The 113,446-nt window shown below is 73.3% G+C and carries 114 protein-coding genes and 3 tRNA genes (2 of these 117 cut by a window edge); 85 read left to right on the forward strand and 32 right to left on the reverse strand.

The window, feature by feature from the left end:
• The 3 genes from LBW97_RS16005 to LBW97_RS16015 all read left to right on the forward strand — a co-directional run.
• A protein-coding gene (locus LBW97_RS16005) for an FHA domain-containing protein (RefSeq protein WP_224500353.1) crosses the window boundary here: on the forward strand, window positions 1–229 show its 3' portion. Its footprint begins 743 nt before the window's first position; the window shows 229 of its 972 coding nt (coding positions 744–972); its start codon lies off the left edge, out of view; the stop codon is at window positions 227–229.
• A 278-nt stretch (window positions 230–507) separates the two neighbouring features.
• A complete protein-coding gene (locus LBW97_RS16010; RefSeq protein WP_224500354.1) occupies window positions 508–1,476 on the forward strand; it encodes a hypothetical protein in 969 nt (322 codons plus the stop codon).
• A gap of 237 nt (window positions 1,477–1,713) precedes the next feature.
• Window positions 1,714–2,331, forward strand: coding sequence for a hypothetical protein (locus LBW97_RS16015; protein ID WP_224500355.1), 618 nt, complete (start codon window positions 1,714–1,716; stop codon window positions 2,329–2,331).
• An 89-nt stretch (window positions 2,332–2,420) separates the two neighbouring features.
• On the opposite strand, the gene glgX is transcribed toward LBW97_RS16015, so the two are convergent.
• On the reverse strand, window positions 2,421–4,583 hold the full coding sequence (glgX, locus tag LBW97_RS16020) for a glycogen debranching protein GlgX (RefSeq protein ID WP_224500356.1): 2,163 nt from the start codon (window positions 4,581–4,583) through the stop codon (window positions 2,421–2,423).
• Between the two features lie 71 nt (window positions 4,584–4,654).
• Between glgX and LBW97_RS20255 the strand changes: the two genes are divergently transcribed.
• From LBW97_RS20255 to LBW97_RS16090, 13 genes are all read left to right on the forward strand, one after another.
• Window positions 4,655–5,458 (forward strand): ABC transporter ATP-binding protein, encoded by an 804-nt coding sequence (locus LBW97_RS20255; RefSeq protein WP_308010489.1) that lies wholly within the window; start codon window positions 4,655–4,657, stop codon window positions 5,456–5,458.
• A gap of 14 nt (window positions 5,459–5,472) precedes the next feature.
• Window positions 5,473–6,258 (forward strand): enoyl-CoA hydratase/isomerase family protein, encoded by a 786-nt coding sequence (locus LBW97_RS16035; protein WP_224500510.1) that lies wholly within the window; start codon window positions 5,473–5,475, stop codon window positions 6,256–6,258.
• 137 nt (window positions 6,259–6,395) lie between these two features.
• Window positions 6,396–7,538 carry an ABC transporter substrate-binding protein gene (locus LBW97_RS16040; protein ID WP_224500357.1) on the forward strand — a complete coding sequence of 381 codons (1,143 nt, stop codon included), beginning with the start codon at window positions 6,396–6,398 and terminating at the stop codon, window positions 7,536–7,538.
• A gap of 95 nt (window positions 7,539–7,633) precedes the next feature.
• Window positions 7,634–8,440, forward strand: a complete 807-nt coding sequence (locus LBW97_RS16045; protein ID WP_224500358.1) for an ABC transporter permease subunit — start codon at window positions 7,634–7,636, stop codon at window positions 8,438–8,440.
• A complete protein-coding gene (locus LBW97_RS16050; protein WP_224500359.1) occupies window positions 8,437–9,321 on the forward strand; it encodes an ABC transporter permease in 885 nt (294 codons plus the stop codon). The genes LBW97_RS16045 and LBW97_RS16050 overlap by 4 nt, the downstream gene beginning before the upstream one ends.
• Window positions 9,318–10,400, forward strand: a complete 1,083-nt coding sequence (locus tag LBW97_RS16055) for an ABC transporter ATP-binding protein (RefSeq protein ID WP_224500360.1) — start codon at window positions 9,318–9,320, stop codon at window positions 10,398–10,400. The genes LBW97_RS16050 and LBW97_RS16055 overlap by 4 nt, the downstream gene beginning before the upstream one ends.
• The gene (locus tag LBW97_RS16060) at window positions 10,397–11,515 is read left to right on the forward strand and encodes a PLP-dependent cysteine synthase family protein (RefSeq protein WP_224500361.1); all 1,119 of its coding nucleotides are present in this window, start codon (window positions 10,397–10,399) and stop codon (window positions 11,513–11,515) included. The genes LBW97_RS16055 and LBW97_RS16060 overlap by 4 nt, the downstream gene beginning before the upstream one ends.
• 117 nt (window positions 11,516–11,632) lie before the next feature.
• Window positions 11,633–12,412 (forward strand): electron transfer flavoprotein subunit beta/FixA family protein, encoded by a 780-nt coding sequence (locus LBW97_RS16065; protein ID WP_224500362.1) that lies wholly within the window; start codon window positions 11,633–11,635, stop codon window positions 12,410–12,412.
• A 36-nt stretch (window positions 12,413–12,448) separates the two neighbouring features.
• Window positions 12,449–13,411 (forward strand): electron transfer flavoprotein subunit alpha/FixB family protein, encoded by a 963-nt coding sequence (locus tag LBW97_RS16070; RefSeq protein ID WP_224500363.1) that lies wholly within the window; start codon window positions 12,449–12,451, stop codon window positions 13,409–13,411.
• 107 nt (window positions 13,412–13,518) lie between these two features.
• Window positions 13,519–14,919, forward strand: coding sequence for an MFS transporter (locus tag LBW97_RS16075; protein WP_224500364.1), 1,401 nt, complete (start codon window positions 13,519–13,521; stop codon window positions 14,917–14,919).
• On the forward strand, window positions 14,916–16,121 hold the full coding sequence (locus LBW97_RS16080) for a cysteine desulfurase family protein (RefSeq protein WP_224500365.1): 1,206 nt from the start codon (window positions 14,916–14,918) through the stop codon (window positions 16,119–16,121). The genes LBW97_RS16075 and LBW97_RS16080 overlap by 4 nt, the downstream gene beginning before the upstream one ends.
• Entirely contained in the window at window positions 16,118–17,188 is a 1,071-nt protein-coding gene (gene mnmA, locus LBW97_RS16085; protein WP_224500366.1) for a tRNA 2-thiouridine(34) synthase MnmA, read from the forward strand. The genes LBW97_RS16080 and mnmA overlap by 4 nt, the downstream gene beginning before the upstream one ends.
• A gap of 28 nt (window positions 17,189–17,216) precedes the next feature.
• Window positions 17,217–18,251: a methionine synthase gene (locus tag LBW97_RS16090; RefSeq protein ID WP_224500367.1), complete on the forward strand. Its 1,035-nt coding sequence runs from the start codon at window positions 17,217–17,219 to the stop codon at window positions 18,249–18,251.
• Window position 18,252: 1 nt separating this feature from the next.
• Here LBW97_RS16090 and LBW97_RS16095 read toward each other — a convergent pair whose 3' ends face one another.
• Complete coding sequence (locus LBW97_RS16095) at window positions 18,253–18,612, reverse strand: hypothetical protein (protein ID WP_224500368.1); 360 nt, start codon at window positions 18,610–18,612, stop codon at window positions 18,253–18,255.
• Window positions 18,613–18,684: 72 nt separating this feature from the next.
• On the opposite strand from LBW97_RS16095, the gene ligA reads away from it, so the two are divergent.
• Both ligA and LBW97_RS16105 read left to right on the forward strand, forming a co-directional pair.
• Window positions 18,685–20,847, forward strand: coding sequence for an NAD-dependent DNA ligase LigA (gene ligA / locus LBW97_RS16100; protein ID WP_224500369.1), 2,163 nt, complete (start codon window positions 18,685–18,687; stop codon window positions 20,845–20,847).
• Between the two features lie 52 nt (window positions 20,848–20,899).
• A complete protein-coding gene (locus tag LBW97_RS16105) occupies window positions 20,900–21,295 on the forward strand; it encodes a PPOX class F420-dependent oxidoreductase (RefSeq protein WP_224500370.1) in 396 nt (131 codons plus the stop codon).
• 12 nt (window positions 21,296–21,307) lie between these two features.
• On the opposite strand, the gene LBW97_RS16110 is transcribed toward LBW97_RS16105, so the two are convergent.
• Window positions 21,308–23,239 (reverse strand): HNH endonuclease signature motif containing protein, encoded by a 1,932-nt coding sequence (locus tag LBW97_RS16110; protein WP_224500371.1) that lies wholly within the window; start codon window positions 23,237–23,239, stop codon window positions 21,308–21,310.
• Window positions 23,240–23,350: 111 nt separating this feature from the next.
• The gene (locus tag LBW97_RS16115; protein ID WP_224500372.1) at window positions 23,351–24,025 is read right to left on the reverse strand and encodes an ACT domain-containing protein; all 675 of its coding nucleotides are present in this window, start codon (window positions 24,023–24,025) and stop codon (window positions 23,351–23,353) included.
• Window positions 24,026–24,194: 169 nt separating this feature from the next.
• Between LBW97_RS16115 and gatC the strand changes: the two genes are divergently transcribed.
• The 4 genes from gatC to LBW97_RS16135 are packed head-to-tail and all read left to right on the forward strand — an operon-like array spanning window position 24,195 to window position 28,129.
• The gene (gene gatC, locus LBW97_RS16120; protein WP_135146474.1) at window positions 24,195–24,512 is read left to right on the forward strand and encodes an Asp-tRNA(Asn)/Glu-tRNA(Gln) amidotransferase subunit GatC; all 318 of its coding nucleotides are present in this window, start codon (window positions 24,195–24,197) and stop codon (window positions 24,510–24,512) included.
• Window positions 24,509–26,035, forward strand: coding sequence for an Asp-tRNA(Asn)/Glu-tRNA(Gln) amidotransferase subunit GatA (gene gatA, locus LBW97_RS16125; RefSeq protein WP_224500373.1), 1,527 nt, complete (start codon window positions 24,509–24,511; stop codon window positions 26,033–26,035). The genes gatC and gatA overlap by 4 nt, the downstream gene beginning before the upstream one ends.
• Window positions 26,032–27,531, forward strand: coding sequence for an Asp-tRNA(Asn)/Glu-tRNA(Gln) amidotransferase subunit GatB (gene gatB / locus LBW97_RS16130; RefSeq protein WP_224500374.1), 1,500 nt, complete (start codon window positions 26,032–26,034; stop codon window positions 27,529–27,531). The genes gatA and gatB overlap by 4 nt, the downstream gene beginning before the upstream one ends.
• A 28-nt stretch (window positions 27,532–27,559) precedes the next feature.
• Window positions 27,560–28,129 carry a GNAT family N-acetyltransferase gene (locus LBW97_RS16135; protein ID WP_224500375.1) on the forward strand — a complete coding sequence of 190 codons (570 nt, stop codon included), beginning with the start codon at window positions 27,560–27,562 and terminating at the stop codon, window positions 28,127–28,129.
• Between the two features lie 63 nt (window positions 28,130–28,192).
• Here the strand turns inward: LBW97_RS16135 and LBW97_RS16140 are convergent, their stop codons facing one another.
• Window positions 28,193–29,326 (reverse strand): sorbosone dehydrogenase family protein, encoded by a 1,134-nt coding sequence (locus LBW97_RS16140; protein WP_224500376.1) that lies wholly within the window; start codon window positions 29,324–29,326, stop codon window positions 28,193–28,195.
• Window positions 29,327–29,374: 48 nt separating this feature from the next.
• Here LBW97_RS16140 and LBW97_RS16145 point away from each other — a divergent pair, with 48 nt between their 5' ends.
• The gene (locus LBW97_RS16145) at window positions 29,375–30,322 is read left to right on the forward strand and encodes a 2-hydroxyacid dehydrogenase (protein WP_224500377.1); all 948 of its coding nucleotides are present in this window, start codon (window positions 29,375–29,377) and stop codon (window positions 30,320–30,322) included.
• Here the strand turns inward: LBW97_RS16145 and LBW97_RS16150 are convergent.
• Together LBW97_RS16150 and LBW97_RS16155 are read right to left on the reverse strand one after the other, a co-directional pair.
• Window positions 30,316–30,687: a PH domain-containing protein gene (locus LBW97_RS16150; protein WP_224500378.1), complete on the reverse strand. Its 372-nt coding sequence runs from the start codon at window positions 30,685–30,687 to the stop codon at window positions 30,316–30,318. The two genes, LBW97_RS16145 and LBW97_RS16150, sit on opposite strands and share 7 nt — an antisense overlap.
• A 23-nt stretch (window positions 30,688–30,710) precedes the next feature.
• A complete protein-coding gene (locus tag LBW97_RS16155; RefSeq protein WP_224500379.1) occupies window positions 30,711–31,532 on the reverse strand; it encodes a helix-turn-helix transcriptional regulator in 822 nt (273 codons plus the stop codon).
• Between the two features lie 83 nt (window positions 31,533–31,615).
• On the opposite strand from LBW97_RS16155, the gene ilvD reads away from it, so the two are divergent.
• The 5 genes from ilvD to ilvC all read left to right on the forward strand — a co-directional run bounded on the left by ilvD (window position 31,616) and on the right by ilvC (window position 40,003).
• Window positions 31,616–33,328: a dihydroxy-acid dehydratase gene (gene ilvD, locus LBW97_RS16160; RefSeq protein WP_224500380.1), complete on the forward strand. Its 1,713-nt coding sequence runs from the start codon at window positions 31,616–31,618 to the stop codon at window positions 33,326–33,328.
• Window positions 33,329–33,432: 104 nt separating this feature from the next.
• On the forward strand, window positions 33,433–36,201 hold the full coding sequence (locus tag LBW97_RS16165) for a bifunctional diguanylate cyclase/phosphodiesterase (protein ID WP_224500381.1): 2,769 nt from the start codon (window positions 33,433–33,435) through the stop codon (window positions 36,199–36,201).
• A gap of 235 nt (window positions 36,202–36,436) precedes the next feature.
• Window positions 36,437–38,305 carry an acetolactate synthase large subunit gene (locus LBW97_RS16170; protein ID WP_224500382.1) on the forward strand — a complete coding sequence of 623 codons (1,869 nt, stop codon included), beginning with the start codon at window positions 36,437–36,439 and terminating at the stop codon, window positions 38,303–38,305.
• A gap of 95 nt (window positions 38,306–38,400) precedes the next feature.
• Window positions 38,401–38,928, forward strand: coding sequence for an acetolactate synthase small subunit (gene ilvN / locus LBW97_RS16175; protein ID WP_224500383.1), 528 nt, complete (start codon window positions 38,401–38,403; stop codon window positions 38,926–38,928).
• Between the two features lie 46 nt (window positions 38,929–38,974).
• Window positions 38,975–40,003: a ketol-acid reductoisomerase gene (gene ilvC, locus LBW97_RS16180; protein ID WP_224500384.1), complete on the forward strand. Its 1,029-nt coding sequence runs from the start codon at window positions 38,975–38,977 to the stop codon at window positions 40,001–40,003.
• A 68-nt stretch (window positions 40,004–40,071) separates the two neighbouring features.
• Here the strand turns inward: ilvC and LBW97_RS16185 are convergent, their stop codons facing one another.
• The 3 genes from LBW97_RS16185 to LBW97_RS16195 form a co-directional block, all read right to left on the reverse strand.
• A complete protein-coding gene (locus LBW97_RS16185) occupies window positions 40,072–40,458 on the reverse strand; it encodes a hypothetical protein (RefSeq protein WP_224500385.1) in 387 nt (128 codons plus the stop codon).
• Window positions 40,459–40,801: 343 nt separating this feature from the next.
• Window positions 40,802–41,422, reverse strand: a complete 621-nt coding sequence (locus tag LBW97_RS16190) for a hypothetical protein (protein ID WP_224500518.1) — start codon at window positions 41,420–41,422, stop codon at window positions 40,802–40,804.
• A 113-nt stretch (window positions 41,423–41,535) separates the two neighbouring features.
• Window positions 41,536–42,258, reverse strand: coding sequence for a hypothetical protein (locus LBW97_RS16195; RefSeq protein WP_224500386.1), 723 nt, complete (start codon window positions 42,256–42,258; stop codon window positions 41,536–41,538).
• 131 nt (window positions 42,259–42,389) lie between these two features.
• Here LBW97_RS16195 and serA point away from each other — a divergent pair, with 131 nt between their 5' ends.
• Genes serA through LBW97_RS16210 form a run of 3 tightly spaced genes read left to right on the forward strand, consistent with a single transcriptional unit; the run spans window position 42,390 to window position 46,003 of the window.
• A complete protein-coding gene (gene serA, locus LBW97_RS16200; RefSeq protein WP_224500387.1) occupies window positions 42,390–43,991 on the forward strand; it encodes a phosphoglycerate dehydrogenase in 1,602 nt (533 codons plus the stop codon).
• Between the two features lie 16 nt (window positions 43,992–44,007).
• On the forward strand, window positions 44,008–45,030 hold the full coding sequence (locus LBW97_RS16205) for a 3-isopropylmalate dehydrogenase (RefSeq protein ID WP_224500388.1): 1,023 nt from the start codon (window positions 44,008–44,010) through the stop codon (window positions 45,028–45,030).
• A gap of 4 nt (window positions 45,031–45,034) precedes the next feature.
• On the forward strand, window positions 45,035–46,003 hold the full coding sequence (locus LBW97_RS16210) for a DUF4240 domain-containing protein (RefSeq protein ID WP_224500389.1): 969 nt from the start codon (window positions 45,035–45,037) through the stop codon (window positions 46,001–46,003).
• A 1-nt stretch (window position 46,004) separates the two neighbouring features.
• Here the strand turns inward: LBW97_RS16210 and LBW97_RS16215 are convergent, their stop codons facing one another.
• Window positions 46,005–46,385: a hypothetical protein gene (locus LBW97_RS16215; RefSeq protein WP_224500390.1), complete on the reverse strand. Its 381-nt coding sequence runs from the start codon at window positions 46,383–46,385 to the stop codon at window positions 46,005–46,007.
• A gap of 177 nt (window positions 46,386–46,562) precedes the next feature.
• Here LBW97_RS16215 and cimA point away from each other — a divergent pair, with 177 nt between their 5' ends.
• On the forward strand, window positions 46,563–48,164 hold the full coding sequence (gene cimA / locus LBW97_RS16220; protein ID WP_224500391.1) for a citramalate synthase: 1,602 nt from the start codon (window positions 46,563–46,565) through the stop codon (window positions 48,162–48,164).
• On the opposite strand, the gene LBW97_RS16225 is transcribed toward cimA, so the two are convergent.
• The 3 genes from LBW97_RS16225 to LBW97_RS16235 form a co-directional block, all read right to left on the reverse strand.
• Window positions 48,155–48,928 carry a glutamine amidotransferase gene (locus LBW97_RS16225; RefSeq protein ID WP_224500511.1) on the reverse strand — a complete coding sequence of 258 codons (774 nt, stop codon included), beginning with the start codon at window positions 48,926–48,928 and terminating at the stop codon, window positions 48,155–48,157. The genes cimA and LBW97_RS16225 overlap by 10 nt on opposite strands.
• Window positions 48,895–49,221, reverse strand: coding sequence for a putative quinol monooxygenase (locus LBW97_RS16230; protein WP_224500392.1), 327 nt, complete (start codon window positions 49,219–49,221; stop codon window positions 48,895–48,897). Before LBW97_RS16230 ends, LBW97_RS16225 begins: the two co-directional genes overlap by 34 nt.
• Before the next feature lie 70 nt (window positions 49,222–49,291).
• Window positions 49,292–49,711 carry a VOC family protein gene (locus tag LBW97_RS16235; RefSeq protein ID WP_224500393.1) on the reverse strand — a complete coding sequence of 140 codons (420 nt, stop codon included), beginning with the start codon at window positions 49,709–49,711 and terminating at the stop codon, window positions 49,292–49,294.
• A gap of 42 nt (window positions 49,712–49,753) precedes the next feature.
• On the opposite strand from LBW97_RS16235, the gene LBW97_RS16240 reads away from it, so the two are divergent.
• From LBW97_RS16240 to LBW97_RS16285, 10 genes are all read left to right on the forward strand, one after another.
• On the forward strand, window positions 49,754–50,566 hold the full coding sequence (locus tag LBW97_RS16240; RefSeq protein ID WP_224500394.1) for a fumarylacetoacetate hydrolase family protein: 813 nt from the start codon (window positions 49,754–49,756) through the stop codon (window positions 50,564–50,566).
• Window positions 50,563–52,053: a glutamate--tRNA ligase gene (gene gltX / locus LBW97_RS16245; protein ID WP_224500395.1), complete on the forward strand. Its 1,491-nt coding sequence runs from the start codon at window positions 50,563–50,565 to the stop codon at window positions 52,051–52,053. The genes LBW97_RS16240 and gltX overlap by 4 nt, the downstream gene beginning before the upstream one ends.
• Window positions 52,050–53,153 (forward strand): CPBP family intramembrane glutamic endopeptidase, encoded by a 1,104-nt coding sequence (locus LBW97_RS20260; RefSeq protein ID WP_304505458.1) that lies wholly within the window; start codon window positions 52,050–52,052, stop codon window positions 53,151–53,153. The genes gltX and LBW97_RS20260 overlap by 4 nt, the downstream gene beginning before the upstream one ends.
• Window positions 53,154–53,232: 79 nt before the next feature.
• Window positions 53,233–53,304, forward strand: a tRNA-Gln gene (locus LBW97_RS16255).
• A 45-nt stretch (window positions 53,305–53,349) separates the two neighbouring features.
• Window positions 53,350–53,422 (forward strand) — tRNA-Glu (locus LBW97_RS16260).
• Window positions 53,423–53,528: 106 nt separating this feature from the next.
• Window positions 53,529–53,601 (forward strand) — tRNA-Glu (locus LBW97_RS16265).
• Between the two features lie 193 nt (window positions 53,602–53,794).
• On the forward strand, window positions 53,795–54,880 hold the full coding sequence (galT, locus tag LBW97_RS16270) for a galactose-1-phosphate uridylyltransferase (protein ID WP_224500396.1): 1,086 nt from the start codon (window positions 53,795–53,797) through the stop codon (window positions 54,878–54,880).
• Window positions 54,877–56,043 carry a galactokinase gene (gene galK / locus LBW97_RS16275; protein ID WP_224500397.1) on the forward strand — a complete coding sequence of 389 codons (1,167 nt, stop codon included), beginning with the start codon at window positions 54,877–54,879 and terminating at the stop codon, window positions 56,041–56,043. The genes galT and galK overlap by 4 nt, the downstream gene beginning before the upstream one ends.
• Window positions 56,044–56,068: 25 nt before the next feature.
• Window positions 56,069–57,733 (forward strand): sodium:solute symporter family protein, encoded by a 1,665-nt coding sequence (locus tag LBW97_RS16280; RefSeq protein ID WP_224500398.1) that lies wholly within the window; start codon window positions 56,069–56,071, stop codon window positions 57,731–57,733.
• 11 nt (window positions 57,734–57,744) lie between these two features.
• Window positions 57,745–57,996, forward strand: a complete 252-nt coding sequence (locus LBW97_RS16285) for a hypothetical protein (protein WP_224500399.1) — start codon at window positions 57,745–57,747, stop codon at window positions 57,994–57,996.
• A 6-nt stretch (window positions 57,997–58,002) separates the two neighbouring features.
• On the opposite strand, the gene LBW97_RS16290 is transcribed toward LBW97_RS16285, so the two are convergent.
• A complete protein-coding gene (locus tag LBW97_RS16290; RefSeq protein WP_224500400.1) occupies window positions 58,003–59,109 on the reverse strand; it encodes a sulfite oxidase in 1,107 nt (368 codons plus the stop codon).
• 15 nt (window positions 59,110–59,124) lie between these two features.
• Complete coding sequence (locus LBW97_RS16295) at window positions 59,125–59,826, reverse strand: IclR family transcriptional regulator (protein WP_308010490.1); 702 nt, start codon at window positions 59,824–59,826, stop codon at window positions 59,125–59,127.
• A gap of 74 nt (window positions 59,827–59,900) precedes the next feature.
• On the opposite strand from LBW97_RS16295, the gene leuC reads away from it, so the two are divergent.
• Entirely contained in the window at window positions 59,901–61,307 is a 1,407-nt protein-coding gene (gene leuC, locus LBW97_RS16300) for a 3-isopropylmalate dehydratase large subunit (RefSeq protein WP_224500402.1), read from the forward strand.
• A gap of 5 nt (window positions 61,308–61,312) precedes the next feature.
• On the forward strand, window positions 61,313–61,918 hold the full coding sequence (gene leuD, locus LBW97_RS16305; RefSeq protein ID WP_224500403.1) for a 3-isopropylmalate dehydratase small subunit: 606 nt from the start codon (window positions 61,313–61,315) through the stop codon (window positions 61,916–61,918).
• A gap of 1 nt (window position 61,919) precedes the next feature.
• Here the strand turns inward: leuD and LBW97_RS16310 are convergent, their stop codons facing one another.
• From LBW97_RS16310 to cofC, 3 genes are read right to left on the reverse strand one after another with little or no spacing between them, the layout of a single operon-like run.
• Entirely contained in the window at window positions 61,920–62,837 is a 918-nt protein-coding gene (locus LBW97_RS16310) for a bifunctional NUDIX hydrolase/histidine phosphatase family protein (protein WP_224500404.1), read from the reverse strand.
• A complete protein-coding gene (locus LBW97_RS16315) occupies window positions 62,821–64,905 on the reverse strand; it encodes an RNA degradosome polyphosphate kinase (RefSeq protein WP_224500405.1) in 2,085 nt (694 codons plus the stop codon). The genes LBW97_RS16310 and LBW97_RS16315 overlap by 17 nt, the downstream gene beginning before the upstream one ends.
• A 4-nt stretch (window positions 64,906–64,909) precedes the next feature.
• A complete protein-coding gene (gene cofC / locus LBW97_RS16320) occupies window positions 64,910–65,557 on the reverse strand; it encodes a 2-phospho-L-lactate guanylyltransferase (RefSeq protein WP_224500406.1) in 648 nt (215 codons plus the stop codon).
• 116 nt (window positions 65,558–65,673) lie between these two features.
• On the opposite strand from cofC, the gene LBW97_RS16325 reads away from it, so the two are divergent.
• The 3 genes from LBW97_RS16325 (at window position 65,674) to LBW97_RS16335 (ending at window position 68,641) form a co-directional block, all read left to right on the forward strand.
• Window positions 65,674–66,441: a 1-acyl-sn-glycerol-3-phosphate acyltransferase gene (locus tag LBW97_RS16325; RefSeq protein ID WP_224500407.1), complete on the forward strand. Its 768-nt coding sequence runs from the start codon at window positions 65,674–65,676 to the stop codon at window positions 66,439–66,441.
• A complete protein-coding gene (locus tag LBW97_RS16330) occupies window positions 66,438–67,433 on the forward strand; it encodes an NAD(P)H-dependent glycerol-3-phosphate dehydrogenase (protein WP_224500408.1) in 996 nt (331 codons plus the stop codon). The genes LBW97_RS16325 and LBW97_RS16330 overlap by 4 nt, the downstream gene beginning before the upstream one ends.
• Window positions 67,434–67,507: 74 nt before the next feature.
• On the forward strand, window positions 67,508–68,641 hold the full coding sequence (locus LBW97_RS16335) for a cystathionine gamma-lyase (protein ID WP_224500409.1): 1,134 nt from the start codon (window positions 67,508–67,510) through the stop codon (window positions 68,639–68,641).
• Here the strand turns inward: LBW97_RS16335 and LBW97_RS16340 are convergent.
• Window positions 68,615–69,382 carry a phosphatidylcholine/phosphatidylserine synthase gene (locus LBW97_RS16340; RefSeq protein ID WP_224500410.1) on the reverse strand — a complete coding sequence of 256 codons (768 nt, stop codon included), beginning with the start codon at window positions 69,380–69,382 and terminating at the stop codon, window positions 68,615–68,617. The genes LBW97_RS16335 and LBW97_RS16340 overlap by 27 nt on opposite strands.
• 97 nt (window positions 69,383–69,479) lie before the next feature.
• Between LBW97_RS16340 and LBW97_RS16345 the strand changes: the two genes are divergently transcribed.
• Together LBW97_RS16345 and LBW97_RS16350 are read left to right on the forward strand one after the other, a co-directional pair.
• Window positions 69,480–70,616: a D-alanine--D-alanine ligase family protein gene (locus LBW97_RS16345; protein ID WP_224500411.1), complete on the forward strand. Its 1,137-nt coding sequence runs from the start codon at window positions 69,480–69,482 to the stop codon at window positions 70,614–70,616.
• Window positions 70,613–71,263 carry a hypothetical protein gene (locus LBW97_RS16350; protein WP_224500412.1) on the forward strand — a complete coding sequence of 217 codons (651 nt, stop codon included), beginning with the start codon at window positions 70,613–70,615 and terminating at the stop codon, window positions 71,261–71,263. The genes LBW97_RS16345 and LBW97_RS16350 overlap by 4 nt, the downstream gene beginning before the upstream one ends.
• A gap of 8 nt (window positions 71,264–71,271) precedes the next feature.
• Here LBW97_RS16350 and LBW97_RS16355 read toward each other — a convergent pair whose 3' ends face one another.
• Both LBW97_RS16355 and LBW97_RS16360 read right to left on the reverse strand, forming a co-directional pair.
• Window positions 71,272–71,799, reverse strand: coding sequence for a DUF3515 domain-containing protein (locus tag LBW97_RS16355; RefSeq protein ID WP_224500413.1), 528 nt, complete (start codon window positions 71,797–71,799; stop codon window positions 71,272–71,274).
• A gap of 65 nt (window positions 71,800–71,864) precedes the next feature.
• Window positions 71,865–72,098 carry an Lrp/AsnC ligand binding domain-containing protein gene (locus LBW97_RS16360; RefSeq protein ID WP_224500414.1) on the reverse strand — a complete coding sequence of 78 codons (234 nt, stop codon included), beginning with the start codon at window positions 72,096–72,098 and terminating at the stop codon, window positions 71,865–71,867.
• A gap of 140 nt (window positions 72,099–72,238) precedes the next feature.
• Here LBW97_RS16360 and LBW97_RS16365 point away from each other — a divergent pair, with 140 nt between their 5' ends.
• Genes LBW97_RS16365 through LBW97_RS16375 form a run of 3 tightly spaced genes read left to right on the forward strand, consistent with a single transcriptional unit; the run spans window position 72,239 to window position 74,365 of the window.
• A complete protein-coding gene (locus tag LBW97_RS16365; protein ID WP_308010491.1) occupies window positions 72,239–73,234 on the forward strand; it encodes a thiamine-phosphate kinase in 996 nt (331 codons plus the stop codon).
• Window positions 73,218–73,748, forward strand: a complete 531-nt coding sequence (locus LBW97_RS16370; protein WP_224500416.1) for a GNAT family N-acetyltransferase — start codon at window positions 73,218–73,220, stop codon at window positions 73,746–73,748. The genes LBW97_RS16365 and LBW97_RS16370 overlap by 17 nt, the downstream gene beginning before the upstream one ends.
• A complete protein-coding gene (locus LBW97_RS16375) occupies window positions 73,736–74,365 on the forward strand; it encodes an AAA family ATPase (RefSeq protein ID WP_224500417.1) in 630 nt (209 codons plus the stop codon). The genes LBW97_RS16370 and LBW97_RS16375 overlap by 13 nt, the downstream gene beginning before the upstream one ends.
• Window positions 74,366–74,425: 60 nt before the next feature.
• On the opposite strand, the gene rpmB is transcribed toward LBW97_RS16375, so the two are convergent.
• Complete coding sequence (rpmB, locus tag LBW97_RS16380; RefSeq protein ID WP_104523111.1) at window positions 74,426–74,617, reverse strand: 50S ribosomal protein L28; 192 nt, start codon at window positions 74,615–74,617, stop codon at window positions 74,426–74,428.
• Window positions 74,618–74,802: 185 nt separating this feature from the next.
• Here rpmB and LBW97_RS16385 point away from each other — a divergent pair, with 185 nt between their 5' ends.
• The 11 genes from LBW97_RS16385 (at window position 74,803) to smc (ending at window position 87,047) form a co-directional block, all read left to right on the forward strand.
• Window positions 74,803–76,398 carry a DAK2 domain-containing protein gene (locus LBW97_RS16385; protein ID WP_224500418.1) on the forward strand — a complete coding sequence of 532 codons (1,596 nt, stop codon included), beginning with the start codon at window positions 74,803–74,805 and terminating at the stop codon, window positions 76,396–76,398.
• Between the two features lie 2 nt (window positions 76,399–76,400).
• Window positions 76,401–78,587 (forward strand): ATP-dependent DNA helicase RecG, encoded by a 2,187-nt coding sequence (recG, locus tag LBW97_RS16390; protein WP_224500419.1) that lies wholly within the window; start codon window positions 76,401–76,403, stop codon window positions 78,585–78,587.
• 79 nt (window positions 78,588–78,666) lie between these two features.
• The gene (gene rsmD / locus LBW97_RS16395) at window positions 78,667–79,221 is read left to right on the forward strand and encodes a 16S rRNA (guanine(966)-N(2))-methyltransferase RsmD (protein WP_224500420.1); all 555 of its coding nucleotides are present in this window, start codon (window positions 78,667–78,669) and stop codon (window positions 79,219–79,221) included.
• Entirely contained in the window at window positions 79,218–79,703 is a 486-nt protein-coding gene (gene coaD, locus LBW97_RS16400) for a pantetheine-phosphate adenylyltransferase (protein ID WP_224500421.1), read from the forward strand. Before rsmD ends, coaD begins: the two co-directional genes overlap by 4 nt.
• Window positions 79,700–80,377 (forward strand): hypothetical protein, encoded by a 678-nt coding sequence (locus LBW97_RS16405; RefSeq protein WP_224500422.1) that lies wholly within the window; start codon window positions 79,700–79,702, stop codon window positions 80,375–80,377. Before coaD ends, LBW97_RS16405 begins: the two co-directional genes overlap by 4 nt.
• A gap of 126 nt (window positions 80,378–80,503) precedes the next feature.
• Window positions 80,504–81,154 carry a DUF177 domain-containing protein gene (locus LBW97_RS16410; protein WP_224500423.1) on the forward strand — a complete coding sequence of 217 codons (651 nt, stop codon included), beginning with the start codon at window positions 80,504–80,506 and terminating at the stop codon, window positions 81,152–81,154.
• Between the two features lies 1 nt (window position 81,155).
• Window positions 81,156–81,335 (forward strand): 50S ribosomal protein L32, encoded by a 180-nt coding sequence (gene rpmF, locus LBW97_RS16415; protein ID WP_224500424.1) that lies wholly within the window; start codon window positions 81,156–81,158, stop codon window positions 81,333–81,335.
• 37 nt (window positions 81,336–81,372) lie between these two features.
• Window positions 81,373–82,122, forward strand: coding sequence for a ribonuclease III (rnc, locus tag LBW97_RS16420; RefSeq protein ID WP_224500425.1), 750 nt, complete (start codon window positions 81,373–81,375; stop codon window positions 82,120–82,122).
• 12 nt (window positions 82,123–82,134) lie between these two features.
• On the forward strand, window positions 82,135–83,013 hold the full coding sequence (gene mutM, locus LBW97_RS16425) for a bifunctional DNA-formamidopyrimidine glycosylase/DNA-(apurinic or apyrimidinic site) lyase (RefSeq protein ID WP_224500426.1): 879 nt from the start codon (window positions 82,135–82,137) through the stop codon (window positions 83,011–83,013).
• A gap of 168 nt (window positions 83,014–83,181) precedes the next feature.
• Window positions 83,182–83,373: a hypothetical protein gene (locus LBW97_RS16430; RefSeq protein WP_224500427.1), complete on the forward strand. Its 192-nt coding sequence runs from the start codon at window positions 83,182–83,184 to the stop codon at window positions 83,371–83,373.
• Between the two features lie 107 nt (window positions 83,374–83,480).
• Complete coding sequence (smc, locus tag LBW97_RS16435; protein ID WP_224500428.1) at window positions 83,481–87,047, forward strand: chromosome segregation protein SMC; 3,567 nt, start codon at window positions 83,481–83,483, stop codon at window positions 87,045–87,047.
• Here the strand turns inward: smc and LBW97_RS16440 are convergent.
• From LBW97_RS16440 to LBW97_RS16450, 3 genes are read right to left on the reverse strand one after another with little or no spacing between them, the layout of a single operon-like run.
• Window positions 87,013–87,510, reverse strand: coding sequence for a hypothetical protein (locus LBW97_RS16440; RefSeq protein WP_224500429.1), 498 nt, complete (start codon window positions 87,508–87,510; stop codon window positions 87,013–87,015). The genes smc and LBW97_RS16440 overlap by 35 nt on opposite strands.
• 14 nt (window positions 87,511–87,524) lie before the next feature.
• A complete protein-coding gene (locus LBW97_RS16445; RefSeq protein WP_224500430.1) occupies window positions 87,525–88,337 on the reverse strand; it encodes an endonuclease/exonuclease/phosphatase family protein in 813 nt (270 codons plus the stop codon).
• A gap of 12 nt (window positions 88,338–88,349) precedes the next feature.
• Entirely contained in the window at window positions 88,350–90,023 is a 1,674-nt protein-coding gene (locus LBW97_RS16450; protein WP_224500431.1) for an alkaline phosphatase D family protein, read from the reverse strand.
• Between the two features lie 75 nt (window positions 90,024–90,098).
• On the opposite strand from LBW97_RS16450, the gene ftsY reads away from it, so the two are divergent.
• On the forward strand, window positions 90,099–91,286 hold the full coding sequence (gene ftsY / locus LBW97_RS16455) for a signal recognition particle-docking protein FtsY (protein ID WP_224500432.1): 1,188 nt from the start codon (window positions 90,099–90,101) through the stop codon (window positions 91,284–91,286).
• Here the strand turns inward: ftsY and LBW97_RS16460 are convergent.
• From LBW97_RS16460 to LBW97_RS16480, 5 genes are all read right to left on the reverse strand, one after another.
• Window positions 91,283–92,083 carry a hypothetical protein gene (locus LBW97_RS16460; protein ID WP_224500433.1) on the reverse strand — a complete coding sequence of 267 codons (801 nt, stop codon included), beginning with the start codon at window positions 92,081–92,083 and terminating at the stop codon, window positions 91,283–91,285. The genes ftsY and LBW97_RS16460 overlap by 4 nt on opposite strands.
• Before the next feature lie 202 nt (window positions 92,084–92,285).
• Window positions 92,286–93,035, reverse strand: a complete 750-nt coding sequence (locus tag LBW97_RS16465; RefSeq protein ID WP_224500434.1) for an energy-coupling factor ABC transporter ATP-binding protein — start codon at window positions 93,033–93,035, stop codon at window positions 92,286–92,288.
• Entirely contained in the window at window positions 93,032–93,814 is a 783-nt protein-coding gene (gene cbiQ, locus LBW97_RS16470; RefSeq protein WP_224500435.1) for a cobalt ECF transporter T component CbiQ, read from the reverse strand. Before cbiQ ends, LBW97_RS16465 begins: the two co-directional genes overlap by 4 nt.
• Before the next feature lies 1 nt (window position 93,815).
• Window positions 93,816–94,130: a PDGLE domain-containing protein gene (locus tag LBW97_RS16475; RefSeq protein WP_224500436.1), complete on the reverse strand. Its 315-nt coding sequence runs from the start codon at window positions 94,128–94,130 to the stop codon at window positions 93,816–93,818.
• Window positions 94,127–94,828, reverse strand: a complete 702-nt coding sequence (locus tag LBW97_RS16480; RefSeq protein ID WP_224500437.1) for an energy-coupling factor ABC transporter permease — start codon at window positions 94,826–94,828, stop codon at window positions 94,127–94,129. Before LBW97_RS16480 ends, LBW97_RS16475 begins: the two co-directional genes overlap by 4 nt.
• Before the next feature lie 214 nt (window positions 94,829–95,042).
• Here LBW97_RS16480 and LBW97_RS16485 point away from each other — a divergent pair, with 214 nt between their 5' ends.
• From LBW97_RS16485 to LBW97_RS16510, 6 genes are all read left to right on the forward strand, one after another.
• Window positions 95,043–96,374: an ammonium transporter gene (locus LBW97_RS16485; protein ID WP_224500438.1), complete on the forward strand. Its 1,332-nt coding sequence runs from the start codon at window positions 95,043–95,045 to the stop codon at window positions 96,372–96,374.
• Window positions 96,371–96,709: a P-II family nitrogen regulator gene (locus LBW97_RS16490; protein ID WP_224500439.1), complete on the forward strand. Its 339-nt coding sequence runs from the start codon at window positions 96,371–96,373 to the stop codon at window positions 96,707–96,709. Before LBW97_RS16485 ends, LBW97_RS16490 begins: the two co-directional genes overlap by 4 nt.
• A gap of 120 nt (window positions 96,710–96,829) precedes the next feature.
• Complete coding sequence (locus LBW97_RS16495; protein WP_224500440.1) at window positions 96,830–99,193, forward strand: [protein-PII] uridylyltransferase; 2,364 nt, start codon at window positions 96,830–96,832, stop codon at window positions 99,191–99,193.
• Window positions 99,194–99,275: 82 nt separating this feature from the next.
• Window positions 99,276–99,464, forward strand: coding sequence for a hypothetical protein (locus tag LBW97_RS16500; protein ID WP_224500441.1), 189 nt, complete (start codon window positions 99,276–99,278; stop codon window positions 99,462–99,464).
• 78 nt (window positions 99,465–99,542) lie between these two features.
• A complete protein-coding gene (gene ffh / locus LBW97_RS16505) occupies window positions 99,543–101,123 on the forward strand; it encodes a signal recognition particle protein (protein WP_224500442.1) in 1,581 nt (526 codons plus the stop codon).
• Window positions 101,120–102,205 (forward strand): amidohydrolase family protein, encoded by a 1,086-nt coding sequence (locus LBW97_RS16510; RefSeq protein WP_224500443.1) that lies wholly within the window; start codon window positions 101,120–101,122, stop codon window positions 102,203–102,205. Before ffh ends, LBW97_RS16510 begins: the two co-directional genes overlap by 4 nt.
• 48 nt (window positions 102,206–102,253) lie before the next feature.
• Here LBW97_RS16510 and LBW97_RS16515 read toward each other — a convergent pair whose 3' ends face one another.
• Window positions 102,254–103,639: an LCP family protein gene (locus LBW97_RS16515; RefSeq protein ID WP_224500444.1), complete on the reverse strand. Its 1,386-nt coding sequence runs from the start codon at window positions 103,637–103,639 to the stop codon at window positions 102,254–102,256.
• A 308-nt stretch (window positions 103,640–103,947) separates the two neighbouring features.
• Here LBW97_RS16515 and LBW97_RS16520 point away from each other — a divergent pair, with 308 nt between their 5' ends.
• From LBW97_RS16520 to LBW97_RS16590, 15 genes are all read left to right on the forward strand, one after another.
• Window positions 103,948–104,118: a hypothetical protein gene (locus LBW97_RS16520; RefSeq protein WP_224500445.1), complete on the forward strand. Its 171-nt coding sequence runs from the start codon at window positions 103,948–103,950 to the stop codon at window positions 104,116–104,118.
• A gap of 93 nt (window positions 104,119–104,211) precedes the next feature.
• A complete protein-coding gene (locus LBW97_RS16525; protein WP_224500446.1) occupies window positions 104,212–104,385 on the forward strand; it encodes a hypothetical protein in 174 nt (57 codons plus the stop codon).
• Window positions 104,386–104,436: 51 nt separating this feature from the next.
• A complete protein-coding gene (locus LBW97_RS16530) occupies window positions 104,437–106,185 on the forward strand; it encodes a proline--tRNA ligase (RefSeq protein ID WP_224500447.1) in 1,749 nt (582 codons plus the stop codon).
• A 5-nt stretch (window positions 106,186–106,190) separates the two neighbouring features.
• Window positions 106,191–106,532, forward strand: coding sequence for a ribonuclease E inhibitor RraB (locus tag LBW97_RS16535; RefSeq protein ID WP_224500448.1), 342 nt, complete (start codon window positions 106,191–106,193; stop codon window positions 106,530–106,532).
• 225 nt (window positions 106,533–106,757) lie between these two features.
• Window positions 106,758–107,258, forward strand: a complete 501-nt coding sequence (rpsP, locus tag LBW97_RS16540; protein ID WP_224500449.1) for a 30S ribosomal protein S16 — start codon at window positions 106,758–106,760, stop codon at window positions 107,256–107,258.
• Between the two features lie 3 nt (window positions 107,259–107,261).
• Window positions 107,262–107,498: an RNA-binding protein gene (locus LBW97_RS16545; RefSeq protein ID WP_104524997.1), complete on the forward strand. Its 237-nt coding sequence runs from the start codon at window positions 107,262–107,264 to the stop codon at window positions 107,496–107,498.
• A gap of 24 nt (window positions 107,499–107,522) precedes the next feature.
• On the forward strand, window positions 107,523–108,068 hold the full coding sequence (rimM, locus tag LBW97_RS16550; protein WP_224500450.1) for a ribosome maturation factor RimM: 546 nt from the start codon (window positions 107,523–107,525) through the stop codon (window positions 108,066–108,068).
• On the forward strand, window positions 108,065–108,886 hold the full coding sequence (trmD, locus tag LBW97_RS16555) for a tRNA (guanosine(37)-N1)-methyltransferase TrmD (protein ID WP_224500451.1): 822 nt from the start codon (window positions 108,065–108,067) through the stop codon (window positions 108,884–108,886). Before rimM ends, trmD begins: the two co-directional genes overlap by 4 nt.
• Window positions 108,879–109,379, forward strand: coding sequence for an NUDIX hydrolase (locus LBW97_RS16560; protein WP_224500452.1), 501 nt, complete (start codon window positions 108,879–108,881; stop codon window positions 109,377–109,379). Before trmD ends, LBW97_RS16560 begins: the two co-directional genes overlap by 8 nt.
• Before the next feature lie 146 nt (window positions 109,380–109,525).
• On the forward strand, window positions 109,526–109,882 hold the full coding sequence (rplS, locus tag LBW97_RS16565; RefSeq protein ID WP_224500453.1) for a 50S ribosomal protein L19: 357 nt from the start codon (window positions 109,526–109,528) through the stop codon (window positions 109,880–109,882).
• A gap of 76 nt (window positions 109,883–109,958) precedes the next feature.
• A complete protein-coding gene (gene lepB / locus LBW97_RS16570; RefSeq protein WP_224500454.1) occupies window positions 109,959–110,882 on the forward strand; it encodes a signal peptidase I in 924 nt (307 codons plus the stop codon).
• Window positions 110,883–111,059: 177 nt separating this feature from the next.
• The gene (locus LBW97_RS16575) at window positions 111,060–111,770 is read left to right on the forward strand and encodes a response regulator transcription factor (protein ID WP_224500455.1); all 711 of its coding nucleotides are present in this window, start codon (window positions 111,060–111,062) and stop codon (window positions 111,768–111,770) included.
• 195 nt (window positions 111,771–111,965) lie between these two features.
• Window positions 111,966–112,655: a ribonuclease HII gene (locus tag LBW97_RS16580; protein ID WP_224500456.1), complete on the forward strand. Its 690-nt coding sequence runs from the start codon at window positions 111,966–111,968 to the stop codon at window positions 112,653–112,655.
• Window positions 112,652–112,972 (forward strand): DUF2469 domain-containing protein, encoded by a 321-nt coding sequence (locus LBW97_RS16585; RefSeq protein WP_089336022.1) that lies wholly within the window; start codon window positions 112,652–112,654, stop codon window positions 112,970–112,972. The genes LBW97_RS16580 and LBW97_RS16585 overlap by 4 nt, the downstream gene beginning before the upstream one ends.
• A gap of 171 nt (window positions 112,973–113,143) precedes the next feature.
• A protein-coding gene (locus tag LBW97_RS16590; protein ID WP_224500457.1) for a hypothetical protein crosses the window boundary here: on the forward strand, window positions 113,144–113,446 show its 5' end (the start). Its footprint extends 702 nt past the window's final position; only the first 303 of its 1,005 coding nucleotides appear in the window; its start codon is at window positions 113,144–113,146; its stop codon lies off the right edge, out of view.

The following is a 113,446-nucleotide window of genomic DNA, read 5'->3' on the forward strand; positions in this document are numbered from 1 at the left end:
GCCGATCGCGGACACCCAGAACGTGCTGTCCTCCGCCCACGCGGCGCTGACCCGCTCGGGCACCGAGGTCTCGTTGGTCGACCTGGGCTCGCTCAACGGCACCCACGTCGCCGGCCCCGAGGCCACCGAGTGGACCCAGCTCGAGCCGGGCGTCGCCCACCCGCTCTCCGACGGCGACCGCCTGCTCCTCGGCTGGACCGTCATCACCTTCGAGCAGCCGCAGGAGTAAGCGGCAGCCCCAGTGAGCGCAGTGCACCGAGGCCCCATTCCAATTCCGGAACGGGGCCTCGGCCTGTTGAGGCGAGCGGGCCTGCTATCAGTCGGGCTCGACGTGCGGGTCGGGGTGTCGTGGGCCGTGACGCCTTGGGCGCGTGAGCCGGTCTGTCATCGACGCGCCGACCGTCTCGTCTTGACGCTGCGCATTCTGTCGGTGGCGCGCCCTAGCGTCGCGACTGGAACGCACACCCCAAGACCCCGGGGATGGGCCGGAGTGGATCGGAGCCGCTGGTGGACCTCGAACAGGGATACAACCTCACGCCGTCGACGCAGGAGCGCCTGCGACTGCTCGACTGGATCGCCGATCAAGGAGGGACGACGCCGAAGGAATTCGTGGCCCTCGGCGCGCTGCTGGAGGGGGAGGAGCGCGAGGCGGCGCTCGCCCTCATCGGTCACCTGGAGACCCTCGAGGGGAACGGTGTCCTCAGCCTCCAGAAGACCCTCGGTTGGGGCGGTTGGTCCTGCTACGTGACGCCGAGGGGCGTGGAACTGATCGAGTCGCTACGAGCCGAGCGCGGCGACCTGCTCGGTCGGCGCAAGGCGTCGCGCGACGCCTTCCTGCACTGGCTGTATGACTGCACTCTGAAAGGCAACCGGGTGCCCAACTCGTCCGCGTTTTTTGGAAGCAGCTACGGCAACTATTTCGGTCACCAGTTCACCGGGGATGAGGTGGCTGCCGCAAGCGATTGGTTGAAGACCGAGGGCTACATCACGGGCAGCCTGACCTGGAACGCAGGAATCGTCCGCCCGAGCATTACGACGAGGGGTGAGCGAATTGTGGAGTCTGGCCGATCCGTGAACGACGACTCCCCGGCCGCAGCCAACGCGCCGTCCCACATCACCACGGTCAACGTCAGCGGTACGGGCCACAACGTCGCTACTCACAGCCCGGGGGCCGTGCAGACGGCGACGGTGACCATGAGCGACGACAACCGCAAGCTGATCCTGCCGGTCGCTGACAATCTCGACGGCCTCCTACAGGCAGGTCTGCTCGGGCTGGACGAAGAGCAGTCGGCTGAAGCCGTCGAGGTTGTCTCGGAGCTTCGTCGGGCGGCCGACGAGCCGGAGGTGGAGGGCGGAGCTCTGCGGCGACTCCTTGAGAAGGCCAAGTCCGTGGCGATCGCTGGCACCGGCGCGGCCATGGGCCAGGGCGTCGTCGCACTCGCCGAGCAGAGTCTTCAGGGCCTCGGACTCGGTTGAGCGGTGCTGAACAGCGCGGCGGCACCGTCGGGCACATAGTCGGGCGTTCTCCCGCAGGGTTGGTCACGGGGGGTGGCCGGCGGAGGGCTCGGTGCTCTCGTGGCCATCCTTACCGTCCGGCTGACGCGCCGGAAGATGAGGCAGGATCGCGACCATCCGAGGCGCGGTGCACAGGTCAGTGACCCGCGGATGCCTTTCACGCGGGCCATGCGCTGCGTTGTCGGGCATGATTCGACGGTGATCGATACGCCCGTGTGGCTCGCGCTGACGGCGAGCGCTCTAGGCGGCGCGGCGCTCACCGGACTTATCACGCTGGGCATCAAGCTGTTCGATGTTCGCCATCGGCATGACGCGACTCGGCGTGATCACTACGTCGCCATGGTCGCTGCAGTGGACGACTTCCATCACGCGATGGCGCAGGCAGTCGCTGCACAGAACCGCGTCACTGCGCTTGCCGCGATGTCCGGCGGTGAAGCGGCGCTGATTGAGCTTGCAGCGCCGGGTTCGTATCCGGGGATGCAAAAGAGCGGGCAGCCGAGCCCCGGCCTGGCTGCTGCAGCGCAACAGGCGAAGGCGCTCAACGACGGCCTCGCTGACAAGTACACGGCTGCGCGCAACTCTTGGCGAAGAGTGTTCTTGTTCGCCCCGACGGAGGTTGTGCGGTCGCTGCAGGAGATCTTGGTCCTGATTCTCGGCACCTACCGACGACTTCAGCGCGAACTCACCGCCGTGCCCTCCGGTCTCATCGAGGACGTTCCCAGGCTGAACTGGAGCCGCGTGCGGACGGCCATGCGAAAGGACATGGGCGTCAAGGCGTTAGAGAGCGAGAATGACGAGTTGGCCCACCTCTTCTGAGGCGCGACTTGATCGGGCCTACTTGCTGCGGAGTTGATCCCTGATTTCGATCACCGGCTGTAATTGGTGGTCAGGAACCCGCTGTGCCATCACGGCCGCCGTTCGACCCGCAGCAGCCAGACGCAGCGGCCGGGCAGCTCGACCGGACCGGGCGCGAGGAACGCCGGCGCCGGGGGAGCGCCCCGCGGGTACTCGGTCGAGAGCACCAGCTCGTAGCCATCGGCCCACGGCGGCCCGGGGAGCTCCACGGTCACCGGGTCCGGCCCGGCGTGCAGCTGCACCAGGTAGCAGTCGTCGACCAACGGGTGGCCGTGCTCGTCGCGGTACCGGATGCCGCGGCCGTCGAGGTACATGCCGATGGTCTGCAGCCCGGTGTCGAACCAGTCGCCGGTGGTCAGCTGTCCCCCGCTGGGTGCGAACCAGGCGAGGTCGCGGGTGCCGTCGGTCCCCGGCAGCTCGTGCCCCTCGAAGAACGCCTCCTGGCGCAGCACGGGTGCCTGGTGGCGCAGCCGGACCAGGTGCGTGGTGAACGCCAGCAGGTCGGCGTCGACGTTCTCCCAGTCGATCCAGGAGATCTCGTTGTCCTGGCAGTAGGCGTTGTTGTTGCCGCCCTGCGTCCGGCCCAGCTCGTCGCCCGCCGTCAGCATCGGCACGCCGGTGGACATCAGCAGCGTCGTCAGCAGGTTGCGGACCTGCCGCCCGCGCAGCTCCAGCACGGCCGGGTCGTCGGTCGGCCCCTCGGCGCCGCAGTTCCAGTTCCGGTTGTGGCTCTCGCCGTCCCGGTTCTCCTCGCCGTTGGCCTCGTTGCGCTTGTGCTCGTAGCTCACGAGATCAGCCATCGGGAAGCCGTCGTGCGCCGTCACGAAGTTGATCGAGGCGAACGGGCGGCGTCCGTCGGAGCGGTAGAGGTCCGAGGAGCCGGTCAGCCGGTAGGCGAGGTCGCGCACACCCACGTGCGACCCGGCCCAGACGTCGCGCACGGTGTCGCGGTACTTGCCGTTCCACTCCGTCCACGGCGGCGGGAAGTTGCCCACCTGGTAGCCGCCCGGGCCGACGTCCCACGGCTCGGCGATCAGCTTCACCTGGCTGACCACCGGGTCCTGGTGCACGACGTCGAAGAACGCCGACAGCCGGTCGACGTCGTGCATCGAGCGGGCCAGGGCCGAGGCGAGGTCGAACCGGAAGCCGTCCACGTGCATCTCGGTCACCCAGTAGCGCAGCGAGTCCATCAGCAGCCCGAGGACCGCGGGCCGCCGGACGTCGAGGGTGTTCCCGCAGCCGGTGTAGTCGGTGTACCGGGCGCGGTTGCCGCCGTCGAGCCGGTAGTAGCCGGCGTTGTCGATGCCCCGGAACGACAGCGTCGGCCCGCTGTGGTCGCCCTCGGCGGTGTGGTTGTAGACGACGTCGAGGATCACCTCGATGCCGGCCGCGTGCAGCTCCCGCACCATCGTCTTGAACTCGGTGACCTGCCCGCCGCCGCTGCCTGCCGAGCTGTAGCCGGCGTGCGGGGCGAAGTAGCCGAGGGTGTTGTAGCCCCAGTAGTTGGTCAGCCCGCGGCGCAGCAGATGCGGCTCGCTGACGAAGTGGTGCACAGGCAGCAGCTCGACGGCGGTGACGCCGAGGGAGAGCAGGTGCTCGACGAACGCCGGGTGCGCCAGCCCCGCGTAGGTGCCCCGCAGGTGCGCCGGCACGTCGGGGTGCCGCGCCGTCGCCCCCTTCACGTGCACCTCGTAGATGACAGTGTCCGACCACGAGCGGCGCAGCGGACGGTCGTCGTCCCACGGGAACGGGTCGTGGACGACGACGCCGCGGGGCACGTGCGGCGCGGAGTCCTGCTCGTCGGCCTGCGGGGAGTCCGGGGAGTCGTAGGGGTGGCCGAAGAGCGCGGTGTCCAGCGTCAGCTCGCCGTCGACGGCCCGTGCGTAGGGGTCCAGCAGCAGCTTCGCGGGGTTGAAGCGCAGCCCGGAGAACGGGTCGTAGCCGCCGTGCACCCGGTAGCCGTAGCGCTGCCCGGGGCCGACGCCGGGCAGCCGCCCGTGCCACACCTGGTGCGTCGTCTCCTGGAGCCGGTGGCGGTGCTCGGTGCCGTCGGCGTCGAACAGGCAGAGGTCCACCGCCGAGGCCCCGCCGGACCACAGCGCGAAGTTCGTCCCGCGCCCGTCCCAGGTGGCGCCGAGCGGTGCGGGCGTGCCCGGGAGCAGGCCGGGAACGACACCGTGCGGATGGCGTCCGGGCCGATAGGTTTCGGTCACGGCGCGATCGTGCCCCCTCCGACGCCCGACGCGGCGCAACGCCGTCGGGACGCGGTTGGTTGGATGGGGTCGTGTCGAGCGCAGACGCCTCCGCGGGGGCCGTCGTACGGATGACCGGGGTGGACGTCGTCCGGGGGCAGAACCATCTGCTCAAGGGCGTGGAGTGGCAGGTCGAGGCCGACCAGCGGTGGGTGGTCCTCGGTCCGAACGGCGCCGGCAAGACCACGCTGATGCAGCTGGCCGCCGCCCTCATGCACCCGACCCGCGGCGAGGTCCGACTGCTCGGGGAGACCCTCGGCGCGGTCGACGTCTTCGAGCTGCGGCCCCGGATCGGGCTCACCAGCGCGTCGCTGGCCCAGCGGGTCGACCCGGCCGAGAAGACCGGTGACGTCGTCGTCTCCGCCGGCTACGCGGTGGTCGGCCGGTGGCGCGAGCGCTACGACGTCCACGACCTGACCCGTGCCGGGCTGCTCATGCAGCAGTGGGGTGTCGCCCAGTACGCGCACCGGCCGTTCGGAACCCTGAGCGAGGGCGAGCGCAAGCGCACCCAGATCGCCCGGGCGCTGATGCCCGACCCGGAGCTCCTGCTGCTCGACGAGCCCGGCGCCGGCCTCGACCTGGGTGGCCGGGAGGACCTCGTCGCCCGCCTCTCGGACCTGGCGAAGTACCACTACGCCCCCGCGCAGGTGCTCGTCACCCACCACGTCGAGGAGATCCCGCCGGGCTACACCCACGCCCTGCTGCTCCGCGGCGGCGAGGTGGTGGCCTCCGGCGCCGCCGACGACGTCCTGACCGCCGAGCAGCTGTCGGACACCTTCGGGCTCGCGCTGTCGCTGACCCGGACGAACGGCCGGTTCACCGCCCGCCGCGCCTGACTAGGGTGCCGGGCATGGCTGAGCCCGAGTTCGTGACGCTGCAGGTGACCGACGGGGTGGGCACGATCCGCCTCGACCGGCCCAAGATGAACGCCATCGACGAGCAGCTCCACCTGGAGGTGCGCGCCGCGGCGCTCGAGGCCGGGCAGCGCGACGACGTGCGCGCCGTGGTGATCTACGGCGGCGAGCGGGTGTTCGCCGCCGGCGCCGACATCAAGGCGATGTCCTCGCTCGACGGCGAGGGCATGCAGGTCTGGGGCAAGGAGCTGCAGGACTCGTTCCGGGCCGTGGCGCAGCTGCCCAAGCCGGTCATCGCCGCCATCACCGGCTACGCGCTGGGTGGCGGCTACGAGCTCGCCCTCTGCGCCGACTTCCGGGTGCTGGGCGCGAGCGCGAAGATCGGCCAGCCCGAGATCCTGCTCGGGATCATCCCGGGCGCCGGTGGCACGCAGCGCCTGGCCCGCCTGGTCGGCCCGGCCAAGGCCAAGGACCTGGTCTTCACCGGCCGCCACGTGGCCGCCGAGGAGGCGCTGGAGATCGGCCTGGCCGACGCCGTCGTCCCCGACGCCGACGTGTACGAGACCGCCGTCGCGATGGCGAAGAAGTTCGCGGCCGGCCCGCCGCTGGCCCTCGCGGCCGCCAAGCAGGCGATCGACCGCGGGCTGGACGGCTCGCTCGAGGAGGGGCTGGACCTTGAGACCGCGCTGTTCGCCGGGCTCTTCGGCTCCGAGGACCAGAAGACCGGCATGAGCTCCTTCCTGGAGAACGGGCCCGGAAAGGCCACGTTCACCGGCCGCTGAGGTCTCGAGAGCGGAACGTTCACCCGCTCGACCGCTCCACGACCACCCACATCGGCGCGGTCTCGGTCACAATCCCCACGCCGTCCGGTCGGGCCATCGGGGCCCCTCCGGTGCACGGCACCACCTCAGGAGGACACGTGCGACGAAGCACCCTGCGGACCGCGGTCGCGGTCGTCACCACCGGCCTGGCGCTGACGGCCTGCGGCTCGGGGGACAGCGGCTCGGGCGGTGGAGGGGACTCGGAGGCGGCGACGGCCGCCTCGGCCGAGGACCTCGGCGGGATGGAGGAGCTCATCGAGGCGGCCCAGGCCGAGGGTGAGCTCAACGTCATCGCGCTGCCGCGGGACTGGGCCAACTACGGCGAGATGCTGGACACCTTCAGCGAGAAGTACGACATCACGATCAACGAGGCGACGCCGGACGCGTCCAGCCAGGACGAGATCAACGCCGTCACCAGCCAGAAGGGCCAGGACCGCGCGCCCGACGTCCTCGACGTCGGCACGAGCTTCGCCCAGCAGGCGGCCGCGCAGGACCTGCTGGCGCCGTACAAGGTGGAGACCTGGGACGACATCCCCGAGAACCAGCGGGACCCCGAGGGCCGTTGGTACAACGACTACGGCGGCTTCATCTCCATCGGCTGCAACGCCTCGGTCATCGCCGAGTGCCCGACGTCAATCGCCGACCTGCTCGACCCGCAGTACGCGGGCAAGGTCGCGCTCAACGGCAACCCGACGCAGGCCGCCGCGGCGTTCAGCGGCGTCTGGGCGGCTTCCCTGGCCAACGGCGGGGACCTCGACGACATCGGCCCCGGCATCGACTTCTTCAAGAAGGTCAAGGACGCCGGCAACTTCAACCCCGTCGAGGTCACCCCGGCCACCGTGCAGAGCGGTGAGACGCCGCTGGCGATCGACTGGGACTACGTGAACGCCGGCCTCACCGAGACCCTCGCCGAGGCGGGCGTCGAGTGGCAGGTCGCCGTCCCCACCGACGGGATCTTCGGCAGCTACTACAGCCAGGCGATCAACAAGTTCGCCCCGCACCCGGCTGCCGCCCGCCTGTGGCAGGAGTTCCTCTACAGCGACGAGGGCCAGAACATCTGGCTGAAGGGCGGCTCCCGCCCGGTCCGCCTCCCCGCCATGGAGGAGGAGGGCACGGCCGACGCCGACGCGCTGGCGGGGCTGCCCGAGGTCGAGGGAGATGTCGAGTTCCCGACCCAGGAGCAGCAGACCGCGGCGCAGAAGGTGGTCGCCGACCGCTGGAACGCGGAGATCTCGGGCTGAGTACCGCGACGACGACGGCGCCCGCGCCGGCTCCCACCCGGAGCCGGCGCGGGCGTTCGCTCGCACTCCTCGGCGCGCTGCCCTTCTTCCTCTATGTGGCGGTCGTCCTGCTGCTGCCCATCGGGGTGCTCGCGGTGGAGGCGTTCCGCAGCACCGACCCGACCACCTTCGAGGAGCGCTGGTCGACCGACTCCCTCACGGCGATCACCGAGGGCGCCTACGGGCGGGCCTACGTCGGCAGCCTGCAGCTGTCGGCGGTGTCCGCCGTGCTCGGCGCGGCGCTGGGGCTCGCGTTCGCCGTCGCGGTGCTGGGGGCGAAGCGCGGCCGGCTGCTGCGCCGCCTGGTGCTCACCGCGTCGGGGGTGCTCGCCAACTTCGGCGGCGTCCCGCTCGCCTTCACCTTCATCGCCACGATCGGCAGCAGCGGGGTGGTCACCGCGCTGCTCACCGACCTCGGCCTCGGGCTCGGTGGCTTCTCGCTGTACTCGATGACCGGCCTGGCGCTGGTCTACCTCTACTTCCTGATCCCGCTGATGGTCCTGACCATCACCCCGGCGCTCGAGGCGCTGCGCCCGCAGTGGCGGGAGGCCTCGGACAACCTCGGCGCCTCCGGCTGGCAGTACTGGCGGCACGTCGGCGGACCGATCCTGCTGCCGCCGGTGCTCGGCGCCACGATGCTGCTGTTCGCCTCCTCGTTCGCCGCGTACGCGACGGCGAAGGCGCTGGTCGGCAGCACCCTCCCGCTGGTCACCCTGCAGATCGCCGACGCGCTGTCGAGCAACGTCGTCGTGGGCTCGGAGAACATCGGCACGGCGCTGGCGCTCGGCATGGTCGTGGTCGTCGGCCTGGTCATGGCCTTCTACGCCTGGGTCCAGCGCCGCACCCAGCGGTGGCTGACATGACCGCGCTGGCCGAGGGCGTCGCCGGGGCGGGCAGCGTCGCGCCGCCGACCCCGGTGCGCGCCGGACGACGCCGGGGTGGCGCCTGGCGGATCACCGTCCTCGTCGTCGTCGGGCTGTACTTCCTCATCCCGCTCGCCGCCCCGATCTGGTTCACCGTGCGCGACCGCGGCGCCGGGGCGTTCACCGGCCGGTACTACGCCCAGATCCCCGGCGCGGCGGGGTTCGCCGAGGCGTTCGGCCGCTCGCTGGCGCTGGGCCTGCTGACCGTCGTGCTGGTGCTGGCGCTGATGGTCCCCACGATCGTGCTCGTGGAGCTGCGGCTGCCGCGGCTGCGCACCGCCGTCGAGCTGCTCACCCTCGCGCCGCTGGTCGTTCCGCCGATCGCGCTGGTCGTCGGGGTGCGCAGCGTGCTGAGCTGGGCTCCGGACCACTTCTACGGCACCCCGGTCGGGGACGCGATGTTCGCGCTCCAGGAGCCGGCGCTGCCGTGGATCCTGGTGCTCGTCTACGTCGTCCTCGCCCTGCCGTTCGTCTACCGGGCGCTGGACGCCGGGGTGCGCAACGCCGGCCTGGCCACGCTCACCGAGGCCGCCCGCAACCTGGGCGCCTCCTGGCCGCGGGTGCTGCTCACCGTCGTGCTCCCGGTGCTGCGCACGTCGGTGCTGAATGCCTCCTTCCTGACCCTGGCCCTCGTGCTGGGCGAGTACACCGTGGCGGCGATCCTGGGCTTCCAGACGTTCCCCACCTGGATCGTGCAGGTGGGCGGCTCGCAGCCACAGCTGTCGGTCGCGGTGTCGGTGCTCTCGCTCGTCGTGACCTGGGCGCTGCTGCTGCTGATCTCCGCGCTGGACCGCCGGCGTCGGAACGAGGAGACCTCATGACCACCGCCCCCGCGACCGGCCGCGCGCAGGCGGTGTCCGCCCAGCCGGGCGTCGCCGTCCGGCTGGAGAACCTGACCCGGCGGTTCGGCGACGTCGTCGCCCTCGACGGGCTCGACCTCGACATCGCCGGCGGCGAGCTGCTCGCCCTGCTGGGCCCCTCGGGCTGCGGCAAGACGACGGCGCTGCGGGCGATCGCGGGCTTCGAGCGGCCCGACGCCGGACGGGTGCTCGTCGGCGACCGCGACGTCACCTCGGTGCCGCCGAGCAAGCGCGACATGGGCATGGTCTTCCAGGCCTACAGCCTCTTCCCGAACATGACGGTGGCCGACAACGTCGCCTACGGGCTGCGCGTGCGTGGGCGCGGGAAGCCGGAACGGGCCGCGCGGGCGACCGAGCTGCTCGAGCTCGTCGGCCTGGCCGACCGGGCCAAGCGCTATCCGCACCAGCTCTCCGGTGGCCAGCAGCAGCGGGTGGCGCTGGCCCGCGCGCTCGCCGTCGCGCCGCAGGTGCTGCTGCTGGACGAGCCGCTCTCCGCGCTGGACGCCCAGGTGCGGGTGCAGCTGCGCGAGGAGATCCGGCGGCTGCAGCTGGAGCTGGGCATCACCACCGTCTTCGTCACCCACGACCAGGCCGAGGCGCTCTCGATGGCCGACCGGGTCGGCGTCATGCGGGCCGGCCGGCTGGAGCAGGTGGCCTCGCCCGACGAGCTGTACGAGCGGCCGGCGACGGCGTTCGTGGCCGAGTTCGTCGGCACCATGAACCGGGTGCCGGCCACGCTGTCCGGAGGGGCGGTCGAGCTGCTGGGCGTGCGCCGTCCGGTCGCCGGCGCCGCGCCGGCGACCGGCCCGGTGGTGGCGCTGGTGCGCCCCGAGGCGCTCGTCGTCACCGACGGGGGCGCCGGCCGGGTCGTGACCCGCACGTTCTCGGGGGCTGTGACCCGGGTGCTGGTCGCCCTGCCCGACGGCACCGAGGTCCGGGTCGACGTCGCCAGCGCCGACAGCGCCGCGCTGGTGCCGGGCGCGGCGGTCACCGTCACGCCCGTCGAGCGCCCGGTCCTGGTGGCACCGGTGGAGCCGTGACGGGCGGCACGACCGTCGTCGATCGGTCGGACCCGGCCGGGCGGGCCTGGGTGGACCAGGCGGTCGCGATCGTCGAGGCCGACGCCCGGCGCAGCGCGGACACGCACCTGCTGGTCTACCCGCTGCCCCCGGAGTGGGGCATCGACCTCTACCTCAAGGACGAGTCCACCCATCCGACCGGCAGCCTCAAGCACCGGCTGGCGAGGTCGCTGTTCCTGTACGGGCTGTGCTCGGGGCAGATCGCCGAGGGCAGCACCGTGGTGGAGGCCTCGAGCGGGTCGACGGCGGTCAGCGAGGCGTACTTCGCCCGCATGCTCGGGCTGCCGTTCGTCGCGGTGATGCCGCGCTCGACCAGCCCCGAGAAGATCGCGCTGATCGAGTTCCACGGCGGGCGCTGCCATTTCGTCGACCGGGCGCCGGAGATGTACGAGGAGGCGCGCCGGCTCGCCGCCGAGTGCGGTGGGCACTACCTCGACCAGTTCACCTACGCCGAGCGGGCCACCGACTGGCGGGGCAACAACAACATCGCCGAGTCGATCTTCGAGCAGCTCTCCGCCGAGCGGCACCCGGTGCCGGAGTGGGTCGTCGTCGGCGCCGGGACCGGGGGCACCAGCGCCACCATCGGCCGGTACCTCCGCTACCGCCGGCACCCCACCCGGCTGGCCGTCGTCGACCCGGAGAACTCCGCGTTCCTGCCCGGCTACGAGGCGGGCGACCCGAGCCGGACCACCGGCACGCCCTCGCGCATCGAGGGCATCGGCCGGCCGCGGGTCGAGCCGTCGTTCGTGCCGACGATCGTCGACCGGATGATCGGCGTCCCCGACGCCGCCTCGATCGCCGCGATGCGGCACCTGGAGCGGGCCACCGGACGGCGGGCCGGCGGCTCGACCGGCACCAACCTGTGGGGCGCGTTCGGGCTGGTCGCCGAGATGCTCGCGGCCGGCCGTCGCGGCAGCGTCGTGACCCTGCTCTGCGACGGCGGCGAGCGCTACGCCCACACCTACTACTCCGACGAGTGGGTGGCCGCGCAGGGCATGGACCTCGGCCCCGCCACGGACACGCTGGTCAGGTTCGCGACGACGGGGGAGTGGGTGTTCCCCGGCGGCCGTGGGTGACCGGGGTCACCAGCCCCTCGGCTCGCCGCCGCGTTACCGGGCAGTAACCTCCATGATCGGAGCCAGGCGGGCCACCGTGCCCGCATCCTGAACGCGTCCTGAGGAAGGTTCAGCGCGATGAACATCGTCGTTCTTGTCAAGCAGGTCCCGGACTCGGGAAGTGAGCGGAAGCTGGACCCGGCGGACAACACCGTCGCCCGTGCGTCCGCCGACAACGTGATCAACGAGATGGACGAGTACGCCATCGAGGAGGCGCTCACCATCAAGGAGGCGCAGGGCGGTGAGGTCACCGTGCTGACCGTCGGCCCGGACTCCGCCACCGACGCCATCCGCAAGGCGCTCTCCATGGGCGCCGACAAGGCCGTGCACGTCGTCGACGACGCGATCCACGGCTCGTGCGCGGTGCAGACCTCAGCGGTCATCGCCGCGGCCCTGGGCCAGATGGAGTACGACCTGGTGATCTGCGGCGCGGAGGCCACCGACGCGCAGCTGTCGGTCATGCCGGCCCTGCTCGCCGAGCGCCTCGGCCTCCCGCAGCTGTCCGGTGCCCGCAAGGTCACCATCGAGGGCGGCACCGCCAAGGTGGAGCGGCAGACCGACGGCGGCTTCTGGGCCCTCGAGGCCCCGCTCCCGGCGATCATCTCCACCTGGGACACGATCAACGAGCCGCGCTACCCCTCGTTCAAGGGGATCATGGCCGCCAAGAAGAAGCCGGTCGAGACCAAGTCGCTGGCCGACATCGGCCTCGACGCGGGCAGCGTCGGCCTGGCCAACGCCACCAGCAAGGTGCTCGACTTCGCCGGCCGCCCGCCCAAGGGCGAGGGCGTGAAGGTGACCGACGAGGGCGACGGCGCCCAGAAGTTCGTCGAGTACCTCGCCGGCCAGAAGATCGTCTGACCCGGCCCGGACCTGAAGGAAGAGGAGAACACCCCCATGGCAGAGATCCTGGTCCTGGCCGAGCTCAACCCGGCCGGCGGCGGAGTCCGCAAGACCACCCTGGAGGCCCTGACCGCGGCGCGTGCGCTCGGTGAGCCCTCGGCCGTCGTCCTCGGTGCCCCCGGCACCGCCGCCGGCGTCCGCGACCAGCTCGCGGAGTACGGCGCGGCCACGGTGTACGTCGCCGAGTCCGACGACATCGACGCCTACCTCGTCGCCCCCAAGGCCGAGGTTCTGGCGCAGCTGGTGAGCGAGAAGTCGCCGGCCGCCGTCGTCATCCCGTCCTCCCCGGAGGGCAAGGAGATCGCCGCCCGCCTGGCCATCAAGACCGGCAGCGGCTTCCTGACCGACGTCACCGAGATCGCCGCCGACGGCACCGCCACCCAGGCGGCGTTCGCCGGCGCGACGATCGTCCACTCGCAGGTCACGGTCGGCACCCCGATCTACACCCTGCGGGGTAACTCGGTCACCCCCGAGCCGGCTCCGGCCGCAGGTGCCGAGCAGGCCGTCTCCGTGGCGGTCAGCGACGGCGCCAAGCAGGTCAAGGTCGTCGAGCGCGTGGTGGAGCAGAAGAGCAGCCGCCCCGAGCTCACCGAGGCCTCGATCGTCGTCTCCGGTGGCCGCGGTGTGGCCAGCGCCGAGAACTTCTCGGTCATCGAGGGCCTGGCCGACTCGCTCGGCGCGGCCGTCGGCGCCTCGCGTGCGGCGGTCGACTCCGGCTTCTACCCGCACAGCTTCCAGGTGGGTCAGACCGGCAAGACCGTCTCGCCGAACCTCTACGTCGCCGTCGGCATCTCCGGTGCGATCCAGCACCGCGCCGGCATGCAGACCTCGAAGACCATCGTGGCCATCAACAAGGACCCCGAGGCCCCGATCTTCGAGCTGGCCGACTTCGGTGTCGTCGGCGACCTGAACACGGTCGTCCCCGCTGCCACCGAGCAGATCAACGCCCGCAAGTAGGCAGCACCCCAGCACGTTCCCTGAGCGCCGGTCCCCGAGAGGGGGCCGGCGCTCAGCGCATGTCCGGGATCGGGAAGCCCGGAGGGGCGCGAGGGGTTGGCCACGGCGTGGAGACCGACCAGCAGCCCGCGTTGTTCGACCGGGCGCACCGGCTGAGCACCGCCGGACTGCTGATGCTGGTCACGTTCGTGGCCTTCGAGGCCATGGCGGTCGCGACGGCGATGCCGACCGCGGTCCGCGAGCTCGACGGGCTGGCCTGGTACGCGTGGCCGTTCAGCGCCTACCTGGTGTCCTCGGTGTTCGGCATGGTGCTCGGCGGGGACCTGGGCGACCGCCGCGGCTCCCGCGTCGCGCTGCTGACCGGCGTCGGGATCTTCGCCGCCGGCCTCCTCGCCGGCGGGATCGCCACGGAGATGTCGGTGTTCATCGCCGCACGTGCGCTGCAGGGGATCGGCGGCGGCATCATCTCGGTGTCGCTGTACGTCGTCGCCGGGCAGGCGTTCGACGCCCGGCTGCGACCCCGGTTGTTCGGTGCGTTCGCCGCCGCCTGGGTGCTGCCCGCGCTGCTCGGCCCGGTGGTCGCCGGGCTGCTCACCACCCACCTCACCTGGCGGCTGGTGTTCCTCGCGCTGCTGCCGCTGATCCTGCTGGGCCTGGGCCTCGTGCTGCCCGCGGTCCGCGCGCTGCCGCTACCGGCCACGAGCACCGCGCCGCCCACCACCCGACGCTGGTGGGCGCTGCTCGCCGGCCTCGGCATCGGGTTGCTCCAGTACGCGGGCCAGCGGCTGGACCTGCTGGCGGTCGGCCTCGCGGTCGCCGGGCTGATCGCGCTGGTCCTCGGGCTCCGTCCGCTGATGCCGCGGGGCACCGTGGGCATGCGCCCGGGGCTGCCGGCGGTGATCGCCGGACGCGGGCTGCTGGCCGGCGCCTTCTTCGGCATGGACGTCCTGCTGCCGCTGGCCCTCACCGAGCTGCACGGGTACTCCGCGGCCGCGGCGGGGGTGCCGCTCACCGCCGGCGCGCTCGGCTGGGCGACGGCGTCACAGCTGCAGGGCCGCAACCCGCGGTGGTCGCGGGTCGCGTTGCTCCGCGCCGGCTTCCTGCTGGTCGCCGTCGGCCTGGTCGCCACCGTCCTCGTCGCCGTCCCCGGGCTGGGTGGCTGGCCGGCGTACCTGAGCTGGGCGGTCGCCGGGCTCGGGATGGGGCTGGGCATGCCGAGCCTGAGCGTGCTGCTGCTGGACCGGTCCTCGGACGAGAGCCGCGGCGCGGACTCGGCGTCCTTCCAGATCGCCGACGTGACCGGCAGCGCGGTCTGCATCGGCGTCGTCGGGGTCCTGGTGGCCGCGGCCGCCGCGGGCACGTTCTCCCTGTCGGTGGCGGTGCTGGCCGGCGTGGTGCTCCTCACGGCGGTCGCACTCACCGGTGCCGTGCTGGCGCCGCGGGCCGGGGCGGACCGGGCGGTGACAGCGGACCCCGCGGTCCGCGCGACTACCCTGAGCGCGTCATGACGCATCCCGAGCCGGTCTACCTGGACCACGCGGCGACCACGCCCGTGCTGCCCGAGGTGCTCGCCGCGATGACCGAGCAGCTGGGCCGCGTCGGCAACGCCTCGTCGCTGCACGCCAGCGGCCGCTCCGCGCGCCGTGCCGCCGAGCAGGCGCGGGAACGGATCGCCGAGGCGCTGGGCGCGCGGCCGTCCGAGGTGCTCTTCACCGGCGGTGGCACCGAGAGCGACAACCTCGCCGTGAAGGGCCTGTTCTGGGCGCGGCGGCAGGCCGATCCGCGCCGTCGCCGCATCGTGGTCAGCCCGGCCGAGCACCACGCCGTCCTGGACAGCGTCGAGTGGCTCGCCAAGCACGAGGACGCCGAGGTCACCTGGCTGCGCGTGGAGCCCTCGGGCCGCGTGACCCCTGCGGCCCTCGCCGAGGCGCTCGGGGACGGCACCGACGTCGCCGTCGCGAGCGTCATGTGGGCCAACAACGAGATCGGCACGGTGAGCGACGTCGCCGAGCTCGCCGCCACCGCGCACGACGTCGGCGTTCCGCTGCACACCGACGCCGTACAGGCGGTCGGCCAGGTGCTCGTCGACTTCGGCGCCACGGGCGTGGATGCGCTCACCATGACCGGGCACAAGCTCGGCGGGCCCATGGGTGCCGGGGTCCTGCTGCTCCGGCGGGAGGCCGAGTGCACCCCGCTGCTGCACGGCGGCGGCCAGGAGCGCGACGTCCGGTCGGGCACCCTCGACGTCGCGGCGATCGTGGGCCTGGGCGCGGCTGTCGTCGCCGCCGTCCACGGCCGGGTGGAGCGGGCGACCGAGCTGGCGCGCCTGCGCGACCGGCTGGTGGCCGGCGTGATGGAGCAGGTGCCCGACGCGCAGCTGAACGGCGCCCCGCTCGACGACGTCGTCCGGTCCGGCCCCGGCCGCCTGCCGGGCAACGCGCACCTGTCGTTTCCCGGCGCGGAGGGCGACGCCCTCCTCATGCTGCTCGACGCCAAGGGCATCGAGTGCTCGACGGGGTCGGCCTGCAGCGCCGGGGTCGCCCGGCCGAGCCACGTGCTGACCGCCGTCGGCGCCGACCCCGACCGGGCGCGCAGCTCGCTGCGGTTCAGCCTTGGGCACACCAGCACCGACGCCGACGTCGACGCCCTCCTCGAGGTCATCGCGCCCGTGGTCGAGCGCGCGCGGCGTGCCGGAATGGGTCGGCGATGAGAGTTCTCGCCGCGATGAGCGGAGGCGTGGACTCCGCTGTGGCGGCGGCGCTGGCCGTCGACGCCGGGCACGACGTCACCGGCGTGCACCTCGCGCTCTCCCCGGACCGGCAGACGCTCCGCAGCGGCGCCCGCGGGTGCTGCAGCGTCGAGGACGCGCACGACGCCCGCCGGGTGGCCGACGAGCTGGGCATCCCGTTCTACGTGTGGGACATGGCCGACCGGTTCCGCGAGGACGTCGTCGAGGACTTCGTGGCCGAGTACGAGGCGGGTCGCACGCCCAATCCGTGCCTGCGCTGCAACGAGAAGATCAAGTTCTCCGCGGTCCTGGACCGGGCACGGGCGCTGGGCTTCGACGCCGTCGTCACCGGTCACCACGCGCGGCTGGTCGACGGCGAGCTGCGGCGGTCGGTGGACGCGGCCAAGGACCAGTCCTACGTCCTCGGCGTCCTCACCCCGGAGCAGCTGGCCGCGGCGATGTTCCCGCTCGGGGACATGACGAAGGACCGCGTGCGCCAGATCGCCGCCGAGCGGGGCTTCGCCGTCGCCACCAAGGCCGACTCGCACGACATCTGCTTCATCCCCGACGGCGACACCCGCGGCTTCCTGGCCCGCAAGCTCGGCAGCCGGCCCGGCCCGCTCGTCGACGCCGCCACCGGCACGACCGTCGGGGAGCACGACGGCACCTACGGCTTCACCGTCGGCCAGCGGCGCGGGCTCGGCGTCAGCGTCGGTGACCAGCGGCCGCGCTACGTGCTCAGCATCGAGCCGGTCAGCCGCACGGTCACGATCGGCACCGCGGACCAGGCCGGGATCGGCGAGGTGCTCACGGGGCCGCCGACCTGGACCGGAACGGCGCCCGGGCTGCCCTTCGACGCCCAGGTGCAGCTGCGCGCGCACGGAACGCCGGTGCCGTGCCGGGTGGAGTCCGCCGGGGGCGGGCTGCGCATCTCGCTGGGCAGCGAGCAGCGCGGCGTCGCCGCCGGGCAGGCCGCCGTGCTCTACGCGCCGGACGCCGAGCGCGGCGACCGGGTGCTCGGCCAGGCCGCGGTGGCCTCCGCCGACTGAGCGGACCGGGCGGACTACCGTCGTCGCCGTGGCCTCTCCGACCGATCTGCCACTGCCCGACGGCGAGACCGACGAGGACCCGGCGCCCCTGACCTGGGGACCGGCCTCCGGCGTCGGCTCCCTGCCCGGCACCGACCCGGCCGAGGCGCTGCGCACGGTCGTGGGCGAGCTCCCGGAGTTCGCGCACCTGCCCGAGCTGCCTGGCCGGGGACCGGGCGCGGATCTGCTCGGCCGCAGCACCGCGTTGCTCGTCGACCTCTCCGTCGACCTGACGCCGGCCGGGTGGCGGCTCGTGCCGCGGGCGGGCATCGACCAGCAGCGGGCCGAGGAGTTCCTCGCCCGTGACCTCGACGCGCTGCACGAGGTCGCCGAGCGCTGGACCGGACCCTTCAAGATCCAGGCCGCCGGCCCGTGGACCCTCGCGGCGGGGCTCGAGCGGACCCGCGGCGACCGCGCCGTCGTCGACGAGGGCGCGCGCCGCGACCTCGGGCAGTCGCTGGCCGAGGGGCTGGCCGCCCACGTGGCCGAGGTGCAGGCCCGCGTCCCCGGGGCGCAGGTCGTCGTCCAGCTCGACGAGCCCTCGGTGCCCGCCGTCATGCAGGGCGGGCTGCGCACGGTCAGCGGCTTCGGCAAGCTCCCCGCCGTCCCCGAGGACGTCGTCGAGCAGGAGCTCGCGGCGGTCGTGCAGGCGATGCCGGTGCCGGTCGTGGTGCACTGCTGCGCCCGGCGCATGCCGCTCGGGCTCTTCCGGGCCGCGGGCGCCGCCGGGCTCTCCTTCGACCTCGGTCTGGTCCAGGACCTCGACGCGGTGGGCGAGGCGGTCGACGCCGGCGTCCACCTGCTGATGGGGGTCGTGCCGGGCACCGACACGTCGCTGCCCGCGGCCAGGGCGACGGCGTCCCGGGTGCAGGCGTGGTGGCGGGAGCTCGGGTTCGCCGCCGAGCTGCTGCCGGCGGCGGTCACGCTCACGCCGTCGTGCGGCCTGGCCGGCGCCACCCCGGCCTACGCGCGGGCGGCGATGCGGCACGTCCGCGAGGCGGCGAAGTACCTGCTGCCGGAGTAGCTCAGGCGAGCGCCGCGAGGACGACTGTCACCAGCGCCAGGACCGTCAGCACGGCGAGGGCCTGCAGCACCGGCGCGGTGCGCGCGAACGCCGGCTGGGTGCGGAGGACGGCGAGCAGCAGCGCGCCGGCCACACCGCCGACGAGGAGCAGGGGCGCGGCGAGCAGCACGAGGAACTGGACGCCGTCGGAGGGTGTCAGCGAGCAGCCGAAGCCGATTCCCTCGCACTGGCCGTCGGCGTTCACGTCGGGGAGCAGCAGGGTGCCGGCTCCCACGAGCAGTAGCGGCAGCAGCCACAGCACCCCGAACAGGTAGGCGTAGGCGCGGACGCCGGGCTGTCCGCGGGGCGGCGGCACGGTCACGCTCCGGATCCTGGCGCACCTCGACCGGGTGAGCAGCGGTTGTCCGTCGGACCCGCCGGATACCGTCTGGTCGTGACCAGCGAGGCCGTCGAGGAACCCACTGTCGAGCAGCTGCCGGTCGGGGTGCCGACCGACCGCGAGGACCTCACCGAGGTCCCCGAGCCCGCGCGCACCCGGCACCGGGACCTCTCCGAGGAGCTCGACCGGTACGCCTTCGCGTACTACGTGCGCGACGAGCCGCTGATCAGCGACGGTCAGTACGACGAGCTGATGGGTGAGCTCAAGGCGATCGAGGTGGCGCACCCGGCGCTGGTCACGCCCGACTCGCCCAGCCAGAAGGTCAACGGCGGGTTCACCGCGACGTTCGCCCCGGTGCAGCACCTGGAGCGGATGCAGAGCCTGGACAACGCCTTCAGCAGCGACGAGCTCTCCGCCTGGGCGGCCCGCGCCGATCGCGAGGGCGCCGCGGGGGCGAGCTACCTGTGCGAGCTGAAGGTCGACGGGGTCGCCGTCGACCTGGTCTACGAGAAGGGGCGCCTGGTCCGTGCCGCGACTCGAGGGGACGGCACCACCGGCGAGGACGTCACCGCCAACGTCCGCACGATGCGCGACGTGCCGCAGCAGCTGACCGGCGAGGACGTCCCCGAACTGCTCGAGGTGCGCGGCGAGATCTACTTCCCGGTCGCCGCCTTCGCCGACGTCAACGCGGCCATGGTCGAGCAGGGCCGGCCTCCGTTCGCGAACCCGCGCAACGCCGCCGCCGGCTCGCTGCGGCAGAAGGACGCCAAGGTCACCGCCTCCCGTCCGCTGCGCCTGGTGGTGCACGGCCTGGGCGCACGGAAGGGCTTCGAGCCCGAGCAGCAGTCGGCGGCCTACGAGGGGCTCCGCGCACTCGGGCTGCCGGTGAGCGACCGGTTCGCGGTGGTCGAGGATCTCGAGGGGGTCTGGGCCTACATCGAGCGGTACCGGGAGCAGCGGCACTCGGTCGAGCACGAGATCGACGGCGTCGTGGTGAAGGTCGACCAGGTGGCGCTGCAGCGGCGTCTCGGCTCGACCTCCCGTGCGCCGCGCTGGGCGATCGCCTTCAAGTACCCGCCGGAGGAGGCGACGACGACGCTGCACGACATCCGCGTGAACGTGGGCCGCACCGGCCGGGTCACCCCGTTCGCGTACATGGAGCCGGTGAAGGTGGCCGGCTCCACCGTGCAGCTGGCCACGCTGCACAACGCCAGCGAGGTGAAGCGCAAGGGCGTGCTGATCGGCGACACCGTGGTCATCCGCAAGGCAGGCGACGTGATCCCCGAGGTGCTGGGTCCGGTGGTCGCGGCCCGCACCGGGGACGAGCGCGAGTTCGTGTTCCCCACGCACTGTCCCGAGTGCGGCACCGAGCTGCGCCCGGAGAAGGAGGGCGACGCCGACATCCGCTGCCCCAACGCCCGGTCCTGCCCGGCGCAGCTGCGGGAGCGGGTCTTCCACGTCGCCGGCCGCGGGGCGTTCGACATCGAGAACCTGGGCTACGAGGCGGCGATCGCGCTGCTGCAGAGCGAGCTGCTGTCCGACGAGGGCGACATCTTCTTCCTCGACGAGGAGCAGTTGCAGCGCTCGCCCTTCTTCACGAAGAAGAACGGCACGCTGTCGGCCAACGGCGCGAAGCTGCTGACCAACCTGCAGACCCGCAAGGACGTTCCGCTGTGGCGGGTGCTGGTTGCGCTGTCGATCCGGCACGTGGGCCCGACGGCCGCGCAGGCGCTGGCCCGTGACTTCCGGTCCATGGACCGCATCATGGCGGCCACCGAGGAGGAGCTGGCTGCTGCCGACGGGGTCGGGCCGACGATCGCGAAGTCGGTGCGGGACTGGTTCACCGTGGACTGGCACCGCGACGTCGTGGAGAAGTGGCGGCAGGCCGGTGTCCGCATGGCCGACGTCGGGGAGGACGCCCCTCCCGGGCCGCTCACCGGTGTGACCGTGGTGGTCACGGGCTCGCTGCGCGACCACAGCCGGGACCAGGCGATCGCCGCGATCCAGGAGCGTGGCGGCAAGGTCACCGGCTCGGTGTCGAAGAAGACCGGCTTCGTCGTCGTGGGCGCAGATCCCGGGAGCAAGTACGACAAGGCCGTGCAGGTGAAGGCGCCGATCCTGGACGACGACGGCTTCCAGGTGCTGCTCGACGAGGGACCGGACGCCGCTCGCGAGGTGGCCACCATCGGCGACGGGAGCGCCCCGGCGGACGAGTGACGCCGGTGGGCGAGGGTAGAGGCGGGGCCCAGCCCACCGGAAGGACCTCCGCGTGTTCCTGCCCGACGCACTGATCGACCTGCTCCGCCGTCCCAGCCCGTGCTTTCTCTCGACCCTCATGCCTGACGGCTCCCCGCAGATGACGCAGACCTGGGTCGACACCGACAGGCACGACGTCCTGATCAACACCGTGCGCGGGCACCAGAAGGTCCGCAATGTCGAGCGCGACCCGCGGGTGGCCCTCAACGTGGCCGATCCTGACGACCCGAGCCGCTACTTCGAGGTGCGCGGCCGCGTCATCGAGGTCACCGAGGACGGCGCCCGCCAGCACATCGACGAGCTCGCCCAGCGCTACATCGGCCGTCCGTACCCGTGGTTCGGCGGCCGGGACCAGGTTCGCCTGCTGGTCCGGATCTCTCCGGAGAAGGTGACATCGCCGCGCGGCTGAGCATCGCTGGCGTCAGAACGGCGGGGGAGCGGTGCTCGCGACCAGGCCGCTCGGCGTGGTCACCGTGAGCGTGCCGCCGGCGGCGAGCTCGTGCCGCCACCCCGGCGCCTGGTGCTTGCCGCGATGGTGGCCGGTGCAGTAGCCGGTCAGGTTCTCCGCGCTCGTCGGGCCGTCCGGATAGGGACGGTCGTGGTCGAGCTCCCCGCCGAGCGGCACCCGGCGCCGGCAGCCGGGGAACCGGCAGCGCCGGTCGCGGGCACGCACGAACCGGTCGAGTGCCCGTCCCGGGCGGTAGCCGGCCGTCGGTCCGGGTGGACCCAGTCCGAGGCCCGCGATCGCCCGGCGGCGGAGGTCGGTGCTGTCGGTGAGCGCGAGCAGCGCGCCGGTCAGCTCGTCGACCACAGCGATGCGGGGCCGGTCGAGCAGTGTTCCGCCCGCGCTCGCGTCCAGCAGCGCGGCCAGCGCCTCCCGCTGCGATCGACTGGCGGCGAGGAGGGCATCGAGGTCGGTGGGTGCGGTCGTCACCCGGCCGGCGGGGCTCCGCTGCCAGGTCGCCTCGTCGTCCTCGTCGGCACGCTGGGCGTCGGCCACGCTCCGCCGGGCATGGCTCAGCGTGCGATGCAGCTGCGCCACCCCAGCGCTCGCCGCCTCGAGGGCGCGCCGAGCCGCTGTCCAACCGGCCGGTTCGGGCAGCGGTGCAGCGTCGGCGTCGGCGTCATGGGCGGAATCGGGGTCGCGGTGCGGGCCGTCATCTGAGTTGGTGTCGCCGCGAGCATCTGCGACGTCTGCGTCCGCCGGCGGTCCCTGGTCCCACCAGCGGGCGAGCACGTCGTCCGGCGGATCGTCCTCGCCGCCCCACTCGCCGCGCAGTGCACGGGCCTCAACCTCGGCCCACCAGCGCTCGTCGGCTGCCCGCCAGGCTTCCGGCCAGGTGTCGGTCGACCACTCGTCGACCGGGCCGGGGGAAGGGGCCGGCGGATCGAAGGGGTCGGCGTCTCGATCGGTGTCGGCGTCAGCAGCGGGCAGCAGACCGAGGGCGACGGCAAGGGCCCGAACCATCTCCGCGGAGACCGGGTCCGAGCCGATCTCGCCGGGCTGGTCGCCGCCGAGCAGGGCTCGCACCCCTGCCACGACGGTCAACTGCGCCTGCACCGGCCGAAGCCCGTTCTCGCCCGGCCGCAGCACGAGGTCGAGCAGGCAGTCCGCCATCTTCTGGCCGCGGGTGCGGTGATCGTCTGGGTCGTCGAGCGCATCGGCGTACCGGCCGAGCGCATCGAGCAGCGCCTGCGCCTCGGGGATCGTCAGCAGTGCGTCGAACACCGCCATGCCCTCGCGGCGGTCGGCTCGCACACCGACGCCTCGCTCGCGCAGCGCCGCGGCCAGCCGTGCCGCTTCGTCGCGGGCGTCCCGGGCAAGGCCGAGCCGGCGCGCCTTGGCACCCAGCTGCGCCGGGGTGGTGACCCGGCCCGCCATCCACTCCAGCAGCTCCTGCTCGACGGCGGCACGCTTCTTCGGGTCGGCGATCGGCGCGACCTTCTCGAGCATCGGCCAGAGGTGGCCGGAATGCAGCTCTCCGCGTTCCAGGGCCTCGAGCGTCCGAGGCAGGCGGTGCACGAGCGTGAGGGAGCGGACGAGCAACTGCTCGGCTGCCTGGGACGAGATGCACAGAGCGACCACCATCTCCTGGGTGACCCACTCGCTGACGTCCGCGAGCACCTGAGGTCGCGCGACGCGGCGCTCGGCGCTCATCGCGCCGGGCTGCCCGGGTTGACGATCGGCAGAGGCAGGGTGGGCGGCGGCGAACTCAGCCACCGCACGCGCTCGCAGCGCGGTCTGATGGGCGATCTCCCGATCCGCGGCCTGCACCGCCCCGAGCGGTCCGGAGGCCCAGCCGGCGCCGGGTGCGGACAACCCGTCCACTGTGCGCGTCGCCGGCTCGCTCATGCGTTCGATCATATGTTCGAACCGGAGCCGGCGCAAGCGGAAATGTGCAGGTGGGAAGGGTGATTGCCGGGTGCCGGGTGCCCGGGACGGATGGCGGGGTGCCGAGCGCGCTCAGACCGGGGGCAGCTGGGCCACGGTCGCCGCGATGCCGATCAGGTGCGCCAGTCGCAGCAGCTCGGACCGGCGGAAGGCCGGGCCCCCCGACCGCCCGAGGACGACCGCCCGCCCCGCGCCGTAGGGCACCGCCATCATCTCGATGGCCATCTCCTGCCAGCGCTCGGGCAGCCACGGGTCGTCGCTGGGCAGCAGGCGCGGGCCGTCCAGCGGGAGCCACGGCAGCGTCAGGCCGACGAACGACGGCGCTGCCTCCGAGGCCGCGAGCACCGCGTCCACCGCGAGCGCTGCCGGCTGCGCGGCGCCGTCGATGATCGCCGCCCAGCCGCTGTGGAAGACGCGGGGCAGCTCGGCGGTGAGCAGCTCGGCAGGCGCCCGGTCGCCACGGGACAGCGCGTCCAGCAGATCGAGCTCGCGGTGGGTGTCCAGCGGCCCGGCGAAGGGGCGCAGCGACTCGACCTGCACGCCGTCCACGGCCTGCGCGACGGTGATCAGGTTGTCGGGCAGCCGGTCGCCCGGCAGCTCGACGACGACGTCGTCCACGGCGATGCCGTTGCCCCGCTCGAGCACGTCCACCGAGACGATGTCGATGCCCGCGGTGCCCAGGGCGGTGGCCACCGCGCCGAGGACGCCAGGACGGTCGGGCACCACGAGGCGCAGGAGATAGGACACGGTTCCTCCGGGGGAGTCCTCGCAGGTTCGGGCCGATCTCCGTCGATCGCGGTCCGGGGCAGCCTCTCACGCTGGTCAGGACCCTGAGCGCCCCACGTACAGTGACCCGGTCACGTCCCGGCCCGAGAGCGGGCCGCCGGGCATCGCCGAAGTGGAGTTCCACCGCAGCATGAGCACCCCCTCCCCGAAGGGCCAACTGACCCGCGACGAGGTGGCGCACCTGGCGCACCTGTCCCGGCTGGCGGTGAGCGACGAAGAGCTCGATCTCTTCGCCGGTCAGCTCGCAGCCGTGCTCGACGCCGTCGCGCAGGTCGGCAAGGCCGACGTCGCCGACGTCACCCCGACCACGCACGCGGTGCCGATGACGAACGTCATGCGGCCCGATGTCGCCCGTCCGAGCCTGCCGCGCGACGTCGTCCTGGCCGGTGCCCCGGCCGCCGAGGACGACCGCTTCCGCGTGCCCCGCATCCTGGGGGAGGAGGCGTGAGCGCCGACGTCACCTCCAGCAGCGCGGCCGACCTGAGCAGCGCGCTGCAGTCCGGCGAGCTCAGCTCCGTCGAGGTCACCCGCGCGTACCTGGACGCGATCGCCGCGCAGGACGAGTCGATCGGCGCCTACCTGCACGTGGACGCCGACGCCGCGCTGACGGCCGCGGGCGAGATCGACGCCGCCCGCGCCAAGGGCGAGGAGCTCGGCCCGCTGGCCGGCGTGCCGATGGCGCTCAAGGACGTCGTCGTCACCGAGGGCGTGCCCACCACCAGCGGCTCGAAGATCCTCGAGGGCTGGCGCCCGCCGTACGACGCGACGCTGGCCGCCCGGCTCAAGGCCGCCGGCACGGTGCTCCTCGGCAAGACCAACATGGACGAGTTCGCGATGGGCTCCTCCACCGAGAACTCCGCCTACAAGGTCACCCGCAACCCCTGGGACACCGACCGCATCCCCGGCGGCTCCTCGGGTGGTTCGTCGGCGGCGGTCGCCGCCGGGCTGGCCCCGTGGGCGATCGGCACCGACACCGGCGGTTCGATCCGCCAGCCGGCCGCCGTCACCGGCCTGGTCGGCCACAAGCCCACGTACGGCTCGGTCTCCCGCTACGGGCTCATCGCCTTCTCCTCGAGCCTGGACCAGGCCGGCCCCATGACGCGGACGGTGCTCGACGCCGCCCTGCTGCACGAGGCCATCGCCGGTCACGACCCGATGGACTCCACGAGCATCGACTCCCCGGTGCCGCTGCTCACCGAGGCGGCCCGCCGCGGCGCCGAGGGCGATCTGTCCGGTCTCAAGGTCGGCGTCGTCACCGAGCTCGGGGGCGACGGCCACGCGGGTGGCTACGACGCCGGCGTGCTGGAGCGCGTCGCCGAGGCGGTGGCGTTGCTGGAGAGCATGGGCGCGGAGGTCCGTCAGGTCTCCTGCCCGGCCTTCGACCTGGCGCTTCCCGCCTACTACCTGATCGCCCCCAGCGAGGCCTCGTCCAACCTGGCCCGCTTCGACGGCGTCCGTTTCGGACTCCGGGTCGGCGACGACGGCAGCCGCGACCTCGACGAGGTCATGGCGATGACCCGCGAGCAGGGCTTCGGCCCCGAGGTGAAGCGCCGGATCATCCTGGGCACCTACGCCCTGTCCAGCGGCTACTACGAGGCCTACTACGGGCAGGCGCAGAAGGTCCGCACCCTGATCACCCGGGACTTCACCACCGCCTGGGACGACGTCGACGTGCTGGTCAGCCCGACCAGCCCGACGGTCGCCTGGAACATCGGCGACCGCGTCGACGACCCGGTCGCCATGTACGCCGCCGACCTCTGCACGCTGCCCGCCAGCCTCGCGGGCGTGCCGGCCATCTCGGTGCCCTGCGGCCTGTCCGAGGGGCTGCCCGTCGGCTTCCAGGTCATGGCACCCGCACTGGCCGACGACCGCTGCTACCGCGTGGCCGCGGCGCTGGAGGCCGCGCAGGACGCCGCCCGCGGGCACGCCCTGCTGGCCGGGATCGGCACCAAGGAGAACACCCCCTCATGAGCGACACCCTGGTCGACTTCGACGAGGTCCTGACCCGCTACGAGCCGGTCATCGGCCTGGAGACCCACGTCGAGCTGGGCACCGCGTCGAAGATGTTCTGCGGCTGCTCGACGACGTTCGGCGCGGAGCCCAACACGCAGACCTGCCCGGTCTGCCTGGGCCTGCCCGGCTCGCTGCCGGTGGTCAACGCCGACGCCATCGAGTCCACGATCCGCATCGGCCTCGCGCTGGGCTGCCGGATCGCCTCCTGGTCGCGGTTCGCGCGGAAGAACTACTTCTACCCGGACATCCCCAAGGGCTTCCAGACCAGCCAGTACGACGAGCCGCTGTGCACCGCCGGGCACCTGGACGTCGAACTGGACGGCGAGACCTACCGGGTGGAGATCGAGCGGGTCCACATCGAGGAGGACACCGGCAAGAACCTCCACGTCGGTGGCGCCACGGGCCGGATCCACGGCGCCGACCACTCGCTGGTCGACTACAACCGCGCCGGCATCCCGCTGGTCGAGATCGTGACCCGGCCGATCCCGGGCACCGGTGCCAAGGCGCCCGAGGTGGCCCGCGCCTACGTCACCGAGCTGCGCGAGATCCTGCTCGCGCTCGGCGTCTCCGAGGTGCGGATGGAGCAGGGCAACCTGCGGTCGGACGTCAACACCTCGCTGGCCCCCATCGGCAGCCTGGACTGGGGCACCCGCACCGAGACCAAGAACGTGAACTCGCTGCGCTCGGTGGAGCGCTCGGTGCGCTACGAGATGCGCCGTCAGGCCGCGCTCCTCGACGCCGGCGAGCGCATCGTGCAGGAGACGCGGCACTTCCACGAGGACACCGGCAGCACGTCGGACGGGCGGAGCAAGGAGGAGGCCACCGACTACCGGTACTTCCCCGAGCCCGACCTGGTGCCGCTCGCCCCCGACGAGGAGTGGATCGAGACGCTCCGGGTCGCGCTGCCCGAGCTGCCCGCCGCCCGCCGGATCCGGCTGCGCGAGGAGTGGGGCCTCTCCGACGCCGAGATGGCGTGGATCGTCAACGCCGGCGCCGTCGGCCTGGTCAGTGACACCGTCGCCGCCGGGGCCACGCCCGCCGACGCCCGCAAGTGGTGGCTGGGCGAGCTCGCCCGCCGCGCCAACGACAGCGGCGTCGAGCTGATCGAGCTGCCGGTCACGCCGAAGCAGGTCGCCGAGCTGGCCGGGCTGGTCGCGGCCGGCACGGTCAACGACCAGCTGGCCCGGCAGGCGCTGGACGGCGTCCTCGCCGGCGAGGGGAACCCGGGGGCGGTCGTCGAGTCGCGCGGGCTGGCCGTCATGGGCGACTCCGACGAGCTGGTCGCCGCGGTCGACGCCGCCATCGAGGGCAACCCCGACGTCGCCGACAAGGTGCGCGCCGGCAAGGTCCAGGCGATCGGCGCGCTCGTGGGCGCGGTCATGAAGACCACCCGGGGCAAGGCCGACGCCGCGACCGTGAAGCGCATGCTCGAGGAGCGCCTCGTCAGCTCCTGACGCCCCCGGCAGCTCCTAACCTCAGGGTGTGGAGCTGCCGGAGGTGGAGCTGCGGCCGCTGCGGCGGTCGGACTTCCCCCTGCTGGCGCGGTGGCTCGCCGAGCCCCTGGTCGCCCGCTGGTGGAACGACGACCCCGCGGCGGTCGAGGAGCAGTACGGGCCGTCCGTCGACGGCTCTGATCCGACCGCGGTGTACCTGGGGGTGCACGCGGGGGAGCCGTTCGGGCTGGTGCAGGTCTACCGGTTCGCCGACGAGCCCGAGTCGCTGGCCGAACTGAGCGCCGTCTGCCCGGTGCCGGACGGCGCCCTGAGCATCGACTACCTGATCGGCGTGCCGGACGCCCGCGGACGAGGTCTGGCGACGGCGCTCATCGCCGCGGCGGTCGCCCGCGGCTTCGCCGACCACCCTGATGCGCAGGACGTGCTGGTCCCGGTCGCGCGCGGCAACGAGGCGTCGTGGCGGGCCCTGCGCCGCGCCGGCGCCACCCGGTACGCCGACGGCGAGCTGACCCCGGACAACCCGGTGGACGCGCGCGACCACGTCGTCCACCGATTCACGCGCGCCGAGTGGGCCCCGGAGGGGTCCGCGCAGGCGTGACCCAACGGCTTCACGCAGGCCGGGACGGCACATGGCCGCGGTGCGATCCGGAGGATCGCAGTGTCATAGCGGCGAGGAGGCCTGACCGCCGGGGGGACGGATGCGCAGGACGCGGTCGTCGTCGGGGCCGGGGACGCCGATGCCGTCCTTGTTCGACGTGGTGATCCACAGTGCGCCCTCGGCGTCGAGCACCACTGTGCGCAGCCGGCCGTACTGGCCACCCAGCACCTCGTCGGTGGCGTCCTCGATCGGGTTGCCCTCGTCGTCGAGGGTGAGCACGTGCACGCGCTCCCCGTCGCGGGCGCCGAGGAAGACGGTGCCGTTGGCGACCGCGCAGCCGCCGAGCCCCCCCTCCTCCGGGAGCACCGAGGCGAGCGGCGGCCGCGTGGCGTCGCCCTGGTCGGTGATCACCTCGAGTTCGTCGGGGCCGTCCCGCGACTCGTCGGTCGCGTACATCCGCTCCTCGTCCTGGCACAGCGCCGTGACGTCTCGGTGCCCGCGGCTGAACACCGGGCTGGGCCCGCCGACCGGCCGGCCGAAGACGTCGATGCGCAGGACCTTGCCGGCGAGGGACGCCGGATCCGCGGCGAGCGCGGGGTTCCCCGTGTCGCCGGTGCCGACGTAGAGGTTGCCGTCGAGGCCGGTGAGCAGGCCGCCGCCGTTGCTCACCTCGCCCCGTGGGATGCCGGTGAGCACCGCGTTCGGGACGCCGCCGATCGGGAAGCGCACCACCCGGTTGTCGGTCGCCGTCGTCAGGTAGGCGAAGAGCAGGCCGTCCTCGGGGAACGTGGGGGAGAGGGCGAGGCCGAGCAGCCCGCCGTCGCCGGCGGTGTCGATGCCGGGCACGACCATGAGCTCCTTGGCCGGGGAGCGGTCGGGGAAGACCTGGAGCAGGCGCCCGGTCTCCCGCTCGCCCACGATCGCCGTGCCGTCGGGGAGCAGGACCAGGCCGGTGGGCACGGTGAGGCCGGAGGCGACGACGTTCGCGTCTCCCTCCTCCTCGCCCGAACCGGGCTGCGCCGGGCCGCCGGGCGCCTGGGGAGCCGGCGGACGGCCCACCTCCGGCGGCGCGCCCTCGGGGAGCGGGCGGAAGGGGCCGGCGGGCTCGTAGCCGTCGTCGCCGCAGCCGGCCAGGAGCGCGGTGGCGAGCAGGGCGGCGGCCAGTCGAGCAATCCGCGTCCGTGACCGTCCTCCCACCCGGATCACAGTACGTGCGCCGACGGGGGTGACGCCTAGAGTCCGGGCGTGGCGCATCTTCCCCTGGAACCCGGCGAGACCCTGCACGTCCTCGTGCCCTCCCGCGCGATCGGTGCCGCGGTCGAGGCGGTCTCGCCCCGGGTGCGGGCCCACCGCGTCGACGCCGCGGACGGGCCGCCCATCGGGGAGGCCGCGCTGGCACAGGCGTGGGTGCCGCGTTCGGACGGCGCCGCGCTCCCCGGCCGCGAGTTCTTCGAGGCCCTGCCGCGGTTGCGACTCGTGCAGCTGCTCAGCGCGGGCGCGGAGACCTTCGTCGGCCGGCTGCCCGACGGCCTGGTGCTGTGCAACGCCCGCGGCGCGCACACGCCCTCGACGGCGGAGTGGGCGGTGGCGGCCGCGCTGGCCGCGCAGCGCGGGCTGCCCTTCTTCGTGCGGGAGCAGGACGCCGGCCGGTGGTCGTTCGGCACCCACCGGTCCCTGGTCGGCGCGCGGGTCCTGGTGGTCGGCGCGGGGGACATCGGCCGCGCGATCGGGCGGATGCTGGCCGGCTTCGACGTCGAGCTCACCTACGTCGCACGCACCGCGCGCGACGGCGTCCGGTCGACCGCGGATCTGCCCGAGCTGCTGCCCGACGCCGACGTCGTGGTCCTGATCGTGCCGGCCACCCCGGAGACCCGCGGCATGGTGGACGCCGCGTTCCTCGGCGCCATGAAGGACGGCGCGCTGCTGGTCAACGCCGCCCGCGGCGTCGTCGTGGACACCGACGCGCTGCTCGCCGAGCTCACCTCCGGCCGGCTGCGGGCCGCGCTCGACGTCACCGATCCCGAGCCGCTGCCGGAGGGGCACCCGCTGTGGTCGGCTCCGGGGCTCCTGCTCACGCCGCACGTCGGCGGCGCCGTCCCGGCCACGAACGCCCGGGCCGCGGCGGCGGTGACCGAGCAGATCGCGCGGGTGCTGGACGGCCGGCCGCTGGAGAACGTCGTCGGCGACTACTGAGCGGACAGCGGGATCCGGCCGCCGGACAGCGCCGCCAGCTGCGGCAGGTCGCGCGCCCGCATCACCGGCAGCTTTAACTCGGTGCCGGCGGTGGTGACCAGCCAGAGGTCGCCGCGCCGGGCGACCCGGATCCCGGCGACGTCGGTCCACGGCACGCGACGCCGACCGAGGAGCGCCTGCAGGGTCAGGCCCTCGTCGTCGATGTCGACGCCGGTGCGCAGCACCCAGGCCGCGACTCCCACAGGGATCAGCAGCAGGACCGGAAGCCAGGGCGCGGCGAAGGCCAGTGGGACGACGCAGAGCGCGAGAAGCGCGACGGGGACGAGCGCGGTCCGGTTCATCCGCAGGCGGGCAGGGGCTTCCACGACCACCGATCCTCCCAGAGCAGTCAGCCGGCCAGGCGGGACAGCTTCGCGGCGGTGCCGGTGCCGTCGACGGCGGTGTAGACGACCAGCTGGATGCCCGGCGCGTCCGCGGGCGTCACCTGGTGGTGCTCCAGCACCAGCGGACCGACGTCGGGGTGCTCGAAGCGGCGCTCGGTCGAGGTGAACCGGTCGACGTCGTGGCTGGCCCAGCCCTCCCGGAAGTCGGGGCTGGCCGCCTGCAGCCGGGCCACCAGGTCGACGACGTCGGGATCGGTCAGGCGCGGGCCCACCTCGGCGCGGAACTGGGTGAGGAAGCGGCGGCTGTCGGCGGCCCAGTCGCCCAGCAGCGTCCGGACGGCAGGGTCGGTGAAGACCGCCCACAGCAGGTTCCGGTCCCCGGGCGGCATCGCCGCCACCCCCGGGTAGAGGCGCTCGTAGGCGGAGTTCCAGCCGACGATCGACCAGCTCGAGGTGATCGCGTAGACGGGGGAGGGGATCAGTGCGTCCATCAGCCGCTGCAGGTGCGGGGGCACTCCGTCGAAGGCGGGGGAGGGCTGCGCCCCGCCGTGCCCGGAGAGGCGCAGCAGGTACTCGTGCTCGGCCGGCGAGAGCCGCAGCGTGCGGGCCAGGGCGTCCATCACCTGCCGGGAGGGGTGGATGTCCCTGCCCTGCTCCAGCCACGTGTACCAGGTGTGGCTGACCCCGGCGAGGAGCGCGACCTCCTCCCGGCGCAGGCCCGGCGTCCGGCGGTTGCCGCCCGCGGGGAGCCCGACCGCCGCGGGGCTCACCTGGCGACGGCGGGAACCGAGGAACTCGGCCAGCTCGCGGCGGGCGGAGGAGGGCACGGCCGGCTCCGTTCGGTGGTGGTGTCGGTACCAGTATCAACGCACACTCGGCCGCCCCGGGAGACGGGCATACGATCGCCGGCGTGACGACCGTGGAAGACCGCCCGACCGGCAGCGACACCGCCAACATGAAGCCCCGCAGCCACGAGGTGACCGACGGGGACGCGAAGGCGCCCGCGCGCGCCATGCTGCGCGCCGTCGGCATGGGCGACGACGACTTCAGCAAGCCGCAGATCGGGGTGGCCTCGTCCTGGAACGAGATCACCCCCTGCAACCTCTCGCTGGACCGGCTGGCCAAGCGGGCCAAGGAGGGCGTGCACGCCGCCGGCGGCTTCCCGCTGGAGTTCGGCACGATCTCCGTCTCCGACGGCATCTCCATGGGTCACGAGGGCATGCGCGCCTCGCTGGTCTCCCGCGAGGTCATCGCCGACTCGGTCGAGACGGTCATGTTCGCCGAGCGGCTCGACGGCTCGGTGCTGCTGGCCGGCTGCGACAAGTCGCTGCCCGGGATGCTGATGGCCGCCGCCCGCCTCGACCTGGCCAGCGTCTTCCTCTACTCGGGCTCGACGCTGCCCGGCAAGCTCGGCGACCGCGACGACCTGACGATCATCGACGTCTTCGAGGCCGTCGGCGCCTGCGCGCGCGGGCTGATCACCCGCGAGGAGCTGACCGCGATCGAGAAGGCGGCCTGCCCGGGTCAGGGGTCCTGCGGCGGCATGTACACCGCCAACACGATGGCCAGCGTGGCCGAGGCGCTCGGCATGGCGCTGCCCGGCAGCGCCGCCCCGCCGGCGCCCGACAGCCGCCGCGACGCGTTCGCCGTCGCCTCCGGCGAGGCCGTGGTGAACCTGCTCCGCAAGGGCATCACCGCCCGCCAGATCATGACCAAGGAGGCGTTCGAGAACGCCATCACCGTCGTCATGGCGCTCGGCGGCTCGACCAACGCCGTCCTGCACCTGCTGGCCATCGCGCACGAGGCGCAGGTCGACCTCACGCTCGACGACTTCAACCGGATCGGCGACCGCACGCCGCACCTGGCCGACGTGAAGCCCTTCGGCCGGTTCGTCATGACCGACATCGACCGCGTCGGCGGCGTCCCGGTCGTGCTGCGCGCGCTGCTCGACGCCGGCCTGCTGCACGGCGACGTGCTCACCGTGACCGGCAAGACCATGGCCGAGAACCTCGCCGAGATCGCCCCGCCGGACCTCGACGGCACGATCGTGCACGCGATGAACAACCCGATCCACAAGACCGGTGGCCTGACGATCCTGCGCGGCTCGCTCTCCCCGGAGGGCGCGGTCGTGAAGTCCGCGGGCTTCGACGCCGAGGTCTTCGAGGGCACCGCCCGCGTGTTCGACGGCGAGCAGGGCGCCATGGACGCCGTCACCGAGGGCACCCTCAAGCCGAATGACGTCGTCGTCATCCGCTACGAGGGCCCCCGCGGTGGTCCGGGCATGCGCGAGATGCTCGCCGTCACCGGCGCGATCAAGGGCGCGGGCCTCGGCAAGGACGTCCTGCTGCTCACCGACGGCCGGTTCTCCGGTGGCACCACGGGCCTCTGCGTCGGGCACATCGCACCCGAGGCGGCCGACGGCGGGCCCATCGCCTACGTCCGGGACGGCGACCGGATCCGGCTGGACCTCTCGACCCGCACGCTGGACCTGCTCGTCGACGAGGCGGAGCTGGCCGAGCGGAAGGTCGGCTGGGAGCCGCTGCCGGCGCGGTACACCACCGGCGTCCTCGGCAAGTACGCCAAGCTCGTCGGCTCGGCGGCGCAGGGCGCGATCTGCGGCTGACCCCTCCATGGGGTGACCCGGGGGCCGGGTCGGCTGCGATGCCGACCCGGCCCTGCCGACGTCACAGGTGTGGACGGACGACGGTCGAGCTGGCGGGGTGCACGATGACCCCCGTCTCGCGCCTGCGCGGCGCACCCCGGCATGCCGTCCCCGTCCCGAGCGTTCCGGCCGGCCAGGACCCGCGGTCCCGGCGTGAGTCCGTCGCCGCGCTGACCGTGCTGGGCGTGCTGACCCTGGTCGCGGTGGCGTCACGCGTCGCGCTCGTCGCGGGGACGTCCTGGATCTTCCCGCTGCTGCTCGCTCTCGCCTCGGCGCTGGCCGCCGTGGTGGTCGCGCGGCACAGTCGCCGGCTGGATCCCCGTTCCCGGCGTCCGTGGCAGGTGCTGTCCGCGATCGCGGGACTGCTCGTCGTCGCGGAACTGATCTACCTCGTCGACCCGGCCGGGTCGCAGAGCGTCGTCGCGCAGGTGCCGCAGGTCCTCGCCGCCCCCCTGGGCATCGCTGCCTGCCTGCTCCTGCTGCCGTCCCGGGCCCGCCGACGCCCCGGGCTGCGCGAGCTGCTCGACAGCGGCATCGTCCTCCTGGCCGTCGTGCTGGTCGGGGTCCTCGTGCTGGCCGACGCGGTCGCCGGCAGTCGCGGATTCGTGGGCGCGCTCATGGTCATCGGCTATCCCGTCACCGGTGCGCTGCTGTGCGGCGTGGCGCTCATGACCGTCTCCCGCGTCGACCCTGCCCGGCGCAGGGCCGCGGTGTGGCTGCTGGTGACGGTCGCCTCCTTCGCGGTGGTGGCCGTCGCCGGCGCGCTCGCCAACGTCCTGGGCGCCGGCACCTCGCACGTGATCACGATCGTCGCCTGGACGGGGATGCTCGCTGCCGCCATTTCCGCGGTGGACAGCGACCCGGGCGCGCCGGTGGAGAGCCCGGAGGAGTCGCCGCGACCGGCCCTGTTCGGTGTCGTCGTCGGTCAGGCGACCGCCTACGGCGTCACCGGCGTCGTCGTCGTGATGGTGAGCGCGGGCCACACCTTCTCGCTCCTGGAGCAGATCCTGATCGGCCTGGTCGTGCTGCAGACCTCGGTGCGCGGTCTGCTGTGGGCTGCCGACGGCCGCCGGCTCACCCGCCGCATGGAGCAGACGGAGGCCTACTTCCGGGCCCTGGCCGCGAGTGCGGAGGACGTCACCGTCGTCCTGGACGACGAGGGCCGGGTCCGGTGGGTCTCCGGCTCCGCCTCGACCCAGCTCGGCTGGTCCGCGCGCGAGCTGACCGACCGCGTCGTCGCCGACCTCGTCGATCCCGCCGACCACGCCGTCCTCGGCCGGGTGCTCTCCGGTGGCGGCGCCGCAGCCGCGGCGCCGCCCGTCGTCCGGCTCCGCACCCGCACGGGGGAGTGGCGCGACGTGGAGCTCTCCGGTGCCGCGCGCGCCGGTGTTCCGGGCACGGGGCTGCGCGAGGGTCTCGTGCTGCACCTCCGCGACGTCACCGCCCGCCGCTCCGACCAGCGCGAGCTCGAGCGCATGGCCTACACCGACTACCTGACCGGGCTGCCGAACCGGGCCCGCTTCATGGCCGACCTGCAGGAGGCGCACGTCCGGGCGGCGGCCGGCGAGGCCGCCTGCGTGCTGCTGGTCGACCTCGACGGCTTCAAGGCGGTCAACGACGTCGCCGGACACGAGGCGGGCGACCAGGTGCTGGTCCAGGTGGCCGAGCTGCTGCGGGCCGGCGCACGGGAGCAGGACCTGGTGGCCCGGCTCGGCGGGGACGAGTTCGCCCTGCTGGTTCCCGGTAGCCCCGAGGAGGCCGAGGGACTGGCCGAGCGGCTCGTCGTCGTCCTGGACCGCACGTTCCGTGCCTCCTCGCCCGGCGCGGAAGGCGCCGGCCCGCTCTTCGCGGTCTCCGGCAGCATCGGGCTGGCCCGGCTCGACGGCTCCGGCGACGCGCCGGCCGCCGTCCGGCAGGCAGACCTCGCTCTGCGTGCGGCGAAGGCCGCCGGCAAGCGCTGCGTGCGCTCCTCCGGCGACGCCGTCGACGCCGCGATCGGCCGGCGCACCCGCCTCGCCCGCGACCTGCCCGCGGCTCTGGCCGAGGGCCAGCTGCGGGTGCTCTACCAGCCCGTCGTCGGCGTGCACGACCGGCGGATCCTCGGGCTGGAGGCGCTCGTGCGGTGGGAGCACCCGCTGCTCGGGATCGTGCCGCCGGACGAGTTCATCCCGCTCGCGGAGGAGGACGGCCTGATCGTCCCGCTGGAGCGCTGGGTGCTCGGCGTCGCGACGCGGCACGCGGCCGTCCTGCTGGCCGACGGGTGGGACGTCCAGATGGGCGTCAACGTCTCGGTGCGGCACCTGCAGGCCGGCTGCCTGGCCCCCGACGTCGCCGCTGCTCTGGCGGCCGCCCAGCTCCCGCCGGGCAAGCTGGTCCTCGAGCTGACCGAGTCGGTGCTGCTGGACACCCACGACGCACTGCTCAGCGACCTGGAGACGGTCCGGGGGATGGGCGTCGTGCTGGCGCTCGACGACTTCGGACGGGGCTGGTCCTCGCTGGCCTACCTCGCGCGGCTGCCCGTGCAGGTGCTCAAGATGGACAAGGAGTTCATCGCCGGCATCGAGACCGGCCCCCGCGGTCGCGCCCTGGTGGCCAGCGTCGTCGAGCTGGGCCGCACCCTGGGCATGGACGTCGTCGCCGAGGGCGTGGAGACCGAGGAGCAGCTGGTCGAGCTGCAGTCGATGAACTGCACCTTCCTGCAGGGCTACCTCTTCGGGCGGCCCATGCCGTTCGACGACCTGGTCGCCCTGCTGGACTCCTTCGATCCCACGGTCCTGGACGCCGACGTCGCAGAAATGGACGCGGGTGTCCACGTGGTGGGACACGGCGGTTGACGCAGCGGCGTCCTGAGGCGCACAGTGTCGGAGTGCCTCGCACCAGCATGCCCGCAGACGCCCGCACCAGCGGCGTCCTCGTACTCGCCTAGCGCGTCCGGTCACCGACCGACGCGCTGACCCTTCGTGCCCGCGGGCACGAGGGGTTTTTTGTTGGCCGTGACCTGCCGCGCAGCGAGCACGCTGTCCGTCGCACCAGCCCGAACCACGCCGCAAGGCACAGGAGATCCGCGCGATGACCACCACCCCCACCGAGGCCGCCAGCCGGGAGGCTGCCGAAGCCCTGACCGGCGTCGAGACGACGGCCCGCTCCGTCGCCGAGAGCGCCGCCGAGCCCGCCACCGGCATCACCGGGGCCCAGAGCCTCGTCCGCTCCCTCGAGGCAGTCGGCGTCGAGGTCATCTTCGGGATCCCCGGCGGCGCGATCCTGCCGGCCTATGACCCGCTGTTCGACTCCGCCGTCCGCCACGTGCTCGTCCGGCACGAGCAGGGCGCCGGCCACGCCGCCACCGGCTACGCGCAGGCGACCGGCCGCGTCGGCGTCTGCATCGCCACCTCCGGCCCCGGCGCGACCAACCTGGTCACCCCGCTGGCCGACGCCTACATGGACTCGGTGCCGATGGTCGCGATCACCGGGCAGGTGCCCAGCGCGGCGATCGGGACGGACGCCTTCCAGGAGGCGGACATCCGCGGCATCACGATGCCGGTCACCAAGCACAACTTCCTGGTCACCACCGCCGAGGAGATTCCGCAGCGCATCGCCGAGGCGTTCCACCTGGCCTCCACCGGGCGCCCCGGGCCGGTCCTGGTCGACATCCCCAAGGACGTCCTCCAGGCGACGACCGACTTCTCCTGGCCGCCGCGGCTGGACCTGCCGGGCTACAAGCCGACCACCCGGCCGCACGGCAAGCAGGTGCGCGAGGCGGCGACCCTGATCGCCGGCGCCTCCCGCCCGGTGCTCTACGTCGGCGGCGGCGTGCTCAAGGCCCAGGCGACCGAGGAGCTGGCCGCGCTGGCCGAGCTCACCGGCGCCCCCGTCGTCACCACGCTCATGGCGCGCGGCGCCTTCCCCGACAGCAGCCCGCAGCACCTGGGCATGCCCGGCATGCACGGCACCGTCGCCGCGGTGACGGCGCTGCAGAAGTCCGACGTCATCGTCGCCCTGGGCGCCCGCTTCGACGACCGCGTGACCGGCCAGCTCTCGAGCTTCGCGCCGGAGGCGCTGGTCGTGCACGCCGACATCGACCCGGCCGAGATCGGCAAGAACCGCAAGGCCGACGTGCCGATCGTCGGTGACGCCAAGGAGACGATCGCCCAGCTCGTCGACGCCCTGCGGGCCGAGCACGCCGCCGGGCGCACCCCCGACCTGGCCGTCTGGTGGACCCAGCTCGACGACTGGCGCGACCGCTACCCGCTCGGTTACGACTGGCCGGAGGACGGCGCGCTGTCGCCGCAGTACGTCATCGAGCGGCTGGGCGCGATCGCCGGCCCGGACGCGATCTACACCTCCGGCGTCGGCCAGCACCAGATGTGGGCCGCGCAGTTCATCAAGTACGAGAAGCCCGGCACCTGGCTCAACAGCGGCGGGCTCGGGACGATGGGCTACTCCGTCCCGGCCGCCATGGGCGCCAAGTACGGCATGCCGGAGACGACGGTCTGGGCCATCGACGGCGACGGCTGCTTCCAGATGACCAACCAGGAGCTGGCCACCTGCGCCATCGAGGGGATCCCGATCAAGGTCGCCGTCATCAACAACGGCAACCTCGGCATGGTCCGGCAGTGGCAGACCCTCTTCTACGAGGGCCGGTACTCCAACACCAAGCTGCACGCCCAGGAGGCCGACGGCACCCCCAAGAAGGTGCGCATCCCCGACTTCGTCGCGCTCGCCGAGGCGCTGGGCTGCGTCGGGCTGCGGTGCGAGTCGAAGGACGACGTCGACGCCGTGATCGAGAAGGCCATGGCGATCAACGACGCCCCGGTGGTCATCGACTTCGTCGTCGGCGCCGACGCCCAGGTGTGGCCCATGGTCGCCGCGGGCGCCAGCAACGACGCCATCCTGGCCGCGCGCGACCTGCGGCCCGTCTTCGGAGAGGGACAGGTGTAGCGGAAGGACGCCGTCCTCCTCACCCCTCGCAGGCTCGGGGCGAGCCTCTGGACGGAGCCATCCCGGTCCCGTTGATCCCTGAAAGGAACGTTGGCATGACCCGCCACACGCTCTCGGTCCTCGTCGAGAACAAGTCCGGTGTGCTGGCCCGCGTCTCGGCGCTGTTCAGCCGGCGCGGCTTCAACATCGAGTCACTCGCCGTCGGACCCACCGAGAACCCCGACCTCTCGCGGATGACGATCGTCGTCGACGCGGAGAGCCAGCCGCTGGAGCAGATCACCAAGCAGCTGAACAAGCTCATCGAGATCATCAAGATCGTCGAGCTGGACGGCGGAGCCGCCGTCCAGCGCGAGCTGCTGCTGGTGAAGGTCCGGGCGCCGCTGGCCGAGCGCACCCAGGTGCTCCAGACCGCGGAGCTCTTCCGGGCCCACGTCATCGACGTCAACACCGACACCGTGACCCTGGAGGCGACCGGCACCCCGGACAAGCTCCAGGCCCTGCTGGCGGTGCTCGCGCCGCTCGGCATCAAGGAGATGGCCCAGTCGGGCACCGTCGCGCTGGGCCGGGGGCCGCGGGCGATGTCGGGCGCCGGTACCTTGCGGCCCGTCGAACGCAGCGCCTGAACCCCCCCGCACCCGTACAGACCAACCGAAGGGAACACCACACAGCATGGCCGCCGAGATCTTCTACGACAGCGACGCCGACCTCTCGATCATCCAGGGGCGCACGGTCGCCGTCCTGGGTTACGGCAGCCAGGGCCACGCCCACGCCCTCTCGCTGCGCGACTCCGGGGTCGACGTGCGCGTCGGTCTGCCGGAGGGCTCCAAGAGCCGCGCCAAGGCGGAGGCCGAGGGTCTGCGGGTCGTCTCGCCGGCCGAGGCGTCCGCCGAGGCGGACCTGATCATGATCCTGGCGCCCGACCACGTGCAGCGGACCCTGTACGCCGAGTCGGTCGAGCCCAACCTGCAGGACGGCGACGCGCTGTTCTTCGGCCACGGCTTCAACATCCGCTTCGGCTACATCTTGCCCCCGGCCGGCGTCGACGTCGCCATGGTCGCCCCCAAGGGCCCCGGCCACCTGGTGCGCCGCGAGTTCGAGAACGGCAAGGGCGTGCCCTGCCTCGTCGCCGTCGAGCAGGACGCCAGCGGGTCCGCGCTGCAGTTGGCGCTCTCCTACGCCGCAGCCATCGGTGGCACCCGCGCCGGCGTCATCAAGACGACGTTCGCCGAGGAGACCGAGACCGACCTCTTCGGTGAGCAGGCCGTGCTCTGCGGTGGCGCCAGCGCGCTCATCACCGCCGGGTTCGAGACCCTGACCGAGGCCGGCTACCAGCCCGAGGTCGCCTACTTCGAGTGCCTGCACGAGCTGAAGCTGATCGTCGACCTCATGTACGAGGGCGGCATCGCCAAGCAGCGCTGGTCGGTGTCCGACACCGCCGAGTACGGCGACTACACCTCCGGCCCCAAGGTCATCGACGCCCGCGTCAAGGAGTCGATGGGCGAGGTGCTGGCCGCGATCAAGGACGGCTCGTGGGCCGCGGCCTTCATCGCCGACCAGGACGCCGGCGCCCCGGACTTCAAGGCCAAGCGGGCCGCCGCCGAGCAGCACCCGATCGAGGAGACCGGGCGCAAGCTGCGCGGCCTCATGAGCTGGGTCTCGGCGTCGGACGACTACACGGGCACCGCTGCCCGTAGCTGATCGCTCCGCCACAGGGCCCCCGTGACCGACCGGTCGCGGGGGCTCTGTCGCGTTCTGGGGTCGCGTTCTCAGTACGTGATGCCGCGAGCGGCGTAGTGCTGCTTCGCGTCCGGCTGGCGCAGCAGGTACACGATCGCGGCCGGGAGCAGGAAGCCGAGGAAGTTGCCGAACAGGAACCCCCATCCGCTGACCAGCCCCCAGACGAGCGTGAGCAGCTGGACGGCCACCGAGGCGTAACTGCCGAGGATCAGCAGCTGGGGCGACTTGCCCTGCAGCACCTGGATGCCGCCGACGAGCAGCACGATGCCGGCGGCGACCGACAGCAGGGCGAGAACCCCGAGGAACCCGCCGAACGCGAACAGCAGTCCCAGGCCGAACAGGCTGAGCAGCGCCAGCCCGCCGATGACGATGCCGATGATCGCGGCGGCCATCACGCCACCAGGACGGTCATTCATGGTGCCGGGACCGCCCGTGTGCGAGGGGCCCGGGCCGTAGCCGGGCGCCTGCTGGCCGTACCCGGAGACGGGGGGCCGGCCCTGCGGAGGGGGAGGTCCCCAGGCGGGCTGACCCTGCGGTGCGCCACCAGGAACGGGGCCAGGGGCCGGACCGGGATCGGGGCCTGCACTGGAGCTGGACATCGGGCACTCCCTCCTGGGGCGGCCGCCCCGGTCGGAGCGACCGTGGCGCGCAGTGTAGGGACGCCGGGGCCGCAGCGGGGGTCCTCCGCGTGCGGTGCGGACGACGACGGCCCCCGCTGCTGAGCAGTAGGGGCCGTCGACGTGAGGGTGGTGCGGCAGGTCAGGCGGTGCCCTTCTGCCCGGCGTACCACTGCTGGGCGGCCCGGCCGCGCAGGAGCGAGACGATGACCGCCGCCCCGATCAGGAGCAGCAGCCCCGAGCCGGCCGGGATGTCCTCGTCCGACAGCGCGACGATGAAGTTGAACACCCAGATCGCGGCGGTCGCATAGGCGGCGTACAGGAGGATCGTCGGCGCGGCACCCCGGAGCACCTGGATGCCGCCCACGAGCAGGGCGATGCCGACGGCGATCGCGAGCACGCTCAGCAGGACGTCGACGGCAGTGACCTCGACGCCGACGCTGTCCACGAGCGCGAGACCGCCCAGGTTGGTCAGCGCGATCAGGGCGCCGACGACGATCCCGACGATCCCGGCGGCGGTCACCGTGCCCGGGCGCTTCGCACCTGGGCCCCAGCCGGGCTGCTGGCCGTATCCGGGCTGGGGCTGACCGTAGGGCTGGCCGTATCCGGGCTGGGGCTGGCCGTAACCGGGCTGCTGGCCGTACGGCTGGGGCTGGCCGTAGCCCGGCTGCTGGCCGTAGCCGGGCTGCTGGCCCTGGGGCGGGGGTGGCCCCCAGCCGGGCTGCGGCTGCTGCTGGGAGGGGTCGGGCGTGGGGTTGGACATCGGGAGAACGGCCTCCTGGTCGTCGGTCGCACTCGTGGCGTCCGATGGCGGAACGTACTGATCGTCACACCGATCGTCGCCGGAGGCAGGCGGGCCCGCCCGGACCACCCGGTTCAGCGACCGGTGCGGTTGAACCGGTGCGCGGCGTAGAACTCCGCCGCACGGCGGCCGGCGAGCAGCACCACGATGGCGATCGCTGCGGCGAACATGAGCAGCACCACCACCATTGCGCCGGCGTCGCCGTCGCTCAACGCGCCGAGGAGGCCCAGGCCGGTGAAGAAGATGGTGAGCGAGCCGCCCACCAGGAGGAGGACGCGGCTGCGCCCGGTCAGCGCCAGGATCGATCCCCAGATCATCACGACCGTGTAGGCCAGGATGAAGAAGCCGGCGATGACCAGCCCGGCGTTCACGGCGTCACCCGTCTCGCTGGTGTACCCCGGGATGTCGCCGCTCAGCTCCGTGATCAGGCTCCCGGCGGCCACGACGCCGACCAGGCCCAGCAGGCCCAGGGCGCCGAAGAGGAACCCGAACACGGCCGCGACGATGACCGACGGGGGGCGGGCGGGGACGGCGGTAGGTCCGTAGCCACCGTAGGGCTGGCCGTACCCCGGCTGGCCGTAGGGCTGCTGCCCGTACTGCTGCTCCTGCCCGTAGGAGGGCTGTCCGTACGGGGGCTGCGCCTGCGGGTCGGCCCCGTACTGGGGCTGCCCGTACTGCGGTTGTCCGTACTGGGGCTGTCCGTACTGGGGCTGGCCGTAGCCGGGCTGCTCCGGGGACTTCTCGCCGTGGGGCGGTGTGCCGGGGGCGGGACGGTACGGGTCGTCTGACTGGCTCATGATTCCCTCCGGTCGGCACCGGTCGGGTCGGTGCGGCAGTGAAACCCCAGCATTCACGGCCCCGTCGTGGGCGGGCAAGGCGACCGGCCGCGGAACGCGCCTCCCCGCCCGGATCCCTAGGCTCTGTGGCCGTGACCTCGACCACGCCCGTCGTCCTGATCGCCGAAGAGCTCGCGCCGAGTGTCCTCGAGGTGCTCGGGACCGACGTCGAGATCCGGCACGTCGACGGCGCCGACCGGGCCGCGCTGCTGCCCGCGCTCGCCGACGCAGCGGCGGTGATGATCCGCAGCGCGACGCAGATCGACGCGGAGGCCCTCGCCGCGGCGCCGAACCTGAAGGTGGTGGCCCGCGCCGGCATCGGCCTCGACAACGTCGACGTCGCGGCGGCCACCGAGCGCGGCGTCATGGTCGTCAACGCTCCGACGGCCAACATCGTCAGCGCCGCCGAGCACGCCGTCGCCCTCCTCCTGGCCGCTGCCCGGCGCATCCCCGCGGCGGACGCCTCCCTGCGCGAGGGCAGGTGGGCCCGCTCGTCGTTCACCGGCGTCGAGGTCACCGGGAAGACCGTCGGCGTCGTCGGCCTCGGCCGCATCGGTCAGCTGGTGGCGCAGCGCCTGGCCGCCTTCGACGTCGAGCTGATCGCCTACGACCCCTACATCCAGCCGGGCCGCGCCGCCCAGCTCGGCGTGCGGATGGTCTCCCTGGAGGAGCTGCTCCAGCAGGCGGACTTCCTCACCATCCACCTGCCGAAGACTGCCGAGACCCTCGGGCTCATCGGTGCCACCGAGCTGGCCACCACCAAGCGCGGCGTCATCATCGTCAACGCCGCCCGCGGCGGCCTGGTCGACGAGGCCGCCCTGGCCGAGGCGCTCCGCTCGGGGCAGGTCGGCGCGGCCGGCATCGACGTCTACGCCACGGAGCCCTGCACCGACAGCCCGCTCTTCGGCCTGTCGAACACTGTCGTCACCCCGCACCTGGGCGCCTCCACCACCGAGGCGCAGGACAAGGCCGGCGCCTCGGTCGCCCGCTCCGTGCGGCTGGCGCTGCAGGGCGAGTTCGTGCCCGACGCCGTCAACGTCCAGGCCGGTGGCGTCGTCGCCGAGGACGTGCGCCCCGGTCTCCCGCTCGCCGAGAAGCTCGGTCGCGTCTTCACCGCCGTCGCCGGTGGGCTGGCCCAGTCGGTCACCGTCGACGTCCGCGGCAAGCTCGGCGAGTTCGACGCCTCGGTGCTCCAGCTGGCTGCCCTCAAGGGCGTCTTCTCCGACGTCGTCGAGGAGCAGGTCACCTACGTCAACGCGCCGCTGTTCGCCGAGCAGCGCGGGCTCGAGGTCGCGCTGACCACCGACCCGGAGAGCCCGACCTACCGGAACCTGATCACCCTGCGCGGGGCCATGGCCGACGGTCGCGCCGTCGCGGTCTCCGGCACCCTGTTCGGCAAGAACCAGGTGCCGCGGCTGACCGAGGTCGCCGGCTTCGAGATCGACCTGGCGGCGTCGGGCCACCTGCTCTTCTTCGTCTACGCCGACCGGCCGGGCGTCGTGGGCGCGGTCGGGGCGGCGCTGGGGGAGGCCGGCATCAACATCGCCGGTGCCCAGGTCAGCCCGGCCGGGGACGGCGACGAGGCGCTGATGGCGGTCACGGTCAGCAGCCCCGCGCCTCCCGAGCTGCTCGAGGCCATCGCCGGCCGGATCGGCGCGCGGGCCGCCCGGGCTGCCGACCTCACGACCCTCTGACCTAGGGTTCCCGACCATGCGCCTGGCAGTGATCCCCGGAGACGGCATCGGTCCCGAGGTGGTGGCGGAGGGCCTCAAGGTCCTGCGCGCCGTCGCCCCCGATCTGGAGACGACGCCGTACGACCTCGGCGCCGCGCGGTGGCAGGCCACCGGGGAGCTGCTGCCGGACACGGTGGTCGACGAGCTCCGCCAGCACGACGCGATCCTGCTGGGTGCCATCGGTGACCCGGGCGTTCCGCCGGGGATCTTGGAGCGCGGCCTGCTGCTGCGGCTGCGCTTCGAGCTCGACCACCACGTCAACCTCCGGCCGGCGCGGCTCTTCGACGGCGTGCGCAGCCCGCTCGCGTCGCCCGGGCCGATCGACATGCTGTGCGTGCGCGAGGGCACCGAGGGGCCCTATGTGGGCAACGGCGGGGTGCTCCGCAAGGACACCCCGAACGAGGTCGCCACCGAGGTCAGCCTCAACACCGCGTTCGGCGTCGAGCGGGTGGTCCGGTACGCCTTCGAGCGGGCCACCGCCCGCCCCCGCAAGCACCTGACGCTGATCCACAAGACCAACGTGCTCACCCACGCCGGCGGTCTCTGGTCGCGGATCGTCGAGGAGGTGTCGGTCGAGTTCCCGGAGGTGACCGTCGCCTACCAGCACGTCGACGCCGCCTCGATGTTCTTCATCACCGACCCCGGCCGGTACGACGTGATCGTCACCGACAACCTGTTCGGCGACATCGTCACCGACGTCGCCGCGGCCGTGACCGGTGGCATCGGCCTGGCGGCCAGCGGGAACCTCGACGCCTCGGGCACCAACCCGAGCATGTTCGAGCCGGTGCACGGCTCGGCGCCCGACATCGCCGGCCAGGGCATCGCCGACCCCACGGCCGCCGTGCTGTCGGTCGGGCTGCTGCTGCAGCACCTGGGCCGCACCGAGCAGGCCCGCAAGGTCGACGCCGCCGTCGCCTTCGACCTCTCCACCCGGGACCCGCAGGCGACGATCCGCACCACCGACGTCGGCGACCGGCTCGCCGCCCTCGCGGGGGGCTGAGCGCGTGCGCCTGTTCCGGCGTCCGCTCGCCGAGGACGACTTCTGGGGGCTGATCGCGGTGGCGGAGGGGCGCACCGACGAGGCGGCGATCGGCCGTCTGACCGACGCCCTCAGCGCACGGCGCGCCAAGGACGTCGTCGCATTCCAGGAGCGGCTGGCCCGAGTGCTGTTCGAGCTGGACCGCGAGGTCCTCGCCGACCAGCCGGTGCGGTTCGGCGACGATCCGCCCGACGAGGAGCCGATCCCGCTCAGCGACGACGGTTTCCTGTATCTCCGCGCCGGGATCGTCCTCGCGGGCAGGGAGACCTACGACCGGGTGCTCCGCGATCCTGCCGTCCTCGCCCAGGGCGAGTGGGACGAGTGCGAGGACCTGCTGTACGTGGCCGAGGAGGTCCTGGGCGACGACATCGACACCAAGGTGTCGTACGAGACGGCCTCCAACCTGCAGCACTGGACGCCGCGGGCAGAGCCAGAACGCGAGCCGTGGGACCAGGGGCTCCGCTCGGTCTCCGTGGATGCCCATGACATGGCCGACCCCATCGAGGCGGAGCGGCCCACCGCGGACGGCGGCTGGGAACCGGAGATCATGTACGTCGCTCCCAGATTTCTCGGGAGCAGCCTCCTCTACGACGTCTCCACCGATCTCGCCCGGATCGTGACCACGAACGGTGGGCTGCCGGGGGAGCTGGCCGCCGGGCACGTGGTGGCGGTGGTGGAGCTCGGCGAGTCCTGGCGACTCGAGCCGCAGGTGGGAGAGCCGACCCGCTCGGAGCTCGGTGACCACCGCGAGCTCACGGTGCGCGTCGCCGTGCCCACCGCCACGGTCCGCGGCTGGACGACCGGGGAGCGCCGGACCGGGTTCGCCTCCCTGGCGGCCGCGTGCCTCCTCGCGGTCCTGCCGACGACCCATGCCGCCGTCCCCGGGCTGGAACGACTGCGTGCGGCGGGCGAAGGACTGCTCGCCGGCGGCTGAGTCACCCCTGGGGCGGCTCCGTCAGCAGGAGGTCCCCGACCGGCACGGGCAGCAGCGCGCGGCCGGTCTCACCGGGTGCGGGCCACTCCGGGCGCACTGTGCAGCCGGTGGGGGAGGACTCGACCAGCACCACCGGCTGCCAGTTCCAGTCCGCCTTCGGCTCGTCGGCCGGCAGGACGCCGGGTGGCAGCGGAGCGGGCAGCCGGGCCCACCAGCGACGGTCGAGCGCGGCCAGCCCGTGCGCCCGCAGCAGCTCGACGCCGTCCCCGGCCGGCGCGGGCAGCAGCGCCCCGGTCAGCAGGCGGGGGCCGCCGGTGGCGTCCAGCCAGCCCACCTGTTCGCCGTCGGCGCGGTGCACAGCGGTCCAGTCCGGGGGGAACACCGCCGGAGCCTCTCAGGGACGGAGGTCGCCGCGCGCGTGCTTTACTCGTCGGCGATGACCGCTCCCAGCACGATTATCACCTAGCGCGCAGTTCCCTCCGACTGCGCGCAGACCTCCCGTACCCGGGGGGTCTTTTTGTTTTCCGGGACAGCCCCCACCCGATCCGAGGAGCCCTCCGTGCCCAGCGATCCCGAGTTCCAGGTCTTCGACACCACGCTGCGCGACGGCGCCCAGCGCGAGGGCATCAGCTACTCGGTCGCGGACAAGCTCGCGGTCGCCCGGCTGCTCGACGAGATCGGCGTGGGGTTCATCGAGGGCGGTTGGCCGGGGGCGCTGCCCAAGGACACCGAGTTCTTCGCCCGCGCGCGCACCGAGCTCTCGCTGCAGCACGCCCAGCTGGTCGCGTTCGGCGCCACCCGCAAGGCCGGCGTGCCGGTGGAGGACGACCTCCAGGTGCGGGCCCTGCTCGACGCCGGCACGCCGGTGGTCTGCCTGGTCGCCAAGTCCGACGTCCGGCACGTGCGGGAGGCGCTGCGGACCACGCCGGAGGAGAACCTCGCGATGGTGGCCGACACCGTCGCCTTCCTGGTGGCGCAGGGCCGCCGGGTCTTCCTCGACTGCGAGCACTTCTTCGACGGCTACGCGGCCGACCGTGACTACGGCGTGCAGGTGCTGGAGACGGCGTTCGCGGCGGGCGCGGAGGTCGGCGTCCTCTGCGACACCAACGGCGGGATGCTGCCGATGGGCGTGGGCCGGGTGGTCGCCGACGTGCGGGCCCGCACCACGGGGAAGCTCGGCATCCACTGCCAGGACGACACCGGCTGCGCGGTGGCCAACACCCTCGCCGCCGTCGAAGCCGGGGTCACCCACGTGCAGGGGACGGCGAACGGCTACGGCGAGCGCGCGGGCAACGCCGACACGTTCGCGCTGATCGCCAACCTGGTCACCAAGATGGGCATCCCGGCGGTGCCGGCGGACTGCCTGCCGGAACTGCAGCGGGTCAGTCACGCCATCGCCGAGCTCGCCAACATCGCCCCCGACGACCACCAGCCCTACGTCGGGGCGTCGGCGTTCGCGCACAAGGCCGGCCTGCACGCCAGCGCCATCAAGGTGAGCCCCGAGCTCTACAACCACCTCGACCCCGCCGTCGTCGGCAACGACATGCGCATCCTGGTCACCGAGATGGCCGGCCGGGCCTCGATCGAGCTCAAGGGCCGGGAGCTCGGCGTCGACCTGTCCGGCCAGGCCGACGCGATCGGGCGGGTCGTGGACCAGGTCAAGGTGCTCGAGGCCGACGGCTGGTCCTTCGAGGCTGCCGACGCCTCCTTCGAGCTGCTGCTGCGCGCCCAGCTGCCCGACGCCCCGGCGCCGCTGTTCGAGCTGGAGAGCTATCGGACCTCCGTCGAGCACTGGGGCAACGGGGTCGTGGTCAGCGAGGCCACCGTGAAGGTGCACCTCCGGAACGACGACGGGACCAGCGAGCGGATCATCAGCACCGGCGAGGGCAACGGGCCGGTGAACGCCCTCGACAACGCGCTGCGCCAGGCGCTGGTCGGCCGGTACCCGCAGCTGGCCGGGGTCTCGCTGGCCGACTACAAGGTCCGCATCCTCGGCTGGAAGGGCGGGACCAGCGCGACCACCCGCGTGCTCATCGACACGACCGACGGGGTGGGCACGTGGACCACCGTCGGCGTGCACGCCAACATCGTCGAGGCGTCCTGGCACGCCCTCGTGGACGCGCTCGCCTACGCGGTCCTCCGCCGGCCCGCTCAGCCGTAGCGGGCGACGAAGTTCGCCAGGACCCGGGCGGGCTCGTGAACCTCGGCCGCCTCGGCCAGCGCGACGACCTGGTCGAGTTCGTCCGGCGGGAAGTACCCGGCGTGCTGGTAGATGCGCGCCCGCGCCACCAGCCCGTCGACGTCGAGCTCCGGGTGGAACTGGGTGGCGTAGACGTTCTGCCGGACCCGGAACATCTGGACCGGGCAGGTCGCCGACGAGGCCAGCAGCACGGCGCCCGGGGGCAGCTCGCGGCAGGCCTCCTTGTGCCCGACGAAGGCGCCGAACCGCTCGGGGACCCCGGCCAGCAGCGGGTCGCGCCGGCCCTCCTCGGTCAGGGACACCTCGACGGCGGAGACCGGTTCGCCGTAGGTGCGGTCGACGACCCCGCCCAGGTGCGTGCCCAGCGTGCCGATGCCGTAGCAGGCGCCGAGGAAGGGGACGTCGCGCGCCACCACCTCGCCGAGCAGCGCGTCGACCTCGCGCTCCACCCGCAGCTGGACCGCCGACTTCGACTCCGGCGGATCGCTGGAGTTGAACGGGCTGCCGCCGAGCACGACGCCGGCGTACGCGTCGAGGTCCAGCTCCGGCAGCGGCCCCGCCTCCAGCCGGATGCGGTGCAGCCGGTCCGCGGGCAGGCCGGTGAACCGGAGGAAGGAGGCGTGCTCCTGCTCCGCGGCGGCGTCCTCGGGGCGGGAGGACAGCAGGAGGAACGGGCGCCCGGCGACGGCGTTCAGCGGGGCTGGATCTCGCCCATCGGGCCCCAGCCCGGGACGTCGGGGGCGTCGACGTAGATGATCTGCGGCTGCGCCGACACCAGGTCCGGGCCCTTCTCGACGAACTGCTTGAAGGCGTCGGTGGCGGTGTGCGAGGCGCCCGCGTCGGCGTCGCGGAAGCCCTCGATGCAGATCCAGGTGTCGGGCTCCTCGAGGCTCCGCGACCACTCGAAGAAGAGCGAGCCCTCCTCGGCGTTCACCGAGCGGGCGTAGTCGGCGGCGAGGCCGGCCCACTCGTCGGCGCGTTCGGGGCGGATGGGCATCTTCACGACGATCAAGATCATGGGGAGATCCTCTCAGCTGGATCGTCCCGAGTGGGCCCCGCAGGGGTCCGCGCAGGGACGATGGGTGGGCTCAGCGCGACGGGGGGACGGCTCCTGGTCGCGGTGGGAGCCCGGAGGGCGACAGTGTGCGCCGCAACAGGCAGAACTCGTTGCCCTCGGGGTCGGCCAGCACGTGCCAGGTCTCGTCGCCCGTCTGGCCCACGTCGGCCGGGGTCGCGCCCAGGTCCAGCAGCCGCCGCAGCTCGGCGTCCTGGTCGCGGTCGGTGGGGCTGACGTCGATGTGCAGGCGGAGCTTGCCCGGCGTCGGATCGGCGACCGGCGCGAACACCAGCGTCGGGGCCGCGCCGCCGAACCCCTCCTCGGGGCCGATCTCCACCTCGCCGCCGTCCTCCCGGCCGAGCACGCGGTAGTCCAGCACCGCGGCCCAGAAGGCGGCGAGCGCCTCGGGGTCGCGGCTGTCGATCACGAGCTCGGAGAAGCGGCAGGCCATGGCGGAACGGTAGGCGAATGCGGGCGCGACTAACCTCGGTCTGTGCGCATCGTTCGTTTCGCCTCACCCCAGGGCATGTCCTTCGGCGTTCTCGACGGAGACGGCCAGATCGCCCAGATCGAGGGCCATCCCTTCGGCCAGATCTCCTTCACCGGCACGCGCTACGCGCAGGCCGACGTCCGCCTGCTCTCGCCGATCCTGCCGAGCAAGGTCGTGTGCGTCGGCAAGAACTACGCCGACCACGTGAAGGAGATGAACACCGGCGACGCTCCGAAGGAGCCGCTGCTGTTCCTCAAGCCGTCGACGGCGGTGCTCGGCCCCGGCGACGCCATCCGCATCCCGGCGGGCAGCACCAACGTGCACCACGAGGCCGAGCTGGCCGTCGTCATCGGCGCGCGCGGCGCCCGGAACGTGTCGCCCGAGCAGGCCCTCGCCAGCGTCTTCGGCTACACGATCGGCAACGACGTGACCGAGCGGGACATGCAGAAGAGCGACGGCCAGTGGACCCGCGCCAAGGGCTTCGACTCGTTCTGCCCGCTGGGCCCCTGGATCGAGACCGACCTGCCGGGTCTGGGCCTGGACGCCGCCGACCTCGAGGTCACCTGCACCGTCGACGGCGAGCCCCGCCAGCAGGGCCGCACCAGCCAGCTGCTGTTCGGCATCCCGACGCTGATCTCCTACATCTCCCGCGTGATGACGCTGCTGCCCGGCGACGTCGTGCTCACCGGCACCCCGTCCGGCGTCGGCCCGATCCGCCCCGGCCAGCAGGTCGTGTGCGCGATCCAGGGCCTCGGTTCGCTGACCAACTCGGTCACCGCCGCCGACGGCGTCTCCACCGCGGGCGGTGGCGCGTGACCGCACCGGGGTCCGAGGTCCGCACCCGGTTCTGCCCGTCGCCGACGGGCATGGTGCACGTCGGCCTGATGCGGACGGCGCTGTTCAACTGGGCGCACGCCCGGCACACCGGCGGGACCTTCGTCTTCCGCATCGAGGACACCGACGCCGCGCGCGACTCCGAGGAGTCCTACCGGCACCTGCTCGACTGCCTGCGCTGGATGGGCCTCGAGTGGGACGAGGGGCCCGAGGTCGGCGGCCCGCACGGCCCGTACCGGCAGTCCGAGCGCTCCGAGATCTACCGCGACGTCGCGGCCAAGCTGCTCGAGTCGGGGCACGCCTACGAGTCGTTCTCCACGAACGAGGAGGTCGATGCCCGCCGGCGGGCGGCCGGCCAGGACCCGAAGCTCGGTTACGACAACCACGACCGGTTCCTCACCGACGCGCAGAAGGCCGCCTTCCGCGACGAGGGCCGCTCTCCGGTGCTCCGGCTGAAGATGCCCGACGAGGACCTGGTCTGGACCGACCTCGTCCGCGGTGAGATCCGCTTCGCCGCGGGCTCGGTGCCCGACTTCGTGCTGGTGCGCGGCAACGGCGCCCCGCTCTATCCGTTCGTGAACCCGGTCGACGACGCGCTGATGAAGATCACCGACGTGCTCCGTGGCGAGGACCTGCTGCCCTCGACCCCGCGTCAGCTGGCGCTCTACGCCGCGCTCACCGACATCGGTGTCGCCGAGGGCACCCCGCGCTTCGGCCACCTGCCCTACGTCACCGGTGAGGGCAGCAAGAAGCTCTCCAAGCGCGACCCGCAGTCCAACCTCGACGTCTACCGGGATCGCGGCTTCCTGCCCGAGGGGTTCGGCAACTACCTGGCGCTGCTCGGCTGGTCGATCGCCGAGGACCGCGACATCTTCTCGATGCGGGAGATGGTCGAGGCCTTCGACGTCACCCGGGTGAGCCCCAACCCGGCCCGCTTCGACCTGAAGAAGGCCGAGGCGATCAACGCCACCCACCTGCGCGCCCTGCCGGTCGAGGAGTTCGTCGACCGCGTCGTGCCCCACCTGGCTGCGGAGGGGCTCGTCGCCCAGCCGCCGACCCCCGAGCAGGACCGGGTGCTTCGGGCGATCGCGCCGCTGGCGCAGGAGCGGATGGTCGTGCTGTCGGAGGCGGTCGGGCTGCTGCGCTTCCTCTTCGTCGAGAAAGTGGAGATCGAGCCGGCGGCGGCGGAGAAGCAGCTCTCCGGCGAGAACGCGGTCGCAGTGCTCGACGCGGCGACCGCCGTGCTCGGGGACCTGGCCGAGTGGTCGACCCCGGCGATCGAGCAGGCGCTCAAGGACTCGCTCGTCGAGGGGCTCGGCCTGAAGCCGCGACTGGCGTTCGGGCCGGTGCGGGTCGCCGTCAGCGGCCGGACCGTCTCGCCCCCGCTGTACGAGTCGATGGAGCTGCTCGGCCGGGAGCGCTCGCTGGCCCGGCTGGCCGCGGCGCGCGAGGTGGCGACGGCGGGATGAGCCTGCCGGGGACCGGCGCCGCGCCGGACGACGCGTACGCCGGTCCGCCGCCGTTCCAGCGCCCGGGAGCCGACCAGCTCCCGCCCGCCCCATGGGCCATGGCGCCGCCGCCCGGCTGGGTTCCGGCCGGGCCGCCACAGGTGCCCATGGCGCCGCCGCCGGGGACACCGCCGCACGACGAGCCGAAGCCCTATCTGCACGCCATGCGGGCTCGGGACTGGGGCTGGTGGCGGCCGGTCGTCGGGCTGCTCCTGCTCGCGGTGGTCTTCCTCGTGGCCGGCGCGGTGCTGGCGGTCGTCGGCATCCTCACCGGGATCAGCCCCGACCTGACCATGGGCGACCTCACCGACCCCGGTGTCCTGCTGGTCACGAACGCGACGCTCGTCGTCGGCATCCCGGTCGTCTGGCTGGCCTGGGCGGTGGCGCACGGGATGAGTCCGGGCTGGTCGTCCTCGGTGCTGGCCCGGCTGCGCTGGCGGCTGCTGCCCCGCTACACCCTGCTGGCGTTCTGCTCGCTGGGGCTGGCGATCGGGCTCGCGGTGGTGCTGGACCTCGTGACGGGGGAGGGCGACGTCGAGGGTCCGGTGCCCGGCTGGGGCTGGCTGCTCGCCGTCGTCCTGCTGACCACGCCGCTGCAGTCGGCGGCGGAGGAGTACCTGTTCCGCGGCTATCTGAGCCAGGCGATCGCGGGCTGGGTCCGGAGCCCGTCGGTGGGCGCGGTGCTGGCGGCCCTGATCACCGCCACGCTGTTCTCGCTGGCGCACCTGCCGCCGGACCTCGCCACGTTCCTCGACCGGTTCGCCTTCGCCCTCGCCGCCTCGGCGGTGGTGTGGCTGACCGGTGGCCTGGAGGCGGCGATCGTCCTGCACGCGGTCAACAACGTCGTGGTGTTCCTGCTCGCGGCCCTGCTGGGCGGGGGAGTGGCGACCGAGTCGCTGCCCGAGGGCGCCAGCGTCCTCCCGATGCTGATCGGGCTCGCGGGCACGGCCGCGTACGTCGCCCTGGTGGCGCGCTCGCGTCGCCGGGGCCGGCCGGAGACGCGGACGGCGGCCCAGGACCTGCGCGAGCCGTTCCTGCCGGCTCCCGTCGCGGCGGGCTGACCCGCCGGGCAGGGGGTGGTGCGACGACCTCCGGAGGCATCAGGTAGTGTCTTCGACGGCGCCGCGAGGCGTTCACCCATGGGGTATGGGGTAATTGGCAGCCCGACGGTTTCTGGTTCCGTTAGTCTAGGTTCGAGTCCTGGTACCCCAGCGAGGAATCCTGGTGTTCCTCCCGCACCACCCAGCACCACTGCACGGCCCCGTCGTCTAGCGGCCCAGGACGCCGCCCTCTCACGGCGGTAGCGAGGGTTCGAATCCCTTCGGGGCTACGCGATCGAGAGCCCCCGACCATCTGGTCGGGGGCTCTCGCCGTCTCCGGGGCCCGGACCCCGCACTCCGGAGGCGATTCAGGGCATGGCAAAATGTTCTCCGTCCGGCCCCGTCGTCTAGCGGCCCAGGACGCCGCCCTCTCACGGCGGTAGCGAGGGTTCGAATCCCTTCGGGGCTACAGGATCGAGAGCCCCCGACCACGTCCGGTCGGGGGCTCTCGCCGTTTCCGGCCCCGTTTCTCGGGCTGTCGCCGGCACCCGATCGGGCGTCGCGTAGATCGCATGATCTCCGGTGGCTGGTGATTCCGGCCGGGGCTACGGTCGGTCACGCCGCTCACGCTGGGTGACGACGGCGGAAAGGCGGTCGGCGCGGTGATCAGGTCGACGCGGCAGCTGTCCGACGGCCGCGAGATCCTCTACTTCGACGACGACCGGAACGCACCGGCCCGCGAGGCGACCGACACCCGCGACCTGCCGGCCGTGACCACCCGCTCCGAGCTGCGGTTCGACCCGCTGCTGGGGGAGTGGGTCGTGGTGGCCGCGCACCGGCAGACCCGCACCTTCCTGCCGCCGGCCGACCAGTGCCCGCTGTGCCCCTCGCGGCCCGGCCGGCCCAGTGAGATACCGGAGAGCGACTACCAGGTCGTCGTCTTCGAGAACCGCTTCCCCTCACTGGCGCTCGATGTCGTGCGCGACGTCCCGCCCGCGGTCCCCGGCAACCCGCTGGCCGAGCTGCGGCCCGGGTTCGGTCGGTGCGAGGTCGTCTGCTTCACCAGCGACCACGACCGCGACTTCTTCCAGCTGGGCCGCGATCGGGCGCGGCTCGTGGTCGACGTCTGGGCCGAGCGCACCGCCGAGCTCTCCGCCATCGACGGCGTGCAGCAGGTGTTCTGCTTCGAGAACCACGGCGAGGAGATCGGGGTGACGCTGTCGCACCCCCACGGTCAGATCTACGCCTACCCGTTCGTGACGCCGCGGGTGGCGACGGTGCTGGGATCGGTGCGGCGGCACCGGGAGGCGACCGGCGGGGACCTCTTCGCCGACGTCGTCGCCGCAGAGCGCTCGGGGCCCCGCGTGGTGGCTGACAACGAGCACTGGACGGCGTTCGTGCCGGCCGCCGCCCGCTGGCCGTACGAGGTGCAGCTCTTCCCGACCCGCAAGGTCCCCGACCTGCCCGCGCTGACCGGCGAGGAGCGGGACGCCTTCGTCGAGGTCTACCTGGACGTCCTGGGCCGGTTCGCGCACCGCTTCGACACCCGGATGCCCTACATCGCGTCCTGGAACCAGGCTCCGGCGCAGGCGCGCGAGGACTGGTGGCTGCACCTGCAGCTGTTCTCGTTCCGGCGGGCGCCGGGCAAGCTCAAGTACCTCGCGGGCTCCGAGTCCGGCATGGGTGCCTTCGTGACCGACACGAACCCCGAGGACGTCGCCGAGCAGCTCAGAGCCGTGACGTGGTGAGCGACGCCGAGGCCGCGCGCATCGCTGCCGAGGCCTTCGCCGAGCGGTTCGGGCAGCAGCCGGACGGGGTCTGGGCCGCGCCCGGCCGGGTCAACGTCATCGGCGAGCACACCGACTACAACGGCGGGTTCGTCCTCCCGGTCGCCCTGCCGCACACCACCCGCGCCGCCGTGGCCCGCCGCGACGACGGGCTGCTCGTGCTCGCGTCCGTCCAACACCCGGGCGAGGACGCCGAGGTCGCGGTCGGTGACCTCGAGCCCGGCCGTCCCGGCGGCTGGGCCGGATACGCCGCCGGGGTCGTGCACGGGCTCGCCGGCTCCGTGCCCGGAGGGTTGAGCATCCTGGTCGACGGCGACGTCCCCTCGGGGGCCGGGCTGTCCTCGTCCGCGGCGCTCTCCTGCTCGGTCGCGCTGGCCGTCCGCGACCTGCTCGGCCTGGACCTGGACGCGGACGCGCTGATCGACGTCGCCCGGCGGGCCGAGAACGACTTCGTCGGGGCGCCCACCGGAGTGCTGGACCAGTCGGCGTCGGTCCTGTGCCGTGCCGGTTCCGCGCTGTTCCTGGACACCCGCGACGGCACCCGCGAGCAGGTCCCGCTGGATCTCGCCGCCGCGGGACTGGCGCTGCTGGTGATCGACACCGGCACCACCCACGACCACGCCGAGGGCGGGTACCGCGAGCGCCGCCGGCAGTGCGAGGAGGCCGCGAAGGCCCTCGGTGTGGACCTGCTCCGCGAGATCGACGACGTCGCCGCCCTGGCGCCGCCCCTGGCCGGTGCCCCGGACGGCGACGTGCTGCTGCGCCGGGCCCGGCACGTCGTGACCGAGGACGCCCGGGTGCTGCAGGTCGTGGCCGCGCTGCGCGAGGACGCCGACCCGCGCGCGATCGGCCCGGTGCTCACCGCGGGGCACGCCTCGTTGCGCGACGACTTCGAGGTGTCCGTCCCCCTCATCGACGTCTGCGTCGACGCCGCCCTGGACGCGGGCGCCCACGGCGCCCGGATGGTCGGCGGGGGCTTCGGCGGCAGCGTCGTGGCGCTGGTCGACGCCGACGCGGTCGACGCCGTCACAGCCGCCGTCACCGACCGATTCGCGGGAGAGTCGCAGCCCGCCCCGCGCACCTTCGTCGTCGTTCCGTCCGCCGGCGCCCGCCGCCTGGCCTGAGCCGCACCCCGAGAAGAGGAACTCCGTGGACGATCAGCTGAGGCTCGATGCCTCCTTCGTCGACTACGCCCTGGTCGCCGCCTACTTCGCCGTCGTCCTGCTGATCGGCGTCGCCGCCCGCCGCCGGGTCTCCGACAGCCTGGACTTCTTCCTGTCCGGCCGGTCGCTGCCGGCGTGGGTGACCGGGCTGGCGTTCATCTCGGCCAACCTCGGCGCGGTCGAGATCGTCGGGATGTCGGCCAACGGCGCGCAGTACGGCATGGCGACGATGCACTACTTCTGGATCGGCGCCGTGCCCGCCATGCTCTTCCTGGGCGTCGTGATGATGCCCTTCTACTACGGCTCCAAAGTGCGCAGCGTCCCGGAGTTCATGCGCCGCCGGTTCGGCACCGGCGCGCACCTGGTCAACGCGATCAGCTTCGCCGTGGCGCAGATCCTCATCGCCGGCATCAACCTCTACCTGCTCGCCACCATCGTGGAGGCGCTGCTCGGCTGGCCGCTGTGGATCTCGCTGATCGCCGCCGCGGCGGTGGTGCTCAGCTACATCACCCTCGGCGGGCTGTCGGCGGCGATCTACAACGAGGTGCTGCAGTTCTTCGTCATCGTCGCCGCACTCCTGCCGCTGACTCTGATCGGCCTGCACCGGGTCGGCGGGGTCGGGGGACTGGTCGACAGGGTCACCGAGTCCAGTGGCGAGGAGATGCTCTCCTCCTGGCCGGCCACGGAGCTCTCCGGCTTCGAGAACCCGGTGTGGTCGGCCATCGGGATCGTCTTCGGTCTGGGCTTCGTGCTCTCGTTCGGCTACTGGACGACGAACTTCGTCGAGGTCCAGCGGGCCATGGCGACCAACTCGATGTCGGCCGCGCGGAGCACGCCGATCATCGGCGCCTTCCCGAAGATGTTCATCCCGTTCATCGTGGTGATCCCGGGGCTGATCGCCACGGTGCTGGTGCCCGAGGTCATCGAGGCCAAGGCCAGCGCCGACGCGGACTTCGACTACAACAGCTCGATCCTGCTGCTGATCCGCGACGTGCTGCCGAACGGTCTGCTGGGGGTGGCGCTGGCCGGCCTGCTCGCGGCCTTCATGGCCGGCATGGCGGCCAACATCTCCGCCTTCAACACCGTCTTCAGCTACGACCTGTGGCAGCAGTACGTGAAGAAGGACCGGCCCGACGGCTACTACCTGGCGGTCGGCCGGTGGGCGACCGTCGGCGCCACCGTCGCCGCCATCGGGACGGCGCTGATCGCGTCGGGCTACACGAACCTGATGGACTACCTGCAGACGCTGTTCGGGTTCTTCAACGCCCCGCTGTTCGCCACGTTCATCCTCGGCATGTTCTGGAAGCGGATGACGCCGACCGCCGGATGGGCGGGCCTGGTCTCGGGGACGAGCGCCGCGATCGTCGTCTTCGTCATGGTCGAGACCGGCGTCCTCGACCTGCCCGGTCAGGGCGGGGCGTTCGTCGCGGCGGGGGCGGCCTTCGTCGTCGACATCGTGGTGAGCGTGGTCGTGAGCAAGGTGACCGCGCCCAAGCCGGTGTCCGAGCTGGCCGGGCTCGTCTACTCCGAGACCCCGCGCGAGGTGCGCACCGACCCCGAGGCGCACACGCTGCCCTGGTACCGATCGCCGGTGCCGCTGGCCGGGATCGCGCTGGCCATGGTCATCGTCCTGAACGTCATCTTCCGGTGAGGGGAGAACCCGTGAGCAAGCGAGAGAAGGCCGGGGCGTTCGACGTCCGCAACGTCATCGCCGAGCTGATCGGCCTGTACGGCGTGGTGCTGGTCGTGGTGGGACTGCTCGACGACTCGGCCGAGGCCATGGCCAAGACCGGCGGGGTGAACGCCAACCTGTGGGCCGGCATCGGCATGCTGGTCGTGGCGGTGGCCTTCGCCCTGTGGTCGTGGCTGCGCCCGACGGTCGTGCAGGCGCCGAAGGCCGACGCCGGCGACTGATCCGGCTCAAGCCTCCAGCACGGTGACCTGGACGCGCTGGACCAGGTTGTTCGCCATGCCCTGGCGGTTCCACTCGGCCTCGACCGGCTGGGTGCCCTCGGCGTCGGTGGCCCGCACGAGCAGCTCGCAGGCCCCCGGCGTCGCGGTCCAGTCGTGGGTCCAGCCGCGCCAGGCGAAGGGGTGCGCAGGGTCGGCCGGGGCCAGCTCGGCCGCCTCCCACGTCCGGCCGCCGTCGGTGCTCACGTCGACGGCGGTGAGCGGTGCGCGGCCGGACCAGGCGCGGCCCGCCAGCGGTACGGCGCCGGCGCGGACGAACCGCTCCCGGGTCATGAAGTCGGGCCAGCCGGGCGGGGCCATCAGTGCCCGAGGACGGATGCGGGTGACCGGCTCCCCGGGGTCGTCGGCGTCGACCTCCAGCCGGTAGGCCCTCGCGTTCTGGTAGCCGGTGAACGGCTCGGTCAGCACCTCGATGCGGGTCAGCCACTTCACGTGCGCCATCCCGTACCAGCCGGGGACGACGAGCCGCAGCGGGGCGCCGTGCTGCGGGAGCAGCGGCATCCCGTTCATGCCCCAGACCAGCAGCACCTCCGGGCGCAGCGCCTCGGCCAGGGGCAGGCCGCGGGCGTAGTCCTGCTCGACGCCGCGCTCCACCCCGTGGTCGGCGCCGGTGAAGGCGACGTCGACGGCGTCGGGGGAGAGGCCCGCCTCTTCGAGCAACGGCGCCAGCGGCGTGCCGGTCCACTCCGCGGTGCCGACCGCCTCCAGCAGCCACGGCTGGCTGACCGGGCGCGGCTCCAGGCGGGCCCGGCCGTTGCCGGCGCACTCGAGCAGCACCCGCGAGGTGACGGCGGGACGGCGCATCAGGTCGTCGAGGCCGAGGGTGAGCGGCCGCTCGACCGCGCCGCCGATCGCCAGCTGCCAGGTCGCCGGATCGGCGGCCGGGATGTCGAAGTGCGTGAGGACGTAGTGCAGCCCGGGCGGCGTCACGTCGTAGCGCAGCGCCTCGAGCGGCAGGCCGTGGTTGCGCGCGGCCAGCGCCAGCTCGTCCAGTCCGATGCCCTCGCCCGGCTCGGCGACGCGGGCGCGGCCGGACAGGTTCTCCGTGGCGGTCATGCCACGAGTCTGCCGCTACCGGGCGGCGCGGGAGATGGCGGCCGCGGCATCCAGCACGGCGCCGATGACCTCGGCGCCGGGCCGGCGGCCGAGCCGCTCGACCGGGCCGGAGATCGAGACCGCGCCGAGGACGGCTCCAGTGCCGTCCCGCACCGGGGAGGAGAGCGAGGCGACGCCGGGCTCCCGCTCGGCCACGCTGTGCGCCCAGCCGCGACGGCGGACGTCGAGCAGGGTGCGCGCGGTGAAGCTCGCCGAGGGCAGCAGGCGGGTGACCTCGTCGGCCGGCATGAAGGCCAGCAGCGCGTGGGCGGCGGAGCCGGCCGTCATGGGCAGCCGCGCGCCGACCGGAACGGTGTCGCGCAGACCGCTGGTCCGCTCGGCGGCGGCCACGCAGACGCGGGTCGCCCCGTCGCGCACGTAGAACTGCGCGCTCTCACCGGTCGCGTCGCGCAGGCTCACCAGGTGCCGGCCGGCGATCTCGCCGATGTCGGCGGTGGCTCGGCCGAGCTCGGCCAGCGCCGGGCCGGGGGCCCAGCTGCCGCCGTCGGTGCGGCGCACCAGGCGGTGTCCCTCGAGCGCGACCGCCAGCCGGTGCGCCGTCGCACGCGGCAGACCTGTGCGCGCCACGAGCTCGGCGAGGGTCGCCGGCTCCTGCGCCACGGCATGCAGGATCGACACCGCTTTGTCCAGAACCGCTACCGGGTTAGGCTGTCCCACACAGCAATACTTGCATCTCAGCATGTGGGATCGCTACCGCGATCACCCCGGCGGGTGCCCGGAGAGGAGAAACCGTGCCGAAGACACTGGCCGAGAAGGTCTACGAGGCGCACGTCGTGCGCAGCACCCCCGGCGAGCCGGACCTCCTCTACATCGACCTGCACCTCGTGCACGAGGTGACCAGCCCGCAGGCCTTCGACGGTCTCCGGGCGGCCGGGCGCACGGTGCGCCGTCCCGACCTCACGATGGCGACCGAGGACCACAACGTCCCGACGCTGGACATCCTGAGCCCGATCGCGGACCCGATCAGCCGGGCCCAGGTCGACGCGCTGCGCGCCAACGCGAAGGAGTTCGGCATCCGGCTGGCGCCGATGGGTGACCGCGACCAGGGCATCGTGCACGTGATCGGCCCGCAGCTCGGGCTGACCCAGCCCGGCCTGACGATCGTCTGCGGCGACAGCCACACCTCCACCCACGGCGCGTTCGGCGCCCTGGCCTTCGGCATCGGCACCAGCGAGGTCGAGCACGTGCTGGCCACCCAGACGCTGCCGCAGTACAAGCCGAAGCAGATGTCGGTGACCGTGGACGGCGAGCTGGCCCCCGGCGTCTCGGCGAAGGACATCATCCTGGCCGTCATCGCCCAGATCGGCACCAACGGCGCCCAGGGGCACGTCATCGAGTACCGCGGCAGCGCGATCGAGGCGCTGTCGATGGAGGCCCGCATGACGATCTGCAACATGTCGATCGAGGCCGGCGCGAAGGCGGGCCTGATCGCCCCCGACCAGAAGACCTTCGACTTCCTGCAGGGCCGCCCGCACGCCCCGCAGGGTGCCGACTGGGACGCCGCCGTCGAGCACTGGTCGACGCTGCGCACCGACGAGGGCGCGGTCTTCGACGCCGAGGTCGTCCTGGACGCCTCGACGCTGACCCCGTTCGTCACCTGGGGCACCAACCCGGGCCAGGGGCTGCCGCTCAGCGAGCGCGTGCCGGACCCGGCCGACATCGCCGACGAGAGCGAGCGCCGGGCCGCCGAGCAGGCGCTGGCCTACATGGGGCTGACGCCGGGCACCCCGCTGGCCGAGATCGAGGTGGACACCGTCTTCCTCGGCTCCTGCACCAACGGCCGGATCGAGGACCTGCGGGTCGCCGCCGACCTGCTGCGCGGGAAGACGATCGACCCGAACACCCGGATGCTCGTCGTCCCCGGCTCGGTCGGCGTCAAGGCGCAGGCCGAGGCCGAGGGCCTGGACCGGATCTTCCTCGACGCCGGCGCCGAGTGGCGGGGCGCGGGCTGCTCCATGTGCCTGGGCATGAACCCCGACCAGCTCAAGCCCGGCGAGCGCTCGGCCTCCACCAGCAACCGCAACTTCCAGGGCCGGCAGGGCAAGGGCGGGCGCACCCACCTGGTGTCGCCGTCGGTGGCCGCCGCCACCGCGCTCACCGGCAAGCTGACCGCCCCTGCCGACCTGATCGGAGCCTGACCGCCATGGACGCCTTCACCACGCACACCGGGACCGCCGCGCCCCTGCGTCGCTCCGCCGTCGACACCGACCAGATCATCCCGGCCGAGTACCTGAAGCGGATCACCCGCACCGGTTTCGAGGACGGGCTGTTCATCGCCTGGCGGACGAACGAGCCGGACTTCGTGCTCAACCAGCCGCAGTACGCCGACGCGTCGATCCTGGTCGCCGGCCCCGACTTCGGCACCGGCTCCTCCCGCGAGCACGCCAACTGGGCGCTGCTCGACGGCGGCTTCCGCGTGGTCATCAGCTCGCGGTTCGCCGACATCTTCCGCAACAACTCGACCAAGTCCGGGCTGCTCACCGTCGTCCTCCCGCAGGCCGACGTCGAGGCGCTCTGGGCGGCGGTCGAGGCCGACCCGGCCCTGCAGGTGACCGTCGACCTGCAGGCGAAGACGGTCTCCTACGCCGGCACGACCGTGCCGTTCGAGGTCGACGACTACGTGCGGTGGCGGCTGCTCGAGGGGCTCGACGACGTCGGCCTGACCGAGCGGCACCTCGACGACATCCAGGGCTTCGAGGACCGGCGGCCGGCCTGGCTGCCGAAGGCTTTGCCGGCCCTGCCCTCCTGAGCTACGGGGCGTCCGGGTCGGGGCCGAGGTCGCGGTAGTAGTCCGCGCTCAGCCCGCCCGGGCGCCCGCCCAGGACCCACACGCTGCCCTTGGCGGCGGGCGCCGGCAGCCCCGGAACCCCGTGCCCGTGCACGCCCAGTGCGCCGAGCACGGTGGGGATGGTCCCGCCCTGGCTGCAGACGACGGTGACGCCCGGCCCCTCCAGCAGGCCGAGCGCGGTCTCCACGGCCCGGTGCGGATCGCCGCCGAACTCCGGCTCGCCGAACTCGACCAGCTCCTCGATCTCGTAGCCGAGGGCCTCGGCCAGCGGGGTGACCGTCTGGCGGCAGCGCAGCGGGGTGGCGCTGGCGATCCGGGTCGGACCGAACAGCGGCAGCACCGCCGCCAGCTGCCGCGCCTGCTCCTGCCCGTTGGGCGTGAGCGGCCGCTCGGCGTCGGGTCCCTCCCACTTGTCGCCGCTGCCGGCCTTGCCGTGCCGCACCAGGATCAGCGCCGGCTCCCGCGGCACGTCGGTGCGCACCAGGTCGGCCAGCACCTCCCGGTCGGCGTCGTGGGTGCACAGCGCGGCGGCCTCTGCGGGGGAGAGCCAGCGGAGCTCGTCCACCTCGTCGTTCGCGGCGAACTCGCCGCCGGTCACGCGCATCAGCCAGTAGTCGACCCGCTTGTCGCCCTCGGGCACCCGGTAGCGGCTGGTGACGCTGCGCCGTCCGGCCACCGCCGTCAGCCCGGTCTCCTCGACCACCTCGCGGACCGCGGCGGTCAGGGAGTGCTCGCCCGGATCGAGCTTGCCCTTGGGCAGCGACCAGTCGTCGTACCGCGGGCGGTGCACCACGGCGGTCTCGACAGCGCCCCCGCCGGCGGGCCGCCAGAGCGCTCCGCCGGCGGCGACGACGGTGCGCGCCTCAGCCGGTGAGCTCATGGATCCGGTGCAGGAGCTCGTCCTGGTAGTCGCGGCCCTCGAGGCGCTCCCAGCGCCCGTCGCTGCGCAGCTCCCAGCAGCGCACGCCCGGCTCCATGGCCGGCGCCAGGGTCTCGTGCAGCTGGGTGCGGGCCGCCTCGTCGCACACCCGGAGCAGCACCTCGACGCGGCGGTCCAGGTTGCGGTGCATCAGGTCGGCGCTGCCGATCCACCACTCGGGCTCGCCGCCGTTGAGGAAGGAGATCACCCGCGAGTGCTCGAGGAACCGGCCGACGATGGAGCGCACCCGGATGGTCTCCGACAGGCCCGGGACGCCGGGGCGCAGCGCACAGATGCCGCGGACGAAGAGCTCCACCGGCACGCCGGCCTGCGACGCCTCGTAGAGGGCGTCGATGATCTTCTCGTCGACCAGCGAGTTCACCTTGATCCGGATGCCGGAGGGGCGGCCGTCGGCCGCGTTGCGGGCCTCGCGGCGGATCTTCTCGACCAGTCCGGCGCGGATGCCGTGCGGCGCGACCATCAGCTGCCGGTAGTTGGTCTGCCGCGAGTAGCCGGTGAGGGTGTTGAACAGGTCGGTGAGGTCCGCGCCGACGCGCGGGTCGGCGGTCAGGATGCCGACGTCCTCGTAGATGCGCGCCGTCTTCGGGTTGTAGTTGCCCGTGCCGATGTGGCAGTAGCGCCGGATCACGCCCTGCTCGCGGCGGACGACCAGCGCCGTCTTGCAGTGGGTCTTCAGGCCCACCAGCCCGTAGACGACGTGGCAGCCGGCCCGCTCCAGCGATCGGGCCCAGCTGATGTTGGCCTCCTCGTCGAACCGCGCCTTGATCTCGACCAGGACCACGACCTGCTTGCCGGCCTGGGCGGCCTCGATGAGCGCGTGGACGATGGGGGAGTCGCCGGAGGTCCGGTACAGCGTCTGCTTGATCGCCAGCACGTTGGGATCGGCGGCGGCCTGCTCGATGAACCGCTGCACGCTGGTCGCGAACGAGTGGTACGGGTGGTGCAGCAGCACGTCGCCGTCGCGGAGTGTGGCGAAGACGCTCTTGGGGGTCTCGCCCTCGCTCAGCCGGGGATGCGTCGCCGGGACGAAGGGTTCGTCCTTGAGCTCGGGCCGGTCGAGGTCGTAGAGCGCCCACAGCGACGCGAGGTCCAGCAGGCCGGGCACGTGGACGACGTCGTCCGGGGAGACCTCGAGCTCGGAGACGAGCACCTCGAGGATCCGCGGATCCATCGGCTCGGCGACCTCCAGCCGCACGGCGGGGCCGAAGCGGCGGCGGGCGAGCTCCCGCTCCAGGGCCTGGAGCAGGTCCTCGTCGCGGTCCTCCTCGACCTCCAGGTCGGCGTTGCGGGTGACCCGGAAGATGTGGTGGTCGATGACCTCCAGGCCGGGGAACAGCTGCGGCAGGTGCGCGGCGATGAGGTCCTCGAGGGGGAGGAAGGTGGCGGTGCCGACCGCGTCCTGCCCCGGGGCGGTCGCCACCCGAACGAAGCGCGGCACGTTGTTGGGCACCTTGAGCCGGGCGAAGCGGGGCGCGCCGGTGTCGGGGTCGCGCACCGACACGGCGAGGTTGAGCGACAGGCCGCTGATGTAGGGGAACGGGTGCGCCGGGTCGACCGCCAGCGGGGTGAGCACGGGGAACACCTGGTCGCGGAAGTACTCGCGCAGCCGGATGGTCGCCTCGTCCGCCAGCTGCTCCCAGCGGACGATCCGGATGCCCGCCTCCTCCAGCCGGGGGAGGACGTCGTCGTTGAAGACGTCGGAGTGCCGCTGCACCAGCTCCTGGGTGCGCGCGGTGACCCGCTCGAGCTGCTCGCGGATGGTCAGGCCGTCGGGGGAGCGGACGGTGAGGCCGGTGCTCTGCCGGCGCTTCAGCCCGGCGATGCGGACCATGAAGAACTCGTCGAGGTTGCTGGCGAAGATCGCGAGGTACTTGACCCGCTCCAGCAGGGGCAGGGCCTCGTCCTCGGCCAGCTCCAGGACACGCGCGTTGAAGTCCAGCCAGGACAGCTCGCGGTTCAGGTAGCAGTCGGTTGTCGGGCCCGTGCGGTTCGCGGTCTCGGAGGGCACCCGGTCATCGTGCCGCACCGAGGTGAACGGCGAGAGTCGACGAGGCGCTCAGCAGCTCCGTGGTCCGGTGTCCGACGCCCAGGGACAGCGCGGCGCGCAGGTCGTCGGGGGTGTCGACGTCACGCAGCAGCCCCGGCCAGTCGCCGGTGAGCGGCACCGCGCCGTCGGCCCGGTGGGCTGCGGCGGAGCCCCCGCCGAACCGGGGGCGGAGCGCCGCGCCCCGGGAAGTGAGCAGGGTCGTGCCGGTGCCCTGGGCGTCGGCGACGAAGCCGTGCGTCGTCCCGGCCGCCGACTCCAGGGCGGCGGCGAGCTCGGCCGGGCGGAGCGCGGGCAGGTCGGAGGAGAGGGCGGCGACGGCGCTGCCGCCGGCCTCCCGCGCCCCGTGCTCCAGGGCCGGGTTCAGCCCCCGGTCGGGCTCGTCGGGCACGGTCCGGGCGCCGAGCGCCCGCACCAGGTCCGCGGCCGCCGGCTCGTCGGTGACGACGACGACCGTGCCGACCAGCGGGCAGGCCAGCGCGGCGGTGACGGTGTCGGCCAGCAGGGCCAGCACGAGGGCGGCGTGGTCCCCGCCGGGCATGCCGGTGAGCGGCTGCAGCCGGGTCTTGGCGACGGCGAGCCGCTTCGCCGGGACCACGACCGACCAGCTGGGCACGGCCACAATGTGAGCACACCGCGGCTGCGGCGGGTGGCGGCCGGGACCCCGGTGGCCCCGGGCCGGGGGTGCGGGTCGATCATGGGCTGGCTCACAGGGAGAAGGAGGCGGGGCCGTTGTCGCTGGGAAGATGGCGCAGCCGCGGGCAGATCCCCTTCGCGCTGTGGCTCTGCATCGTCGTCGTGTATCCGGTGGCCTCGCTGCTGTTCCGGCTCCGCTACCGCCACGCCGAGCGCATCCCTCCCACCGGGCCGGTGCTGCTCGTGGCCAACCACGTGTCCGTGCTCGACCCGCTGGCCTGCGCCCGCCTGGTCTTCGACGCCGGCCGGATGCCGCACTTCCTGGCCAAGGAATCGGTCTTCCGCGGGCCGGCCGGCACGATCCTGCGGGCCGCCGGCCAGATTCCGGTGGCCCGGTTCTCCACCGCCGCCCGCAGTGCGCTCGCCGCCGCGGAGGCCGCCCTGCGCGCCGGCAAGGTGGTCGTCGTCTACCCCGAGGGCTCGGTCACCCGTGACCCCGACTGGTGGCCGATGGCCGCCCGCACGGGTGCGGCACACCTGGCGCTCACCAGCGACGCCGTCGTCCTGCCGGTCGCCCAGTGGGGGCCGCAGCGGGTGCACGACTACCACACCAAGAAGCTCCACCTGCGGTTCCGCGTGCCCGCCGAGTACCTCGTCGGCGAGCCGATCGACCTCTCCGCCCGGCGGACCGAGGTCAGGACGGGCCGTTCCATCGATGCCGAGCTGCTGCGGGAGACGACCGAGTTGATGATGTCCCGGATCCGCTTCCAACTGGCCGAGCTGCGCGGGGAACCCGCGCCCCTCGCGGTCCACCCCGCTCCCCGCCGCGAGCGGCGCGGCGACATCAGCGGGAGCGCGGCGTGACGCGCGCGGCGGTGCTGGGCGCCGGTTCCTGGGGGACGACGTTCGCCAAGGTCCTCGCCGACGCCGGCTGCGACGTCGTCCTGCACGCGCGGCGGTCGGAGCTGGCGAAGGCGATCACCGCCGACGGCGAGAACGCCGACTACCTGCCCGGTGTGCGGCTGCCCGACCGGCTGCGCGCCACGTCGGACGCCGCGGAGGCGCTGCTGGACGCCGAGATCGTCGTCCTCGCGGTCCCCTCGCAGTCGCTGCGCGACAACCTCACCGAGTGGCGCGGCCTGCTGCCGGCGGACGCGACCCTGCTGTCGCTCATGAAGGGCATCGAGCTCGGCACCACCAAGCGCATGAGCGAGGTGATCTGCGAGATCACCGGCGCCGGTCCTGACCGGGTGGCCGCGCTCTCCGGGCCCAACCTGGCCCGGGAGATCGCCGAGGAGCAGCCGGCGGCAACGGTGATCGCCTGCTCCGACACCGACCGCGCCGCCCAGCTGCAGGCCGCCTGCCACACCCGGTACTTCCGGCCGTACACGAACCCCGACCTGGTCGGCTGCGAGCTCGGGGGTGCGATCAAGAACGTGATCGCGCTCTCCTGCGGCATCGCCGAGGGGCTGGGCTTCGGCGACAACACCCGGGCCTCGCTGATCACCCGCGGGCTGGCCGAGACCGCCCGGCTGGGCATGGCCCTGGGCGCGGAGCTGACCACCTTCGCCGGACTGGCCGGCCTCGGCGACCTGGTCGCGACCTGCAGCTCGCCGCTGTCCCGGAACCGCACCTTCGGCGAGAAGCTCGGCCGAGGGATGAGCGTCGAGGAGGTGCAGCAGAGCACCCGGCAGACCGCCGAGGGAGTGAAGAGCTGCCGCTCGGTGCTGGACCTGGCGCGGGCGCACGGCGTCGACGTGCCGATCACCGAGGCCGTCGTGCGCGTCTGCCACGAAGGAGAGGCCCCCGCGCAGATGGTGCGGGAGATCATGTCGCGAGAGGCGAAGAGCGAGTGAGTGGACAGGACCGTGAGCATCGCAGCGAGGAACGAGCGAGGAGCGGAGCGGTCCGCGGGAGCGAACGGGATGCAATGAGCGAGCTGTCTGGTTACGGGGACGGGACGCGGTCGGTGCGGGCGGGGGAGGACCCTGCCGTGCCCGGGGCGCCGCTGCGGCCCTCGCCGGTGTTCGCCGCGCCCTTCCACCTGGGCGACCAGCCGCCGAACGGCGCCGTCGACTTCTACGCCCGCACCGGGCAGCCCACGCTGCGGGTGTTCGAGGACGCCGTCGGCGAGCTGGACGGCGGTCGCTGCCTCTCGTTCGCCACCGGCATGGCCGCGCTCACCGCCGCCGTGCTCGCCTGCGCGCGCAGCGGGGACCGCGTCGTCCTGCCCTCGGACGGCTACTACGCGACCCGCCTGCTGGCCGCCGAGGAGCTGACCCGCTTCGGCATCGAGGTGCAGTACGTGCCGACTCCGGAGATCGGGCGGGTGGCCGCCGACGGCGGGCTGGCCGGTGCGTCCATGGTGCTGCTGGAGACCCCGAGCAACCCGCAGCTCGACGTCTGCGACATCGCCGCCGTCGCCACCGCGGCGCACGCGGCCGGAGCGCTCGTCGCCGTCGACAACACCACCGCCACCCCGCTGGGCCAGCGGCCGCTGGCCCTCGGCGCCGACATGACCGTCGGCAGCGACACCAAGGCGCTCACCGGGCACAGCGACGTCCTGCTGGGGCACGTGTCGGTCACCGACGACGCGCTGTACGCCCGGGTGAAGGGGTTCCGTGACCGCACCGGCGGCACGCCGGGGCCCTTCGAGGCGTGGCTCGGGCACCGCTCGATGAGCACGCTGGACCTGCGGCTGGCGCGTCAGGCGGCCAACGCCGCCGCCGTCGTGGAGCTGCTCGCCGGGCACCCCGCAGTGTCGAACCTGCGCTGGCCGTGGCGCCCGGAGGACCCGTCCTTCGCCCTGGCGTCGCGGCAGATGCTGCGCCCGAACGGTGTCGTGTCCCTCGAACTGGCCGACGAGGCCGCCGTCTCCCGGCTGCTGGGGGCGAGCCGGCTGTGGGCCGCGGCGACGAGCTTCGGCGGGGTGCACAGCACGATCGACCGGCGGGCGCAGTGGGGCGGCGACGACGTCCCCGCGGGATTCGTCCGGTTGTCGTGCGGCATCGAGGACACCGCCGACCTGGTCGCGGACCTACGCGGCGCTCTCGACCGCCTCTGACGCCGGGCGCCGGCGGGTGCCGGCCACGGTCAGCCAGATGCTGACGCCGAAGTAGTAGACGAGGTAGGCCAGGCTCAGCACGACGACCAGCGGGTGCGGGTCGGGGTACTCCACCAGCAGCACCGCGGAGCTGATTAGCCAGACGGCGGACAGCCCCAGGTTGAGGCCGCGCAGCAGCTTCGTGCGGGACGGGTAGACGTACTTGACCGGCACGAAGACCAGCACGGTCAGGATGGCGAGGGTGATGCCGACGCCGGTCGGGCCGATGTCCAGCACGATCACGTAGAAGGCGACCACGTTCCAGTAGCTCGGGAAGCCCAGGAAGTAGTGGTCGTCGGTCTTCGCGTCGACCCGGCAGAACTGGTAGCAGGAGGCCAGCAGCGGGAGTGCGGCGAGCAGCCACCCCCAGGCCCCGTCCGGCAGCCGGTCGGTCGTCCACAGCAGGACGACGGCCGCGAAGACGTAGGTGAGGTAGTCGACGATGTCGTCCATCCGGGCGCCGTCGAACCACGGGATCGTCTCCTTGACCCGGAAACGGCGGGCGAGCATCCCGTCGGTGCCGTCGACGAACAGCGTCGCCAGCACCAGCCACAGGGCGGTCACCGCCTCGCCCTCGATGGCCGCGAGGACGATGAGCAGCCCCAGCACCGACCCGCTGGCGGTGTAGAGGTGCACCGCGGCACCGGCGAGCCGGAAGCCGCGGGAGAACGCCTCCGTCGGGGGAGCTGCCTGATCCTGCACGCGACGAGGCTGCCACACCGGCGTCGGAGAGGCGCGGACGACGGGGACGCCGACGTCTCTCCGAGGGGCCGGGGCCGCCTCCGTTAGGGTCGCGGGGATGAGCGGACAGCCGGGCAAGGTGCGGGTCGCGGTCGTGTTCGGCGGGCGCAGCGAGGAGCACGCGATCTCCTGCGTCTCCGGCGGAGCCGTGATGGCCGCCCTCGATCCCGAGCGCTACGAGGTGGTCCCCGTCGGCATCGCGCGGGACGGGCGCTGGGTGCTGCCCGACCCCGGCCAGCGGCTGACGATCACCGACGGTGCGCTGCCGGAGGTCACCGGCGGAACCCCGGTCGCCCTGGTCGGCGATCCGGAGGCGCGGGGGCTGGCCGTCCTCGACGCCGGCTCGGCCGTGGGCGCCGCGCTGACCGAGATCGACGTCGTCTTCCCGGTGCTGCACGGCACCTACGGGGAGGACGGCACGGTCCAGGGGCTGCTGGAGATGACCGGGCTGCCCTACGTGGGCTCCGGGGTGTTCGCCAGCGCCGCCTCGATGGACAAGGAGTTCACCAAGAAGCTGCTGGCCGCTGCGGGGCTCCCGCAGGGGGACCACGAGGTGCTGCGCGACGCCGACGGCGCGGTCTGCGCCGACCCGGGGTTCCTCGACGAGGCCGCTCGCGAGCGGCTCGGTCTGCCGGTCTTCGTGAAGCCCGCCCGCGCCGGCTCCAGCATCGGCATCACCAGGGTCACCGACTGGTCGCAGTTCCCGGCCGCGGTCGCCGAGGCCGCCGCGGTCGATCCCAAGGTGATCGTCGAGGCCGCCGTTCCCGGGCGGGAGATCGAGTGCGGCGTGCTGGCCGCGCGCGGCTCCGGACTGCCCGAGGCCAGCCTTCCCGCGGAGATCCGGCTGCGCCCCGGCGTCGACTGGTACGACTTCGCGGCCAAGTACCTCGACGACGCCGCCGACTTCGACATCCCCGCCGACCTCACGCCCGAGCAGACGGCGGCCGTGCAGAAGGCCGCCCGCCGGGCGTACCTGGCGATGGACTGCCAGGGGCTGGCCCGCGTCGACTTCTTCCTCACCGAGGGTCCGGACGGCGAGGACGAGCTGGTGATCAACGAGGTCAACACCATGCCGGGGTTCACCCCGATCTCCATGTTCGCCCGGATGTGGGCGGCCAGCGGCGTGGAGTTCGCCGAGATCGTCGACCGCCTGGTCACCGGCGCCCTGGCCGGCGCCGCACGGCCGGCCCGGTGACGAGGGGGCGGTCCGCCGCCCTGCTGACCGGCGCGCTCGTCGTCGGGCTGACGCTGTCCGGCTGCGGTTCCGTGGTCGAGGGCACCTCCACGGCCGCGCTGCCGTCGGACCGGCCCGCCGACCTCGGGGAGCTGGAACGGTTGCTGGTCAGCGAGGTGCCGTCGGGGCTGCCGCGGCTGCCCGACCACGAGGTGCAGCCCCCCGCCGGGGCCAAGCGGCCGGAGGACGTCGCCGGGTACTCGACCGACCCGGCCCGCGAGCTCGCCGTGCTCGCCGACTACGGGTACCGCTTCGGCTGGGAGCGCTTCTGGGGCCGCGGCGGAGGACCCATGACCGGCGTCTTCGTGGACCAGTTCGAGCGGCGGGCCGGCGCCCGGAAGTACGCCGGGGACCTCGCGGTGAACAAGGCCGAGCTGGTCGGCCGCGCGCTGAGCGAGGACCCGCCCGACCTGCCCGCCAACTGCCGCGAGCTGACGGTCGCCGAGCCGGTTCCCGAGGCGGAGCTGGGCGAGCCGGCCGCGTTCGCCTGGTGCTGGCACGGGGTCTTCAGCGTGGCGGTGACCGCCGTGGGCCCGACGGTGGACGACGCGCTCGCCGAGGTCAGCTCGGTGATGGGCCGGCAGCTGGCGCAGCTGCCACCGGGATGAGCGCGGGCTCAGGGCCCGGGGGAGGGCTCCTGGTAGGGCAGCGCCTCGGCCAGCGGAACCGTGAGCGCGGTGACCGGGGCGCTGTCCACGCCGGACGGCAGCCGCACCTCGACGTACACGGGGCGGTCGACGGCCGTCCAGACGGTGGCCTCGGGATCGGTCGTGTCGACGTACCACTGGACGCCGTTGATCTGGATCGCCGAGGCGGTCACCGTCCAGCCGGCGGGGCGCTCGACGCCGCACCTCAGGACCACCGGCGGCTCGCCCCAGGCGTAGACGTAGGGAGTGTCGGACTGCACCCGGCGGGACGGCTCCCCGGCCAGCTCCAGGGGCAGCTTCTCCATGACCGCGGGGCAGGACGCCTCGGTCTCGGGCGTCACCGCCGGCACGTCCAGCGGGAGCACCGGCAGGTCCTCGGGACGGACGGGAGCCGCGCCCTCGACCTCGGCCGGAGCGCGCTCGCGCTCACCGGGGTCACCGGTGTCGCCCTCGGTCGACGCGCCGAGCACGTTGACCAGCACGACGAGCGCGATCACCACCGGCAGGGTGATCGCGGTGAGCAGCAGTGCGGCCCGGCGCAGCGGGTCCGCAGGCCGAGCGGTCAGATGTTCACGACCGGGCAGGTGAGCGTGCGGGTGATCCCGTCGACGGACTGGACACGGGCGACGACCAGGCGGCCGAGCTCGTCGACGGTGTCGGCCTCGGCGCGCACGATCACGTCGTACGGGCCGGTCACGTCCTCGGCCTTGGTGACGCCGCTGATCTCGCTGATGGTCGAAGCGACCTGGGCGGCCTTGCCGACTTCGGTCTGGATCAGGATGTAGGCGTGGACCACGGGAGATCCTTCCTCCGGCAACAGTGCCGAGACGTCGTCCCCGCCGGCTGGCGAGCTCGTCGGCAACCTACCGCAGCAGCAGGAGTGCACCGATGAGTCGGCCCCGACCGCTCGTACCCCGAAGTGATCCAGCCGACAGCGTGCGCGTCGTCGGCGAGTTCGGCGTGATCGCCCGCGTGCTCGCGCGTGCGGGCACCGCCGCAGCCGCCGAGGTCGGCCCCGGTGACGACGCCGCCGTGGTGCGGGCCGCCGACGGGCGGGTCGTCGTCACCACCGACGTCCTGGTCGAGGGCCGGCACTTCCGGCGGGACTGGTCGACCGCCGAGGACATCGGGCACAAGGCCGCCGCGGCCAACCTCGCCGACGTCGCCGCGATGGGCGCGACGACGACGGCGCTCGTCGTCGGCCTCGCCTGCCCGCCGGACACCCCGACCAGCTGGCTGGAGGGGATCGCCTCGGGCCTCGCCGCCGAGTGCGCTCCCATGGGCGCCGCCGTCGTCGGCGGCGACACGGTGGCGTCGTCCCCCGACAGCACCGGCGTGGTCCTCTCCGTCACCGCGCTCGGCGACCTCGGTGGCCGCGCCCCCGTGCGCCGCTCCGGGGCCCGGGCCGGGCAGGTCGTGGCGCTCGCCGGGAAGCTCGGCTGGTCGGCGGCGGGCCTGGCCGTGCTGCGCCGGGGGTTCACCAGCCCGCACTCGGTGGTGGCGGCGCACCGTCGCCCGACGCCGCCCTACGCCGCCGGACCCGCCGCGGCCGATGTGCGGGCCAGCGCCATGTGCGACGTGAGCGACGGACTGGTGGCCGACGCCGGGCACCTGGCGCGGGACAGCGGGGTCGTGCTCGACCTGGACAGCGCCGCGCTGGCGCAGGCCTGCCTGGAGCCCGTGGGGCCCCTGCAGCAGGTCGGCTCGGCGCTGGGGGTCGACCCGATGGCCTGGGTCCTGACCGGGGGTGAGGACCACGCGCTGCTGGCGACGTTCCCGCCGAACGCGGTGCTGCCCTACGGGTGGTCGGTCATCGGCTCGGTGCGGGCGCCGGGCCGCCGCGAACCCGGAGTGCGGGTGGACGGGAAGCCTGCCGCCGACGTGCTGCAGGCCGTCGGCGCGGAGAGGCCGGGACATGTCCACTTCGGCTGAGCGGGTGCTCCGCGACGGCTCCGTCGTGCGGCTGCGTCCGCTGCGCTACGACGACCCGCTGGCCCAGCGTCTGGTCGAGGAGGTCCAGCAGGAGTACGTGGTCCGGTACGGGGGCCGTGACGCAGCGCCCGTCGATCCCGCCGACTTCCTCCCGCCCGAGGGGCTGTTCCTCGTCGCCGAGGTGGACGGCGAGCCGGCCGGCTGCGGGGCGTGGCGGGCGTACCCGCGGGGTGGCGTGGAGATCAAGCGGGTCTACGTGGTGCCCGGCTTCCGGCGCCGCGGCGTGGCCCAGGTGGTGATGGCCGAGCTCGAGGCGACGGCGGCGCGCGCCGGTCACCGCTCCGTGGTGCTCAACACCGGGGACAAGCAGCCGGAGGCGGTCGAGCTCTACCGGGCCCTCGGCTACACCTCCGTTCCGGGATACGGCGTGTACGCCTGCTCGCCGGACGCCGTCTTCCTGGGCAAGGATCTGGCGCTACCGGACGAGGACGAGGAGCAGTCGTGGGCATCGTGACCGTGTCGGCCCCGTACGGCGCCGCGGGGGCGGAGATCGCTCCTGCCGTGGCGGAGGCCCTGGGCCTGCCGTTCCACGACCGGGCCATCCCGGGGCAGGTGGCCGGCCGGCTGGGCGTGCCGGTGGCCGAGGCGGAGGCCAACGACGAGACGGTCGTGCGGGGGCTCTGGCGCCTCGTCGCCTCGCTGGGCACCATGCCCGACCCCGTGGGCGCCGTCGTGCCCGGGACGGCGTCGTCACCGGACGCCCGCGCCTACCGCGAGCAGACCGAGCGGGTGCTGAGGGAGATCGCCGCGGGGGAGGGCGGCGTCGTCCTGGGCAGGGCCGCGGCCCTGGTGCTCAAGGACCGCCCCGACGCGCTGCACGTGCGGCTCGACGGCCCGCCCGAGCGGCGCCTGACCGCGGCGATCGAGCGGTCGGGACGGCCGCGCGAGGAGGTCGCGCGGGAGATGGCGAGCGCCGACCGGGGGCGGGAGGCCTACGTCCGGCACTTCTACCGTCGCGATCCTGCCGACGCCCGGCTCTACCACCTGGTGGTGGACACCACCGCGCTCCCGTTGGAGACGGCGATCCGGCTCGTGCTCACGGCCGCGCGGGCGCGGGGCATCGGGAGCTGAACGCGAAGAACCCCGGAGGTCGATGACCTCCGGGGTTCTCCGGCGTTCGGGCGGCGTCCGCTATGCGCGGACGACCTTGCCGGCGCGGATGCACGAGGTGCACGCGTTGATCCGACGACGGTTTCCGGGGGCGATCAGCGCCCGCACGGACTGGATGTTCGGGTTCCAACGGCGCGGCGTGCGGCGGTGCGAGTGCGACACCGACATACCGAAACCGGGGCCCTTGCCACACACATCGCAGTTGGCAGCCACGGTTGATCACTCCCAGAAGAATCGTTCACAGACGGCGGGGCAAGGCTGCACCCGCAACAAGACCGTCCAGCAGTCTAACCGCTCCAGCGGAGGGACGTCGCAGGGGCCTCCGGACGCACCCGGATCGGGCGGTCCCACCGCTCATCATGCCCGGTCCTGTCGGTGCGGGTGGGTAGCCTTCCCCCGTGCTGACGGCGCTGGACGAGGCCGCGGTCGGTGAGTGGTGCCGCGCCGCGGTCGAGGCGCTGTCCGCGTCCAGGAGCCGGCTCGACGAGCTGAACGTGTTCCCGGTGCCCGACGGCGACACCGGGACCAACCTGCTGCACACCGCCGAGGGCGCGCTCGCGGCCCTGGAATCGGCTCCTCCGGGGGAGCCGGTGTGGGCCGCCCTGGCCCGCGGCGCCGTGCTGGCCGCGCGGGGGAACTCCGGAACGATCCTGGCCCAGCTGCTGCGCGGCCTCGGCGACCAGCTGGCCGGTCAGCCGCCGGCCGGGGGCCCCGCGCTCGCCGCCGCGCTGCAGAAGGCGGCCGACGGCGCCTACGCCGCGGTCGCCGATCCCGAGGAGGGCACCTTCCTCACCGTGGCCCGCGCGAGCGGCGACTCCGCCGTCGCCGCCGCCGAGGAGGGGCGCGACTCGCTCTCCGACGTGGTGATCGCCGCCGCCGAGGGGGCCCGCGCCGCCTTGGAGCGCACGCCCGGCCAGCTCGCCGTCCTGCGCGAGGCGGGTGTGGTGGATGCCGGTGGCGCCGGGCTGTGCCTGGTGCTCGACGCGCTCGTGCGCACGGTCACCGGCGTCGAGCCGGTCCGTCCCGCGCTGGCGCTGCCCACCCACCACCACCGGCACGAGCACGCACCGCACCAGCCCCCGCCCGGCCCCGGCAGCGAGGTCCAGTACCTGCTCGCCGACTCCGACGAGGCCGCGGTCGAGCGGTTGCAGCGGCGGCTGGCCGCCCTGGGCGACAGCCTGGTCGTGGTCGGCGTCGACACCCCGACCGGCCGCGAGTGGAACGTGCACGTGCACGTCTCCGACGTCGGCGCCGCCATCGAGGCCGGGGTCGAGGCCGGCCGCCCGCACCGCATCTCGGTCACCCCGCTGGCGCCGGTCCGCCCGCCGCAGCCGGTCGCGGGGACCCGGGCCGTCGTCGCGGTCGTGCCCGGCGACGGCGTCGCCGGCCTCTTCGTCGCCGAGGGCGTCCGCGTCGTCGTCTGCGGCGAGCACGGGGTCACCGAGGACGACATCCACGCCGAGATCGACGCCTCCGGCGCGGAGGAGGTCGCCGTCCTGCCCAACGACCCGTCCCTGCTGCCGGTCGCGGCACGGGCCGCCACGCGCGCCCGGGAGAACGGGCGGGAGGTGGGGGTGGTCCCCACGCGGTCGCTGGTCCAGGGGCTCGCCGCCGTGGCGGTCGCCGATCCCGAGCGGCGCTTCGGCGACGACGTCATCGCCATGGCCGAGGCCGCGGCCGCTACCCGCTGGGCCGAGGTCACCGTCGCCGATCAGGAGGCGCTCACCTCGGCCGGCCGCTGCCAGCCGGGCGACGCGCTCGGCGCCGCGGAGGGCGACGTCGTCGTGATCGGCGCCGACCTGGCGGCGGTCGCCTGCGAGCTGCTCGACCGGTTGCTCTCGGCCGGCGGTGAGATGGCGACCCTCCTGGTCGGGCCGGACGAGGAGCTCGGCGCGACGGTCTGCGCCCACCTCTCCTCCGCGCACCCCACGGTGGAGGTGGTCCGGTACGGCGGCGGTCCCGGTGCCCTGCCCCTCCAGATCGGGGTGGAGTGACGGTGGCGGTCACCCTGGAGACGCCGCTGGCGAAGGTCCTCGGACCCAAGACCGCGACCGGCATGGCCGACTCGCTCGGCCTGCACACGGTCCGGCACCTGCTCCGGCACTATCCGCGCGGCTACGCCTCCCGTGGAGAGCAGGCGGACCTCGCCGACGTGCAGGTCGGGGACCGGGTGACGGTGCTGGCGCAGATCAGGAGCGTGACCACCCGGCCCATGCGCAACCGCCGCGGATCGCTGACCGAGGTGGTCGTGGGCGACGGCAGCGGGCGGATGAAGCTGGTCTTCTTCAACCACCGGCACGGGCACCTCAAGGTGAACGAGTGGGGGATGTTCGCCGGCACGGTGGGGGAGTACCGCGGCGAGAAGCAGTTCGCCCATCCCGACATGCACCTGATGGACCCCGACGGTGACGACACCGACTGGGCCCGCGCGCTCGTGCCGATCTACCCGGCCAGCAAGGACGTCTCCAGCTGGGTCATCCAGAAGTCGGTGAAGCTGCTGCTGGGTGCCGGTGGTGGGTTCGGGGAGCTCATCGACGATCCGCTGCCCGAGGAGATCCGCTCCCGCCACGGCCTGCTGCCGCTGGCGGCGGCGCTGCTCGACATCCACCGCCCGACCACGATGGAGGACGTCGAGCGCGCGCGACGCCGGCTCAAGTGGGACGAGGCGCTCACCCTCCAGCTCACCCTCGCCGCCCGTCGGCGGGCAGCGGCCCTCGAGCCCGGCATCGCCCGGCCCCGGAAGGCCGGCGGCCTGCTCGATGCCGTCGACGCGGCGCTGCCGTTCGCGCTGACCGAGGGGCAGCGGGACGTGGGGGAGGAGCTCGCCGCCGAGCTCGACCGCGACCAGCCGATGCACCGGCTGCTCCAGGGCGAGGTCGGTTCGGGCAAGACCGTCGTCGCGCTGCGCGCCATGGCCCAGGTGGTCGACGCCGGGGGGCAGGCCGCGCTGCTGGCGCCCACCGAGGTGCTCGCCGCGCAGCACGTCCGGGGCATCCGTGCCCTGCTGGGGCCGCTCGGCCGCGCCGGTGAGCTGGACGGCGATGCCTCCGGTACCCGGGTCACGCTGCTCACCGGTTCGCTCAAGGCGGCGGCCAAGCGCCAGGCGCTGGCCGAGGTCGCCGACGGCAGCGCCGGCATCGTCGTCGGCACGCACGCGCTGCTGCAGCAGACCGTGGAGTTCACCGATCTCGGCCTCGTCGTCGTCGACGAGCAGCACCGCTTCGGCGTGGAGCAGCGCGACGCGCTGCGTGCGAAGGGCAACCGGCCGCCGCACGTGCTCGTCATGACCGCCACCCCCATCCCGCGGACCGTGGCGATGACCGTCTACGGCGACCTGGAGATCTCCACGCTGCGCCAGCTGCCCAGCGGCCGCGGCGGAGTGTCCAGCTCGGTCGTTCCGCTGACCGAGAAGCCGGCCTGGCTCGACCGCGCCTGGGAACGGCTCCGCGAGGAGGTCGCCGCCGGGCGCCAGGCCTACGTGGTCTGCCCGCGCATCGGTGACCTCCCCGGCGACGAGCCGGAGGACGCCGACGGCGCACCGCCGGAGGAGGACGGGCGCAGCGACCGACGCCCGCCGCTCGCGGTGCTCGACGTGGCCGAGGCCCTGCGCGCCGGGCCGCTGGCCGGTTTGCGGCTCGACGTGCTGCACGGGCGGATGACCCCCGAGGAGAAGGACGGCGTGATGGCCGCCTTCGCGGCGGGCGAGACCCAGGTGCTGGTCGCGACCACCGTCGTCGAGGTCGGCGTCGACGTCCCCAATGCCACCGTGATGGTGGTCATGGACGCCGACCGGTTCGGCGTCAGCCAGTTGCACCAGCTGCGCGGGCGGGTGGCCCGGGGCAAGCACGCGGGCCTGTGCCTGCTGGTCACCGAGGCGCCGACCGCCTCGCCCACGGGTGAGCGCCTGGCCGCGGTCGCCGCCACCTCCGACGGGTTCGAGCTCGCCCGCCTGGACCTGGAGACCCGCCGGGAGGGCGACGTCCTGGGCGCCGCCCAGTCCGGCAAGCGCTCAGGCATCCGGCTGCTGTCCCTCCTGGCGGACGAGGAGCTCATCGCCGAGGCCCGCGGCGAGGCGACGGCGCTGCTGTCCACCGACCGGGGCCTGGCCGACCATCCGGGGCTGGCCGCCGAGGTGGCGGCCCTGGCCAGTGACGAGCGCGCGGAATGGCTGGAGAAGGCGTGAAGAAGGACCCTCCTGCCCCCCACCACTCGCAGGCTCGCGGCGGGACCCTGCGCGTGGGCCGTTCCGATCGGATGATGACGTGACCCGTCTGATCGCGGGGCTCGCGGGCGGGCGACGGCTCCAGGTGCCCAGGGTCGGGGTCCGGCCCACCGGCGACAAGGCGCGCGGAGCGCTGTTCAACTCGCTGGGGTCGCTGGTCGACCTCGAGGGCGCCGCGGTGCTCGACCTGTACGCGGGCTCCGGCGCGCTGGGTCTGGAGGCGCTCTCCCGCGGTGCGTCGTCCGCCGTCTTCGTGGAGTCCTCGTCCGGCGTGCTCCCGGTGCTGCGGTCGAACCTCGACACCGTCGGGCTGCCCGGCGGCCGGGTGGTGGCCGGTTCCGTCGCCTCCGTGGTCGCGGGGCCGGCCCCCGCGGAGTTCGACGTCGTGCTGGCCGATCCGCCCTACGACGTGCCCGCCGACGAGGTGCTGACGGTGCTCCGCGCGCTGGTGTCCGGGGGCTGGCTGGCCCCCGGTGGCGTGGTCGTCGTCGAGCGTTCCAGCCGCGAGACGCCATGGGAGTGGCCGACACCGCTGGAAGGGCTGCGCGACCGGCGCTACGGCGAGGCCGTGCTCCGGTACGGTCGGCGACCGTGAGACGAGCCGTCTGCCCAGGTTCCTTCGACCCGGTGACCAACGGGCACGTCGACGTCATCAGCCGGGCCGCGACGCTCTACGACGAACTCGTCGTGGCCGTGCTGGTCAATCCCGGCAAGGCGGGGCTGTTCACGGTCGAGGAGCGCATGGAGCTGCTGCGCGAGGCCGTGACCGACCTGCCGAACGTCACCGTCGACAGCTTCTCCGGCCTGCTCGTCGACTACTGCCGCGCCCGGGAGATCCCCGTGATCGTCAAGGGGCTGCGGGCTGTGAGCGACTTCGAGTACGAGCTGCAGATGGCCCAGATGAACCGCGAGCTGGCCGCGATCGAGACGCTCTTCGTGCCGACCGCGCCCCAGGTGGGTCACCTCTCCTCCAGCCTGGTGAAGCAGATCGCCACCTTCGGGGGCGACGTCTCCCGGCTGGTGCCCAAGGCGGTCAACGACCGGCTGGCCGAGCACGCACGGCGGTCGCAGAAGTGACCCGTCCGTCGCGCAAGCCCAACCCCGAGGTGGTCTACCGCCTCTACGAGACCGTCGACGAGCTCACCCAGGTCATCGAGAACGCCCGCGGCGTGCCCATGTCGAGCTCCTGCATGGTGCCCCGCGACCTCGTCCTGGACCTGCTGGACGACCTGCGCGAGTCGCTGCCCGAGGACGTCCAGGCCGCCGGCGCCATCGTGGAGCAGCGCACCGAGATCCTGCAGCAGGCGCAGGCCGAGGCCGAGCGCCTGACCGGACGCACCCGCACCGAGAGCGAGCAGCTGCTCGTCCAGGCCCGCCGCCAGCGGGACGAGATCCTGGGCACCGCCCGTCGCCAGCGCGACGACCTGCTGACCCGGACGCAGGAGGAGGCCGAGCAGATCGTCCTCGAGGCGGAGGCCGAGGCAGAGGCGCTGCTGGCCGAGGGGCGGCAGCTGCGGGCGCAGATGCTGGCCGAGGCCCAGGCCGAGCACGAGCGGCTCATCACCGAGACCGAGGTCTACCAGACCGCGGTGGACCGGGCCGACGAGCTCGGCGCCCAGTCCCACACCGACGCCGCGCGCATGCGGGCCGAGGTCGACGAGTACGTCGACACCCGGCTGGCCGAGTTCGGGACGAACCTGGAGCGCATGCTTCGCTCCGTGGAGAAGGCTCGCTCCACCCTCCGGGAGTGAAAGGGGCCGTTCCCGTCCCTCACCTCGGTCGCCCTCGGGGATCGGGTAGTCTTGCTCCCTGGTCCGACTGCCGTGGGTTCTTCCCCGGCCGGCCTCCTTTCCCCGCTCCCGACCGCGAGTACTGACATGCCTGCCACTCAGCCGCACCGCACCGGCGCCCCGTCCTCCAGGCCAATGGCCTCGCAGGCCCGGCGTCCCGCTGCCGACCCCTGGAATCTCGATCTCCGGGAGCTGGGCCGGCGCGCGGGCTCGATGCAGGAGATCGACCGCACGGTCCCGGCGCCCGGTGACTGGCGGGTCGAGCTCATCGGCGTTCCGGAGAAGGCCGACGTGCACCTGCGGCTGCGGCTGGAGTCGGTCATGGAGGGCGTCCTGGTCACCGGCTCGATGGACGTGCCCGTCGTCGGCTCGTGCGCGCGCTGCCTGGAGCCGATCGAGGACACCCTCGGGCTCGCCGTCCAGGAGCTGTACGCCTACGAGGGCAGCACCACCGAGGCGACCAGCGAGGAGGACGAGGTGCGCCGCATCGACGGTGACTTCCTCGACCTCGAGCCGCTGGCGCGCGACACCGTCGTCCTGAACCTGCCGCTGGCGCCGGTCTGCACCGAGGACTGCGCCGGGCTCTGCGTCGACTGCGGCGAGCGACTCAACGATCTGCCCGCCGACCACTCGCACGAGATCGTCGACGCCCGCTGGGCCGGTCTCGCCGCGAAGTTCGGCACCACTGCTTCCTCGTCGGGCACCCCCGGCGAGCCCACCACCCCAGAGGAGAACTGACGTGGCTGTTCCGAAGAGGAAGATGTCGCGGGCCAACACCCGCATGCGCCGGTCGCAGTGGAAGGCCACCGCGCCGACCCTGTCGCCGTGCCCGAACCGCGCCTGCGGCGAGCTCAAGCCCCCGCACATCGCGTGCCCGACCTGTGGCCAGTACGCCGGCCGCCAGGTCCTCTCCGTCTGATCTGCTCGAGGTAACCGCCGTGGGGACGACGGCCGCGATGCACCCTCCCGAGGGTGCTGTCGACGGACGTCCCCCGGGCGGACCCGAGCACGCCCAGCGCTCCGCCGCCTGGCTGTCCGACGCCCTCGGCGTCGAGCTGCCCGGCGGCTTGCTGTCGTTGGCGCTGACCCACCGGTCGTTCGCCTACGAGAACGGCGGACTGCCCACCAACGAGCGCCTGGAGTTCCTCGGCGACTCGGTGCTGGGCCTGGTGGTCACCGACGAGCTCTACCGCAGCCAGCCCGACCTCCCCGAGGGCCAGCTGGCCAAGCTGCGGGCCTCGGTGGTCAACATGACGTCGCTGGCCAAGGTCGCCCGCCGGCTCGGCGCCGGCGGCCTGGGCGCGTACATCCTGCTGGGGCGCGGCGAGGAGACCACGGGTGGCCGGGAGAAGGACTCGATCCTGGCCGATGCGCTCGAGGCGCTGATCGGCGCGATCCACCTCGGCTGCGGCCTGGACACCGCCTCGGCGATCGTCCACCGGCTCTTCGACCCGCTGCTGGTCGAGGCCGCCACCCGCGGAGCCGGACTGGACTGGAAGACCAGCCTCCAGGAGCTGGGGGCGGCGGCCGGTCTCGGTGCGCCGGTCTACCAGGTCGCCGACGAGGGCCCCGACCACGCCAAGACCTTCACCGCCGACGTGCTGCTGGCCGGGATCGTCCGCGGCCACGGCTCGGGGCGCACCAAGAAGGCCGCCGAGCAGGAGGCCGCCGAGGCCGCCTGGCGGGCCCTGTCCGCCGACTCCTGATCGGCGCGAGCCATGCCTGAACTCCCCGAGGTCGAGGTGGTCCGCCGCGGGCTGGACCAGTGGGTCACCGGGCGGACCGTGACGGCCGTCGAGGTGCACCACCCGCGAGCCGTCCGCCGGCACCTCGAGGGCGTCGACCACTTCGTGCAGACGCTCACCGGCCGCACGTTCACCGCCGCGCACCGGCGCGGAAAGTACCTGTGGCTGCCGCTGGCGGAGCCGGACGGCACCCCCTCCGACCGGGCGCTGGTCGGGCACCTGGGCATGAGCGGCCAGCTGCTCGTGGAGAAGCCGTCGGCGCCGGACGAGACGCATCTGCGGGCCCGGTTCACCTTCGCCGACGGCGGGCGGGAGCTGCGCTTCGTCGACCAGCGCACCTTCGGCGGACTGGCGGTCGAGGAGAGCACCGGGGACGGCATCCCGCCGCGCCTGGCGCACATCGCCATCGACCCGTTGGATCCGTCGTTCGACACCGCGGCCTTCGCGGCGGCGCTCCGCCGTCGTCGCACCGAGGTCAAGCGGGCGCTGCTGGACCAGACGCTCATCGGTGGCGTCGGGAACATCTACGCCGACGAGTCGCTGTGGCGGGCCCGCCTCCACGGCGCCCGGCCCACCGACAAGCTGACCAACGCGCAGGTCGGCGAGCTGCTCGACGGCATCCGCGACGTCCTGGGGGAGGCGCTGGCACAGGGTGGGACGTCCTTCGACTCCCTCTACGTGGACGTCAACGGCCAGAGCGGGTACTTCTCCCGGTTCCTCGCCGTCTACGGGCAGGCGGACCGGCCGTGTCCCCGCTGCGGGACCCCGATCCGGCGCGAGGCGTTCATGAACCGGTCGAGCTACAGCTGCCCGACGTGCCAGCCGCGACCGAGGGCCCGGCGCAAGGCCTGACCCTGGTGCGGGAACGTGACGAACGCGACACCACCCCGTTCCGGGAGGCCCGTTGCGCCGCCGTTGACCTGCGTGTCCGGGGCTGTCACCCTGGGAGAACCAGACCGCGCCGACCGTTCATCGGGGCGCCGGTCGCACCCTCCCGCTGTCTGAAAGGCCGTTACAGCCATGGCCAAGGCCCTCTTCGGTCACGTCGTCACCTCCGCGGAACTCCGAGTGGTCGAGGAGAACGCGTTCCTGCGAACCAAGGTCCGCCGGCTCGAGCAGGAGCTCGAGGAGCTCCGCGCCCAGCGTGACGCCGCGATCGCCCACGAGCTGCTCTCGATGACCGGCGACGCCGCCGAGCCCGCGCTCGCCTGAAGAAGGACCTCGCCGCCCCCCACCCCTCGCTCCGCTCGGTGCGGTCCCCTACGGCGAGGCCGTTACAGTGGCCGCCTGTCGTCGTTACCGGCGGTTAAGGTTCCTCTGTGCACCTCTCCAGCCTGACGCTCAAGGGCTTCAAGTCCTTCGCGTCCGCGACGACGCTCCGGCTGGAGCCCGGCATCACCGCCGTCGTCGGTCCCAACGGGTCGGGCAAGTCCAACGTCGTCGACGCCATCTCCTGGGTCCTCGGAGAGCAGGGCGCGAAGAGCCTGCGCGGCGGCAAGATGGAGGACGTCATCTTCGCCGGCACCGCCGGCCGCCCCGCCCTCGGCCGGGCCGAGGTGACGCTCACGATCGACAACACCGACGGCGCGCTGCCGATCGAGTACACCGAGGTGTCGATCACCCGCCGCATGTACCGCTCCGGTGAGAGCGAGTACGAGATCAACGGCGACAAGGTGCGTCTGCTCGACGTCCAGGAGCTGCTCAGCGACTCCGGCATCGGCCGCGAGATGCACGTCATCGTCGGCCAGGGGCAGCTCGACGCCGTTCTCTCCGGCCGCCCGGAGGATCGCCGCGCCTTCATCGAGGAGGCCGCCGGCGTCCTCAAGCACCGCAAGCGCAAGGAGAAGGCGCTCCGCAAGCTCGACGGGATGCAGGCCAACCTCGACCGGCTGGCCGACCTCACCGCCGAGCTCCGCCGCCAGCTCAAGCCGCTGGGCCGCCAGGCCGAGGTCGCGCGCCGTGCCGCCGGTGTGCAGGCCGATCTGCGCGACGCGCGGCTGCGACTGCTCGCCGACGATCTCGTGCAGCTGCGCGACGCGCTGAACCGGGACGTCGCCGACGAGACGGCGGCCCGCGAGCGCCGCAGCACCGTCGAGCGGGAGCTCTCCGTCGTCGGCAAGCGGGAGTCGGAGCTGGAGCGCGAGCTGGCCGCAGGGGCGCCGCAGCTGCAGACGGCGTCGGACACCTGGTACCGGCTCTCCGCCCTGGGCGAGCGCTTCCGCAGCGTCGCCCAGCTGGCCGCCGAACGACACCGGCACCTCTCCGCGGCGGCACCGGCCGCAGCCGCCGGACGGGATCCCGACCAGCTCGACGCCGAGGCCGACCGGGTGGCCGCCACCGAGGCCGAACTCGCCGCCGGGCTGGCTGCCGAGCGGGAGCGGCTCGCCGCGGTCGTCGCCGGGCGGGCAGAGCTGGAGACCGCGCTGACCGCCGCCGAGAAGGCCTGGGTCGCCGCCGCACGCGCGCTCGCCGACCGCCGGGAAGGGCTCGCCCGGCTCTCCGGTCAGGTCGCCGCCGCCCGGTCCCGGGTCGGCGCCGGACAGGCGGAGATCGACCGGCTCACCCTCGCCGCGAGCGAGGCCGCGGACCGCGCGGAGGTCGCCGCCGACAAGCTCGCCGACCGGCGCGGCTCGGTGGCCGAGCTGGAGGACACCGACCTCGCGCTGGTGGCCGCGCACGAGGACGCGCTCGCCGCGCACGCCGCCCTCGCCCGCCGGGTGACCGAGCTGACGGAGGCCGAACGCGCCGCCGAGCGCGACCGCGCTTCCTGGCAGGCCCGCCGGGACGCCCTCGCCCTGGGGCTCACCCCCGCCGACGGCGCGGCCGCGGTGCTCGGATCCGGACTGGCCGGCGTCGTCGGCCCGGTCACCGAGCAGCTCACCGTCGCGACCGGCGACGAGGTGGCCGTCGCCGCCGCGCTGGGCGGGATGGCCGACGCCGTCGTCGTCACCGGGGTGGCCGAGGCCGCGGCCGCGCTGGAGCACCTGACCCGCACCGACGGCGGTCGCGCCGGGCTGCTCGTGACCGGTGGTCTGCCGCCGGTGCCGCGGGACGGCTGGCCGGAGCTCCCCGCGGGCGCCCGGTGGGCGCTGGACGCCTTGCAGGCGCCGGAACCGCTGCGTCCTGCCCTCGCCCGGGCGCTGGAGCGGGTGGCGCTGGTCGCCGATCTCGACGCCGCCGTCGCGCTGGTGCGCACCCACCCCCGGGTCCGCGCGGTCACGGCCGCCGGCGCGTTGCTCGGTGCGGACTGGGCCGTCGGCGGCCAGGTCGACGCCCCCTCGAACCTGGAGCTGCGGGCCCGCGTGGAGGAGGCCGGCGCGGAGCTGACCGCCGCGATCGCCCGGGCCGCCGAGCTCGCGGAGCAGCTCACCGTCGCCCGACAGGAGGCCCAGGCGCGGTCGGCCGACGTCGACGAGGCGCTCGCCGCTCGTCAGGCCGCCGACCGCACCCGCTCCGCCGAGGCCGCCGCGCTGGCCGAGCTCGGCGCCGCGGCCCGGTCCGCGGCGTCGGAGGCCGAGCGCTCGCTGGCCGCCCGGGTGCGGGCCGAGCAGGCGCTCGAGCAGGCGCAGGAGGCCCAGACCCGCCTCGAGGCGCAGCTGGCCGACGCCGAGGCCGCACCGGTCGAGGAGGAGCCGCCCACGGAGGAGCGCGACCGGCTGCGTGCCGAGGTCGCCGCCGCCCGACAGGCCGAGACCGAGGCGCGCCTGGCGGTCCGCACCGCCGAGGAGCGGGCACGGGCGCTGCAGGGCCGGGCCGAGTCCCTCCGTCGGCAGGCCCGGCAGGAGCGGGCCGCGCGGGAGCGGGCCGCTGCCGCCCGGGAGGCCCGTCAGCGCGGTGCCGCGGTGGCCGCCGTCGTCCGCACCGACGCCGATGCCGCGCTCGCCGCGCTCCAGGTCTCGCTCGCTCGCGCGGCCGCCGAACGGGACGCGCTGGCGACGGCGCGCAGCGGCTTCGAGGCCGAGCTGCTCGAGATCCGCAGCAGGGTCCGTGCGGCGACCGCGGAGCTCGACCGGCTCACCGACGAGGTGCACCGCGACGAGGTGGCGCGCACCGAGCAGCGCCTCCGGATCGAGTCGCTGGAGGGCCGGGCCGCCGAGGAGTTCGGGGTCGACCTGCCCACGCTGATCGGTGAGTACGGGCCGGCGGCGCCGGTGCCGCCTCCGCCCCAGCAGGTGGCCGCGGCGGAGACGGCGGGGGAGCCCGTGCCCGACCCCGAGCCCTACGACCGCGCCGTCCAGGAGCGACGGGTCGCCCGCGCCGAGCGCGACCTCGCCACCCTCGGCAAGGTCAACCCGCTGGCGCTGGAGGAGTTCGCGGCGCTGGAGGAGCGGCACACCTTCCTCGCCACCCAGCTGGAGGACCTGAAGAACACCCGCAAGGACCTGATGACCGTCGTCCGCGAGGTCGACGACCGGATCCACGACGTCTTCGCCGCCGCGTTCGCCGACGTCGCCCGGGAGTTCGAGCAGGTCTTCGCCACGCTCTTCCCGGGCGGCTCCGGCCGGCTGGTGCTCACCGAGCCCGACAGCATGCTGACCACCGGCGTCGAGGTCGAGGCGCGGCCGCCGGGGAAGAAGGTCAAGCGGCTGTCGCTGCTGTCCGGCGGCGAGCGCTCGCTGACCGCCGTGGCGATGCTCGTCGCGATCTTCCGTGCCCGGCCCTCGCCGTTCTACGTGCTCGACGAGGTCGAGGCGGCGCTGGACGACGTGAACCTGGGCCGGCTGCTGGTGCTGGTCGAGCAGCTGCGCTCGACCTCTCAGCTGATCATCATCACGCACCAGAAGCGGACGATGGAGATCGCCGACGCCCTCTACGGCGTGAGCATGCGCGGCGACGGCATCACCGGCGTGATCAGCCAGCGGCTCCGCGAGCTCGAGACCGCCTGAGCCCCGGCCGGCGGCCTGGCGCACGGGGAACGGCGTGCCGGCCGTATCCGAGGTCGGTGCGGGGCGGCAGGCCGGCCCACCAGGCGGCGAGCACGAGCAGCGCTCCCACCGGGAGCCACCACAGCTCGTCCTCGTTGTGGTCGGGGTCGAACATCGAGCTCGAGGTGCGGCGCAGAGCCAGCTCGGTGCCCGCCGGGTGGCGCCGCGCGGTCTGCAGCTCGACCACGCCGTCCGCCGTCGCGACCTCGCACGTCGTGACTGCCCCCGGCAGGCGGTCGACCGGCCGTTCCGTGCGGCAGCCGACGACCTCGCCGCTGTCCGGCCGGCTCCGCAGCTGGTCGGCCAGCGCCGTCCCGCCGAGGGCCAGGCAGACCACGGCCGCCGTCAACACGGCGAACCACTGCCAGCGGTCCCACCACCGGCTCGACCGCCGGGCGCCGGACTCCCGTCGCAGGACGTCCATGCCCCTCCCGTCGGTCAGACGCCGCTGCGGACCTCGAGGTCCACGACGAGCGGCAGGTGGTCCGACGCCCCCTCGGCGTCCAGCACGTAGGCACCGGCGACCGCGACCCCGGAGGAGACCCACACCTGGTCGATCCGCCGGTGCGGCGAGCGCGCCGGGTGGGTGTTGCCGGACTCGGTCTGCCAGAACTTCCAGCCCGCCTGGTCGTCGCGGGCGCGCGCCAGCTTCCAGGCGTCGGTGAACCGCTGCCGCAGCGCGTCGAGCTCGGGGGCGTCGGGCTCGGTGTTGAAGTCGCCGACGAGGACGCCGGTGTCCATCGGCTCGGTGTGCAGGTCGGTCAGGGCCGATACCTGGGCGGCGCGCTCCTCCGCGGACCGCGTGGTCAGGTGGGTGGCGGTGATCCACAACGCCCCGCCGTCCAGCTCGACCATGGTCCGCAGCGCGCTGCGCGGCTCGCCGCCGCCGGGCAGCCGGTGCACGTCGCTGATCAGGATCGGCAGCCGGGAGAGCAGCGCGTTGCCGTACTGCCGGTGCGGCTCGTCGTCCGGTCGGCGGTCGTCGTTCCCCCCGTCGATCGCCGGACCCCAGGCCAGCTGCATGTCGAGGGCCCGGGAGAGCAGCACGGCCTGGTCGACGTCCTCGCTGCGCGCGCCGAACCGCCGGTCGACCTCCTGCAGGCAGATGACATCGGCGTCCACCGATGCCAGCAGCTTGGCCAGCCGGGGCAGGTCGTGCCGGTCGTCGTCGCCCACGCCGTGGTGGGTGTTGAAGGTGACCAGCCGCACGGGGATCGGTGGCTGGTCGGGACCCGGGGCCGGCTTCGTCACCTCTCCACCCTCTCAGGCGTCGGACAGCGGCTCGTCGAGAACCTGCCGGAGGTGCTCGTCGCCCTGCTCCGACACCGAGAGCAGGAAGCGGGCCTCCCGGCCGCTCAGCACCAGCTCGCCGATCTGGTTGCCGAAGAAGGGGCCGGCCCGCTTGTCCCACTCGAGGGCGGTGGGCTCGGCCTTCACCAGCCGGGCCAGGCGCTCGGTCCACCGACGCGCCGCCCCACTCCAGCCGATCCGGAAGCCGACGCGGATGGGGTGCGGTGCCTGGTTGTGCAGCGGCGAGACGGTGAGCTGGTGCACCCGGGCCTCGAGCCCGCCCGGGCGCACCAGCTCGGCGGCGTAGGCGTGGTGGACGTCGCCGGAGAGCACCAGCGCGGTGGCCGGTGCGCGGCCGTGCTCGCCGCGGGCGACCGAGGTCAGCGCCCGCCCCAGCCGCTCGAAGGAGTGCCCGAACGCCGCCCAGTGCTCCAGGTCGGCGCCCTGCCGGATCTTCTCGGCCAGGCGCCCACGGAGCCTGCCGTGGTGGCGGACGTTGAGGGTCTCGTTCCACCGCTCCAGGTTGTGGATCGCGTGGGGCAGCAGCCAGGGCAGCGAGGTGCCGACGATCAGGTGCTCCACGCCCTCGTCCACGGCGCGGCGCATCTCGGTCTCGACCCAGGCGAACTCGTCCTCGTCCAGCATCCGGCGGTGCGACTCCTCCAGCACCCGGCCGGCCCGGCTGTCGACCATGATCAGCCGCGCGTCGCCCCAGTGCCGCACGAAGCTCCACCGGATGGTCGCCGGCTCGGCGTCGGCCAGCTCGGCCATGGCGCGCAGCATCGGCTCGGCGTCGCGGGTGGGGTCGTCCGCACTCAGCCCCTGGATCGCCTGCCAGGTCCCGTCCTCCGCCAGCTCGCGCGGGCTGAGGTTCCCCAGGTGCTGGTAGACCCAGTAGCTGACCAGGCCCCCGGTGATCCGCCCGTGCCACCAGGGCTCGCGGGAGACCGTCGACCGCCACGCCGCCGAGGTGTTCCAGTCGTCGATCATCTCGTGGTCGTCGAAGATCATCGAGGACGGGATCGTCGACAGCAGCCACCGCACCTGCGGGTCGGTCCACGACTCGTAGTAGAGGCGGGTGTACTCCTCGAAGTCCGCGACCTGGTCGTCCAGGGACCGGCGCTCGGTCCGGGCGTCGCGACGGCGGTGCAGCAGCGACTTGGTGTGCTCGGTGAGCTCGTCGGCGTACACCTGGTCGCCGAGCAGGACGAGGGCGTCGGGCCACTGGTCCTGGGGTTGCGCGACGATGCGTTCGGCGTAGAGGTCCAGCGCGTCCGGCGGGATGCCTTCGGATTCCTCGACCGTGCGGGGGCTGGCGTAGCGGCAGGAGCCGAAGGCCAGCCGGAAGGGGCCGGGGCGGCCGGGGGTGCGGATCCGGCTGGGCGGGAACGCGGAGTCCTCCGGCGGCCACACCCGGACGCCGTCCAGGTGCACCTCGTAGGGGGTCGCGCTGCCCGGCTCCAGGTCCTCCACGACGACGAGGGCGTAGTGGTGCCCGGCCACCGAGAAGCTGCGGGCCCGGCGGTCGAGGACGGCCACCTCGCAGGGCCGGTCGACCTCCACCCAGATCGTGGCGGAGACCGGGTCGACGTGCCGCAGCAGCGGTCCGAGCAGGAGGGCCGGGGCGGACGAGTCGGGATGCGGCATGCCCACAGAGTGGCGCATGGGTCTGTCAGCCGGGTCTCGCGTCCCCGCGAGCGCCGGGCTGGGAGACTGCCGGACATGGAATTCGTGCTGATCGCGATCGCGATCCTGGTCGTCGCGCTGATCGCCGGAGTGGGCCTCCTCGTCGGCCGCGGACGGCGGACGATGCGGCTGGACGACGACGACGCGGCCGGCACCACGCTCACCCGGCCGCGCCCGGCGGAGCCCCCGGCGCCGCCCGTCCCGTCCGGGTCGACCGCCTCCGGCCTCGGCCTCCCGCCGGAGACCGTCGAGCTGCCCCCGGCCCGGCCCGAGCCCGGCCTGGTCTTCGACACCCCGCTGCCCTCGGCCGGCCGGTTGGTGCGGCTGCGTTCGCGGCTGGCCCGCTCGCAGTCCTCGCTCGGCCGCGGCCTGCTCACCGTGCTCGCCCGGGAGAAGCTCACCGAGGACGACTGGGAAGAGGTCGAGGAGACCCTCCTGGCCGCGGACGTCGGCATCGCGGCGACCACGCAGATCGTCGAGCGGCTGCGCACCCAGTCGATGGTGCTGGCCACGGCGTCCGGCGCCGACCTGCGCGAGCTCCTGGTCACCGAGCTCACCGCCGTCCTCGGCCCCGACCTGGACCGGACGCTCGGCACCGACCGGCACGAGGGGAAGCCCGGCGTGGTGCTGGTGGTCGGCGTGAACGGCGCCGGCAAGACGACGACGGTCGGCAAGCTCGCCCGCGTCCTCGTCGGCGACGGCAGGAGCGTGGTCCTCGGCGCGGCCGACACCTTCCGTGCGGCCGCCGCCGACCAGCTGGAGACCTGGGGCGAGCGCGTCGGCGTCCTCACCGTGCGGGGCCGCGAGGGTGGCGACCCGGCTGCGGTCGCCTTCGAGGCGGTGCGCACCGGCGTGGAGGCGGAGGTCGACACGGTCGTCGTCGACACCGCGGGCCGGCTGCACACCAAGTCGGGCCTCATGGACGAGCTGGGCAAGGTCAAGCGGGTCGTGGAGAAGCAGTCGCCGGTCACCGAGGTGCTGCTGGTGCTCGACGCGACGACCGGGCAGAACGGCGTCGTCCAGGCGCGGGTGTTCACCGAGGCCGTCACCGTCACCGGAGTCGTGCTCACCAAGCTCGACGGCACGGCGAAGGGCGGCATCGTCGTCCGGGTGCAGCAGGAGCTGGGCATCCCGGTGAAGCTCGTCGGGCTGGGTGAGGGCGCCGACGACCTCGCGCCGTTCGAGCCGCGCGCGTTCGCCGAGGCGCTCGTCGGCGAGGCCTAGCGGCAGACCGGCACGTCGAAGTCGGTGTTGTGCACGTAGGGGCCGCCCTTGACGTCGCCGTTCATGAACGAGTTCGCCGGTGACCAGCGCCCGGCCCACTCGTCGGACTCGATGAGGTACCAGAAGCCGTCGGGCATGACGCTCGGGATGCTGGGCGCGTAGTACCGGCAGCGCACCTCGACGGTGGTGTCGGGCGGGACCGGCTGCCCCTGCCCCTGCAGCGTCCGCGGATCGGTGAACGTGTGGGCTCCGAGGCTGCCGGTGGTCTCGGGCCGGAGCTCGCCGTCGCCGGTGCTGGGCAGCGGGGGGAGGGGCTCGGGGGCGTCCTCGCGCAGCAGGAGGGCGATGGCGCCGCCGGCGACCACGACGAGCAGCGCCGCGGCCGCCGCCACCCACCGCCGTCGCCACCAGGGCCGAGCCGGAGCCACCTGGGGAGCGGCCGGGTCCGAGGCGGGCTCGGCGGACGGGGGTTCGTCGTCCCGGAACCCGGCGTGGACGAGTGCGGCGAGGACGGGCCCGCAGGTCTCGACCAGTCGCGGGGCCCCGGCGGCCTCCGGATAGCCGGGGGAGTTCTCCAGCGCCCAGGCGTCGAGCTCGCGCACGGCGCCCGTGACGGCGTTGCGCGGGTACCGCCCCTTGCACCAGTTGTCCAAGGTCCGGGGACTGACCCGGTTGCCCGACGTCCTGGACAGCTGGTCCCGGCCGCCGTGGGCGTTGACCAGCCAGGTGATCTGGCGGACGAACGGGTCGTCGACCGGCTTGCGGCCCCCGTGCTGGTCCGCCGTCGTGCTGGACATGCGACTCCCGTGTTCCGCAACCCCCCGCGATCGGCGCAAGTTACCGCAATCCCCGGACGGCGAGGTTCTCGCGGAGGACGGTGCGCGGTATTCCTGGGACGCCGCTCCCGCCCCTGACCACGGCGGGGCGGTCCGGCGCCCGCGAGGACTGCAGGGCCGGGAGGCGGCAGGGCTTCGGGGGCGCTGCCGCCTCGCGCCGGCGTCAGCCGGCCGGTCGCGGGGAGAAGCCGTAGGGCAGTTCCAGGCGGTGGGCGGCGAGCAGCGGGGCGTCCGCGAGGACCTCGTGCGTGGCGCCGTCGCCGACCACCACGCCGTCGTCGAGGATCACCGAGCGCGCGCACAGCTGCGCGGCGTACGGCAGGTCGTGGGTGACCATCAGCAGCGTCACCGGCAGGGCGTCGAGGACCTCCGCGAGCTCCCGCCGGCCGGCCGGATCGAGGTTGGACGACGGCTCGTCGAGCACGATGATCTCCGGCCGCATGGCGAGGACCGTGGCGACGGCGATCCTGCGTCGCTGGCCGAACGACAGGTGGTGCGGCGGTCGGTCGGCGGCGCCGGACATGCCCACCTGGTCCAGCGCTGTGGTGACCCGGGCGGCCACCTCGTCCTCGGACAGCCCGAGATTGCGCGGGCCGAAGGCGACGTCCTCGCCGACGGTCGGCATGAACAGCTGGTCGTCGGGATCCTGGAACACCACGCCGACCCGGCGGCGGATCTCGGGGAGCGACCGCTTCGTCACGTCCAGCCCCGCGACGCTCACCCGGCCGCGGCCGCCGCGCAGGATGCCGTTGAGGTGCAGCACCAGCGTCGTCTTGCCCGCGCCGTTGGGGCCGAGCAGCGCGACCCGCTCGCCCTTCTCGATGCGCAGGTCGACGCCGAACAGGGCCTGGTGACCGTCGGGATAGGCGAAGGCGAGGTCCTCGACCAGCAGCGACGGCGGGGGAGCGGTCACCCGGCCAGCGTCCCGGTCAGCAGGACGCAGGCCGCCGCCGCGGGGAGGGCCAGCGCCACCGCCCAGCCGCGCGCGTCGACCGCGGCAGCCGGGCCGGCGGGCAGGGTGCCGGTGTAGCCGCGGCTCAGCATGGCCAGGTGGACCCGCTCGCCGCGCTCGTAGGAGCGGACGAACAGCGCGCCGGCGGTGGCGGCCAGAACGCGCAGGCCGCGCAGTCCGCCACCGGTGAAGCCGCGCGACTCCCGGGCCACCCGCATCCGGTGCAGCTCGGAGCCGACGACGTCGGCGTACCGGATCATGAACATCAGGATCTGGACCAGCAGCTGCGGCAGCCGCAGCCGCTGGAGCCCGCGCAGCAGTGCCCGCGGCTCGGTCGTGGCGGCGAGCACGGTGGCGGCGAGGATCGACAGCGTGGCCTTGGCCAGCAGGCCTCCGCCGGCGGCGAGGCCGCTCTCGGACAGGGAGAGCCCGAGGACCTCCACCCGCGGCCCGCGCGCGACGAAGGGCAGCAGCAGGGCGAACGCCACGAACGGCACCTCGACGACCAGCCCCCGCACCAGCCGGCCTGGGCCCACCCCGGCCAGCGCGGCCGCGCCGAGGACCGCGAGCAGGTAGCCGGCGTAGGCGGCCGGCGCCCACGGTGCGTGCACCGGCGTGCTGACGACGACCAGCGCGAAGGCGAGCACCGCGACGAGCTTGGGATGCGGCTCCAGGCGGTGGACGACGGTGCTGCCGGGGAGGTAGCGGGCCGTGAGGGCACCCCCGTGGCCCGCTCCCACGTCAGTTCTGGCCGGTGGTGGTGGTGCCGCGGCGGCGCAGCAGCCAGGTGACGCCGCCGGCGAGGGCGAGGGTCAGCAGCACGCCCACGACGCCGGCGGCCCCGGCCGACAGCCGGTTCTCCTCGCCGTTCCAGAGGTAGTCGGCGAACGGCGACCCCGCCACGGCGCTGTCCTCGGCGGTGTGCGCGAAGCCGGCCTCCTCGGCGGCCCACTCGAGGCCGTCGGGGGAGCCGCTGGCGTACCAGCTCACGAACCCGGCGACGAGCAGGGCGACGGCGACGCCGACGATCCAGAGGGTGCGGCCCCGGCGGGTCATCGGGTCGCTCCGGCAGCGGCGGGACGACGGTCCTCGAGCAGGGCGCTGGTGCGCAGTCCGCGGGCGCCGTGCACGAGGTCGGGCCGGACGGCCAGCACCGCGCCGACGACCGCGACGGTGATGGCCGCCTCGCCGATGCCGATGAGCAGGTGGACGCCGGTCATCGCGGAGACGACCGCGCCCATCGGTACGTCGACGGTGGCGCCGAGGGCGAACAGCCCCACGAAGGCGAGCGCGGAGGCTGGCACCGAGAGGAAGGCGGCGACGCCGGTCGCGGCCAGCACCCCGGTGCGGGTGCGGGGCAGCACCGCGCTCAGCCCGCGGAACACGCCGTAACCGACGACGACCGCCACCAGGCCCATCAGGGTCACGTTGGTGCCCAGCGCGGTGATGCCGCCGTCGGCGAAGAGCACGGCCTGCACGAGCAGGACCGCGGTCATGCACAGCACCGCGGTCCACGGTCCGACCAGGACGGCGGTGAGGACGGCACCGATCAGGTGCCCGCTGGTGCCCGCCGCGATCGGGAAGTTGAGCATCTGCCCGGCGAAGACGAAGGCCGCCGTCAGCCCGGCGAGGGGCGCGGTGCGGTCGTCGAGCTCGGCGCGCGCCTTGCGCAGCGCCAGGGCGACGGTGCCCGCGGCGAGCGCGCCGGTGGCGAGAGAAGTGGCCGGATCGAGGAATCCATCTGGGACGTGCACGGCGTCGACCTTATTGCACATCGTTCGCAACTGGGTCGGGCGGGAGGCCGTCCGCCCCCCGGCGCAACACTCCCGCAACGAAGCGGCGGGACACGCGCAGCGGAGTTCACCGGACCGAAACCTGGCGCGGTCGTCGGTGGAAACACCGTCCCGGCACGGTGAACGCCACTCGACACGGGTCGCGCCGCGGCCCCGAACACCTCAGGAGGTAGCCGTGGTGAACACCGGCGACACCGCCTGGATCCTCACCAGCGCGGCGCTCGTGCTGCTGATGACCCCCGGCCTCGCGCTCTTCTACGGCGGCATGGTCCGCGCCAAGAGCGTGCTGAACATGATGATGATGAGCTTCGGGGCGCTGGCGCTGATCAGCGTGCTCTGGGTGCTCTACGGCTACTCGATCGCCTTCGGCGACGACCTCGGGGCCGGACTGCTCGGCGACCCGACCCAGTACTTCGGCCTCAAGGGCCTGATGGAGGACACCACCGGCGAGGAGGGTGGGCTGCCCGTCATGGCGTTCGTCGGCTTCCAGGCCGTCTTCGCCATCATCACCGTCGCGCTGATCTCCGGTGCCATCGCCGACCGCGCCAAGTTCGGCGCGTGGATGGTGTTCGCCGGCGTCTGGGCGACCGTCGTCTACTTCCCGGTCGCGCACTGGGTCTTCGACTTCAGCCTCGACGAGCACGTCGGCGGCTGGATCGCGAACAACCTCGAGGCGATCGACTTCGCCGGTGGCACCGCGGTGCACATCAACGCCGGTGCCGCGGGCCTGGCCCTCGCCCTGGTGCTCGGGAAGCGTCGCGGCTTCGGCCGCGAGGCGATGCGCCCGCACAACCTGCCGCTGGTCATGATCGGCGCCGGGCTGCTGTGGTTCGGCTGGTTCGGCTTCAACGCCGGCTCCGCCCTCGCGGCCAACAACACCGCGGCGGTGGCCTGGGTCAACACCCTCGTCGCGACCGCCGCGGCCACGCTGGGCTGGCTGCTGGTGGAGAAGCTGCGCGACGGTCACTCGACCTCGCTGGGCGCCGCCTCCGGTGTCGTCGCCGGTCTGGTCGCCATCACCCCGGCCTGTTCCGCGGTCTCGCCGGTCGGCGCGATCGTCGTCGGCGCCGTCGCCGGTGCGCTCTGCGCCCTGGCCGTGGGCCTGAAGTACAAGCTGGGCTACGACGACTCGCTCGACGTCGTCGGCGTCCACCTCGTCGGTGGGCTCTGGGGCACCATCGCCATCGGCTTCGTGGCCGACCCCGACGCCCCGGCCGGCGTGGAGAGCCTGTTCTTCGGCGGCAGCGTCGACCAGCTCTGGAAGCAGGTCCTCGGTGCGCTGGCGGTTCTCGGTTTCTCCTTCTTCCTTACGCTGGTCATCGGCATCGTCATCCAGAAGACGATGGGCTTCCGGATCGACGAGGAGGACGAGATCACCGGCATCGACAACGTCGTGCACGCGGAGTCGGGCTACGACTTCGCCTCGCTCGGCAGCAGCGGGTCCACCGCACCACTGGCCGGCCAGGCGCGTGCCGAGGCCCGGAGCACGGAAGGGATGAAGGCATGAAGCTCGTCACCGCGATCGTCAAGCCGTTCAAGCTCGACGACGTCAAGAACGCCCTCGAGCTGATCGGCATCGCCGGCCTGACCGTGAGCGAGGTCCAGGGCTTCGGCCGTCAGCGCGGCCACACCGAGGTCTACCGCGGTGCGGAGTACCAGGTGGACTTCGTCCCCAAGGTGCGCATCGAGGTGGTCGTCGGCGAGGTCGACGCCGCCCGTGTGGTCGACGCGGTCGTCGAGGCGGCCTCCACCGGCCAGATCGGTGACGGGAAGGTGTGGGTGACGACGATCGACGAGATCGTCCGCGTCCGTACCGGGGAGCGCGGCGACGACGCTCTGTAACACCAGCCGGACGAGCAACTGAGCACGCCGGCCGGGGAGCGGATCACCCGCTCCTCGGCCGGTGTCCTCGTTTCTGGCGACGTCCCACCCATCCACGTTGGACCACTTCGAGGGGGAGTCGTGCTGGACACCGAGGCGCTGCCGCGGATGAGCCGTGCCGAGCGGGTCGCGACGCTGGACGCCTGGCTGGCGGGACTGCTCGCCGAGGCGGTCGGCGGCACGCCTCCGCCGAAGCCGCGCCGCGGGAGTCCGCCCCCGAGGACCGGGACCGACGGGCTCGCGCTCGTGGCGGTCGGGAGCCTCGGCCGCCGGGAGCTGCCGCCGTACGGCGACCTCGACCTGGTGCTCGTGCACGAGGGCCGACCGGAGATCGCGGCGATCGCCGACGCGCTCTGGTACCCCGTCTGGGATGCCGGTCAGCGCCTGGACCACTCCGTCCGCTCGGTCGCCGAGGCGGTCACCGTCGCCTCGACCGACGCCAAGGCGGGCCTCGGCCTCCTCGACGCCCGGCTGGTCGCCGGCGACGCCGAGCTCGCCGCCCGGCTGCGCACCGCGACGCTGGCCAGCTGGCGGCAGCACGCGTCGCGGCTCCTGCCGCAGCTGCGCGACCTCCGTCAGGAGCGCGCCTCCCGGCTCGGCGAGCTGGCCTTCCTGCTGGAGCCCGACCTCAAGGAGGCCTACGGCGGCCTGCGCGAGGGGCAGGTGCTGCGTGCGGCGGCCGCCGCGCAGGTGGCCGACGAGCCGAGCGCGGAGGCCGAGCAGGCCTACGCCTTCCTGCTCGACGTCCGGGACGAGCTGCGTGCCCGCAGCGGGCGGGCCGGCGACGTCCTGGTCCGGCAGGAGCAACGCGCCGTCGCCGACGCGCTCGGGCTGGCCGACGAGGACGTCCTGCTGCGCGAGGTGAGCCTCGCCGGGCGACGGCTGGCCTTCATCGCCGACGAGACGTGGCGCCGGACCGAGGCTGCGCTCGTGCGGCGTCCCCGGGGTCGGTACCGCAGGGTCCGGCGGGAGCCGCTGGCCGAGGGCGTCGTCCGGCAGGGCGACGAGGTGGTGCTCGCCCGCGACGCGCGGCCGGCCGCCGACCCGGGCCTGGTGCTGCGCGCCGCCGCCGCGGCGGCCCGGGCCGACCTGCTGCTCTCGCCGTACACGCTCAAGGTGCTCGCGGTGCACAGCCCGCCGCTTCCCGAGCCCTGGCCTCCGGAGGCCCGCTGGTCGTTCCTCCGGATCCTGGCCAGCGGCCGGTCGGCCGTCCGGGTACTGGAGCAGCTGGACCAGGAGGGGCTGCTCTCGCGGATGCTGCCGGAGTGGGACCGCGTGCGCTCGCTGCCGCAGCGCCACCCCTGGCACCGCTTCACCGTCGACCGGCACCTCGTGGAGGCCGCCGCCGCGGCCAGCGAGCTCACCCGCGACGTCGACCGTCCCGATCTGCTCCTCGTCGGGTCGCTGCTGCACGACATCGGGAAGGGCTATCCCGGCGACCACAGCGTGGTCGGTGAGCCGGTGGCCGCCGAGATCGCGACGCGCATGGGGTTCTCGCCGCCCGACGTCGCCGTGCTGGGGACCCTCGTGCGCCACCACCTCCTGCTGCCGGCCACCGCCACCCGGCGCGACATCGACGACCCGGCGACCATCGAGCGGGTCGCCGACACCATCGGCCGGGACGCCTCGGTGCTGCAGCTCCTGCACGCGGTGGCCCAGGCCGACGGCGCCGCCACGAGCGCATCGGCCTGGTCGCCCTGGAAGGCGCACCTGGTGGCGGCGCTCGTCGCGCGGGTGCAGGGGGAGATCGGGGGCACCGTCGTCGAGGAGCCCGAGCCGGTGCTGCACCCGACGGAGCCGCAGTTCACCGCGCAGGTGGCGGGCGCCAGCGGTGCGGTCACCGTGGGCATCGAGGACGTCGCCGACGGGCAGCAGGTGACGATCGGCGCACCCGACCGGCCGGGGCTGCTCAGCACCTGCGCGGGCGTGCTGGCGCTCAACCAGCTCGACGTCCGAGCGGCGAACATGACCGTGGTGGACGGCTACGGCACCGGGGTCTTCGCGGTGCGGCCCCGCTTCGGCCGGGCGCCGGTGCCCGAGATCCTCGCCGACGGCATGCGCGCCGCGCTGGACGGCACGCTGCCGCTGGCCGAGCGACTGCGGCAGCGGGAGGCCGACTACCGCCAGGACGGCCGGGCCGCACCGCCTCGGATCTCGTGGCACAACGCCGAGGTGAGCGGGCTGGCCACCGGCATCGTGGAGGTGCGGGCGGGCGACCGGGCCGGCCTGCTCTACCGGCTGACGGCGGCGATCGCGGGGGAGGGGCTGGACGTGACCGGCGCCCGCATCGAGACCCTCGGCGGCGACGCGGTCGACTGCTTCTACGTGTGCAACCCCTCCGGCTCCCCGGTCGACCCGGTGCAGCGCGAACGGGTGGACTCCGCCCTGGCGGCGGCCACCCGCGGCGGGGGCGCGGTGGCGGTGGGGGCCGACACGGCCTCCTGACCTCCGCCGTTCTGTCGGAGGTCCGTGCGAGCGTCGGAGTCGATCGGGACGAACTGGTCCCGACTGCCGAGAGGAGCGCCGCGTGAGCGTCAGCCAGTGGCCCTGCCCCACCTGCGGGGACGACACGGAGTTCGTGCAGCCGCCCTGCGTCGACGGCCACACCGAGGGCGGCGCGGAGTGCCCGGAGTGGGCCTGCGCCGACTGCGGGACGGCGATCGTGACCGGCGACGCCGCTGTGCTGCCGGCCGCCGCCGCGGCGCGCGCGGCCTGAACGGTCCCGCGGCTCCCTGGATACGCTGGGGGACAGGTGGCGCGGCGAGCCCGCGCCCGTGACTGCTGAGGACGTGCTGTGTTCGAGACCCTCTCCGACCGCCTCGACAAGGTCTTCACCGGCCTGCGGGGCAAGGGTCGGCTCTCCGACGCCGACATCGACGCGACCGCGCGAGAGATCCGCATCGCGCTGCTGGAGGCGGATGTCGCGCTGCCGGTGGTGCGGGCCTTCATCGACGCCGTCAAGGAGCGTGCCCGCGGCGCCGACGTCTCGCAGGCGCTGAACCCGGCGCAGCAGGTCATCAAGATCGTCAACGAGGAGCTCATCGGGATCCTCGGTGGCGAGACCCGGCGCATCCGGCTGGCCAAGCAGTCGCCGACGGTGATCATGCTGGCCGGTCTGCAGGGTGCCGGTAAGACGACGCTCGCCGGGAAGCTCGGCCGGTGGCTCAAGGAGCAGGGGCACACCCCGCTGCTCGTCGCCGCCGACCTGCAGCGCCCCAACGCGGTCAACCAGCTCGCGATCGTGGCCGGCCAGGCCGGCGTCGACGCGTTCACCCCGGAGCCCGGCAACGGCGTGGGCGATCCGGTGCAGGTGGCCCGCGACTCGATCGAGCACGCCCGCCGCACCATGCACGACGTCGTCGTCGTCGACACCGCCGGCCGGCTGGGCATCGACGCCGAGCTGATGCAGCAGGCGGCCGACATCCGTGACGCCGTCCGGCCGGACGAGACGCTGTTCGTCGTCGACGCGATGATCGGCCAGGACGCGGTCAACACCGCCCAGGCGTTCCAGGAGGGTGTCGGGTTCTCCGGCGTCGTCCTGACCAAGCTCGACGGCGACGCCCGCGGTGGTGCCGCGCTCTCGGTGCGGCACGTGACCGGCCAGCCGATCATGTTCGCCTCCACCGGCGAGAAGCTCACCGACTTCGACGTCTTCCACCCCGAGCGGATGGCCTCGCGCATCCTCGGCATGGGCGACGTGCTCACCCTCATCGAGCAGGCCGAGAAGACCTTCGACGCCGACCAGGCCGAGCGCATGGCCGGCAAGCTCGCCTCCCGTGAGGGCTTCACGCTCGAGGACTTCCTCGAGCAGATGATCGCCATCCGCAAGATGGGCCCGATCGCCAACCTGCTCGGCATGCTGCCCGGGGCCGGTCAGATGAAGGAACAGCTCAAGCAGCTCGACGACCGCGAGCTCGACCGGATCACCGCGATCATCCGGTCGATGACGCCGGAGGAGCGGGTCAACTCCAAGGTCATCAACGCCTCGCGGCGGGTGCGCATCGCCAACGGCTCCGGCCGCAGCGTCACCGACGTCAACCAGCTGCTGGAGCGCTTCGCGCAGGCCCAGAAGATGATGAGCCAGATGGCCGGCAGCATGGGCCTGCCGGGCATGGGCCCCATGTCGAAGAAGCAGCGCGGCCGGCAGCAGCAGGCGCAGGCGGCGCGCGGCAAGGGCAAGAAGGGCAAGGGCGGCAAGGCCAAGGGTGGTCCCGCCCGGCGCCCCGTGGGCGCGCCCGGCCTCCCGCCGGGCGCCGGGTTCCCCGGTGGCGGCAACCCCTTCGGCGGCGGGATGCCCGGGCTTCCCCCGGGCCAGGGGCTGCCGGATCTCAGCAAGCTGAACTTCGACCAGTTCAAGGACGACCAGGGCAAATGACGGCGCCCGCGCTCCACCTCGCCGGTGTGGTGCTCCCCGAGGGGGAGCACCGTGATGTCTGGGTGCGCGACGGGCGGTTCACGTTCGAGCCGGTGCCCGGCGCGGAGACGGTCAGCCGCGGCGGCTGGCTGATCGCCGGCCTGGTGGACGCACACTGCCACGTCGGGATCCTGCGCGGCGGCGGTCACGCCGAGGACCTCGCCGAGGCCCGGGCGCAGGCGCTCACCGAGCGGGACGCCGGGGTGCTGGCCCTGCGCGACTGCGGTTCCCCGGTGGACACCCGGGCGCTGGACGACGAGCCCGACCTGCCGACGATCATCCGGGCCGGACGGCACATCGCGCGCACCCGCCGGTACATTCCCGGGCTCGGCATCGAGATCGAGCCCGAGGACCTGGTCGAGCAGACCCGGATCCAGGCCCGCCGAGGTGATGGCTGGGTGAAGCTCGTGGGGGACTGGATCGACCGCTCGGTCGGCGACCTGGCGCCCGAGTGGCCAGCCGACGTCGTGGCCGCGGCGATCACGGCCGCGCACGAGGAGGGCGCCCGGGTCACCGCGCACACCTTCGGCACCGACGCCCTGCCGGCGCTCATCGAGGCCGGCATCGACTGCATCGAGCACGGCACCGGGCTCACCGAGGAGCTGATCGGCGAGATGGCCCGCCGGGGCACCGCCGTCGTCCCGACGTTGGTGAACGTGGAGAACTTCCCGGGCTTCGCCGATGCGGGGGAGAAGAAGTTCCCGACCTACGCCAGCACGATGCGGCGGCTCTACGCGCACTCCGGTGCGGTGGTGCGGGCCGCGTTCGAGGCCGGTGTGCCGGTGTTCGCCGGCACCGACGCGGGCGGCGGCATCGACCACGGCGTGATCGGCGACGAGATCCGCGCGCTCTGCGAGGCGGGCATCCCCGCCGAGGACGCACTGGCGGCCGGCTCGTGGAAGGCCCGGGAGTGGCTGGGTCTGCGCGGCATCGAGGAGGGAGCGCAGGCCGACGTCGTCGTCTACGAGACCGACCCGCGTGCGGACCTCGATGCGCTACAGCGACCGCAGCGAACGATCCTGCGCGGCCGGGTCGTCGCCTGACGGTTCACTACAGCCGCTGTACGTTCTCGCTGCTCCGCCCCGAGCGCCTCAGTAGATGCAGCCGGTGTCCGCGGCCGTCCGGGCCTCGTCCCCGGCCGCCGGTGCGGCCGGGGACTCCGCGTCCGGAGCCTGTCCGATGCCGTTGAAGTCCGAGCCCAGGACGAGCTGCACGGTGCCCGGCGTCGCGTCGTCGGCAACCGTGACGACGGCGCCGGGGACGACGGCGGCGAGCCCGGCGGCCAGTGCCTCGTCGCCGGCGGCGTGCCGGATCTCGGTCCTCTCCAGGTCGGAGGAGGCGGCGTTGCCGGCGGAGGCGACGGTAAAGCCACCCGTCTCCAGCTCGTCGCGCGCCGATGCGGCGAGCCCGCTGATGCCCGAGCCGTTGAACACCGCCACGGAGACCTCGGACGGGTCGGCGGGCTCCGGCGCACCGCCCTCGGGTGCCGATTCCTCGGGCTCGGCCGACAGCTCCGCGAAGAAGGTGTGCAGCGTCTCGACGTCATCGAGCTCCACGATCGAGCGGCCTTCCTCGTCCCGGCCGTCGGGGTTGACGATCGGGATGGTCCGGAACTCGATGGCCTCGGCGGTGACCGACTGCATCTGCTCGGCCAGCTGGAGCAGGTCGAGGTTCTCGTCGACGGTGAGCGAGTCGGCGGCGGCCTGGACCAGCTCGCGCTGCTTGCCCAGGTCGAGCAGCACCTCGTCGGAGAGCATCTTGCGGAGCACCCCGGCGATGAAGACCTGCTGGCGGACGATCCGGTCGATGTCCACCCGCGGCAGACCGTGCCGCTGCCGGACGAACTTGAGCGCGTCGGCCCCGCTGATCGTCTGCTTGCCCGCGGGGAACACCGCGCCGGAGTAGAACGAGTCGTCGACGGCCTCGCAGAGGTTCACCTCGACCCCGCCCACGACCGAGGTCAGGTTGAAGAAGCCGAGCAGGTCGACCTCGGCGTAGTGGTCGATCTCCAGACCGGAGAGCCGGCTGATCGTCTGGACCAGGAGCTGGGCCCCGGCGGCCTGGCGCTCGCTCTCCGACGCCGAGTCCTCCACCCCGTGATAGCCGTAGGAGTAGGCGGCGTTGAGCTTGTCCTCGCCATGGCCGGGGATCTCCACGTAGGAGTCGCGGGGGAACGAGACGAACGACGCGCCGGATCCGTCGGCGGGCACGTGCACCAGGATCATCGTGTCGGTGTTGACGCCGGAGTCGGTGCCGGCGTTGAGCTCCGCGAGCTGCTCCTCGGTCAGGTCGCTGCGGCTGTCGTTGCCCGCCAGCAGCAGGTTCATCGCCTCGCCGTCGCCTTCGTTCCCCTCGTTCGGGATGGCGTCGGTCCGGTTGACCGTCGCGTCGGCGACCTGGCCCAGGTACCAGCCCCAGCCGGAGCCGGCGAGCAGCACCGCTGACAGCACGGCGGCGACCGCGCGGCCGGCGCCCACGGCCCGGCGGCCTCGTCGGGCCGGCGGCGCCGGCCCGGCGGGCGTGCCGCCGCCCCGGGATCGCGGCGGTAGGCCGGCGCGCGGATCGAGGCGCGGGGGCAGCGGGCGGCCGGAGGGGGCGTCCTCCTGATGGCGGTCCCGACTCACGGGCACCTCGCTTCCAGACGCGGCCCCGCGACGGGGGTGGCGACACATCTCGGACGTCGCTGGATGCTAGCGAGGGGGAGCCGCACCGCGGGCCCTCCGACACAGACCCCGGGCCTCTCACCAGGGGTGCAGTGACGAGGTCGCGCTGGTTGACTGCTGCCATGGTCGAGCCACTGCCAGAACCGGATCCGTTGATCGACCCGAACGAGCCGGCGCCCGACGACCCGGGCGAGCTGCTGCCCGACACCCCGGACACGTTGCCGCCCCCGCCGATCGAGGCCTCGCCCGACGACCCCGGCGGCGATCCGGGCGGAGTGCCCGAGCCGGCCTGAGCGCATCGGCGATGTCGTGACCTACAACTGGATCGCCATCGGCGGCGGCTTCGACAGCTTCGACGCCGGCTTCGCCCCCGGGGGAGGGATGGCGTGCAGATGTACACAGTCCGGGCGGACTGGCTGGCGGAGGCGTTCGTCGACGAGGAGGCCGGTGCCTGGCAGCTCGTGGTCCACGTCGTCGCCGTCCTGATGACGATCCACCGCGAGGCAGGGCTTCCCCTCCCGAAGTTCCGCCTGGGTGCGGGGGAGTACGTCATCGGCTGACATCCGACGGCCCGCCGATAACGGGTGGCCCGTACCTGGGAGACTTCCTCCGTGCTCCTGCGGATGTCGAACCTTTTCCTGCGCACCCTGCGCGACGACCCGGCCGATGCCGAGGTCCCCAGCCACCGGCTGCTCGCGCGCGGTGGCTACATCCGTCGCGCCGCGCCCGGTGGCTTCACCTGGCTGCCGCTGGGCTTCCGCGTGTTCCGCAACGTCGAGCGCATCGTCCGCGAGGAGATGGACGCGATGGGAGCGCAGGAGGTGCACTTCCCGGCGCTGCTGCCGCGCGAGCCGTACGAGGCGACGAACCGGTGGACCGAGTACGGCCCCAACCTCTTCCGCCTCCAGGACCGTCGCGGCAACGACTTCCTGCTCGGCCCCACGCACGAGGAGATGTTCACGCTCCTGGTGAAGGACCTCTACGGCTCCTACAAGGACCTGCCGGTCTCGCTCTACCAGATCCAGACCAAGTACCGGGACGAGGCGCGGCCCCGGGCCGGGCTGTTCCGCGGTCGCGAGTTCACGATGAAGGACAGCTACTCCTTCGACGTCGACGACGCGGGGCTGGACAAGAGCTACGCCGCGCATCGCGCCGCCTACATCCGGATCTTCGACCGACTCGGCCTGGAGTACGTGATCGTGTCGGCGATGTCCGGCGCGATGGGCGGGTCCAAGAGCGAGGAGTTCCTGCACCCGACCGCGATCGGCGAGGACACCTTCGTCCGCTCGCCCGGCGGCTACGCGGCCAACGTCGAGGCCGTCTCCACCGTCGTTCCCGAGGCGATCCCGTTCGACGGCCTGCCCGAGGCGCACGTCGAGAACACCCCCGACACCCCGACCATCGAGACGCTGGTCGCCGTCGCGAACGTGCTCTTCCCCGACGCCGGCTACACGGCGGCGCAGACGCTGAAGAACGTCGTCGTCACCCTCGTGCACCCCGACGGCAGCCGCGAACCGCTGGTCATCGGCCTACCCGGCGACCGCGAGGTCGATCTGAAGCGGCTGGAGGCGCAGGTCTCCCCGGCCGAGGTGGAGGCGTTCGCCGACTTCGACAAGCACCCGGCCCTGGTGAAGGGCTACATCGGCCCGCAGGTGCTCGGCGCCGAGAGCGAATCGAAGATCCGCTACCTGGTCGACCCCCGCGTCGTATCGGGCAGCCGCTGGATCACCGGCGCCAACGCGCCCGGCAAGCACGTCTTCGACCTCGTCGCCGGCCGTGACTTCACCTGGGACGGCGTGATCGAGGCCGCCGAGGTGCTGGCCGGTGACCCCGCTCCCGACGGCTCGGGCCCGCTCGAGCTCGCCCGCGGTGTCGAGATGGGCCACATCTTCCAGCTCGGCCGCAAGTACGCCGAGGCGCTGGGCCTGAAGGTGCTCGACGAGAACGGCAAGCTCGTCACGGTCACCATGGGCTCCTACGGCATCGGCGTCTCCCGCGCCGTCGCCGCCATCGCCGAGTCCACCCACGACGAACTCGGCCTGGTGTGGCCGCGCTCGGTCGCCCCGGCCGACGTGCACCTCGTCGCCACCGGCAAGGACGCCGCCGTGTTCGAGGCGGCCGAGGCCCTGGCGGCCGAGCTCGTGGCCGCCGGCCTGACCGTGCTCTACGACGACCGGCCCAAGGTCAGCCCCGGCGTGAAGTTCAAGGACGCCGAGCTGCTCGGCATGCCGACGATCGTCACCGTGGGCCGCGGGCTGGTCGACGGCGTGCTGGAGCTGCGCGACCGCCGGTCCGGCGAGCGCGAGGAGATCCCGGTCGGCGACGCCGCCGCGCGGGTCCTCTCCGCCGTCCGCGGCTGACCCGCATGGCCAGGGGCGTCGAGGAGCAGTTGGCGCTGAGCGCCCAGGTGGTCGAGCGCAACCTGGAGCTCGGCGACCAGGTGCACGCGCCGCGGCCGATCGACCACCTCGCCGGGTTCCGCAGCCGGAAGGCGGCGGAGGCGGCGGGGGAGGAGCTGGTCGCAGCGGGCTACCGCGTCGACGGGGTCTACCGGCGGTGGCTCACGGTCTGGCTGGAGTTCAGCTCGATGACCGCGGTGGACCACGCCACCGCGGCCGCGTTCACCCGCGAGATCGTCGCCATCGTGAACCGGCACGGCGGCACCTACGACGGCTGGGGCGGCTTCCTGGTCGGGTCCGACGACTAGCTCTCGGCCCCGCCCGGGTCCGGCCTCGCTGCAGGGGCCCGCGGCGAGCTGGCGAGGCGTGGGGGGCAGTGAGGTCCTTCTGCTTCTTCTGGCACAATGACTGGGCGAACACGTCGGGTGCGGCCCTCTCACCATGCCCGCGCGTGTCCATCGCTCCGCCCCGGCGTACCCCCACACGCCGTCCGGCGAGCAACCACACTGCGTTCGAGGAGAACACCACACACCGTGGCCACCAAGATCAAGCTCATGCGCCTGGGCAAGATGCGCGCGCCGTACTACCGCATCGTCGTCGCCGACGCCCGCACCAAGCGTGACGGTCGTTCGATCGAGACGATCGGCAAGTACCACCCCAAGGAGGACCCCTCGTTCATCGAGGTCGACTCCGAGCGCGCGCAGTACTGGCTGGGTGTCGGCGCGCAGCCGACCGAGGCCGTCGCCGCCATCTTCCGGGTCTCCGGTGACTGGCAGAAGTTCAAGGGCGAGCCCGCTCCCGCGCCGATGAAGGTCAAGGAGCCCAAGCCGGACAAGAAGGCCCTCTACGAGGCCGCCGTCCGCGCAGGCATGGACGAGCCGACCACCGAGGCGACCACCGCCAAGAAGAAGGCCGCTCCGAAGAAGGCCGCCGCTGCCGAGGCTCCGGCCGACGCTCCGGCCGCCGACGCTGCTCCGGCCGCCGACACCGCTCCCGCGGCCGAGGCCGCTCCGGCCGAGACGCCGGCCGAGTAAGACGTGCTCGAAGAAGCGCTCGAGCACCTGGTCAAGGGCATCGTCGACAACCCCGACGACGTCACCGTCGACCTGCTCACCAACCGCCGCGGCAAGACCCTCGAGATCCGGGTCCACCCCGAGGATCTCGGCAAGGTCATCGGCCGTGGCGGGCGCACCGCGAAGGCGCTGCGCCAGGTGATGACCGGTGTCGGCGGACGGGGCCTGCGGGTCGACGTCGTCGACACCGACGGGCGCTGAGCACGGCTCCTTGAGCACCAGCACGTGAGCACAGAGAACGAATCCACCGACACCGTGGTGGTCGGCCGCATCGGCCGGCCCCACGGTGTCCGTGGTCAGGCCACCGTCGAGGTGCGCACCGACGACCCCGACCTCCGTTTCGCCCCCGGCGCGGTGCTGTTGACCGATCCGCCGGAGCGCGGCCCGCTGACGATCGTCGACAAGCGCTGGCACAGCGGCACGCTGCTGCTGCAGCTCGCCGATCCGACGGGCGCCGTCTTCGACGTCCGCGAGTCCGTGGACGCGCTGCGCAACACCCTCCTGCTGGTCCCCGTCGCGGACCTGCCGGAGATCGAGGAGCCGGACTCCTACTACGACCACCAGCTGGTCGGCCTCAGCGCGCGGCTGACCGACGGCTCGGTGATCGGCGACATCACCGCCGTCCGCCACGAGGCTCAGGACCTGCTGGTCGTCCGCCGCACGGGCGCTCCCGAGGCGCTGATCCCGTTCGTCTCGGCGATCGTGCCGACCGTCGACGTCGCCGGCGGGTTCGTGGTGATCGACCCGCCCGAGGGGCTGCTCGACCTGTGAGCGAGCAGGGGCGTGAGCATCGCAGCGAGGAACGGGCGAGGAGCGGAGCGGCCCGCGGGAGCGAACCGACGACGCAGCGCGAGCCCTTTCGGATCGACGTCCTGACGATCTTCCCGGAGTACCTGGCGCCGCTGCGGCAGTCGCTGCTCGGCAAGGCCATCGAACGCGGCCTGGTGAGCGTGGGCGTGCACGACCTCCGGCAGTGGACCGACGACGTGCACCGCACCGTCGACGACGCCCCCTACGGAGGCGGCCCCGGGATGGTGATGAAGCCCGAGCCGTGGGGTCGTGCGCTCGACGCCGTCCGACCGCCTGGCACCCGCCTGGTGGTGCCGACGCCCGCCGGTCGCCCGTTCACCCACGCGATGGCGGTCGAGTGGGCCGCCGAGCCCGGTCTGGTCTTCGCCTGCGGCCGGTACGAGGGGATCGACCAGCGGGTCGCGGACTGGGCCGCCGACGCCGGGCCGGTCTCCGAGGTCTCCATCGGCGACTACGTGCTGGCCGGTGGAGAGTCCGCGGTGCTGGTCATGACCGAGGCCGTCACCCGGCTGATCCCGGGCGTCCTGGGCAACCGGGAGTCCGCGGAGTTCGACTCGCACGCCGACGGTCTCCTCGAGGGGCCCTCGTACACGCGGCCGGCGACCTGGCGGGGCCACGAGGTGCCGCCGGTGCTGCTGTCCGGTGACCACGCGGCCATCGACCGCTGGCGGCGCGGGGAGTCGCTGCGGCGCACCGCCACCCGCCGTCCGGACCTGCTCGCCGCCCTGCCCGAGGGCTCGCTCACCGATTCCGAACGGACGGCGCTGGCCGGTGACTGACCGGCCGGTCCAGCGGTCGACGGCGCGCGTCGTCGTCCTCGATCCGGCCGGCCGCGTGCTGCTCCTGGGTGCCCGCCTGCCCGATCCCTCCGTGCCGCCCGGCGAGGTGCTGTTCTGGTACACGCCCGGCGGGGGAGTGGAGGGCGATGAGACGCTGCGTGCCGCCGCGGTCCGGGAGCTGGCCGAGGAGATCGGGCTCGGCGTCGAGCCGGCCGCGCTGGAGGGCCCGGTGTGGCTGCGCCGGCACGTCGGGCCGTTCGGGCCCTACCTGTTCGACACCCGCGAGGCCTTCTTCGTGCTGCGCGACGTCGTCCACGAGGTCGTGCCGGGCGCCCTGACCGAGCTCGAGATCCTGGCCGACGAGCCGCACCGGTGGTGGACGGCCGACGAGCTGCTGAGCACCCCGGAGGCCCTGGTGCCGCGTGATCTGCCCGCCTTGCTGGCGGAGCTGCGGACCGGCCCGTGGACGGGGCCCCCGCGCATCGTCGACTGAGGATGTGGCACAGTAGAGAGTCGCTGCTGACCGACGGGACCGCTGTCGGGAGCTCCCCGTGGAGCCGCAGCTCCCCGGAACGGACAGCCGGGGCGTTCCGCTGTCCGAACCGAGAACGAGCCACCTGAGACTGAGGACTTGCCGAGATGAACACCCTGGACGCACTCGACGCCGACTCGTTGCGCGACGACATCCCCTCGTTCCGCCCGGGTGACACCGTCAAGGTGCACGTCCGCGTCATCGAGGGCAACCGCTCGCGCGTCCAGGTCTTCCAGGGTGTCGTCATCCGCCGTCAGGGCGGTGGCGTCCGGGAGACCTTCACGGTGCGCAAGGTCAGCTTCGGTGTCGGGGTCGAGCGCACCTTCCCGGTGCACACCCCCGTCGTCGAGAAGATCGAGGTCGTCACCCGCGGTGACGTGCGTCGCGCGAAGCTCTACTACCTGCGCGAGCTGCGCGGCAAGGCCGCCAAGATCAAGGAGAAGCGCGAGCCGATCTCGCGCTGACCTCCGGCAACACGCCTGACAGCCGGCACGACCGGCTGGAACTCGGCGGGTTCCCCGCGCCGTACGCTGACTCCTGATGAGCAGCGACCGGCCCGGGGGGCCCGCCGATGTCGTTCCCGGGGACGACGAGCCCGACGACGAGCGCGGTGGCGACGCGGGCGCCGACGATGCGTCGACGGGCCGCAAGGCCAAGAAGAAGAACTCGCTGCTCCGGGAGCTCCCGGTGCTGCTGCTGGTCGCCTTCGTCCTGGCCCTGGTGGTCAAGACGTTCTTCGTCCAGGCGTTCTTCATCCCGTCGGGATCGATGGAGCAGACGCTGCACGGCTGCCCCGGCTGCACCGGTGACCGCGTCCTGGTGAACAAGGTGCCCTACTGGTTCGGTGAGCCCGAGCCCGGCGACGTCGTCGTCTTCGAGGGTCCGGACACCTGGACCCCGGAGATCGACGTCGAGGAGCCGTCGAACTGGTTCACCGGCGCGATGCTGTGGCTGGGCCGCACCCTGGGGGTGGCGCCCCCGAGCGAGGACGACTTCGTCAAGCGGGTGATCGCGACCGAGGGGCAGACCGTCCAGTGCTGTGACGTCGAGGGCCGGCTCACGGTGGACGGCGAGCCGCTGGACGAGCCCTACATCTTCGAGAACATGCCCATCGAGCAGCGCCCCTTCGGCCCGGTGACGGTGCCCGAGGGGCGGCTCTGGGTGATGGGCGACCACCGTTCGGCCTCCGCGGACTCCCGCGAGCACGTGGGCGACAAGTACGGCGGAACCATCGGTGTCGACGACGTCATCGGCAAGGCGTCGTTGATCGTGTGGCCGATCGACCGTTTCGGGGTGCTGGAATCCCCGGACATCCAGGGCCTGGAGGCCACCGGCGTGCCCATCGGTGGGACGTCGTCGCCGGTCGGTGCCGTGGTCGCCGTTCCCTACCTCGTGGGCCTGGCCGGCGCAGTTCCGCTCACCGCCTGGCGCCGGCGCCGGCGAGCCCGCCGAACCTCGGCTTAGCCGGGCGTAGGCCCGGAATGGTCGTCGCGGGGCGCGAGTGACTGGCGCCCACCATTACGGCGGCGACATACCAGCAGAGAAAAATGCTGAGAAAGTATTCAAGCAACCGTTTCACCCTTCCGATGGATTCATTGCACGGTCCCGGAGAATGAAATGGAGTCAGTTGTGTCTGCACCTATGGCGAGCACCGCCCGCGGAGTCACCCGCGTGCTCCTCCTCGCCGACGCGCCCGTCCTGCGTCGGGGGCTGGTCAGCATGATCAACGAGACCGCCGGCATGCAGTCGGTCGGCACCCCCGGCGAGCTGCGCCGCGCTCTCACGCTGGCCGAGTCCGCCCGCCCCGACGCCGTCGTGGTCGAGCTGGGCCAGGGCCGCGCCGCGACCCTGAACGCCTGCCGCGACCTGCGCCGCCGGTTCCCCCGCGTGGCCATCATCGCGCTGGCCACCTCGGAGGACCCGGGCGTGGTCAACGAGGCCCTGGCCGCCGGCATCCGCGGCTACCTGATGATCAACACGTCCCCGACCCTGCTGGGCTGGGCCATCCTGGCCGCCCGCGCCGGTCGCACCGTCGTGGACCCGCAGATCCGCCGGGTCGAGCCCTCCGACGTGCCGGCCGCCAAGCCGTTCACCCCCGAGGTGCCCCTGACCCGCCGCGAGCAGGACGTCCTGGACGAGCTGCTGCAGGGTCAGTCCAACCGGACGATCGGCCGCAACCTCTTCATCAGCGAGGACACCGTCAAGAGCCACGTCAAGGCCATCCTGCGCAAGCTGGGTGCCCGCGACCGGGCGCACGCCGTCTCGCTGGTGCTGTCCTCCCGCAGCCCGGGCTGCACCTGCGGGGCGCACTCCCCGCAGGCGACCACCCCGGACGTCACCGTCGACATCTGATCCACCCGCACTTCCTTCTCCGGCATCTCGGGCCGGCCCCTGCCCAGGGGCCGGCCCGACGTGCGTCCGGGGGACGACGGCGGTGTCGGCTGCGCGTCGTAGTGTCGTGCTGCGATGGCTGTCCGACCCACCCATACCCGATCGGCACCGGTCCGGCGCACTCCCGCCGTCGACCGGCCCGATGCGCTCTGGGACATGGAGCGCACCCTGCGGCGGCGGGGTTTCGAGGCGATCGCCGGTGCCGACGAGGCCGGCCGCGGGGCCTGCGCCGGTCCGCTCGTCGCCGCTGCCTGCATCCTTCCCGCCGGTAAGCGGGGCAGGGTTCCGGGTCTCGCGGACTCCAAGCTGCTCACCGCGGCCGCCCGCGACCAGGCATACGAGGAGATCGTCGCGCGCGCCGTGTCGTGGTCGGTCGTCGTGCTGCCGGTGGAGGACCTCGACGAGCGCGGGATGCACGTGACCAACATCGAGGCCCTGCGCCGCGCCGTCTCGATGCTCGATCCCGGGCCCGACTACGTGCTGACCGACGGCTTCCCGGTTCCGGGCCTGGCCCGGCCGGGGCTCGCCGTGTGGAAGGGCGACCGCGTCGCCGCCTGCGTGGCCGCGGCCTCCGTGCTGGCCAAGGTGACCCGGGACCGGATGATGCTGGAGCTGCACGAGCAGTGGCCCGAATACGACTTCGCGGTGCACAAGGGCTACATCACCGAGGCGCACACGGCTGCCCTGGAACGCCACGGACCGTGCCCGCAGCACCGGATGAGGTTCGTCAACGTGCGCAGCGCCCGCGACTTGTACACAGCCCGGGTGACCGGTTCGGCCGGCATGGTCGATGATGGGGCCATGCGCCCTGAGTCCCGAGCCCTGACGAGCACCGAGGACCGATGAGCACCGAGGACCTCGAGAAGTACGAGACCGAGATGGAGCTCCAGCTCTATCGCGAGTACCGGGACATCGTCCGCCAGTTCACCTACGTGGTGGAGACCGAGCGGCGGTTCTACCTGGCCAACTCGGTCGACCTGCAGGTGCGGGAGGCCGGGGGAGAGGTCTACTTCGAGCTGAAGCTCTCCGACGCCTGGGTGTGGGACATGTACCGGCCGGCGCGCTTCGTGCGCAACGTCCGGGTGCTGACGTTCAAGGACGTCAACGTCGAGGAGCTCGACAAGCCCGACCTCGAGCTGCCCGACAACCCGCGCCTCCCGTAGGCGGATGGAGTCCTATCCGCTCGGTCTCGTCGTCGAGCACTCGAGGATCTGGGCCTACGTTCCGACGGATTGGGAGGACCAGGGCCTGCGGGAGGCTGCCCGTCACGTCGACGCCATGACGTCGCGAGGTCGCGAGGTCGCGCCGAGCGCTTCACCAGGTTGTGGGTTCCGGTGCTGCGGGACGCCGCGGACGCCGGGTGCGTGGGGGTGTTCTTCCAGTCGGGCCTGGGGCCGAACGCCAAGCCGACGGCGGCGGTCCGCCTCAGCCGGTACGAGCACGACCCCGCGCTCCCCGCGGCGCAGGCGATCGACGAGGTGCTGCGGAACCACCTCCGTCCGGAGGACCAGCGCCTCGCTCTCCCCCTGATCGAGCCGGTGCCGGGCTCTGCCGTCGGGGCGGTGCGTCTGCGTCAGCAAGTGGGCGCCGGGCGTTGGAGGAGGAGGGTGCAGGAACACGCCCTCTGGCTCGTTCCC

It is taken from the genome of Blastococcus sp. LR1 (assembly GCF_020166105.1).
Lineage (GTDB): Bacteria > Actinomycetota > Actinomycetes > Mycobacteriales > Geodermatophilaceae > Blastococcus.

What these genes read in the sequence shown, in the direction of transcription:
- LBW97_RS16035 (WP_224500510.1), top strand. Translation starts at nt 5,473, where the DNA reads ATGGCTGAGCCCGAGTTCGTGACGCTGCAGGTGACCGACGGGGTGGGC.
- LBW97_RS16050 (WP_224500359.1), top strand. Translation starts at nt 8,437, where the DNA reads ATGACCGCGCTGGCCGAGGGCGTCGCCGGGGCGGGCAGCGTCGCGCCG.
- LBW97_RS16055 (WP_224500360.1), top strand. Translation starts at nt 9,318, where the DNA reads ATGACCACCGCCCCCGCGACCGGCCGCGCGCAGGCGGTGTCCGCCCAG.
- LBW97_RS16065 (WP_224500362.1), top strand. Translation starts at nt 11,633, where the DNA reads ATGAACATCGTCGTTCTTGTCAAGCAGGTCCCGGACTCGGGAAGTGAG.
- LBW97_RS16070 (WP_224500363.1), top strand. Translation starts at nt 12,449, where the DNA reads ATGGCAGAGATCCTGGTCCTGGCCGAGCTCAACCCGGCCGGCGGCGGA.
- LBW97_RS16080 (WP_224500365.1), top strand. Translation starts at nt 14,916, where the DNA reads ATGACGCATCCCGAGCCGGTCTACCTGGACCACGCGGCGACCACGCCC.
- mnmA (WP_224500366.1), top strand. Translation starts at nt 16,118, where the DNA reads ATGAGAGTTCTCGCCGCGATGAGCGGAGGCGTGGACTCCGCTGTGGCG.
- LBW97_RS16110 (WP_224500371.1), bottom strand. Translation starts at nt 23,239, where the DNA reads ATGAGCGAGCCGGCGACGCGCACAGTGGACGGGTTGTCCGCACCCGGC.
- gatC (WP_135146474.1), top strand. Translation starts at nt 24,195, where the DNA reads ATGAGCACCCCCTCCCCGAAGGGCCAACTGACCCGCGACGAGGTGGCG.
- gatB (WP_224500374.1), top strand. Translation starts at nt 26,032, where the DNA reads ATGAGCGACACCCTGGTCGACTTCGACGAGGTCCTGACCCGCTACGAG.
- LBW97_RS16165 (WP_224500381.1), top strand. Translation starts at nt 33,433, where the DNA reads ATGACCCCCGTCTCGCGCCTGCGCGGCGCACCCCGGCATGCCGTCCCC.
- LBW97_RS16170 (WP_224500382.1), top strand. Translation starts at nt 36,437, where the DNA reads ATGACCACCACCCCCACCGAGGCCGCCAGCCGGGAGGCTGCCGAAGCC.
- ilvN (WP_224500383.1), top strand. Translation starts at nt 38,401, where the DNA reads ATGACCCGCCACACGCTCTCGGTCCTCGTCGAGAACAAGTCCGGTGTG.
- ilvC (WP_224500384.1), top strand. Translation starts at nt 38,975, where the DNA reads ATGGCCGCCGAGATCTTCTACGACAGCGACGCCGACCTCTCGATCATC.
- LBW97_RS16185 (WP_224500385.1), bottom strand. Translation starts at nt 40,458, where the DNA reads ATGAATGACCGTCCTGGTGGCGTGATGGCCGCCGCGATCATCGGCATC.
- LBW97_RS16190 (WP_224500518.1), bottom strand. Translation starts at nt 41,422, where the DNA reads ATGTCCAACCCCACGCCCGACCCCTCCCAGCAGCAGCCGCAGCCCGGC.
- LBW97_RS16195 (WP_224500386.1), bottom strand. Translation starts at nt 42,258, where the DNA reads ATGAGCCAGTCAGACGACCCGTACCGTCCCGCCCCCGGCACACCGCCC.
- LBW97_RS16205 (WP_224500388.1), top strand. Translation starts at nt 44,008, where the DNA reads ATGCGCCTGGCAGTGATCCCCGGAGACGGCATCGGTCCCGAGGTGGTG.
- LBW97_RS16230 (WP_224500392.1), bottom strand. Translation starts at nt 49,221, where the DNA reads ATGATCTTGATCGTCGTGAAGATGCCCATCCGCCCCGAACGCGCCGAC.
- LBW97_RS16235 (WP_224500393.1), bottom strand. Translation starts at nt 49,711, where the DNA reads ATGGCCTGCCGCTTCTCCGAGCTCGTGATCGACAGCCGCGACCCCGAG.
- LBW97_RS20260 (WP_304505458.1), top strand. Translation starts at nt 52,050, where the DNA reads ATGAGCCTGCCGGGGACCGGCGCCGCGCCGGACGACGCGTACGCCGGT.
- LBW97_RS16290 (WP_224500400.1), bottom strand. Translation starts at nt 59,109, where the DNA reads ATGACCGCCACGGAGAACCTGTCCGGCCGCGCCCGCGTCGCCGAGCCG.
- leuD (WP_224500403.1), top strand. Translation starts at nt 61,313, where the DNA reads ATGGACGCCTTCACCACGCACACCGGGACCGCCGCGCCCCTGCGTCGC.
- LBW97_RS16310 (WP_224500404.1), bottom strand. Translation starts at nt 62,837, where the DNA reads ATGAGCTCACCGGCTGAGGCGCGCACCGTCGTCGCCGCCGGCGGAGCG.
- LBW97_RS16335 (WP_224500409.1), top strand. Translation starts at nt 67,508, where the DNA reads ATGAGCGAGCTGTCTGGTTACGGGGACGGGACGCGGTCGGTGCGGGCG.
- LBW97_RS16345 (WP_224500411.1), top strand. Translation starts at nt 69,480, where the DNA reads ATGAGCGGACAGCCGGGCAAGGTGCGGGTCGCGGTCGTGTTCGGCGGG.
- LBW97_RS16370 (WP_224500416.1), top strand. Translation starts at nt 73,218, where the DNA reads ATGTCCACTTCGGCTGAGCGGGTGCTCCGCGACGGCTCCGTCGTGCGG.
- LBW97_RS16410 (WP_224500423.1), top strand. Translation starts at nt 80,504, where the DNA reads ATGCCTGCCACTCAGCCGCACCGCACCGGCGCCCCGTCCTCCAGGCCA.
- rnc (WP_224500425.1), top strand. Translation starts at nt 81,373, where the DNA reads ATGCACCCTCCCGAGGGTGCTGTCGACGGACGTCCCCCGGGCGGACCC.
- mutM (WP_224500426.1), top strand. Translation starts at nt 82,135, where the DNA reads ATGCCTGAACTCCCCGAGGTCGAGGTGGTCCGCCGCGGGCTGGACCAG.
- LBW97_RS16430 (WP_224500427.1), top strand. Translation starts at nt 83,182, where the DNA reads ATGGCCAAGGCCCTCTTCGGTCACGTCGTCACCTCCGCGGAACTCCGA.
- LBW97_RS16440 (WP_224500429.1), bottom strand. Translation starts at nt 87,510, where the DNA reads ATGGACGTCCTGCGACGGGAGTCCGGCGCCCGGCGGTCGAGCCGGTGG.
- LBW97_RS16450 (WP_224500431.1), bottom strand. Translation starts at nt 90,023, where the DNA reads ATGCCGCATCCCGACTCGTCCGCCCCGGCCCTCCTGCTCGGACCGCTG.
- ftsY (WP_224500432.1), top strand. Translation starts at nt 90,099, where the DNA reads ATGGAATTCGTGCTGATCGCGATCGCGATCCTGGTCGTCGCGCTGATC.
- LBW97_RS16460 (WP_224500433.1), bottom strand. Translation starts at nt 92,083, where the DNA reads ATGTCCAGCACGACGGCGGACCAGCACGGGGGCCGCAAGCCGGTCGAC.
- LBW97_RS16475 (WP_224500436.1), bottom strand. Translation starts at nt 94,130, where the DNA reads ATGACCCGCCGGGGCCGCACCCTCTGGATCGTCGGCGTCGCCGTCGCC.
- LBW97_RS16490 (WP_224500439.1), top strand. Translation starts at nt 96,371, where the DNA reads ATGAAGCTCGTCACCGCGATCGTCAAGCCGTTCAAGCTCGACGACGTC.
- LBW97_RS16510 (WP_224500443.1), top strand. Translation starts at nt 101,120, where the DNA reads ATGACGGCGCCCGCGCTCCACCTCGCCGGTGTGGTGCTCCCCGAGGGG.
- LBW97_RS16520 (WP_224500445.1), top strand. Translation starts at nt 103,948, where the DNA reads ATGGTCGAGCCACTGCCAGAACCGGATCCGTTGATCGACCCGAACGAG.
- LBW97_RS16535 (WP_224500448.1), top strand. Translation starts at nt 106,191, where the DNA reads ATGGCCAGGGGCGTCGAGGAGCAGTTGGCGCTGAGCGCCCAGGTGGTC.
- rplS (WP_224500453.1), top strand. Translation starts at nt 109,526, where the DNA reads ATGAACACCCTGGACGCACTCGACGCCGACTCGTTGCGCGACGACATC.
- lepB (WP_224500454.1), top strand. Translation starts at nt 109,959, where the DNA reads ATGAGCAGCGACCGGCCCGGGGGGCCCGCCGATGTCGTTCCCGGGGAC.
- LBW97_RS16575 (WP_224500455.1), top strand. Translation starts at nt 111,060, where the DNA reads ATGGCGAGCACCGCCCGCGGAGTCACCCGCGTGCTCCTCCTCGCCGAC.
- LBW97_RS16580 (WP_224500456.1), top strand. Translation starts at nt 111,966, where the DNA reads ATGGAGCGCACCCTGCGGCGGCGGGGTTTCGAGGCGATCGCCGGTGCC.
- LBW97_RS16585 (WP_089336022.1), top strand. Translation starts at nt 112,652, where the DNA reads ATGAGCACCGAGGACCTCGAGAAGTACGAGACCGAGATGGAGCTCCAG.